Origin of the sequence: Cohnella sp. GCM10020058, from assembly GCF_042683485.1 — a bacterium.
In the GTDB taxonomy this organism is placed as follows: domain Bacteria; phylum Bacillota; class Bacilli; order Paenibacillales; family Paenibacillaceae; genus Cohnella.
Genome location: NZ_JBHUJV010000009.1, coordinates 690900 through 773111, shown reverse-complemented (window position 1 = coordinate 773111; position 82212 = coordinate 690900). Strand labels below are relative to the sequence as shown.

57 protein-coding genes and 1 pseudogene (1 of these 58 cut by a window edge) are annotated in these 82212 nt (G+C 59.2%); 23 read left to right on the top strand and 35 right to left on the bottom strand.

Translation table 11 applies throughout. The features are described from left to right. The 3 genes from ACFSR7_RS18710 to ACFSR7_RS18700 all read right to left on the bottom strand — a co-directional run. The coding region (locus ACFSR7_RS18710; protein WP_378164147.1) for an RCC1 domain-containing protein at positions 1 to 3001 on the bottom strand (3001 nt) is incomplete at its 3' end. Positions 3002 to 3278: 277 nt separating this feature from the next. Continuing rightward, positions 3279 to 6479, bottom strand: a complete 3201-nt coding sequence (locus tag ACFSR7_RS18705) for an efflux RND transporter permease subunit (protein ID WP_378164145.1) — start codon at positions 6477 to 6479, stop codon at positions 3279 to 3281. Further along, positions 6476 to 6967 carry a MarR family winged helix-turn-helix transcriptional regulator gene (locus tag ACFSR7_RS18700; protein ID WP_378164143.1) on the bottom strand — a complete coding sequence of 164 codons (492 nt, stop codon included), beginning with the start codon at positions 6965 to 6967 and terminating at the stop codon, positions 6476 to 6478. Before ACFSR7_RS18700 ends, ACFSR7_RS18705 begins: the two co-directional genes overlap by 4 nt. Positions 6968 to 7282: 315 nt before the next feature. Between ACFSR7_RS18700 and ACFSR7_RS18695 the strand changes: the two genes are divergently transcribed. Genes ACFSR7_RS18695 through ACFSR7_RS18660 form a run of 8 tightly spaced genes read left to right on the top strand, consistent with a single transcriptional unit; the run spans position 7283 to position 17531 of the window. Next, positions 7283 to 8182: a hypothetical protein gene (locus ACFSR7_RS18695; RefSeq protein WP_378164141.1), complete on the top strand. Its 900-nt coding sequence runs from the start codon at positions 7283 to 7285 to the stop codon at positions 8180 to 8182. A 3-nt stretch (positions 8183 to 8185) separates the two neighbouring features. After that, positions 8186 to 10381: a cellulose biosynthesis cyclic di-GMP-binding regulatory protein BcsB gene (locus ACFSR7_RS18690; RefSeq protein ID WP_378164139.1), complete on the top strand. Its 2196-nt coding sequence runs from the start codon at positions 8186 to 8188 to the stop codon at positions 10379 to 10381. 43 nt (positions 10382 to 10424) lie between these two features. Continuing rightward, positions 10425 to 11798, top strand: coding sequence for a sugar phosphate nucleotidyltransferase (locus ACFSR7_RS18685; RefSeq protein ID WP_378164137.1), 1374 nt, complete (start codon positions 10425 to 10427; stop codon positions 11796 to 11798). A gap of 4 nt (positions 11799 to 11802) precedes the next feature. Beyond that, positions 11803 to 12051 (top strand): hypothetical protein, encoded by a 249-nt coding sequence (locus ACFSR7_RS18680; RefSeq protein ID WP_378164135.1) that lies wholly within the window; start codon positions 11803 to 11805, stop codon positions 12049 to 12051. Then, complete coding sequence (locus tag ACFSR7_RS18675) at positions 12045 to 14447, top strand: cyclic di-GMP-binding domain-containing protein, MshE-related (protein WP_378164639.1); 2403 nt, start codon at positions 12045 to 12047, stop codon at positions 14445 to 14447. Before ACFSR7_RS18680 ends, ACFSR7_RS18675 begins: the two co-directional genes overlap by 7 nt. Before the next feature lie 35 nt (positions 14448 to 14482). After that, positions 14483 to 15487, top strand: coding sequence for a glycosyltransferase family 2 protein (locus ACFSR7_RS18670; protein WP_378164133.1), 1005 nt, complete (start codon positions 14483 to 14485; stop codon positions 15485 to 15487). Next, complete coding sequence (locus ACFSR7_RS18665) at positions 15456 to 15860, top strand: GtrA family protein (protein WP_378164131.1); 405 nt, start codon at positions 15456 to 15458, stop codon at positions 15858 to 15860. Before ACFSR7_RS18670 ends, ACFSR7_RS18665 begins: the two co-directional genes overlap by 32 nt. Before the next feature lie 51 nt (positions 15861 to 15911). Further along, on the top strand, positions 15912 to 17531 hold the full coding sequence (locus tag ACFSR7_RS18660; RefSeq protein ID WP_378164129.1) for an ArnT family glycosyltransferase: 1620 nt from the start codon (positions 15912 to 15914) through the stop codon (positions 17529 to 17531). A gap of 2 nt (positions 17532 to 17533) precedes the next feature. On the opposite strand, the gene ACFSR7_RS18655 is transcribed toward ACFSR7_RS18660, so the two are convergent. Then, complete coding sequence (locus ACFSR7_RS18655; protein ID WP_378164127.1) at positions 17534 to 18481, bottom strand: alpha/beta hydrolase; 948 nt, start codon at positions 18479 to 18481, stop codon at positions 17534 to 17536. Positions 18482 to 18667: 186 nt separating this feature from the next. Then, positions 18668 to 19243, bottom strand: coding sequence for a nitroreductase family protein (locus ACFSR7_RS18650; RefSeq protein ID WP_378164125.1), 576 nt, complete (start codon positions 19241 to 19243; stop codon positions 18668 to 18670). A 250-nt stretch (positions 19244 to 19493) separates the two neighbouring features. Between ACFSR7_RS18650 and ACFSR7_RS18645 the strand changes: the two genes are divergently transcribed. Then, complete coding sequence (locus ACFSR7_RS18645; RefSeq protein ID WP_378164124.1) at positions 19494 to 19982, top strand: hypothetical protein; 489 nt, start codon at positions 19494 to 19496, stop codon at positions 19980 to 19982. A 96-nt stretch (positions 19983 to 20078) separates the two neighbouring features. Here ACFSR7_RS18645 and ACFSR7_RS18640 read toward each other — a convergent pair whose 3' ends face one another. Continuing rightward, complete coding sequence (locus ACFSR7_RS18640; RefSeq protein ID WP_378164122.1) at positions 20079 to 22091, bottom strand: GTP-binding protein; 2013 nt, start codon at positions 22089 to 22091, stop codon at positions 20079 to 20081. Between the two features lie 233 nt (positions 22092 to 22324). Here ACFSR7_RS18640 and ACFSR7_RS18635 point away from each other — a divergent pair, with 233 nt between their 5' ends. Continuing rightward, complete coding sequence (locus ACFSR7_RS18635) at positions 22325 to 24475, top strand: YhgE/Pip domain-containing protein (protein WP_378164120.1); 2151 nt, start codon at positions 22325 to 22327, stop codon at positions 24473 to 24475. Positions 24476 to 24556: 81 nt separating this feature from the next. Here the strand turns inward: ACFSR7_RS18635 and modB are convergent, their stop codons facing one another. Together modB and modA are read right to left on the bottom strand one after the other, a co-directional pair. Next, the gene (gene modB / locus ACFSR7_RS18630) at positions 24557 to 25216 is read right to left on the bottom strand and encodes a molybdate ABC transporter permease subunit (protein ID WP_378164118.1); all 660 of its coding nucleotides are present in this window, start codon (positions 25214 to 25216) and stop codon (positions 24557 to 24559) included. A 12-nt stretch (positions 25217 to 25228) separates the two neighbouring features. Then, positions 25229 to 26119 (bottom strand): molybdate ABC transporter substrate-binding protein, encoded by an 891-nt coding sequence (gene modA, locus ACFSR7_RS18625; protein WP_378164116.1) that lies wholly within the window; start codon positions 26117 to 26119, stop codon positions 25229 to 25231. A 158-nt stretch (positions 26120 to 26277) separates the two neighbouring features. Here modA and ACFSR7_RS18620 point away from each other — a divergent pair, with 158 nt between their 5' ends. Both ACFSR7_RS18620 and ACFSR7_RS18615 read left to right on the top strand, forming a co-directional pair. Beyond that, positions 26278 to 27264 (top strand): substrate-binding domain-containing protein, encoded by a 987-nt coding sequence (locus ACFSR7_RS18620; RefSeq protein WP_378164114.1) that lies wholly within the window; start codon positions 26278 to 26280, stop codon positions 27262 to 27264. Positions 27265 to 27316: 52 nt separating this feature from the next. After that, positions 27317 to 28468, top strand: coding sequence for a GNAT family N-acetyltransferase (locus tag ACFSR7_RS18615; RefSeq protein WP_378164113.1), 1152 nt, complete (start codon positions 27317 to 27319; stop codon positions 28466 to 28468). Between the two features lie 954 nt (positions 28469 to 29422). On the opposite strand, the gene ACFSR7_RS18610 is transcribed toward ACFSR7_RS18615, so the two are convergent. From ACFSR7_RS18610 to ACFSR7_RS18580, 7 genes and pseudogenes are all read right to left on the bottom strand, one after another. Continuing rightward, positions 29423 to 30586, bottom strand: a complete 1164-nt coding sequence (locus tag ACFSR7_RS18610; RefSeq protein WP_378164111.1) for a response regulator — start codon at positions 30584 to 30586, stop codon at positions 29423 to 29425. Positions 30587 to 30589: 3 nt separating this feature from the next. Continuing rightward, positions 30590 to 33679 carry a histidine kinase gene (locus tag ACFSR7_RS18605; RefSeq protein WP_378164109.1) on the bottom strand — a complete coding sequence of 1030 codons (3090 nt, stop codon included), beginning with the start codon at positions 33677 to 33679 and terminating at the stop codon, positions 30590 to 30592. Positions 33680 to 34331: 652 nt separating this feature from the next. Continuing rightward, positions 34332 to 34982 (bottom strand): nitroreductase family protein, encoded by a 651-nt coding sequence (locus ACFSR7_RS18600; protein WP_378164107.1) that lies wholly within the window; start codon positions 34980 to 34982, stop codon positions 34332 to 34334. A gap of 165 nt (positions 34983 to 35147) precedes the next feature. Then, positions 35148 to 37466: an alpha/beta hydrolase family protein gene (locus tag ACFSR7_RS18595; protein ID WP_378164105.1), complete on the bottom strand. Its 2319-nt coding sequence runs from the start codon at positions 37464 to 37466 to the stop codon at positions 35148 to 35150. A gap of 125 nt (positions 37467 to 37591) precedes the next feature. After that, positions 37592 to 40351, bottom strand: coding sequence for an SLC13 family permease (locus tag ACFSR7_RS18590; RefSeq protein WP_378164103.1), 2760 nt, complete (start codon positions 40349 to 40351; stop codon positions 37592 to 37594). 305 nt (positions 40352 to 40656) lie between these two features. Then, positions 40657 to 40974, bottom strand: a complete 318-nt coding sequence (locus ACFSR7_RS18585) for a DUF3898 domain-containing protein (protein ID WP_378164637.1) — start codon at positions 40972 to 40974, stop codon at positions 40657 to 40659. A 342-nt stretch (positions 40975 to 41316) separates the two neighbouring features. After that, positions 41317 to 42048: pseudogene (locus tag ACFSR7_RS18580) on the bottom strand (DUF3900 domain-containing protein); the annotation flags it as partial. A 174-nt stretch (positions 42049 to 42222) separates the two neighbouring features. Here ACFSR7_RS18580 and ACFSR7_RS18575 point away from each other — a divergent pair. Next, positions 42223 to 42843, top strand: a complete 621-nt coding sequence (locus ACFSR7_RS18575) for a GyrI-like domain-containing protein (protein ID WP_378164101.1) — start codon at positions 42223 to 42225, stop codon at positions 42841 to 42843. A 24-nt stretch (positions 42844 to 42867) separates the two neighbouring features. On the opposite strand, the gene ACFSR7_RS18570 is transcribed toward ACFSR7_RS18575, so the two are convergent. Beyond that, the gene (locus ACFSR7_RS18570) at positions 42868 to 43005 is read right to left on the bottom strand and encodes an AraC family transcriptional regulator (protein WP_378164099.1); all 138 of its coding nucleotides are present in this window, start codon (positions 43003 to 43005) and stop codon (positions 42868 to 42870) included. 527 nt (positions 43006 to 43532) lie between these two features. Continuing rightward, a complete protein-coding gene (locus tag ACFSR7_RS18565) occupies positions 43533 to 45977 on the bottom strand; it encodes an alpha-L-rhamnosidase-related protein (RefSeq protein ID WP_378164097.1) in 2445 nt (814 codons plus the stop codon). Between the two features lie 72 nt (positions 45978 to 46049). Here ACFSR7_RS18565 and ACFSR7_RS18560 point away from each other — a divergent pair, with 72 nt between their 5' ends. Next, on the top strand, positions 46050 to 46205 hold the full coding sequence (locus tag ACFSR7_RS18560) for a hypothetical protein (RefSeq protein ID WP_378164095.1): 156 nt from the start codon (positions 46050 to 46052) through the stop codon (positions 46203 to 46205). An 85-nt stretch (positions 46206 to 46290) separates the two neighbouring features. On the opposite strand, the gene ACFSR7_RS18555 is transcribed toward ACFSR7_RS18560, so the two are convergent. Genes ACFSR7_RS18555 through ACFSR7_RS18545 form a run of 3 tightly spaced genes read right to left on the bottom strand, consistent with a single transcriptional unit; the run spans position 46291 to position 48356 of the window. Further along, positions 46291 to 47247, bottom strand: a complete 957-nt coding sequence (locus ACFSR7_RS18555; protein WP_378164094.1) for a helix-turn-helix domain-containing protein — start codon at positions 47245 to 47247, stop codon at positions 46291 to 46293. 9 nt (positions 47248 to 47256) lie between these two features. Beyond that, positions 47257 to 48087 carry a hypothetical protein gene (locus ACFSR7_RS18550; RefSeq protein ID WP_378164092.1) on the bottom strand — a complete coding sequence of 277 codons (831 nt, stop codon included), beginning with the start codon at positions 48085 to 48087 and terminating at the stop codon, positions 47257 to 47259. Continuing rightward, positions 48051 to 48356, bottom strand: coding sequence for a hypothetical protein (locus ACFSR7_RS18545; protein ID WP_378164090.1), 306 nt, complete (start codon positions 48354 to 48356; stop codon positions 48051 to 48053). Before ACFSR7_RS18545 ends, ACFSR7_RS18550 begins: the two co-directional genes overlap by 37 nt. 613 nt (positions 48357 to 48969) lie before the next feature. Here ACFSR7_RS18545 and ACFSR7_RS18540 point away from each other — a divergent pair. Then, positions 48970 to 49332, top strand: a complete 363-nt coding sequence (locus tag ACFSR7_RS18540; RefSeq protein WP_378164088.1) for a DUF3889 domain-containing protein — start codon at positions 48970 to 48972, stop codon at positions 49330 to 49332. A 322-nt stretch (positions 49333 to 49654) separates the two neighbouring features. Here ACFSR7_RS18540 and ACFSR7_RS18535 read toward each other — a convergent pair whose 3' ends face one another. The 6 genes from ACFSR7_RS18535 to ACFSR7_RS18510 form a co-directional block, all read right to left on the bottom strand. Next, the gene (locus ACFSR7_RS18535; RefSeq protein ID WP_378164087.1) at positions 49655 to 50932 is read right to left on the bottom strand and encodes an extracellular solute-binding protein; all 1278 of its coding nucleotides are present in this window, start codon (positions 50930 to 50932) and stop codon (positions 49655 to 49657) included. A gap of 53 nt (positions 50933 to 50985) precedes the next feature. Beyond that, positions 50986 to 52581 carry a response regulator transcription factor gene (locus ACFSR7_RS18530; protein WP_378164085.1) on the bottom strand — a complete coding sequence of 532 codons (1596 nt, stop codon included), beginning with the start codon at positions 52579 to 52581 and terminating at the stop codon, positions 50986 to 50988. 15 nt (positions 52582 to 52596) lie between these two features. Beyond that, positions 52597 to 54432 carry a cache domain-containing sensor histidine kinase gene (locus ACFSR7_RS18525; protein WP_378164084.1) on the bottom strand — a complete coding sequence of 612 codons (1836 nt, stop codon included), beginning with the start codon at positions 54430 to 54432 and terminating at the stop codon, positions 52597 to 52599. A 23-nt stretch (positions 54433 to 54455) separates the two neighbouring features. Beyond that, positions 54456 to 55268: a carbohydrate ABC transporter permease gene (locus ACFSR7_RS18520; RefSeq protein ID WP_378164082.1), complete on the bottom strand. Its 813-nt coding sequence runs from the start codon at positions 55266 to 55268 to the stop codon at positions 54456 to 54458. A gap of 12 nt (positions 55269 to 55280) precedes the next feature. Then, complete coding sequence (locus ACFSR7_RS18515; RefSeq protein WP_378164080.1) at positions 55281 to 56198, bottom strand: carbohydrate ABC transporter permease; 918 nt, start codon at positions 56196 to 56198, stop codon at positions 55281 to 55283. A gap of 97 nt (positions 56199 to 56295) precedes the next feature. Next, positions 56296 to 57624 (bottom strand): ABC transporter substrate-binding protein, encoded by a 1329-nt coding sequence (locus ACFSR7_RS18510; protein ID WP_378164635.1) that lies wholly within the window; start codon positions 57622 to 57624, stop codon positions 56296 to 56298. A gap of 186 nt (positions 57625 to 57810) precedes the next feature. On the opposite strand from ACFSR7_RS18510, the gene ACFSR7_RS18505 reads away from it, so the two are divergent. Further along, the gene (locus ACFSR7_RS18505; protein ID WP_378164078.1) at positions 57811 to 58149 is read left to right on the top strand and encodes a hypothetical protein; all 339 of its coding nucleotides are present in this window, start codon (positions 57811 to 57813) and stop codon (positions 58147 to 58149) included. A gap of 271 nt (positions 58150 to 58420) precedes the next feature. Here the strand turns inward: ACFSR7_RS18505 and ACFSR7_RS18500 are convergent, their stop codons facing one another. From ACFSR7_RS18500 to ACFSR7_RS18480, 5 genes are all read right to left on the bottom strand, one after another. Then, positions 58421 to 60064, bottom strand: coding sequence for a 3-keto-alpha-glucoside-1,2-lyase-like domain-containing protein (locus ACFSR7_RS18500; RefSeq protein WP_378164076.1), 1644 nt, complete (start codon positions 60062 to 60064; stop codon positions 58421 to 58423). Between the two features lie 411 nt (positions 60065 to 60475). Beyond that, complete coding sequence (locus ACFSR7_RS18495) at positions 60476 to 64732, bottom strand: CIA30 family protein (RefSeq protein ID WP_378164074.1); 4257 nt, start codon at positions 64730 to 64732, stop codon at positions 60476 to 60478. A gap of 862 nt (positions 64733 to 65594) precedes the next feature. Next, the gene (locus ACFSR7_RS18490) at positions 65595 to 66893 is read right to left on the bottom strand and encodes a 6-phospho-beta-glucosidase (RefSeq protein ID WP_378164072.1); all 1299 of its coding nucleotides are present in this window, start codon (positions 66891 to 66893) and stop codon (positions 65595 to 65597) included. A 30-nt stretch (positions 66894 to 66923) separates the two neighbouring features. Further along, on the bottom strand, positions 66924 to 67895 hold the full coding sequence (locus ACFSR7_RS18485) for an N-acetylglucosamine kinase (protein WP_378164070.1): 972 nt from the start codon (positions 67893 to 67895) through the stop codon (positions 66924 to 66926). Positions 67896 to 67916: 21 nt separating this feature from the next. Beyond that, the gene (locus ACFSR7_RS18480; RefSeq protein ID WP_378164068.1) at positions 67917 to 68924 is read right to left on the bottom strand and encodes a LacI family DNA-binding transcriptional regulator; all 1008 of its coding nucleotides are present in this window, start codon (positions 68922 to 68924) and stop codon (positions 67917 to 67919) included. A gap of 312 nt (positions 68925 to 69236) precedes the next feature. Here ACFSR7_RS18480 and ACFSR7_RS18475 point away from each other — a divergent pair, with 312 nt between their 5' ends. Both ACFSR7_RS18475 and ACFSR7_RS18470 read left to right on the top strand, forming a co-directional pair. Next, positions 69237 to 71618 (top strand): PAS domain S-box protein, encoded by a 2382-nt coding sequence (locus tag ACFSR7_RS18475; protein WP_378164066.1) that lies wholly within the window; start codon positions 69237 to 69239, stop codon positions 71616 to 71618. A gap of 481 nt (positions 71619 to 72099) precedes the next feature. Further along, positions 72100 to 73254, top strand: a complete 1155-nt coding sequence (locus ACFSR7_RS18470) for a winged helix DNA-binding domain-containing protein (protein ID WP_378164064.1) — start codon at positions 72100 to 72102, stop codon at positions 73252 to 73254. A 158-nt stretch (positions 73255 to 73412) separates the two neighbouring features. On the opposite strand, the gene ACFSR7_RS18465 is transcribed toward ACFSR7_RS18470, so the two are convergent. Further along, positions 73413 to 73871, bottom strand: coding sequence for a threonine/serine exporter family protein (locus tag ACFSR7_RS18465; RefSeq protein WP_378164062.1), 459 nt, complete (start codon positions 73869 to 73871; stop codon positions 73413 to 73415). Positions 73872 to 73886: 15 nt separating this feature from the next. Then, positions 73887 to 74651: a threonine/serine exporter family protein gene (locus tag ACFSR7_RS18460; RefSeq protein WP_378164061.1), complete on the bottom strand. Its 765-nt coding sequence runs from the start codon at positions 74649 to 74651 to the stop codon at positions 73887 to 73889. 126 nt (positions 74652 to 74777) lie between these two features. Here ACFSR7_RS18460 and ACFSR7_RS18455 point away from each other — a divergent pair, with 126 nt between their 5' ends. Together ACFSR7_RS18455 and ACFSR7_RS18450 are read left to right on the top strand one after the other, a co-directional pair. Beyond that, positions 74778 to 75824, top strand: a complete 1047-nt coding sequence (locus ACFSR7_RS18455) for a glycoside hydrolase family 130 protein (protein ID WP_378164059.1) — start codon at positions 74778 to 74780, stop codon at positions 75822 to 75824. A 60-nt stretch (positions 75825 to 75884) separates the two neighbouring features. Continuing rightward, complete coding sequence (locus ACFSR7_RS18450; protein WP_378164057.1) at positions 75885 to 76952, top strand: asparaginase; 1068 nt, start codon at positions 75885 to 75887, stop codon at positions 76950 to 76952. A gap of 409 nt (positions 76953 to 77361) precedes the next feature. Here ACFSR7_RS18450 and ACFSR7_RS18445 read toward each other — a convergent pair whose 3' ends face one another. Further along, positions 77362 to 78912, bottom strand: coding sequence for a sensor domain-containing diguanylate cyclase (locus ACFSR7_RS18445; RefSeq protein ID WP_378164055.1), 1551 nt, complete (start codon positions 78910 to 78912; stop codon positions 77362 to 77364). A 257-nt stretch (positions 78913 to 79169) separates the two neighbouring features. On the opposite strand from ACFSR7_RS18445, the gene ACFSR7_RS18440 reads away from it, so the two are divergent. After that, positions 79170 to 79754 (top strand): death domain-containing protein, encoded by a 585-nt coding sequence (locus ACFSR7_RS18440; RefSeq protein WP_378164053.1) that lies wholly within the window; start codon positions 79170 to 79172, stop codon positions 79752 to 79754. A gap of 56 nt (positions 79755 to 79810) precedes the next feature. On the opposite strand, the gene ACFSR7_RS18435 is transcribed toward ACFSR7_RS18440, so the two are convergent. After that, complete coding sequence (locus ACFSR7_RS18435) at positions 79811 to 80719, bottom strand: helix-turn-helix domain-containing protein (protein WP_378164051.1); 909 nt, start codon at positions 80717 to 80719, stop codon at positions 79811 to 79813. Between the two features lie 117 nt (positions 80720 to 80836). Here ACFSR7_RS18435 and ACFSR7_RS18430 point away from each other — a divergent pair, with 117 nt between their 5' ends. Then, entirely contained in the window at positions 80837 to 81643 is an 807-nt protein-coding gene (locus ACFSR7_RS18430) for a phytanoyl-CoA dioxygenase family protein (RefSeq protein ID WP_378164049.1), read from the top strand. Positions 81644 to 81787: 144 nt separating this feature from the next. Beyond that, a protein-coding gene (locus tag ACFSR7_RS18425; RefSeq protein ID WP_378164048.1) for an NHL repeat-containing protein crosses the window boundary here: on the top strand, positions 81788 to 82212 show its beginning. The gene runs 517 nt beyond the window's last position; the window shows 425 of its 942 coding nt (coding positions 1–425); the start codon lies at positions 81788 to 81790; the stop codon falls past the right edge of the window.

Sequence of the window (82212 nt, the reverse complement as noted above, 5' to 3'; positions counted from 1 at the left end):
AGTGGTTCGTCAGCAAGTACCGTTTGCCGCCTTCAACATCGATGCGCTGCGAAATGTTCGCATTTTCCCATGCCGGGATTCCCGTCGCCGCGATTCTGTACGCCTTCGTTCCCGCGTATACTGGCGTGCTCACCAAACTCACCGAGCCCGTTGCCGCATTTGGCGTGATTTCTTGCGTCCAGTTGGTTGCCCCGTTCACCGTCGCAATCTCGAAGTCGCCGTTCTTAACCAGATTGGTATCCGCGCCTGCCGTGTACTCCAGTCGCATATCGTCCACAGATACCGTGCCCGCGCCGCCGTTTGCATTGGCCAGCACCGCTACGCGAACCGTCGCTCTTGTCGTTCCTGCAGGAATCATTCCCTGCAGATCGATATCGCCGTAGCCATTGGTCAGCGCGTTGTAGTCCGTATGGTTCTCGCCCAGCATCTGATAGCTGTCATTGTAGAACCGTATGAACACTTGACCCAAACTTTGATTCAGCGCTTCGACATTCAGCTTGCCGCTCAGCTTGTAGCCACGGCCCGCCGTTACCGGCACTTCTTGCTGCACAGCCGCATCGTTCCACTGCGACAGTCCGCTCGCCGTGATGCGCACCGCGCGGCTTCCTGCCGCTACCGGCGCGCTAATTGTGCTGAACGTACCCGTCGCGCCGCTCGGCAGACTCGTCTCCCAGCTTACCGGCTTCGTCCCGTTCGCGTTCTCGAAGCTCGCGTTGTCCAGCAGATTGTTGTCCGTCGTGTAGACCAGGCTCAACTTGTCCGTGTAGATCGTGCCCGATCCGTTTGTATCGTTGGCCACGAGGTACAGCTTGACTTCAGCCGTCTTCGCATTCGCCGGAATGTCGCGCAGTTGCTCCAGCGTGATATAGTCATTGGTCAACTCTTTAAAAACCGTCTGGTTCTGCCCAATGTACTGCTGATTGGCATCGTAGAACCGTACGCTCATTTCCACTTGCGCACGGGTCAGGGACTCTACCTTCAAGTGGTTCGTCAGCAAGTACCGTTTGCCGCCTTCAACATCGATGCGCTGCGAAATGTTCGCATTTTCCCATGCCGGGATTCCCGTCGCCGCGATTTTGTACGCCTTCGTTCCCGCGTACACTGGCGTGCTTACCAGACTCACCGAGCCCGTTGCTGCATTCGGCGTGATTTCTTGCATCCAGTAAGCAGCAGAGCCGGTTCCAGCCTGTTCAAAGCTACCGTTCTTTAATAAACCTTCGCTTGCAGTAGATTCAATTGCAACAGCGTTACTCTTACCAGAGAAATTTCCTTTCTTATCCTTAGACCGGACAGATAGAATATGAGGTTGGCTAGAATCAATGTTCATAGCCACGCCAGATACAGCAGCGCCGATCATTTCGTCTCCATCGAAAATATAATAGCCTTCAATACCTACAGAGTTAGCTTCTACGGCAGTCCAAGTTGGAGTTGCTTTTTCTGTCTCATAATTCATCGATACCGACAAGTTAGTTGGTGCCTTCGGCTTAGTTACAGCCTCGATCTCTCCACTTGCAGGGGATAATCGGCCACTCTCGTCTACCGCTTTAACTGTATAACGGTAAAGCTCGTTCGATTTGAGCCCAGCAATCGTCGTTTGATTTTCAACGATTCCAGTCTTGACTACGCTTGAGCCATTAAATAGCTGATATGTCAATGTGCCTTCTGCCGACGCAGGCGCCTCCCAAGAGAGCGTTACTGAGGAATCCGTCGTTTGCGTCGCGCTTAGGTTTGAAGGTGCCGTTAATTGGGTATCTCCTAAATGGAAGACAATGATAGGTTCCCCAATTGTGGAAAGAGCGGTGCCATCAATCTGCCCCAACGTATTATCGCCCCAGGCAGATACGTTACTCTCCGTGCCTACTGCAAGCGTATGAGTAAATGAATCTGCTAAATACTTAGCGCGAAATGGTAGTATGACAGGCGTCTTTACCGGTGTTGCAGGCGAGCTAGCGCCTAATTGTCCACTTGCATTGGAGCCCCACCCATGCAATGTCTTGCTCTTAGTTAGGGCAAAGCTACTTGAATTGTCTGTAGCGATATCAATGACATCGCTAAGCGCTAATTTGAAAGGTACCGATCTTGCGGCAGTGCCGCCGTCTCCAAGTTGACCTTCAGCATTGGCTCCCCACGTCCATGCCGATCCGTCGCTTTTTAAAATCAGGGTATGTTTCGCTCCTGCAGAAACGGATTGAACAGAGCTGACGTAATTATTGAGGATCGGGACGCTCTTGTTGATTAAGGTGTTATCTCCTAACTGTCCCGAATCGTTTAATCCCCAAGTATAAAGCATCCCTTTGCGCGTCAATGCCAACGCGTGGTTGGCACCTGTACCGATGGATTGAATATCGGAGATGCCGGAAACTTTTACTGGCTCCGTGCGATTAATCGTAGACTGATCGCCTAACTGCCCGTACGTATTTTGTCCCCACGCCCATACGGTTCCATCTTGTAGCAATGCCAAGTTAAATCGATCCCCGCTGGAAATCGCTCTTACGGAGGTTAAATTGTGTACTTGGACCGGACTCGTGCGATCCGTTGTGCTTCCATCGCCTAACTGTCCCGAATCGTTGCTCCCCCAAGCCCAAACGGTACCGTCAGCCTTGAGGGCTAGAGAATGTTCTGCCCCCGCGCTCACTTCGACTATAGATGTGATTCCATTAACTTTAACTGCCTTGCTTGCCGCTTGAGTACTGCCGTTTCCAAGCTGACCCCGATTATTGCCTCCCCATGTATACACATTTCCGTTATTTTTAACGACGATCGTGTGCCTCTGACCGCCAGCTACATTAGACTCTGGCTTTAAAAACTTACGAAGTAAATTCCCCTTAATATCGTATTGATAATTTGTTTTATATTTGAGGCTATTTATATAGCCATCGGATATAAGATGGTTATTGGAGTTGTATTGATAGCTGTACTGTTGCGCCCCGTACACTTGCCCCGTAAATAAAAAAACTGACAAAGCTGATAAACATGCGGCAAGTCGATTTTTCCTTTTCATCTTTATTCTCCCTTGTTGTTATTTAAAACGAAAAATATTGGTTATTATCCATACATAACCACCATTATATTATTTTTTCTTAATATGTATATGATTTTTTAATCTAAAATTTAACTTGTGTTCACATAGTTTTAAGCATTGAGGGTGAGCAAATCAAAAACAGACAAACCGTTAAATTTTCTGAAACTAAAAAAATAAGACGATCAATCCCTGGTTTAATAACAGGAATCGATCGCCTCTAAAATTTAGGGCTATAGCGAATTTGAAACTAATGATTTTAAACTCCGTGCGGTGACCGCTCCAGAGTCGGGGATTTGCCGCCATCAGACGGCGATCGCCGGCCCATGAACGGCCACCAGTTCGCCTCGCCGAACGTGCGCACCATGACCGGCACGAACAGCGGCAGCACGATTACCGCGTACAGGAACAGCCCGCACAGCACCATCGTCGCGATCTGCAGCAGCGACATGACGCCCGACGGCAGCATCGCCGCGAACGTGCCGCCCAGAATGAGCGCGGCGGACAGGATGACGGTGCCCATGTTCCGCATCGCCTTCAGGATCGCTTCTTGCGGCGGCAGGTTCCGGTATTCGCGGAATCGGTCCATCAGGAAGATGCTGTAGTCGACGCCGAGCGCGATCAGCAGCACGAAGCCGAAGAACGGAACGGTCCAGCTCGTGCCTGAATGCCCGAGGATCCGCACGAAGATGAGCTCCGTGATCGCAAGCGACGTGTAGTACGTTCCGAGCAGCGAGATGACCAGGTAGATCGGAATCACGATCGATCTGAACATGAAGATCAGGATCAGACCAATGCCGATCAGCATGAGCACGACCGTCCGCGAGTAGTCGGCGGAGGAGATCTCGTGCAGGTCGTTGTTGGCGCTGGTGGCGCCGCCGATCTCGTGCGTCGAGCCGGCAGCATAAGCCGTGCCCTTCAAGCCGCGGTCGATCGCTTGCTGCAGCGGATCGATCAGCTTCATCGTCTCGAGCTCGTACGGATTGCCCGAGAAAATGACGTCGAACGTCGTGATCTTGCGATCCTTCGAGGCGTAGACGTCCAGCGCCTGTTGGAAGTCCGCACGCTGAATCGCGTCCGCCGGGATGAACCAGCCGCTCAGGTCGCTGTCCGATGCCGAGGACAGCTCGCCGATGTAGTCCTGCGCCGACTTCAGGCCGCCCGACACCTGGTCGAGACCGCTCACGCTCTTATCCAGGCCGCTCGTCAGCTCGCCCAGCTGATCGTTCAGCTGCGCGAAGCCGTCGCCGAGCTGCTGCTGGCCGTCCGCCAGCTTGTCGAGTCCGCCGGTCACGCCGGGCAACTGACCGACGATCTGGCCCTGCCCGTCGGCTGCCTGCTGCAAGCCGCCTTGCAGCGAAGCGATGCCTGCGGACAGCTTCGCGAGCCCCGCCGACAGCTGCGCTTGGCCGTCCGCGGCTTGCGAGAGACCCGCGTTCGCTTGCTTCAGCCCCGCCGTCGCGCCGTCCAGCTTGGCGTTCAGCTGCGACATCCCGCCCGCCAGCTGCGAGGCGCTGGATTGCAGCTGGCCGAGCGAAGTGACCGCCCGCTGGTAGTCCGCATCCGAAGCCAGCTCCGGATACTTGTCGCCTAATCCGCCGATGCCCGTGCCGAGATCGGCAAGACCGTCCGCCAGCTTCTTCTGCTTGGCGGCAATGTCGCTGTAGCCGGCGCCGAGCTGAGCGAGCCCGCTCGCCAACTGGGCGTAGCTCGCTTCCAGCTTGCGGCTCGCGGCCAGCAGCTGGTCGGCGCTCTTCTTCGCCTGCGCGGCGCCTTGCCGGAGCTCGCCGGCACCGGCCGTGCCGCTCTTCAGCCCGCTCTGCACGGCTTTCAGGCCGCTCTCCAGCTGCGCGATGCCGCTCTTCAGCGACTGCGTGCCCGCCACGAGCTTGTCGGCGCCCTCGGCCGCACCGCTGAGCTTGGACGCGTTGGCGCTTAGCGATTTGCTCGCGTCGGCGAGTCCCTTGGACACCTGGCCGATGCCTTCGGCGCCTTGGTCGAGCCCGCTGCCGAGCGTGTCGACCTGCGACGTCACCTGAAAGTCCTTGGGCGCCTCGCCCGTCGGCCGCGTCGCGCTCCGAACCGCCTTGACGCCATCGACGCCGGCCAGCTCGCGGCTCACGCGCTCGATCATCGCGAGCCCTTCGGACGTGTCGATCGCCTTGTCGGTCTTGAGCACGACCGTCGTCGTGAGCGACTCGCCCGGACCGAAGCTGTCGGCGATGACATTAAAGCCCTTGACCGATTCGTAGCGGTCGCCGATCTCGTCAAGCGAGTTGAAGGAGATCGAGCCCTTATAGATGGAGAGAAACGGCGCCAGCACGATCGCCAGCACGAGCAGCGACCAGAGCGGCCGCTTCAGGGAGAAGCTGCCCATGGCGCCCCAGAAGCCGCTCGGCTTGTGCTCGAGCGAGCCGCGCGTCGGCCAGAAGATGGCTTTGCCCAGCACCGCCATAAAAAACGGCACGAGCGTTACAAGCGCGATCAGCAGCACCGCGACGCCGACGGCGACCGCGACGGCGGATTGGTACAGGCTGAACGTGGAAAATCCGATGCAGGCGAAGCCGACGAGCACGGCCAGACCGGCATACATGACGGTTTTCCCCGCTGTCCGGTACGTCGTCAAAATGGCCCCGACCTTATCTCCGCCGTTATGCGCCAGCTCTTCCTTAAACCTGCTGATAAGCAGGATGCAGTAGTCCGTGCCGATGCCGAACATGACCGCGACCATGAAAATCTGCGTGAAGTTCGACAACGGAAAATCGAGGTATTTCACCAAATAAGAAACGACCGACTGCGCCGCGATGTAGCTGATACCGACGGTGAGCAGCGGGATGAAGGGAGCGATCGCGGACCTGAACACGAGGAACAAAATCGCCAGAATGAAGACGACGGTAATGTACTCCGTCTTGTGCAGCCCTTCCTGGGAGCTCTGGACGACGTCCTCCTGGATGATCCAGTTGCCGGTATAGTAGTGGTCGACCTTGACGTCGGCTATCGCATCCGACAGGTCCTTCCGCACGTCCGACAGCTCGCGTCCGCCCGTATCGACCGAGAGCAGGGCGAGCACGGTCTTGCCGTCCTTGGACACCATCTGGTCCTTGAGCTCAGCCGTATCGAAATGCGTCGTGACCGACACGATGCCAAGCTTCTCTTTCTCGGACTCCAGCTTGTCGATGCCTGCCTTGATCTCGGACATCTGCGCATCGGTCAGCGCGGCGTCGCTATGGAAGACGAGCACGGTCGAGTTGCCGCTGCCTCCTTCGCCGTCGCCCGCACGCTGCGCATCCCGTTCATGGAGCAGCTCACTCGCGTTCGTCGACGTGTAGCCGTCCGGTACGGTGATCTGCCCCTTCTCCCGCACCAGGTCCGCCATATTCGGCGCAGTCAGCACGAGACCGGCCAAGACGGCGAGCCAGAGCGCGAGCACCGCCCATCTGAATTTTACGATGCTTCTCATGAATGCCCGCCTCCCCTCTCCTCGGTAGCTTGGCTTCCGCTATCCATGACGGCGCGAGCCAGCTTCTCGTAGGTTTCTATGAACTGATCAGCTTCGGCCTCGTCGAACGCCGACACGTACGCGCCGAGCAGCGATCCGATCCGCTCGTTCAGGTCGGCCGCCATTCGGCCGCCCTCCTCCGTCAGCCGCAAGTATACGACCCGCCGATCCTTGTCGTCCGGGCTGCGCACGATCAGGCCTTTGTCCACCAGACGCGTCACGATCGCCGTAATCGAGCTCTTGCCCACGCAGAATACGTCGGCCAGCTCGGTCGACGTGCAGTCGTCGCGCGTCCCCACGTACTGAATGATCGCGAACTGATCCAGCGTCAGATCGCCGGGCATCTCGTCCCGCAGCAGCGCGGTCATGCGCCGGTTTACGGTAAACATCGCAGCCTTGTAGCGCTCGATGAGACCGTTAAGCTTCGGTCCAGCCAGCAATAATATCACCCTCTAATTATTCGATAGTTGAATTGTTTTATTATTGAACTATATCAAGATTGATCGTACTCGTCAAACATGGTTCAAATTAGAAGGAGGATGTATATGTCTTTTTGTCGAAAACAGGAGTTAAGTCGCGTATATATTTTCCTTCCCATAATGTACATATGACTTAATGTGTAATTTCCACTCAAAAGTTTCATTTTTCTGCGATAATGTTCAGTATCGCTGAAGTCGGTGTAAAAAACTAAATACGTTCCGAAGTTGGAAAACTGAAGAAAGATGTCGAGTGCTTATGCGCTTGCCGACACTCAGGAGGTACCTATGAATCATAGTCTTGCCGGATTACAATGGATCCGTTGGTTCGTACAGCTCGCTTCACTCGGATTTGCAGCTATTTATACATACGGCACGGTGCCGTTATATTCCGATAATCAAATATGGTTTTGGCTGTCTGCTACCCTTCTAGTATTTGCTATGATCCGCAGACCTTTTGAAGCTTTCGCCGCAGCGCTAATCATCCTGCTGGGATATGGCGGATTTGCGATTTATAGGCTGTATGAGGCGGACTGGTCGCTCTCGTTTGGCTGGAACGACTTGATCTGGCTTGCTGTCTTTCCTTATATGTCCGCTGTGGGAAGCATCGGCAGGCTCGCCGAAGCGAGCGGATTGGCTGCCGAGCGGGCATCGCTTTACGAGGAGCTGCAGGGAGATGGCGCAGCGAACGAGCTCGAGCCGAATACGGTGGATTCGCAGCACGGTTTTCTTGGCGGTACTGCTTTTGCGTTCCTACTGGAAGAAGAGGTACTCCGCACTCTCCGCGAACGCGCACGCTTCAGATTGCTCCTTGTGGAGATTGAGCAATTCCGCATTTACAGACGGATGTTCGGCTACGATCAATCCCAGTTGCTGCTGAATCAGACGGCAGCGTTCATTGGCGATCTACCTGAGCCTCCTTTGGCTAAGGCACACCTTGGTGAGGGGCGGCTAGCGGTGCTGATGCCAGAGCAACCTGCCGAAGTAAGTGACGAGGATATGCTGGCCCTGGTTAAAGAGCGGCTGTCTGACGAATTTTTTGCCATGCTCGTCATGCGGCCACGAAGAGAAGCTGCACTTAAAATTCGGCTTAGGTTTGGCACGGCAGAATGCCCTGCGGACGGAATCGAAGCCAAAACGCTTCTGGAAAAAGCCCAGGCCGAGCTGGAATGGAACGAGGTGTCTTAGCATATGACAACAACAGTTTTTTTACGCAAAAAGCTGCTCTCCACGATGCTGGCCGCCGTCCTTCTGCTTCTCCTTGCATCTCCGCCCTCCGCCGCTGCCGCGGAGACGGTCGCAGCTGTGCAGGGCAATGACGGCGTTCGTATTCTGTTTAATGATGACCGTACCTTTAAGGGAAACAGCGCGAGCCAGGACGCCTACTTTGAGGTCGGGCAAGGCCTCGTCTCCGCCGCTGGCTCTTATATCGACCTCTTTATCTCCCATTCGAACACCTTGCTGTCTGAGTTGTCCAGCCTAACCGTGCTCGTCGATGACGTCCCAGTCGACAGCATCCAACTGACGACGGAGAATGCCAACCGTACAGAGTGGCGCGTCGGCCTCCCCGACGCGAACCTGAAGGCGGGTTATCACAAAATTACGCTGGCCGCCAAGCTTCGCTCCAACAATCTGATCTGTGAGGATCCGGACAACCCGTCCTCATGGCTGGTTGTCATGAGTTCTAGCCGGATCAAGTTGAAGCTCGTGCCGAACGGAGAGCCGGCGAACCTCGGCAACTATCCTGGACCGTTCGTCGCACGCGGTGAGGCGGATCCGATAAAAGCCGTCCTGATCGTTCCAGACACTCCAAGCAAAGCTGAGTTCGCAGCAGCCGCCCGGCTGTCCCAGTATCTAGCAGCGCAAACATCTTCCGGACGGCTCTTGGTACCGATATTCACGGAGTCAGATGCAGGCGAAGATTTACTCGCATCGAACAACGCGATATGGATTGGCGGCGAGTCTCGCTGGAAAGGCGCCGGTGTTAAATTGATGACGGAGGGGGCGGACGCAGTTGCCCGTTCGAGCGCTCAGGACAGCGTCGGCACGGACTTCATTTCGTTGACCCCGTCCTCCTGGAATCCCGTTTTGTTACAATTGGTTGTATCTGGATCCGGAGATTCGCTTATCCGTGCCGCGGACATCCTTACCCATTCGGCACTTTATCGGCAATTGCAAGGCACTTCAATGCCAATACCGTCGACAGTTGAAGATTCGCTTCAACAAGCGCCGGAAACCGGAAATCCTTATGAGGTATCACTCGCGGATATCGGCTACAACAATCTGACGGTTCAAAACACAGCCCAAGGCAGCGTGACCGTCGTCTATCCGATTCCCGGCGGATGGGACCTCACGGACGGCGCAACGCTACGGTTAAAATTCACGCACTCCGAAGCGATAGCCTTCCACCATTCGAAGGCTACAATCCGCCTGAATGGGACGCCAGTATACAGCGTTGAACTGACAAAGGATACGGCAAAGAACGGCTTCCTCGAAGTGCCGTTGAACCCGTCTGTCATCGGAACGAGCCGTTCGCTGGCCATCGAAATCGCTTTTCAATTCGCGGAGCGTGCAGACGGAACTAACAGTACGTCAACATCCTCCGTTGTCTCATGCGGAACCAGCGGCCCCCTCGGGAGTTGGGCGCGAATCGATCCCGCTTCGACCATCAGCTATACGCCCGCTACGCGGCACACCGCCTACCTGCAGTCGCTGCCATTTCCCTATGTCGTCGGTGGCGCCTGGCAGCCAACGACATTTGTGCTGGAGCGTGCCGACACAGCCAGTCTTCAGTTGGCGATGACGCTAATCGGCGCCCTCGGAACCGGCAATCCCGATACGCAGAACATCGACCTGGTAACTACCGACGTCGCCGACTGGGCTGACCAACTTCAGGACCGTCATGTCGTGTATATCGGCACTACCGCATCTATGCCCATTAAACTCAGGGACTACGCCGGAAGCTATGCGAAGTTTGAAGAGACAGTCGTAACCGCCAAGTCCGGCGCCGTGCAGTTGCTGCCAGCGATCCAGCGTGATGCCGCATATATGCAACTAACAACGTCGCCGCTCGGCATCGATACTGACCGGAGGCTGCTCGTTCTGACGGCCACTTCGACTAAGCGGCTGTCTTTGCTCTCAACCGCACTGGTGGGCGATGCGGAAGGTGACGGCCTGAGCGGACGTTTCGTTGCGATCGACAGTCAAGGCAAATTGTATGCATTCCCAGATACCCAGGATGCTGAGGCTTCCTATGAAATAAAACCCTCCAAACAGTCGCGCTGGTCCGTATCGGGCGTGAGCGTGCCAATGTTCGGCCTTGCATTCGTCGCCATTATGGTATTGGCATTCCTCGCGCTATGGTTCAATCGCCGCAAGCAGGATTGAGGCTTGATAGATATCTCGGAAAACGATGAAAGGAGGGGCAAGCATGAAGATCATACTGCTCGCCGGCGGCGCTGGCACGCGGCTATGGCCGCTATCGACGGGAGCCGTTTCCAAGCAATATCTCGCCTTAATGAAGGATGCAGACGGACGAAGACTATCGATGCTCCAGCACACGATCGCCCGTCTTAAATCGTCATCCCTGCTCTCTCAAGCTGTCGTCTCAACCTCTGCGGCACAATTGCCACTCATCCGCGCTCAGCTCGGGACGAGTATCGCTTGCGTCGTGGAGCCCGAGCGAAGAGACACGTTTCCCGCTATATCACTGGCTTGCTCCTACCTATTCGACCAAGATCGCGCATCCGGTGAAGAGATTGTCATCGTTTTGCCCGTGGACGCCGGCGCCGACGCGGCCTTCTACGCATCGCTGACCCGCCTGGCCGAACTACTGGGAGAGCCAGGGGCTCCGGAAATTGGACTGGTCGGCGTTCGTCCAACCAGTCCTTCCTCTCAATACGGATATATTCTAAGCGGGAAACAGCCATTCGGAGGGACTCTGCTACGCGCCTCCGGCTTCAAAGAGAAGCCCGACGAAGCGTTAGCCGAACAGCTCATCGCGGAGGGCGCACTGTGGAACTGTGGCGTTTTCGGGTTTCGGCTCAGCTACTTCCTCAATCTTCTCGCAAGCCGCGGTTATCCGACTTCCTATAAAGAGCTTCACGAAAATTTCCCCTCCCTCCCTGCGCGAAGCTTCGATTATGAAGTACTCGAGCAGGAGCCACGTATCGGTTGCCTGCGCCATGACGGCCCGTGGAAGGATCTCGGCACCTGGCATGCGATCGCGGACGATCTCTCCGAACCGATGAATGGCTTCGGAATCATCGATGAAGCAAGCAGCGGTACGACGGTGCTGAACGAACTGAAGGTACCGGTCCTTGTCAGCGGATTAAAGGATGCCATCGTCGTCGCTGGGCAAGAGGGCATTCTTATCTGCGCCAAGAGCGCCATTTCCGGCATCAAACCGCTTGTCAGGCGACTAAACGAGTCCGAGGACGCTACCCCCTCCATCCCTGGTCAAGGGATGCAAAAAGCACAGCATGACATCGGCTTTGGCACCTTGGAGCTCGACCGGGGGCCGTCGTCCGCAAGTTCACCGCCAGTCGTAACAAAACTGCATCGCCTCCCGCGGTGCGGGGTGCTGCATGCCGAGGCAGACGGGCGATGCTATGTCTGGACCTTGACTGCCGGTTCCGGCACCTACATCAGTGCAGAGGGTGATCAGCCGGCACTGTTGGGCGTTCCTTACGTCGGCCCTGCCGGCGCGTCATTTTTGGCCGATGCGGACGCGCAGCTCGTAGAAACGACAACCTGTGCCGCGTTAGCTGTTCCACAGACGGCTAGCGTCATGAAGGAGGTTTGACGCTATGGGCAATAGAAATGCTTGGATTCGCAGAGAACGTTTCATCGTTGGATTTGCGCCGGACGACGTACAACGAGAACTTGCGAAGCTTCGCAAGCGAAACGAGCGCGTCAACCAGGCGATTGAAGAAGAGCGCCTGGCATTCGGTCGGCTACAGACCGAAAAGTGGGCGATTCGTGAGGAATTGCGCCGACAGTTATCTGAGACTCAGCAGGAAGAATCCCGCCTGCTGCGTGACAGGGAGCCATCATGAGTCGGCTTAGGCTCAGGCTGAACGGCGCGGCGCCCTGGACGGCTGGAGCAGCGCTCCGCGATGCCCGGATCCGGCTGAAGAACGATCAGGAGCGTCTGAAGCGCCAGCGGTCCTTACAGCACAAGCAGCTTGGGCATATCGACCACGAGATTGAAGAGCTTCGTCGTCGACTGTCTGCCGCCCGCGCGCGCGTAAGGCTGCTCGGTCAAACCGACGCCGTCGCCTGGCTCGTGGAGGCAGCGCCTCGGCTGTATCATTTACCCGAACAACCGGTAGAGGGTTTCCTTCGAGAAGGAGCACCGGCTCCAATCCTGAAGGAGGCGATCCTTCAGGAACCGCCAACAATGAATGATACGCCGCTACCGCGGCTCGGCGATCGGCTTGTTCATGACGGTCATCTGCGTTCCGAGCAACTTACGGTTGCCATGGAGCGTCAGCAGGCTTACGGCGGAAGGCTTGGAGATATTCTCATCGAGATGGGACTTGTCACGCCCGAGACGCTTATCCCATATATCAGCAATCCGGCCGAGAAGACGCGCCTTGGCGATCTGTTGCTGCAGTCAGGTCTTCTGACACAGCAACAGTTAGATAAAGCGCTCTCGTTCCAGCGCAAGAGCGGCGGCATATTGGGGGATATTCTGCTCTCTCTAAGATTCATTGAGCCGGAAGCTCTGTATCGAATTATAGCCAACCAGAACCGGATTGGTCGGGTCGGCACCACAGTAAGCGTCGATGCCGACACAAAGCTGCCCGAATCGGTTGCGCGAGAATTCGGCGCTATCATTATCCACGAATATCCAAACCGCTATCTGATTGCCGTGAGCGATCCGTTGAATGACGAACGCCGTCAAGCACTTGAGGAGATGCTCTCGCTGCCAGTGGAGCAGGTATTGGCCTCCAAGGGCGAGATGGAGCTATTCTGGGCTGAAGCCTACAATAGCGAGATGCTGCACGAGAGTACGAACAAACTCGCAGAGGATCAGCCTCACAACTCGGCCAGCAAGACATTTACCCGACCGCAATTGGTGTTCGCAGCAATAAGCATCGCTCTGCTCGCAACGGGGTTCGTATGGAGACCGCTGGCCACCCTCATAGGACTCAATCTAATTGTGCAGCTTTTTTACGTCCTCATGACATTGTTCAAATTCAATATTATATTAATCGGTTCGCGGACGAATGCCCAATTCCGCTTCTCTACCGAAGAAGTAGCTGCGCTGAACGAACGCGACCTGCCTGTGTACACGATTCTCGTTCCTATGTATAAGGAGAGCAGCGTAATTCCCAGCTTGATTGGCAATCTGGAGCGGCTGGATTATCCAAAAGCGAAGCTGGACGTAAGATTGCTTATTGAGCGGGATGACACCGAGGCAATAGAACTACTGCAGCGCATGAGATTGCCGTCCTACTATACGGTGCTCATTTTGCCCGACAGCTTGCCCAAGACAAAACCAAAAGCTTGTAACTACGGACTGATTCGGGCGCGGGGCGAATATGTGGTCATTTACGACGCTGAAGATCAACCTGATCGAGATCAGCTTAAAAAGGTCATTCTTACATTTAACCAAAGCTCGGAAGAGTACGCTTGCATTCAGGCCAAGCTCAACTACTTCAACAGCCGACAAAATTGGCTTACGCGGTGGTTTACGCAGGAATACAGCATGTGGTTTGAACTTCTGCTCCCCGGAATCATGAAGCTAGACGTTCCTATCCCGCTTGGCGGTACGTCCAACCATTTTAAGACATCGGTACTCAAGGAAATGGGCGCCTGGGACCCCTACAATGTAACCGAGGATGCGGACCTCGGTATCCGACTATACAAGGCGGGCTATAAAACTGCGATCGTCGATTCCCGAACTTGGGAGGAAGCAAACAGCCGAGTAGGCAACTGGATCCGTCAACGCTCCCGTTGGGTCAAGGGTTACATGCAAACATGGCTTGTCCATATGCGCAATCCTTTCAGGCTGTTTAAAGAGCTCGGATTTCGGGGATTTTTAGGCTTTCAGGTCATGATTCTAGCCACGCCTCTCCTGCCACTGCTGAACCCGATTTTTTGGGCACTGCTAGTACTATGGTTTGGTTGGCATCTTGGATTCATACGGACCTTTTATCCGGGTATCCTTTATTACATGTCAAGTCTTGAACTTTATCTTGGCAACTTCTTCTTCGTTTATAGCAATATCGCTGGTGTCTATTGGGTCATCCAGGCGCTTGAAAAGTCGAGGGATAATAGATTGTCATACGGACTGGTTCGCTCTGCCCTCCTTTCTCCGATCTACTGGGTGCTGATGAGCGTGGCTGCCATCAAAGCAGCATGGCAATTAATAACAAAACCTTTTTATTGGGAAAAGACCGTACATGGTCTGAGCGAAGGAACAGCGCAGGAGGAACACCATTGAACGACTTACATTAATTTATGAATGGAGGAAGGCTCATGGACGGGGAATTGCCTCGGCTTTCAGTGGTTATACCGGTGTACAATGAAAGCGGAAATTTGAGCCATGCACTGAGAGTGATCTCTGGTTGGATCGAGAAGGCCGAACCTGTCTATGAGCTTATACTAGTCGACGACGGATCTTCGGATAACTCTTGGGAGGAACTTGAGCGTATAGCTTTATCCGTACCCAACCTACACATGGTCAGACTCAGCCGCAATTTTGGGAAGGAGCTTGCCCTATGTGCAGGATTGATGCAAGCCCGTGGGGAAGCTGTCATCGTCATGGACGGCGATTTACAGCATCCGCCTGATCTGATTCCGGAAATGGTCCGATTATGGCGACAAGAGCATTATGATATTGTTGAATGCGTGAAGATTGAGAGGGGCAAGGAATCCTTCGTAAAGAAGCTCGGAGCCTCTATATTTTATAAAACGCTCAACAGCTTGACCGGATTTAACCTTAAAAACGCTTCCGATTTCAAATTACTTTCGTCAAAGGCGCTTGAGGCCTGGAAACTAATGCCTGAAAGAAACACATTTTTTCGAGGGATGACGGTGTGGACAGGCTTCCGCCGCGCGCAATTGCATTTTTCCGTTCCTCCCCGTTCCTCCGGCAACAGCAGATGGAGCATTTTACGGCTAAGCAGGCTTGCTGTAGAAGCCGTCGTCTCGTTTTCTACAATTCCGCTTAGACTTGTAAGTACTTTCGGAATGCTGTTTTTTGTGGGGGCTGTCGTTCTTGGGCTTTATACGCTATGGCAGAAGCTATCCGGTATTGCTGTTACTGGATTTACCACAGTTATTATTCTGTTGTTATTCATTGGCAGCATGATTATGATATTTTTGGGTATCATCGGCGAGTATATTGCTGCAATATATCATGAAACCAAGGGAAGGCCTCGATACCTCATCTCCGAGATTGAGAGCTCTTCCACTATGATTGCGGCTGCCGAGAGGAGAAAGCTAAAAAATGAAGCAGCTGCTTCGAACGAGATTCATTAAGTATGGACTCGTAGGATTACTCGGAACCATTGTTCACTTCGCAATTCTAATAATACTGGTTGAGCACTTCAATATAAAGCCTGTTCCAGCTTCCGCTATAGGTTTTGTTGTTGTATTGCTAATATCATTTGAACTGAATCGTAAATTTACGTTTAAAGAAGCGAAACGCGCTTCGAATCTTTATACTTTTGCTAAATATACCATTACCTCGGTGGCCGGTTTGGCTCTAAACTCAGGGATCATGTATGCATCTGTGAATCTCCTTAGTCAATCTTACTTATTCGGACAGGTATGCGTTACGATCGTTATTCCGGTGTTTAACTATTTTTTGAACCGCAGCTGGACATTTCGTTCCCCGATGGAAGGCCGGTGAATTTAGCCGTCAAAAGGTGAAGCAACATTTGCAAATGGAGGCCTTTATCCTATGCCGAGTGACCAAATGAAACTGAGCAGAGCGGAAAGGCTTCAGTCTCTAATCTTGTTCTCTATCGTATGCATTCCTGCTTTTTCCGTTGGTTTCTATATTGCTTACTTCCAAGGTTACATGCATTCGGATTCGGTCAGCCGTGTAGCAAATGCATTTTATGTTTTATATAGCCGGGATCCTCATCTAGCCGCCATTGGTTTTACATGGACGCCTCTTCCTAGCTTAATGGATTTAGTAGTACTGCTGCTGTATCCAATCTTTCCGACGTTGGCATCACATGGGATTGCCTCCATTGTAGTAAGCAGTTTGTTTTCCGGGTTAACCGTTGTGCTGTTATTTCAAACAGGGATTCGTTTCGGGTTATCAAAGTGGCTAAACATATTTATTGTGCTTTTGTATGCTTTTAATCCCTTTATTTTTTTGTTCGGAATCAATGGGCTTAGCGATTCGCCTTATATTTATTTCCTTATGTATGTCGTCATTCATTTCTCGTACTGGATGAACAATTCAAATCCGAGCCACTTAATTAGGTCGGGCTTTGCGTTAGCCCTAGCTTTTTGGACAAGATATGAAGCTGTTCCGGTTGGTGCGGGGCTCGCTCTTGCTGTTGTTATAGTCATCCTGTTGATGACGCGCGGGGGTCATCCCAGAGAGCGGAAGCTGAAAGAAAAGTTGTATCAGGTGGAAGCAACTTGGCTGCTTTTATTGTTTCCAGTTGTGTGCTCAGGATTGCTTTGGATTTTTTTCAACTATACGATAATGGACAATCCCTTATACTTTTTAAACTCCGAATATTCCAACACGGCCCAATCGGAATCTTTAAAGAACGACACGCGCTTCCAGGAAATATTTACTCATCCTTCTCTCGCTTTCTTATTGTGCGTCCAAAAAACGCTCTGGTTCTCTGTCCCACTCATCGGCGTGATTCTCATTCGCATAATGAACAAGAGGCTATTTAAGTGGGACATCCTTGTTTTATTATTGGTCTTTTGCTCGATTCCCGCACTTCAGTTTTTGCTGTTGCTCAACGCATCGTCCTTTGCCTGGTTCAGGTATTTTATGTATGTTTATCCACTCACAGTGGCATGGCTGCCTTATGAGCTCAGCAAGGTAAAAAAAAACGTACGAAATATTACTGTCGTAATAACCAGCCTAGTCGCTTCAATCGGTTTGTTAACGTATGCTTTAACCAATCCTCTTATCGCTCCTGACGAGCATACATTTCTAAGCTATAAATCTGGAAGACATATACAGAGCATTCAACTGGATCGCTCTGTTGCCAAATGGCTGGACGATAATTTACCCGATTCAAACATTTTAACGGACAGCGCAGCATCATTTATGATTATCGTAAATAGCAAATATCCGAAACGATTTTTAATCACAAGCGACATTGGATTCAGAACTGCGCTAAAGGATCCTCCCAGTCACGGAGTAGACTATATTTTGATTCCAAGAATACCGGTATATAGCACAATCAACGCCTCTTATCCGGATTTATTTGAACACGGAATCGCTTGGGCAAAATTATACAAAAGTTTTGAAGACCCTCAAAATTTTTATGAATGGCGCTTATACAAAGTCGAAAAACAACAACTTACCGATGTAGGTGACTAGCATTAATTATTAATGATATATTTATTCAGGAATTTCAGCACCTCGCCCTTATAAGTCTCCGGATCCGTCGTATACGCAGACCCGTGCTGCGCGCCGGGGACGATCAGCAGCGGCTTGTCCGGGGGAGCGGCGGCTTCGTGCAGCTTGTGGACCATCGCCGTCGGCACGAAGGTGTCGCTGGACCCATGGATAAAAAGGATCGGCCGCTCTGCTTTGGATACCTGCCGGACGACGGACGCTTCGCCGAAGAAGTAGCCGGCGCGGAGGCGGCAGACCAAACTTGTGAGCGGCAGAAGAGGAAAAGACGGCAGCTTGTACATGCGCTTCAGCTGATACGCGAGGATCTCCTTGACGGAGCTGTACGCGCAGTCGGATACGATGCACTTGACCTGCGGCGGCAGCGGCTCACCGCTCGTCATGAGCACGGTGGCGCCGCCCATAGAGATGCCGTGAAGCACAATCTGGGCGTCCGTGCCGACCCGGCGGACCAGCTCGCCGATCCAGCGCGCATAGTCCTTGCGTTCGTGCCAGCCGAAGCCGATGTAGCGGCCTTCGCTATGTCCGTGGCCGCGGGCGTCCGGCATGAGGACATGGTAGCCCGCCGCGTGATACTCGCGCGCGAAGGCCGCCATGTCTTCGCCCTGCCCGGAGTATCCGTGCGCGAGGACGACGGCGCGGTGCGAAGCGTCGGCGGCCGGCAAATAATGCGCGCGCAGCTTCAGCCCGTCGAACGACGTCATTTCCACCAGCTCAAAGGGCTGCCCGGCATACCAGGCCGCAGCGGAGTGCCAGCTGGACGCTTCGTTCTCCGGCAGGCTGGGATCGGCGCCGAGGAAGGCTTTGCTGCTCCGCGCAATCGCTACCCGGTACAGATACAGGCAAACAAGCGCAAGCGCGAGTACAAGCGCCGCGCAAGCAGCCACGGCGGACCACAGAACGACATGAGTCATCGGGCACATGCCTCCTTTCCGGTTTTGCATGAATGCATGAAACGGATTAGATAAAGAGAGCCTCGCCTCCGAAGAGACGAGACCGGTGTCCGTGTGAGAAGCCGCAGCTATAAGTTGCGCGCTAGCCCCTGCAATCATACATAAGGCTTCTGCATGCGCACCCGCCTGCAGAAGCCTTATGTTGTATTACTGCTCGATCCAATGCGTCTTGTCCGAACCCGGGACACGGGTTGCAGCGGACGGCGTTATGTCCGGATAACCGATATAAATGAAGCCCACGATCTCTTCGTTCCCCGTCAATGCAAACGCCTTGACCATCTCCTGATGCCCGAGGCCGTCGCCGGTGCGCCAGACAGCGCCCAGACCGGCATCGTACGCAGCCAGCAGCAAGTTTTGCACGGCGGCATGCGAGGCCGCCCGCTCTTCCCACAGGACTGCGCGCGGGTGATCCACTGCCGGCGAGCTAACCGCGACGATGACGACCGGCGAACGCAGCGCCTTGGCTTCTTCGCGGGAGAGACGATCCGCGCGGTCCTGCTCGCTCATGCCGGCGACCGCGGACTCTGCCATTGCCGCGTATGCACGGCCCAGCACGCGCCTGCCTTCGCCGGTCAGGACGACGAACCGCCAAGGCTCGGTCTTGTGATGGCTGGGCGCCCATGTCGCCGCCTCGATGACTTGCTCGATCAATTCACGAGCGACCGGCTCTTCCTTTACTTTGCCGATGCTGCGGCGTCCTTTAATCGCTTCTAAAAGCTCCATGTGCCAGATGCGCTCCTTTGCGTCCAATAGGATGGAATCCTTGTTTTTCATGCCCCTTTGATCATAACCCTTTGTGCGCCTCCGCTTCAAATCGCGGCATGAGTCCATTTGTTTCCGCGGCGTCTGCCGCGCTCGCCTTGAAGTCTGATATGAGTACTGAGCAGCGAGTCTTATTTTCATGTAAAATGGTAGTTGACCCTAACCATGTTCGGAAATCTATGGAACCCGGGGTCGGGAGGCTGGAGGATCGATGACCATACCTGATCAACCGTCGGCACTGTCCAAGGAAGAGCTCGCCGGACTGCTCGGCCGGGATCTGAAGCAATCGAACGGCGCGCAACTACCCGATACAGCGTTGTCCGGCGCCAAGCCCGGCGAGCCTGAATCGTCCCGCCAGGATCCGGCCGCAGCGGCCGTCGATCCGGCGTCCGCACGCGCGCAGGCCCGTTCGGCAGCCGACGGAGGCGACGATATACGCATGGTGCTGGATCACTGGGAACGTACCGTCGCGGGCTTGCAGCTGGAGCTGATCGAGCTGCGCAGCCGCGTGGCCCGCCTGGAGCAGCAGCTCGGCGAGGAGACAGCCCGTCCGGTGCCCCCTCACGCCTCTGGCCCGACCTCACATGCTGGCCGTGCCGTCACAAGCCCGAAGCCTGCGCCGGACGCCCCGCGCGCCGAGGAGGAGCCGTCCGCGCTCTCGCGCGTGCGTACATATCGCTCCAAGCGCGGCTGGTTCTAGCTTGCGCTCGCAGCCTCTCCCCCGCAATCCATACTGTCTGCAGCCAGCTCGCTGCGCTGCGGGCTAACCTGCCGGCGAAGGGGTCACGCACGAGCTTTACGTCACGGTAAGCGCACTGCGCGCCGCCAATATGAACCTGGCCTGATCCAGCGGATTCACGCCCGAGCGCTTGCGCTGAACCTCCACGTCTGCGGGCGCCTCCTGGTAACCCGCGAACGAGGCGGACAGCACGCCGCGCCCCTTGGTCATCGAGCCCAGCCTCGCGGGAAAATCCAGCGAGTCGGCCACCGGCAAGCGTCCCTCGATCTCCATCCGCTCTCCCGCCGGCTCGGGCGCGCCGATGACCGCGCGCATCAGCAGCAGCTCGTTCATCAGCTTGCCCGCGAATTCCGCCGGAACCGAGAGCTTGAACTTGAGCACCGGCTCAAGCAGGCGCGTGTCCGTACGGGCCAAGCCGTCCATAATGCCCATCGGCGTCGCGATGACGAAGTCGAGCGGGTGCGTATGCCACACATGGTGCTCCCCTTCGATCAGCGTAACCTTGAGATCCGTGACCTCCCAGCCAAGCAGCCCTTGCCGCAGCGCTTCCGGCACGCGCCGCGCCACCTCGTTCTGATAGCTGTCGAGCAAGCGCTCGCCGCGTTCCTTCGACTCGTAGACAAGGCCGCTGCCGCGAGGAAGCGGCTCGATGAGGAAGCGTAGGATCGCCCAGCACGGCTTTGGCGCCAAATACGCGACATAGCCCTCGCCTGCGCGAGCGGGCGTCTCCTTATAAATGACGGACGGCGGACCGAACGTCACCGTCAGGCCGAACCGGCTCTGCAGCACGCTGGTCAGCACCTCCGTCTGGATCGGCCCCATCACCTTCAGATGCAGCTCGCGCTCGTCCTGCATCCACTGGAGCGCAAGCGCGGGATCCTCGTCCGCCAGCTCCTGGCAGGCCGCGACCACGGCGGGGTACTCCGCCTCGGACCGCCAGAACGCCTGCACCGTCAGCAGCGGCACCGCCAGCTGCCGAACGCCGGGCACGCGCTCGGGCGAGCCGACGATATCCCCGATACGCGCCCTGCTCCAGCCGCAGACAGCCGCGATATCCCCCGCCTCCAGCACGCCGACGTCCTCCCACCGCTTGCCGTCCGCCTTGCGGATCTGCGTGATCTTGTCTCCCGTCCCCTCCGTGCCGCCGGCTATGACATCACGGTTCGCGATCTTCCCGCCGTAGAGCCGCACATATGCGATTCGCCCCATGACCGGATCGCGCTCGAGCTTGAAGACGACGCCGGACACGTCGCCCGCAGGATCGCCTACGGGCGGCGGCAGCAGCCCGATCATCGCGTCCATCAGCTCCCGCACGCCGATCCCCCGCGCCGAAGCCCCGAACAGGACCGGATACAGATCGCCCCGGCGCGCGCCATCGCTTAGCGAGGCCATGACGTCCGCAGCGGGCAAACGCCCTTCCTCCAGGTAACGCATCAGCAGCGCTTCGTCGCGTTCTGCCGCCGTCTCGGCCATCATCTGACCGAACGCCTCGCCCCATTCGGACGGCTCGCCGCCTCCTTCCGATGCCGCCAGCAGGTCGATCGTCCCTTGGAAGCCGTCCTCGGTCCCGACCGGCGCTTGAATCGGCACGGCGGCCGGCGAGAGCAGCCGGCGGATCTGGCGGAGCACGCCGGCCGGATCGGCCCCTACGCGATCCATCTTGTTGACGTATAGAATCGTCGGCAGCTTCAATTCGCGCAGCGCCTGCCAGACGACCTCAGTCTGCGCCTGGACGCCTTCGGCGGCCGATACGATCAGGATCGCGCCGTCCATGACCCGGAGCGAGCGCTCGACCTCCGCCAGAAAATCGACGTGCCCCGGCGTATCCACCAGATTCACGTCGATCCCCTGCCAGGCGAAGCGCGTGACCGCCGCGCGGACCGAGATGCCGCGCGCCCGCTCGACTTCCAGCGAATCCGTCTGCGCGGTCCCGTCATCCACGCTGCCGGCCGCGCGGATGCGGCCGCTCGCGAACAGCATCTGCTCGGTCGTCGTGGTCTTGCCGGCGTCGACATGCGCAAAAATGCCGATGTTACGCCGCTTAGCCGGCGTGTATAGAGATGCCGTCATCGTGAGTATCGTCCCCTTGCGCCAAGATTCCTTTTTCCATTGTACCGCAAGCTTCCCCGATCTGCCTGCTTAGGTTCGTCAGCAGCATTCGCCCAGGCTCGGGCAGCGTTCATCGACAGCTTCCTCAAGGCTCGCCTGCGGCCGCCGCAATCGGCACGCAGCGGCCGCAGGCATGGAATCCGGCGGTCGCGGGCAATATGAGAACACATTTCCAAGCGAAGGAGCCTGCGCGCATGAAGACCGTCCTCGCCATTTACTTGCGCGATCTTCGCCGCGCGTTCACGAACCCGGCCGCCGCCGTCATCATACTCGGACTTGTGGGCCTGCCTTCTCTTTATGCCTGGTTCAACATCGAGGCGTCCTGGGATCCCTACGCGCAGACCGGCGGAATCGCCATCGCTGTCGCGAACGAGGACAAAGGCACGACGATTCGCGGCCAGCCCGTCAACGTCGGCAAGGAGATCTCGGCCAAGCTCGCCGACAACCCTAGCGTCGGGTGGACGTTTGTCGACCGGGCCGAGGCGATGCGGGGCGTGAAGCACGGCGACTACTACGCGGCGATCGTCATTCCGGACAACTTTTCCGCGAGCCTCGCCACGATTCTGGCAGCGGAGCCTTCGCCTGCTACACTGGACTATTACGTCAATGAGAAAATCAACGCGATCGCGCCGAAAATCACTTCCAAAGGTGCCAGCAGCATCGTGCAGGAGGTGAGCCAGAGCTTCGTCGAGACGACGAGCGGCATTCTGTTCGGCTTGTTTAACGAAGCCGGCAGCGAGCTTGAGGCGAGCCTGCCGTCGATCGAAAAGGTAAAAACGCTGCTGTTTAAACTCGAAGCCGCCTTCCCGGAGATTAACGCCGCGGCGGACACAGCGCAGCGGGACGTCGAGCTCGCGAGCGGGATCGTGGCCAAGGCGCTGAAACGCCTGCCCGATGTGGCCGCGCTCGCGGAGGAGGGCCAGGCACTGTCAGAAAAAACCGGCGCCCTCCTCGAACAAAGCCGCACGGCGCTCGGCCAAATGGGGCCGCAGATCAAGCAGGATCTCCTTCACCTGCAGCAGCTCGCAGGCGCGGCCCGCTCGGTGACGGCACTGCTGCAGGATGCGAATCCCGACCTGGACGCAGTCGGGACGGCGGCTGCCGGCGCGGCGAAGCGCCTGCGGACCGGCGCGGACGTCGCCGGGCGGCTCGCCGGCCTGCTCGCGCAGCTGGACGGCCTGTCGGGTGCGTCCCAGCTGTCCGCGCACGCGGCAAAGCTGGAGCAGACGCAAGCCGGCATGCTAGAACAGGCGAAGCTGCTGGAGAGCATCGCTGACGCCGCCGGGCGGGGCGAGCGGCCGGCAGAAGAACTCGTCGGCCGGCTGAATACGCTGGCAGGCGAGGGAGAGAAGCGGCTTGGCGATCTGCTGGCCGCCTACGACGGGCAGATTGCGCCGCGCATCGATGCGGCGCTCGGCAAGGCCGCCGAGGCGGCCGGCACGGCACAGGCTGTGCTCAAGGATGCGTCGAACGCGATGCCGGATGCAAAGCGCGTGCTGAAGGACGCCTCGTCGGCGCTGACCTTGGGCGGGACGGAGCTGGCCAAGGCCAAGGCGGAGTTGCCTGCGGCGCAGCGCAAGATCGGCGAGATCGCGGACAAGATCCGCGCGTTTGAGAAAGAGAACAACCTGGCGGACATCATCAAGCTGCTGCGCCACGATGCGCAGAAGGAAAGCGCGTTTTTCGCGGCGCCGGTTGAGTTGAAGGAAAACAAGCTGTACCCGATCCCGAACTACGGGTCCGCGATGTCTCCCTTTTTCACCACGCTGTCGCTCTGGGTCGGCGCCGTGCTGCTCGTATCGGTCATGTCCGTCGACGTCGACGAGCCCGGCGTCACCTACCGGAGCCGGCACGTTTACTTCGGCAGATACCTGACGCTCGGGACGCTAGCCGTGCTTCAGTCGCTCTGCGTCACCTTGGGGGACATCTATATACTCGGCACCTATGTCGCGCGCCCCGGATGGTTCGTGCTGTTCGGGACGCTGCTGTCGGCGGTGTTCATGCTGATCGTCTACACGCTCGTGTCGGTGTTCGGCAACGTCGGCAAAGCGCTGGCGATCGTCATGCTCGTGCTGCAGCTCGGCGGGGCGGGCGGCACGTTCCCCATCCAGATGGCCCCGCCTTTTTTTCAGAAAATCCACCCGTTCCTGCCGTTCACCTACGCCATCTCCATGATGCGGGAGGCGGTCGGCGGCATTCTATGGGATATCGTGCGTCGATGCTTGGTGTCCATGGTTGCGTATACCGCTGCCGCGCTCCTGCTCGGGCTCGCCCTCAAGCGCCCGATCAACCGCCTGCTGGCCGGTTCGACGCGCAAGGCGAAGGAGAGCCGGCTGCTGCACTGAAGCGGAAGCGCGGGGCAAGTTCGGTTTGCGTAAAAAATAGCGCTGCGCGATCATCCGCGCAGCGCTATCTTCTTGCAGGTCTCACTTTCTTGCGCGTCCCGTGAACAGCAGCAGGATGAACGATATGCCGATGACGGCTGCCGTCCACGCCCATGCCATCCCGGTATGTCCGGCATCCACGGCCACGTAGATCGCGGTCGGTACGGTCTGCGTGCGTCCGGGGATGTTGCCCGCGATCATCAGCGTCGCCCCGAACTCGCCGAGTCCGCGCGCGAACGCCAGCACGTACGCCGTAACGAACGCATGCCCCGCCAGCGGCAGCGTAATATACAAAAACACCTGGATCTCGCTCGCTCCCGCCACCCGCGCCGCCTCCTCCGCTTCGCGGTCGACGGAGGCGAACCCGTTTTTCATCGTCTGATAGACGAGCGGAAAAGCGACGACGACGGACGCGATTACGGCTGCCCACCAGGAGAAGATGACCGGCGCGCCGGTCAGCCATTCAATGAACCGGCCCGCCCCACTGCGCCTTCCAAGCAGTACGAGGAGGACGAAGCCGACGACCGTCGGCGGCAGCACGAGCGGCAGCATGAAGGCGGTCTCGGCGAGAGACCGCCCTCTGAACCGGCGCCTGGACAAGAAATGCGCCGCGAAGGTTCCCATCGCAAGCGCCACGACGCTCGAGATCAGCGCAACCTGGAGCGAGAGGCGAATCGGCGGCCAGAACGCTTGCCAGTCCATCCTGTGCCGCGATTACGCCGCAGCCGCTGCCGAGAATCCGTACTTCACAAATACGGCGATGGCCTCGGGCGTCTGCAGATAAGCGTAGAAGCTCCCGGCGGCTTCCGCATGCTTGGTCGCCTTGACGACGCCGACCGGATATACAATCGATTTGTATTGCGACGGATCGACCGCGAACGCGATCTTGACCTTGTCGGACGACAGTGCGTCCGTCTTGTAGACGAAGCCGGCGTCGGCGTTGGCCGTCTCTACGAACTGCAGCACCTGGCGTACGTCCTTGCCTTGCACCAGCTTGGCTTGCAGGCTGTCCCACAGCCCGGCGGCCGTCAGCGCGTCCTTGGCGTAGCCGCCCGCGGGCACGCTCTCGGGAATGCCGACGGCGACCTTCTTGACCGCGGCATCCGACAGATCTTCAAGCTTGGCGACGGCAGCTCCACCATCCGAAGGTACGACGACGACGAGCTCGTTTTTCAACAGGTTATGCTGCTCCTGCACGAGCCCCTTGTCCACGAGCGCCTGCATGTTTTTGGAGGAAGCGGAAAGGAAGAGATCCGCGGGCGCGCCCTGCTCGATCTGCTGCTGCAAAGCGCCGGAGGCGCCGAAGTTGAAGCTCAGCGTCACTTCCGGATGCGCGGTCTCGTAAAGCGCCTTGAGCTCGCCAAGCGCGTCCGTCAGGCTGGCCGCGGCGGACACCGTAAGTTCGACTGCTTCGGCGGACGGCGCGGGCGACGCGGAGGAAGCAGACGACGCAGATGGCGAAGCCGGCTCGGAGGCGGACGACGAAGGCGATGCGGAAGCCGACTGCGAGCCATTGGCGTCGTTCTTCCCTCCGCAGGCAGCCAATCCGAAGATGACGGCCAGGGAAACGATCCAAATTGCACTTATTCTCATTATTTTGTTCACAGCAGCTCTACACTCTCCTATTAGTTATATCTATTTATAATCAAAAATCATTATATATAACTGAATATCAACTGTAAACGGACCAAGCAACGATCCATTCAAACGTTGTGCTACAATAGATAAATATTGGATTTTCGCACATAAGGAGCTTGCCCGATATGACCGCCAGTATCTCCTATACGACCGAAGAAATCGCCCGGATGCTCAAAATATCGAAGCTGACCGTCTACGATCTGATCAAGAAAGGCGAGCTGCCCTCCTATCGTGTAGGCAAGCAGATGCGCGTGGACGCCGCCGACCTGGAAGCCTACAAGCTGCGCATGCGCTCGCCGGCTTCACAGGGGCATTCTCGCCCGTCTGCAGGGAGAGCGGCGGCGGAAGCGGAGACGGCACGCGGCGCGGTTGTTCCGCAGCCGCAGCCGGCTTCATCCCTTCGCCCGCTGGTCATTACGGGCCAGGATATGAGTCTCGACCTGCTCGCCAAGCATCTCGAGCGCAATCCGCTCGCCGGCGGCGTGCGTCCGCTGCGCGCCTACGCGGGCAGCCTCGACAGCCTGATCGCGATGTATCGCGGCGAGGCGGACATCGTCAGCACCCATCTGTACGACGGCGACACGGGCGAGTACAATCTGCCTTACATCCGCCGCATTCTGATCGGCGCGCCGTATATGGTCGTTCGCCTGCTCGGCCGCACGGCCGGCTTGTACGTTCAGCGGGGCAATCCGCTCGGACTGGCCGACTGGCCGGATCTCGCGCGGCCCGGGCTGCGGCTGGCCAACCGTGAGCGGGGAGCGGGCGCACGGGTGCTGCTCGAGGAGCAGCTTCGCATACGCGGCATTCGAGCGAGCGGCATTGCCGGATATGCCGAAGAACAGACAAGCCACATGGCCGTAGCCGCGAAGGTCGCGTCCGGGGAAGCCGACTTCGGCGTCGGCATCGAAAAGGCGGCGGCGATCGTCGGACGGATCGACTTTATCCCTCTTATTCAGGAGAGCTACGATCTGGTCGTGCTGAAGACGCCGTCCAACCTTCCCTGGATCGAGGGGCTGCTCGCCGAGCTGCGCTCCGACTTGTTCAGGCGGGAGCTGGCCGCGATCCCAGGCTACGATCTGTCTCGCACAGGCGAGATCATTCACGAAGAATAGCTTGATCGAAGGACGCGGCGGTTTTATTTTTGGGAAAAGGGAGCGGCGGTGAATGGAGCATCCGAGGAACGTAGCGGTATTGATCTACGAGGGCGTCGATACGCTGGATGTGGCGGGTCCGCTTGATGTGTTCGCAGTTTCCAGCGATTGGGGAAAGGATCTGCATGTCTATACGGTCGGAGAGCATGCCGCCGCCGTGAAGACTGTAAGCGGCGTGGTCATCGAGCCGCGGTATAGCCTGGCCGATTGCCCGGCCCCGGACATCCTGGTCATTCCGGGCGGATTGGGCTCCCGGAAGGAGATGCTCAACGAGCGGCTCTCGCGATGGATCGGGGAGGCGGCGCAAGCGGCCGAGATCGTCCTCTCGGTATGCACCGGCGCACTGCTGCTCGCAAAGGCCGGCCTGCTGGAGGGCATGCGCATCACCACGAACCGCAGAGCGTTCGATTTGTTGCAGGAGGCAGCACCGGCAAGCGCGACGATCGTACGGGATGTCCGCTATGTCGACAACGGCCGGCTTGTCATGTCCGGCGGCGTCACAACGGGAATGGATGCGGCGCTGCACATCATCTCGCGGCTATTCGGAACGGAGCGGGCGCTGGCGTCGGCTTCAATGCTGGAATACGCCTGGCGGCCGCAGTTGTCCGAGCCGCTTCGGCGCGTGGATTCCGATACGGACATCCGGAGCTTGCTCCCAGCCGAGCTGGACATCCGCCCGGCGACGCAGGAAGACGTCGAAGCGCTGCGCACACTGTATCTCGGAGCCGTCGAGTGGATCCGGGGCGAGAAAGGGATCCGGCAATGGAACGCGGATATGTTCTCTCCTGCGCATATGGCAAAGCTGTTTCGCGAGCAGGACGTCTACGCCGCCTATCTGCACGGGAGACTTGCCGGCGCCTTTTCGATCAACTGGGAGAAGGAAGAAGGGATCTGGGGCGCGCTGTTCCATGCGGACGCGGGTCATGTGCACCGTCTGGCCGTGGCCCGGGACTGCAAAGGGCTCGGGATCGGCCGGCTTCTGCTGCAGCACGCCGAGCGCATCATCTCGCAGAAGGGCCGGTCCTGGCTGCGGCTCGACTGCATGGCCGAAAATCCTTCGCTGAATGCGTACTATACGCGCCTTGGACTGCAATATTGCGGCAGATTCGACGGTCAGGGCTGGAGTGCAAGTCTGTACGAACGAGAAGTCGGCAGCCTGGATTAGCCTTCACGTCCGAATCGCGCTGCGCATTGTTAAGGAGCCGAATTGGCGCGCTCGCGGCAGAATAAGGATGTGGCACATCGCTAAGGAGCCGAATTGAGGCGCTCGCGGCAGAATAAGGATGTGGCACATCGCTAAGGAGCCGAATTGACGCGCTCGCGGCAGAATAAGGATGTGGCACATCGCTAAGGAGCCGAATTGAGGCGCTCGCGGCAGAATAAGGATGTGGCACATCGCTAAGGGGCCGAATTGAGGCGCTCGCGGCAGAATAAGGATGTGGCACATCGCTAAGGAGCCGAATTGAGGCGCTCGCGGCAGAATAAGGATGTGGCACATCGCTAAGGAGCCGAATTGAGGCGCTCGCGGCAGAATAAGGATGTGGCACATCGCTAAGGAGCCGAATTGAGGCGCTCGCGGCAGAATAAGGATGTGGCACATCGCTAAGGAGCCGAATTGGCGCGCTCGCGACAGAATAAGGATGTGGCAGATCGTTAAGGATATCGTTAATGTGCCGAACTCGCATGCATACGGCAGAATAACCGCAGCTCCGATCCCGATTCCAACCCCATCCTCCACCCGCAAACGTTGCGGCAAAAAAAGTGACCCGCGTCGCCGCGGGCCAGAGAGTTCTTGCTATATCAAAGGGGGTTGAGTACATATTATCTCCCTCTGCTTAAATGCGTATGAGCGCTAGCTGAAGCTTGGCTTAATGCCGTGCCGCCCTAGCCGGATAGCGACCGCTGCGACAATTTTTACACGTCATCGGCAAAAAAAGTGACCCGCGTCACCGCGGGCCGGAGAGTTCTTGCTATATCAAAGGGGGGGTTGAGTACTATATTATCCCCGTCTGCTTAAATGCGTATGAGCGTAAGCTGAAGTTCTGCTTAAAATACGCTGCCATCACGTATGCCACGCAGACGGTGACGAGCGAGGCGCACGATTCGGCAGCCGCTCGCTTTAGCCCCGTTTGCGCACTCTTAATCCCTCGTACAGGCTTAAGGTCATGTCCGACGCCTGGATCTGAAGCTCGTCGAGCCGGCGCCCCATTTCCTCGTATACGCGGTACACTTCGTCGTGCTTGCCGCTGCCCGCGTAGGCTTTCATCAGGATGCGATAGGCTTCCTCATTGTATGGGGAATGCTGCAGCAGTCTGCGCCCCGCGGCGATCATTCGCCCGTAATCGCGTTGAGTCTCGTAAATCTGAGTCAGCCTGAGCAACTGCGCCTCGATGGCCGCTTCGGTGTGCCGGATCTCGTCGTCGGCCCATTGGTAATCCTCGCTGCGGAACAACCGTCCGCTGTACAAGCTTACCGTGCGCTCGAGCTGCTCCGCGTTCCCGCCTCCCGGCTGCAGGAGACTTGCCGCGGCGTCTACGAATTCCCGGTAATCCGAGCACTCGAGCTGCGGAGCCAACGAGTACTTTTCGTCCTCGTAAATGACGGCGTCCTCCACGCCCAGTTGTCGGAAATCGCGGCGCAAATAGCTCACGCACGTATGCAAGTACACTTTGGCCTTCTGGTAGTGCTCGTCCGGCCACAGCTCGTCAAGCAGTACATCGCGATGGATCCGGCTGCCGTAGTGAACGGCGAGATAGGCGAACAGCTCCTTTTCCTTGGAGGTCCGCCATTTGAGCCTGCCCCTGCCTTTTACGGACACTTGAATCTCTCCGAGCATCTGCACCTGCAGCTCGCAAGGCGGCTTGTCCTCCGCAGCCGTCACTGGTTCCGCTTGCTGCTCCGGTCCTTCAGACTTGCGGCGCGAGACCGCGCGCTTCACGCGGCCCACGGTCCGGTTCAGGCGATCCACCTCAAGCGGCTTAAGCAGATAATCGAGCGCGTCGTTTTCGAAGGCGGACACGGCATACCGGTCATAGGCGGTAACGAATACGACCTGCGTATCCAACGCTGTGGAGCCAAGCCGCTCCGCTACCTCCAATCCGTTCATTCCGGGCATTTCGATATCCAGGAACGCGACGTCGGGCTTCAGATGCGCGATCTGCGCGATCGCGTCGATGCCGTTGCCGCAGCGCCCGATGACCTTTACTTCGCCCGTCTGATGGAGCAGCAGCTCCAGCAGGCTGAGCGCATGCTCTTCGTCGTCCGCCAACAATGCAGTGATCATGGATTATTCCCTCCTCTCGCTGTCGTCCTTGATCGGCAGTCTTATTGTAATTCGCGTGCCGACACCCGGCGTGCTCTCGATGTGCGGCCGGCTGCCGTTGAGATGGCTGAGTCGCTTGGCGATGTTGGCAAAACCTACGCCGTCCGAAGCGTCGTGAACGGTGTCCATCAGGTCGCGCACCTGGCGCTCGGCCATGCCGACACCGTTGTCCTCGACGACGATCTCCACCTCGGAGCCGCGCCGCTGCACCGACAGCAGCACCCGTCCGCCATTCAGCTTCTTGGCGACACCGTGGCGGATCGCGTTTTCGACGAGCGGCTGGATCGTCAGCGGCATGACCTTGAACGACATCAGACGCTCGTCCACGTCGATCTCGACGGCAAGGCGGTTGCCGAACCGCTCCCTCTCGATGTCCACATAAGCGCGAACCAACTCGATTTCCTTATATAGCAGAACGCTCTCTTCTTTGTGGTCCTCATGGAAAATAATCCGCAAATATTTGCTGAGCACTGCCAGCAGTTCTCCCGCGCGCGGGCCGTCCGTGTAGCAAAGCGACATAATCGTGCCGAGCGCGTTGTACAGGAAGTGGGGCTTGATCTGCGACTGGAGAAACGCCATCTCGCTCGCGGTCGCTTCCTTCGCGAGCCGCTTCATCGCCAACTGCGTGCGGATGCGTACCCGGACCTCCGAGGCGTCGAGCGGCTTGGATATGAAGTCGTTGCCGCCCGCGGCCAGTCCGGCTTCTACGTCCGCCGGCGTCGTCCGCGCCGCTACGAACAGCAGCGGGAGCTCGATCGGCGTGTACTGCCGTCGGATCTTGCGGCTGATCTCATAGCTGCCGCCCCCGTGCAGCAGCACGTCGAGCAGGATGATGTCCGGCCGCGTGCCGCCTTCGAGCCGCTCCAACGCTTCTTCGCCCGAGCGGGCCGTCAGCACGCGGTAGCCCTCGCTGATCAGCAGATTGACCATCAGCTCCAGGTGAAGCGGCTCCTCCTCGACGACGAGCACCGTGAATACGCCGCCGGCCGGCCCCTGCGAAGTCGGCCCGGACTGCGTCCGCTCCCCAATTTCACGCAAAATAATGTTGTCGCGGTCAGTGTTGGGGGCCTTGGCCATCGGCAGGACGAGCTCGAAGACGACGCTGCCGCGCTCCTGCTCGCCCGGCATGATGCGCATCTCGCCCCCCATTAATCTCGTGAGCTCGATCGCCGCGGCCAGATTGGCGCCGTAGAAGCCTGGTTGACGAGACTTCGAGTCCGCCGTGATCCCGGCTCCCCAGACGATCGCTTCGATCTGGAGCACGGACATTTCGTCCCGCCTGTGGCCGCTCACCAGGATCGCCGTCAGATCGTCGAACTTCATGCTGTAGTCGATCAGATTGGACAGCACCTGCATGAGCCGGTTCTCGTCCGCCGTCGCATAGCGGCTCTCGGGATTCAGGCGATGCTCGAGCCGCACGGACTTCTCCCGCGCGAGAAATCCGTTCACCTCGAAGGCGATCGCAACGCAGGCGACCAGATCCACCGACTTGAGCGACACCTCCAGGTGACCGTCCTTGATCCGGGTGAGATCGATGATGTCGTTGACCAGATTGGACATCCGGTATGCGGTGTTGCGAATGATCTGGAGCTTGTCCCGGCTGCCGACGCGCCTGTCCTTGGGCAGATGCGCAGAGCTGTCGAGGAGCGACTGGGACAAATTCATAATGCCTTGCAGCGGCGTGTTCAGCTCGTAAGACGTACGCAGCAGAAACTCGTCTTTAATCTGGGTGGCCGCCTGAAGCTCGGCCGTGAGCTTGACCATCGACTGGTATGTCGCAAAATAGTTTTGCGCCAGCATCGTCACGATAAAGATGACAAACGATAGTCCCAGCACGTCGGACAGGATGGACGGCAGGAACGTGCCGTCGCCTTGGTTCAAAAAGGCGGAGCTGGTGAGCATCATCAGCAGCGATACCAGCGCCAGCAGATACATCTTGATTTCGCGCTTCGAATAGTTGGACACAGCCGGCCTGCGGTAGAGCCCGATCACGTAAAGAACCAGGACCGCCAACAGCAGCATGAAAATCAGTACGACGGGCTCAAACGTGGGCGCGTACACGCGGTACGGCACCCAGACGACGACGAAGCAAAACAGTCCGATCGCACCGGCGGAGTAGAACATCAAACGTCGAGCCAGGCCGGAAGCGTATGCATACGCCGTATACACATTCAGAAACGGAATGACGAGCAAAATGGACAAATCTTTGATTTTCCACATGACTTCAAACGGCATGCCGGACATCAGCTGGAACAGCATGCGCTGCCCGTTCATCACGATCAGAAGGGCGAAGCACAGGAAGAACAAGCCGAACGACAGGAAAGGAAGGTGCCGTTGAAAAAAGAAAAACAGCGAAAGCGAGAAGAAGCCGAACAAGAGCAGGATGATCGCACCCGACCATTCGAAAATCGTCTGCGCCGCCCGGGCCAGCTGGACGTCGTCGGACAGCCCGAGACGCAGGGGCAGCGCGATGCCGCCGGTCGGATAATCGAAGTTCGCGACCTGGATCAGCAGATCGATCGTGTCGCCTTCCTCCATGAACGAGACGGTATAAGGAAAGTTGCCCGGTTCGTAGCTCCCGCGGGACACGCCCGGCGAGCCGGAGGATGTCAGCTCCTTGCCGTCCAGAAACAACCTGTCGGCAAACCGGATGACTTGCTTGTGAATGGCCAGCGTCAGATCGGTCGGCTGAATGCGAATCGACAAGCGATAGGTCGCATAGCCGTAGCCTTTCATGTCCTTCCCGTTCCATACGCCGGGCACTTGAATATAACGCTTGCCCGCAGGCTGCCTGCCGTTCGCGAAGTCGGCGGGCGTCAGCAGCTGATCGGGGTAGAACGCCCACTCTCCGTCCAGCCGGACCGTCCCGTCGGACCGAAAGTCCCAACCGGACAGGTCGAGCGTGCCCTGCTTCGCCTGCGGACCTCCATGTTCGGACTGATTCATCCAGAGCATCGCAGCGCCCAGGAGAATGACGGCGATCGCAAGGCCGATGAGGAACCGGTCAAGTCTGCCCGCTATGTTCTTGATGCCTCGCAATCCCAAGTTCTTCACCGCGCCCGCCGTCGAATTTGATCCGTTGTTTTACAACTTTGTCGTTTTATACTCCCATTGTAAATCCGATCGTCCGTTATAGGTAGCCTTTTATCGGTACTTACCCGCGCGTCGGCTACCCGCCCGGACAACGCTGTCTTCCTCTCTATTTTGCATCATAGCTCTTAACAGCCGCTTAACCGTTATTTTCGCATGCCAAAAGACCGTCAGGGAAGTGATCGCAGATCGTCCTGACGGTCCTATTGGGTTTGGCGGATATCCGAAAACCGGATTTGCCGGGCCGATCGCTTGCCCACATTGTTCTGTCGCCGCAATGCCTGCAAATATACATCTCTTTGGGCCGATTTCGACCTTTTTGTACAAAACAGATGCAAAAACGCAGTTATTTTCCTCCGTCAGTCCGATTTTCGATTTTTGCTTTGCATTTACCTGCACATTTGACACATTTGCAGGTATTTCATCAAGTGGCGCGAGCCGATAAAAAATACATGTACAAACGCAGGTTTTTTACCGCCAAACTTTCGAAAACGCCGGTACGAGGATAAGCGCGCTTCATTGTCCGCGAATGGCCGACCAGTTTATTCTTTCTGATCTTATCAAAAAAGACGAAGCAGCATGCGAGCTGCTTCGTCTTTTGAGGTCAATCTAACTCTTACTTCAGGCCCTGGCCGTTCCAGAACGTGATCTCCTCGAGCGGCAGACGCGCCGTCGCTCTGCCCGGAGCCGCCGCTTTGCCCACCGCGATGAGCATGACCGGCACGAGCGTCTCAGGGATGCCGAATTCTTCTGCGAGCTTCGCGGCATCGTAGCCGCCCATCGGCACGGTGTCGTAGCCGCGCGCTTTGGCCGACAGCATAATTTGCATGCTGACGAGCCCGCCGTCGACGAGCGCGATATGCGTTTGCTTATCCGCGCTCAGGTTGCCGTACATCGCGAGACTGCGCTCCGTATACTGGTCGGCGAATTCGCGGGGCATAATTCCCTTCTCCACCGCGATATCGTTGATTTGTCCGAGACGCTTGAAGCCTTCGCGGTCCGCGAGCACCGCGATGACCGCCGACGAATCGACAATTTGCTGCTGGTTAAACGCGATCGGAAGCAGCTTTTTTTGCAGCTCCTTGTCGTGGAAAACAAGGAAGCGCCAGGATTGCGTATTGCTGCTCGAAGGCGCCAGCGAGGCTTCTGCCAGAATTTCCTTCAGCTCGGACTCGGAGATCGTCCAGTTCGGATCGTACTGACGTACGGAATGGCGATCGCGGACGACGTTGACATAGTCGGTTGCGCTTGCGATAGTTTCGCTCATAAATATTCCCTCCACTTAATGATCTATGTGTGTGTGAGTTGATCACAGTTAACGTCGCGAGCCGGCTTAACCGGTATCGGGACAGCGTTCAACTGTGCTCTTTCAAACACAGTATACGGCCGCCCCCGCCAACTGTCAACATGCGAATTACAGTTCGCATCGGGGTCACAAGGGGCTGATTCCGATATCATCCAGCATGACTTTCACCGGACCGCCGCTCAGCACGAATGAGATCCCGCTGATGGTACCCGGCTCGAAGGACGGATTCGCCTCCGTCCAGGCGCTAAGCTGCAAGCGATAGGTTTGGAAAACCGGCTCGAACGGCTCCCGGTATTTACCGTCGTCAACAAGAGACTCCAGCGGGCCCAGACGGGTAATCGAGGCGCGGAATAGCGGCTGCGGCGATCCGAAATCCGAGAGCGGCAGCTCGACATAGGTTCCATTCGCATCCGTAAGGCCGACCCGGATCGCCGCTGCGTTAAACGTCCCGCTCTGACCCTGCAGGTCGCGGGACAGATCGGCCATCGCAAAGGTGAGCGCAGCTTTGCCGTTTGTGTAGGCGCCGGTCGCAAAGGCTTTTTCCCACGTCATCGTGTATTTGCCGTCGGTTGCCCACTGCAACGCGAGCCCCTGCGTCCCCTTGCCGTGCCGCTGCCTGTCCAGCGCCTCGGCGACTTCTGCCGCCACGCCCGCCGACGTCCCGGATATGCCTGCGCCGGGAATCGCCGGGACGGCATCCTGATCGTCGAACCTGGCCAACGCGATGAAGGCGTCGATCTCGTAACGACTGACGTACCGCGTAGCCGGAAGATAGGCGCGCGCCGAGCGATAGTCTACGAACAGCGGCATGTACGCGGCATCTCCGCCTAGCGTCGCCTCCATGAAGGCGGTCAGGTAGACTTGGGCGACCAGCCGCTGTTCCTCTCCCGGGAGCGCCGGTTTGCGGAGGAAAAGTCCCGCCGGCAACGAGCTGTCGCGCTGGCCCCAGCTCTCGTTAAATTGCCCGTGGTTGGCGCCCTCTATGTAGAGGGACGCTTTGAACGCCGAACCGGCTAGCCCGGCCCCGCCCGCCGGAAACGTCGTGCGCGAATACTGCCGGTCGCCGAAAAAATCGTTGATGTCGGCATCGGATGCACCTTGCAGGGTCAAGTAAGAGATGCCGCGAAGCCGCGCTTGCTTGCCGTCCACGACAGTGTCGGTCGGCGCGATCGCGGCCACGGATACGATCCGATAGTCCGCCGCCGGGGGCAGGGACGCATCGCCCTCGAACCATTCGTCCCGGTCCGCCGCCATCGCGACCGCTTGCCCGCCTCTCGAGTGGCCGACAAGGGATATTTTTTGCAAATTCATCTTGCCGTAGAGCGGAGAGGCCGCATCTTCGTTAAAGTCCCGCAGCTGGCCGATATGCCGAAGCAGCATCCAGGCCCTCAGCTTCATATCCTGATCGGGAATGCCCGACCAGACGGAATAGTTCAGGAAGTTCTCGTCGATCGAGACAGCGATGTAGCCTCGGCTGGCGAGCTGCTCGCCCAGATAGGCGTAGCCTTCGTCCGAGTAATCCTCCATCGCGTGATTGCCATGTACGATGAGCACCAGCGGAAAAACGCCTTCGCCGCTGGGCATCCACACGCGCCCGTTTAACGGAAGCGTCTTCGGACCGAACCCCCAGTACCACTTGCGGAGAAGCGGCCAGTCCTTCAAATAGACGGACGCATCCGCCGGCTTCGAGACCAACTGCGCGTTCTTGCCGAACTCGGGGCGACGATCGGTGCCGCTCCCGTAGGTGAAGACATCGTAAGCGTAGCTGCCCGGCAGCGACGGATCGCCCGTCGTCAGCGGAAGAATGGCGCTCTCGGCGCCATCGGCGTCCCCTGCGCTCCCTTCGCCCGCGTCGGCCGCGGAATCGGCATCGTCCATCGAAAAGCGACCCGGCCAATCCGGCCTCAGAAGGGAAGGATCTGATGCCCAGGCAACCGCTCCGCCTAACATCGCCAGCGCAAGAATAGAAGCCATCCGCCCGCGCTTGCCGGTCTCCCGTGCGATCGCTGCGCCAAGCAGCCAGCCCGTCCCGGCGGCGGCGAGCGTATAGGCGCATGCCAATAGAAGCGACAGGATGACGCCCATATCGCTAAAAAACAGCAAAAAAAAGGCAAGCGCGCCCGTGTACAGCAGGCCGCCTGCGGTCGCGAACGGACCGGACAGCCGCGGTACGAACGTCAATACCCATGCGACGAGCAGCGAGAATAAAGCGAAGGCTCCCGTATGCGCGGATATAGCCGATATAAGATCGATCGGCGTTCCGAAGCCCGTCGGCGATCCTAGTATGCCCGTGCCCGCTGCGGCGCTCCCCGCGATCCAAAGCCCCGCAATTGCGCCACGCCAAGGCCCTTGATCCCCGGCGAAAGCGCGTCCCAGACGTCCTTCGCCCGGCTGCAAGCTGTAGGCGCGGCGCGCCGGCGCTATACCGGCCTCTCTGTCGCCCATGCCCGTCAGCCCCTTTTATCGTCCATCCCATTTCCTTTGAATCTATTATAACGCCGACAGGTGGCGCCGTCCTATGTCCAAGTTCAGGAACGGTGCCGGAAAAACGATCGACGCCGCGCAAGCCGTTATCCCGCATGGCCGATCAGCCCAAGCCATTTCCAATAGGGCACGCAGGCGACGGTCAGCAGCAGCACGGCGAGGCCGTAGCCGAGCGCTGTCAATTGGCCCTGGCGATGCGTGAACGATCGGCCTTCCGCGCTATAGTAGCCGGTCAGATAGGTCGGGGACTGATAGGCAAAAAAGAACGGATCGGTCGACAGCAAGATGACGAAAACGAGCACCCACGGGTGAATGCCTGCCTGCGCCGCCAGGCCCGCGGTCGATACGACAAGCAAAATGACGGCCGCATCGTCACGGACGACCAGCGTCACGAGAAACGACAGTAGCACGACCGAGACGAGAAACAGCGTAGGCGAGCCTGAAAAGGAAGCCATCCGCGCGCCGAGCACGTCCGACATCGCATCCACGACCCCAACATGCTCGGCAACCTCGGCAAAGCTGAAGGCGACGCCGATGAACAGCAGAAACGGCCAATCGATGCCCGTTTTCATCGCCTGTCCGTCCAGCACGCCGAACACGACCAGCGCCGCGAAGCCGAGCAGCATGACCCAAGCATAGTCCAGTCCGTGCAGCGGCTGCAGAATCAGCAGCGCGATCGACCCGAGCGCAGCCGCGGCCGTCACGCGCTCGCTCCGGGTCCACCGTCCGATCAGCTTCAGTTGATCGTCGAGCACCTCCCGCCGGATCGGGCGTCCGGGCTCTCGCCTGCGAAAAGTCCAGGCCATGTAGCCCGCCATCGCACCGCCGAAGACGAGGAAGGCCGGCAATGCGTAGATCAGCCATTGGAACCAGCTTACGCCATTTGTCCCGCCGGCCATGCCCAGCGCCATAACGTTGGTGTAAGAGCCCGTCAACACGAACGGCGCCGTGAAGCCGTAAAATACCATCGCGGTGAGCGACAGACCCGCCATGCCGCGCGAGCGGTCGGCGAAGCCCATCGCTTCGGACAGCGTGCGGGCAATCGGCACGCCGAGTCCGACCTTCGCCGAAGAAGAGGGAATCAGCGGATTCAGCAGCGCACCGCTCGCGATAATCCCCCAGAACTGCCCGCGGTAGCTGGCGGGAAACAGCTTCAACGCGAGCAGGGAAAAGCGATACAGCAAACCGGACTTCGTAATCGCCGCGCCCAGGGCCAAAATGAACAGCATGTAGAGCCAGCTTGGCGAGGCAAAGCCGGACAGTGCAACCGACGGCTCGACAACGCCGCCCGCCACCCACAGCATCGCCATGAACAGCGCCACGAGGTAGTCCGGCACGACGCGCACGATCCACATAACGACAGCGGCGATGCCGATGCCGATAAAGTCCATCCCTTGCCGGGTTAGCCCGGCGAACGGATCGGCGAAGTGGAAATAAAGCAAACCGGACAGCGCCAGCACGATGCCGGCGAGCCACGGGAGGCGTCCTCCGCCCAGGAGCGCGCCCGCCTGCTCGACGAGCCGCTTGTTCCGCTCGTCCCGCAGCTTCTCTCTGGCCAGGCGCAAACCCTGCTCCGCGCTCTCCGGCTCGGTGCCGGGGAGCGATTCGGCAAGCCGCATGTACTCCAACGCTTTGTGCGGACGGCCCGCCTGCCTGCACCATTCGGCTCCCCATGCGTACAGGGCCGCGGTCTGCGCGGGCTCAAAGCGTCCGGACGCCGTCTCGAGCGCCGTCTCGAACCGGACGTATCCCTCTTCGCGGCCGCGTGCGAGGCAATCGTCCAGATAGGCGGCAAACAAGCCTGGTCGGTCGAACAACAGCTCGTCGGGGCAGCGTGCCAACAGGTCCGCGAGCGGCAAGTCCTGCTGAGACGTCGGGTCCGACGCGGAAGGCCGCTGCGCGATTGCGCCGGCCGCGCCGCGGCTCAGCGGCTGCTGGGTCGCGGCTTCCAGCGCTGCGGCGACCTGGCCGCGAGACGGCGCTGCCGCCCCGGTGGCGCTTGGCGAAGCATCGGCTGCGCGTAAGGCGGATGCGGTGTCCAGCAGCACGAGCAGCGCCTCCCAAGCTCCGCCGTCTGCCAGCACAGCGGCCGCAGCCGCCGGATCTCCTGTAGCCGCATAATATTGCGCGGCGTCATGCGTCAATTGCGCTCGGGCGCCGTGCCCGTGCCGCTCGACGTACAGCTCCTTCAATACGGCTCGCACGGCCGGCATAACGGCGATGCGTGCGGCGCGATCCGGATCCTGACGGAGCATCGCGCGAAGGTCAGCATCCGCTGCCAGCGCAGCGTCGAAGGAGCCTAGTCCGGACAGTCGCTCCAGCAGAGGCTTGTCCGCAAACGGCAGCGCCGCCGCCGCAAACATTGCGTCCGCAATCTCAGCCGGCCACTGGGACGCCTGCTGACGGACCCGTGCAGTCTCCGCTTCGCGCGTCTCCGTCAGCCGCGCGTTCGTCTGCGTCAGCCTGCCGGACAGCAAACGGATAAAATAGGCAGAGAGCACGGCGTGCTCCTCGATCAGCTGCCGAAATGTTTCTTCGCCGATCTCGAAAAGCTCCGTCTCGGCTGCGGCGACGGCCGTCGCGCTGCGCGGCTCTCCGGTCAGAAGCGCCATCTCGCCGAGCATATCTCCCTCGTGCAATACGGTCAGCGCCCGCCGCGCGCCTTCCTCCGTCTCCACGTATAGCGCGATCTGACCGCGCAACACGACGTACATGCCATCCCCCGGGTCGCCTGCGCGAAACAACGTCTCGTCCGCCCGCAACGTGCGCCGCTCCAGTCGCCCAAGCACCTTGGCCAGGTCCACATTGGACAGCCCTTTAAACAGCGCGATATCCGCTATATCCACAAACATACCTCGACTTAGCAGTAAAGTAACTTCATGTCGTCTATCTACCTCGCACCCAGGCTCACGCGTACCCATAGCGGCAAAAAACTGCCGCTATCTACCTCGTTCCTGCGCTCGCGCGAAACCATAACGGCAAAATTTGCCGCTATCTACCTCGTTCCCGCGCTCCCGCATGCCCGAGTAACCATCTCAGCCGCCCTTGCTACTGCCGCCTCGAGAGAGGCCCGATTTAGCGCCACCCTCGTTTCCTCACCGTATATCGTAAGCCCGGCAGCACGCTTAAACCATTGCCGAAAGTTAACGCCTTAGTGTCCCGGGCGCGGACGGCCGCGCATGCGGGCCAGCACTTGCTCGATGTCCTCGGGGTGCAGCAGCTCGATCGGGGACATGCCCTTGTCAAAGTGCAGGCCATCGGCTTCGATCAGCAGCACGTACTTGCCGTTCATGCGGGCGATATGGATGGAATCGCCGTAATCGGTCATCTTGGCCCGGACGGAAATGTCGTCGGCCTTGAACTTCAGCTCCAGGTCCGGCTGATACTCGACGATATGGGCGGTCGCGCCCATGACGTCTTCATGCGTCCACTTCTCCTGCAGCTGCCGCTTGTCGCCGGCCGCCCACATCTCGAATTCGCGCGCCTCCTGCGCCCAGCTGCCGCTGCCGCGCGCAGCCCGCGATATGCCTCCGCCGCCTCCGCCATAGCCGCCTCCGCCATAGCCGCCTCCGCCCTGACCGCCGTATGCGCCGCCGCCCGAGCCGGCTTCGTCGTAACCCGCCGCCCCGTAGCCCGGCTCGCCATAGCCCGTATCCGCCGAAGGATCGCGCTGCCGGATCGCCTCGTACTCGCCGTAGCCGCCGGCAGCGTCGCCGCCGGTCCCGTAGTCGCCGGCCATGCCGCCGTCCTGCAAGGCGCCCGGGCCGCCCATCGCTCCCGCTCCGCCGTCCGCCGCATAGCCCGTCTCGCTCTCCGTGCCGTCTCCCGACCATTTGCGCTCCATATATTCTTGCACAAGGCCCAGGACCTGATCGTTCACGATCTCCGGCTTCGACTTTTCGTACGAAACGTATTTCAGGAAGTCCTCGAAGTAACGCGCATGCGACGCCTGATGAATCTTCACCTCGTAAGGCTCGAGCATCCCTTCCTCCGGCATGTGGGGATACTGAATGGACTTGATGTTGCGCGCGCTGATGGCCATGTCGACCTTGGAGATCAAGCTGCGCTCGTCGGAGATGCGGGCGATCTTGGACTCGAAGTCGCACTTCAGCACGAATACGAACGGCTCGTCGAACAGCTCGTTCACCTTGGCCGCCGCCACGATAAACGCGCCTCCGCGCACCGCGCTCGTGTCCATGTAGCTCCGGAGCACGTCGTCGCACGCATAGTGGAACTGCTCCTTGGTCGTGGCCACGCGCAGCCGCTGGAACAGATTATAGTTCGGGTTGCTCTCGGGCTCCTGCCCCGGTTCCATAATGAAGCGGCCGATTTTGGTCGGCGCCGCGGCGGTATCCGGGTTGATGTCGGCCTTGCGCTTCGCGATCCGCGCGAACTCTTCGTCGAGAAACGACTTGACCTCGCTGTCCTCGTAGTCGTAGTGATCCAGCGTTTGATAATGCTTGTATCGCTTGTTCGTGTCCGTCTCCTTGTCGCTCTCCGACTGAATAACGAAGAAGGACAGGTATTGTATCGAAAATCTCATTGGATACGGTCTCCCTGCTCTATCGAATCTGGTTCCGGCATAGCCGCTCTAAGCCAAGTGTACCGATCGCAGCTCGCAGTTGTCCAGCCCCGGGACATCCGAATCTGCCGCTGACACCCTGTTGTCACCCGCGCTTCCGTATTATAACGTTATTACAAATGAGGAGGCCCTCCCATGCCCGCCAAAATCGACTATAAAAAACACGACAAAGCGCTCTATCTGCCCAAAGGAGAGCCTGCCATCCTCGACGTGCCCCCCATGTCCTTCGTCGCGATCGAAGGCGAGGGGGATCCCAACCGTCCCGAATTCGCGCTGGAGACGGAGGCGCTGTACGCGCTAAGCTATGCCGTCAAAATGTCGTATAAAGGAAGCGATGCGCCGGAAGGGTACTACGACTATACGGTCTATCCGCTGGAGGGCGTATGGGGTCTCGTCGATCTGGCCTTGCCGGCCACGGACAAAAGCAATCTGAAGTACACGATTATGATACGCCAGCCCGATTTCCTCACAGCGGACGGGTTCCGATATTTTGTGGAAAAGACGGCGGCCAAGAAGTCGAGCGCGCTGCTCTCCAGGTTAAAATTCCTTACTGTAGCGGACGGCCTAAGCTGTCAAATGATGCATACGGGCAGCTACGACGACGAGCCGGCCAGCTTCGAGCGGATGGAGGCCTTTTGCGCAGAGGCGGGCTATCGTCGCGCGTCGAAGCTGCATCGCGAGATTTATATTTCCGATCCGCGCAGGACGGCGCCGGAGAAGCTGCGGACGGTGCTGCGGTTTGCGGTAGCGAAGTAGGCGAGTCGGCAAAATGGCCTCCGGCTAGCGGCGCCCATGAAAGGCATGCCGGTACGCCCGCGGCGTCAGGCCTTCTCTGGCGCGGAAGCAGGACATTAAGTAAGCGGCCTGCTGGAAGCCCGTCTCTCTCGCGATCTGCAGAATCGGCAGGTCCGTCTGCAAACCTTGCTATTTATTTAGTCAATGCAATCCGGCTATCTTCCCGCAAGCTGACGCAAAAATCTGCGGACAGCAAGAAAACCGCCGGGGCAGATCGCGGATCGCCCTGACGGTCTCTTCTTAAATTGGTGGATAACCGAATCTTGATTATGCGAAACGCCTGGGTACGGCTCATCCGACCGACGTTAACGTTCCCATTGGTCAGCGTTTCGCCCGCCCGCGTTGTTCTTTCGCCGCAATGCCTGCAGATATGCATCTATTTCCGCCAATGTCGGCCCTTTTAAACAGGATAGATGCCAAAACGCAGTTATTTTCCTCCAATAGCCTAATTTCCGGCTTGTATTATGCATTTACCTGCACATTTGCAGGTATTTCATCCAGTGCCGTTGGTTGGCGGACAATACATGTACAAATGCAGGTTTTTCGATCCGCCCAACAACATCCGACAAGCTCCGTTAGACCAGTGGTTCGCCCCCTCGCTTGGCAAGCTTGGGGCAGGCAGGACGCTAACCCCATAAACGCTAACTTAACTAGGAGGAGCAATATTCGCGCAGCGTGCAGGTCGCCGTCACCGACGTTGCGGCATCTTCGAACCGCAGGGACTGCTTGCTGGGCAGCACAAGTTCGACGGGGATGCCTGCGGGACCTTCGGCCGTCAGGACGAAGCCGCCGCTTTCGTCCACCCGCCAGTCTACGCGCACCGGACCGTGGCGCGTAACGACCGTCCCCCGGGCCCAAGTCAGCGGACCGGGCTTCGGCGCGATGCGAATCACGTCGAAGCCGGGCAGCGCGGGCTGTACGCCCAGCACCTCGGCGGGGAACTCGTACAGCGGGATTGCGCCCCAAGCGTGGCAGTCGCTGCGCTGGGACACCGGGTCCTCCATCCATGTCGTCAGGTTCAGATCGACCTGTTCCGTCCACTTGCTCCACAACGCGAACGATTTGCCGTACATCTCGGCCCGGGATAGCGCGCGGAACAGAAAATAAGACATGGAGAACGAGACTTGGGCAAGCGTCGGATCCGTCAGCGTCTGCCGCATGAGCGAGCGGGCTTCCTCGCCGGATACGGTCCCGGACAAGACGGCCCAGATCTGGCTATGCTGACTGTACGCCTCCACGCCGGGTCCGTCTTGGAACAGCTGCCGGTCAGGTGACAGGCAATAAGCGCGTACCGCCTCCTGCACCTTTTCCGCTCGGCGTTCGTATTCCGCAGCCGCGTCGGCTCTGCCGGTCGCCTCGTTCAGCTCGGCCGCGATCTGCAGCGCGGCGATATACAGGAAGCTGTAGACGGTAATCGGCCCCTGCAGGCTTGCAGTGGGCACGCCCCATAATCCATGCCATTCCTCGACCCAATCGACGAACGACCAATAGCCCTCGGGCGCAGCCCCCACGATGCCCTGCTCGTTTAACTGTCTGTCGAACCAGCCGAGCACTTGCTCCATCGTTGGCCGGTAGCGGATGACAAGCTCCCGATCTCCGTAATAGCGGTAATGATCGCGCAGCATGAAAATCCAGTATAAGGCGAACCCCGGTATCACCTGGGGAAAAACGGACGGGTAGCGGCACTGGAGCATCCCGTTCGGCAGCATCGAGCTATGAAAATCGTGAATCGCCCGCCGCGCCAGCCGGTCGTCTCCGCTCACGTTGTAAGTGAATATGGCCTGCATCATCGTGTCCATCGTATATTGGAGCTGCTCGTAAAAAGGACAATCCTCGTAGGTCTCGTGCATACAGTTCTTGAGCGTGTTAAGGCTGATGTCCCATAGCGGCGAATAAGCGGGATCCGAGCATTCGAAAACGGCTGCTGCATCCATCGGATAACCGGTCTCCCGATAATGAAAGCTGCGCAGACGGAGCGGTTCGTCGGCGGTCTCGATCGTCAGCCGGACATACCGGAAGGTGCGGAACCAGAACGGCTCGTAGACTTCCGCTTGCCCATGCGAACCGTCCCGGCCGGCCACCCGATACGTATCCGTTTCCCCGTACAGGATCTTACCCTCGCTCGCGTCGTCCCGGATGCCCTTGCGGCGTTCCCCCCGCGGACCGGGAGGATCTTCGTAACACTCCGCGCAAAGCGTACGGACGAGGCTGCCGGCGCCGCCGAACAACTCGAACCGCAAGTAGCCGGTGGACAGGCGCTCTGCCGCAAGATCGATAACGATGCGCGTATTCGGCGGCACGACAAGCGGCTGACGCGACCCCATCGGGGCGATTGCGCCCGCAGACGCCTCCGCCGCCAGGAGCATCGCCGCATCGCGGTCTATGCCTTCGGTGCGGACGATCGCCGAGAAATCGCGCCTGATCTCGTAAAGCGGCGGGATCGGACGCTCGGCGAGGAACCAGGGAGGAAGCTCCCCCGTCATCGGATAAGCCGTCGGGCTGACCGCAACGGCCGAGGCCCAGGACGAATCGTCGAATTCAATGCCTTCCCAGCCATGCGGAACCTGTCCGCCGTCAACCGTCTCCGGATAGCCCAAGTAATGCCGGCCCATCTCTCCCGGTTCATAACAGGTAGAGCTGTCTTTTAGACAGCGCCAGGAGGCGTCCGTCTTCAGCATCAACCGTTCGCCGCCGTCCGCACCTTCCAGCACGCCCTCCAGCAACAATCCGCCCTGCGATGAGCGGAAGACGGAGATCGGCCCCGCCTCCCCCATACGCAGCGGCTCGGATGCCGCGAAATGCACGACTTTTACGGCAATCGCGTTGGCCCCCGCGCGCAGCAGCCCCGATACGTCAATCGTCTCGTAGTAATGAACGTTGCCGTTTCCCTTGCAGGGGCCGACAGCCGCCGACACCCCGTTGACATATAGACGGTACCGGCTGTCCGCGGATACGCGGAGCGTCAGCCTTGCGTCGGCGTCGGCAAGAGTGAAAGAGGTCCGAAAATAGGCGATCTCCGTGAGCGCGGTTTCGGATCGCGCATGCAGCGCCTCCGTCCATATCCATTCTGCTGTCCAGCTTGCGTTAGTCTCCATATGCGCTCCAATTCCTTTTCTTTGTCTTGATCTTGTGGAAGACGACCGGCTGCTCCGCCGCCGGCAGTCGCCGTGCCCGGCGACGTCTGGCTGGCCATGCTGCTGTCGGCAGGCTTCGCCGTATTGCCTTCGTTCCCGCTGCAGGCTGCGGTCGTTATCGCCGTGCGGCTGCGAGAATCGCCGTCGAGCTTGAATGCTGGCGGAGCATTTCTTGTAAGCGCTTCATGAAGCACACCCTCATTATAGGGACCGCTGCAGGCGATGTCTTTGCCGATCCGGACAAACGACAAGCGTATTCGGACACCCGATCCGCTCATACGCCGGCTTTATGCTTTTGCCTGTACTGCGTGGGCGTGCAGCCCTCGAACTTCTTGAATACCTTGTTGAAAAAGGTCACGTCCGGAAAGCCGACCTCCTGCCCGATCGTCACGATCTTCTCGCGGGTCGAGGACAAATACTTCTTGGATTGCTCCACCCGGATGTAATGGAGAAAGTGAATGACGCTCATGCCCATTTCTTTTTTGAACACTCGGGACAAATGCCTCGGGCTGCATCTGGCGATCTCGGTTAGCCCCTGCAGCGAGATTTCCTGCGTATAATTGCGCTCGATATAAGCGACGACCTTCTTCAGCGTAGCGTCTCCCACCGGCTGCTTGTCCGCGGACTGCTGCGGACGGGCGCACTTCTGCGAATAGACCGCATGCTGGCGGCTCAGACAAATAATCATCTCCAGCAGCTTGAGGATGATGAGCGACTGATAGCCCGGCAATTGCTTCTCGAATTCGTATTCCATCCGCGTAATGAGGCTGTAGACCTCCTCGCGGGAGCTCTCATCCAGCTTCAGGAGCGAGTGAAAGCGGACGTCCTCCCCCGAAAACGGCGGTACGTAAAACAGGCTCATCAGGTCCGCGTGATCTTGCGAGCCGAGGATGCCCCAGTTGATGAGCTGCGGAAAGAAGAGCAGATTGACCAGCTCCACCTGCTCGTCCTTGCCGATCTCGTAGGTATGGAGTTCTCCGGGGTTGATAATGAACAGATCGCCCGGATAGATCTTGTATTTGAGCTCGCCGAACTGCTCGGAGTGAAAGCAGTGCGTGACATGTCCTTTGACGACAAACGCAATCTCCGTAAACTCATGACTGTGCAGGGGAAGAATCGGCATCGACTCCCAGTTATGCACGTAGCGCTGAACGAAGAAGGGAAAGCTCTTGTCCGCGAAGTACTCTTTGCCTGAAAAGTTGTGAATATACTTCAGTTCTCCGTCGTTCATAGGTCACCTCTATTCCGGCGAGCCGTCGTCGTCCTTCGGCACGGCCGTAATCGACAGCTCCTTCAATTGCTGCTCGGCGTCGAAGGCGCCCGGCAGCTCCCGGCCGATATTCATATTGGCGAGCGCCAGGTCCTCCGGCTCCGTAGAAGCCAGGAAGCAGCCATCGTATGCCAGCTTCTCAGCCTTCCGCACATAGGGCAAAATATCGAGCTCGATCGTCGCCCATTCGCCGTCCTGCAAGCTTTTGGACAGATAGGCGTCGGCAGCCATGTTGTAGATGAACTTGTAGGTCGTATCCTCTTTGCCGCCGTCCTGGAAGTACGACTCCTTGGGCAGCGGTTCGCGGTTATCGAACAGCGGCAGGCCAAACCAGTAGTAATCGCCGTAGCCGGGGCTCGAGTGGTTTTTGTTCTGTATGGTCAAGTACCACGAGACTTGCGCCGCATGCAGCGAAGGGTCGTACTCGGCGTCCGTCATCCGCGGCTCGAACTGCGAGATTCGGATCGAAGCCTTCACCCGCAGCTCCGACAGCGCATTCAGGAACGGCGTTTGGAGAAAGTATTGCTCGATCAGCAGATGCGGCCAGTCCTCGCCGTTTTTGCGCGGGCACTCGCATTCCTTGGAAGCGATCGTCTTGAGGGTGATCTCGCCCGCATTCGTGTCGGTTGTAATCGCCTTCGATTTGTTCGAATATCGAAATATGCCCGGCGCGAGCATCTCAGCCTGCGTCCCCTCCAGCGAATACCGCGTTCCCCACTGCGCCACCCGCCACAGTGGATACACGCCGTAAGCCTGACCGTCGTTCAGAAGTCCATGACCCGGTCCCCGGTCTCGATCCATCTGATGCCCATAAGATTAAAGCCGTTGAGAGAATGGTCGTCCATGATGACGGCTTCCTCCTGCGAGCGGCCCTCCCGCACGCCCGTCGGCGTTGCGGAAGCCGATGGCTGCAAGGATTCTCCGGTCGTTGCCTGCGGTCTCTCGCTCTCCATAGCCAGCCCCTTCTTTGTCGCATGACCCATGTTGTTGTCGCTGCAGCCGAGCAAGAGCGCCAGCCAGGATAGCGATATCAATATCCTTTTCGTGTATCCCTTGTGCTTGCCTGTCATAGCATTCCTCCGTCACGCGGGACGGTCTCCGTGTTCGCTTTGCCTACTCTATTATAGTGAGCGATTGCACGAATGGATTGATCGATCCGGACATCGAACAGGTCGATCGGGACATGGAAACAAGAACAAACGACAGGGGCAGATCACCCTGACGGTCCATTCAGGTTAGCGAATATCCGAAACTTGAGTCGCGCGGAACGCCCGTCGATGGCTCATCCGAGAGCCGTTCCGATGGGCCGGCGTATCGTCCGCCTGCGTATCGCCGCCCGCGAATCGCCGCTCGCGTACCATCCGCCCGCGTCGCTCTTTCGCCGCAATTCCTGCAGATATACATCTATTTCCTCCGATATTTCTCCTTTCGAGCAAAAAAGATGCAAAAACGCATCTATTTTCCTCCATCGGCCCGACTTCCGTCCTGCGCCTTGCATTTACCTGCACATTTGCAGGTATTTTATCAAGTGTGGCGAGCCGGCGGAAAATACATGTACAAATGCAGGTTTTTGACCCGCCAAACATCCGAAAAGAGCTGTCGCGCCGAAAGGGTGCTTACCTGTCTTCAATTGGGGCATAATGGTACGGTCGGCAGCCGATGATCAAGGAGGTCGCAACCACGATGAATCAACACGATCCCAAGAATGTAACGGGCACAATCCGCTTGGGCGTCCTGCTCGCTATGCTTGCCGTCGCCGCCTGGACGGGCTTGGCTTTGCGCGCCGGACATGCCGATGCCGCGGACACTTCTTACCACAAATGGAGTCTGATCGCGATCGCGGAGACCAAAGACAAATATCCGAAGGCGGCGCTCGTCGATTATTCGCACATCGGCAGAACGCAGCTCGGCGGCGGACTCAGCGAGGAGAAATTCAAGCTTTGGCTCCGCCAGGCCGACCGGGAATTCGGCGTGTTCGTGACCGTCCGGTTCAGCGACGCCGAGGATCGTCTGGTCTCGGTCGCCATGAGCGAGACGCCCCGCTGAGTCGGAAGTCATGGAGAAAAGTCCCTTTTTTGATCGAAATCGCAATTTGTCGTTTGACGGCGCTCGCACGCGTTTAAGTACAAATTAAGCCATGAGTCATTGGACGCGTCGTTCCCCGGGGTCGAACCCGGGGCGCTGCTGCCGACTGCGCTTCGATCACGGCGGTACGATCTGCGGGTAGACGAACCCTAGACACAGCAAGCCCGCATAGCCGCCCTGCCCCGAGCAGGCTCCGGCCCATCAACTTCCCGTTCGTCTCCCGTCGCAGCGCGCGACGAAGACGGCGCACCCGGCCGCATGGCGGTTCGGGAGCGCCGTCTTTTTAGTTCGACAAGATCTCGTTCAACCGCCGCTCTGCCGCCGCCAGTCCGCTTGCCGGATCCGTGCGGTTCTGAATGATGCCCTGCAGCTCCTCCGACAAGGCGGTCAGCAACGCTGCGTACTTGTCCGTTTTTGGCGCCGGCTTCACGGTCCGCTGCGATTGGACGAACAGCTTGCGGTAAGGCAGCGCCTGATATTCCGCGCCTGACATGACGGCTGTATTGGCCGGGATGTGTCCCGCTTGCCCCCACAAGACGCTGCCGACCTCTGAAAAGTATTTGATAAAAGCCATGGCGGCGTCCCGCTTGGCGCCGGACGCGTAAGCCGGGATGGCCAGCGTGTGCGAACTGCCCCAGTGCGCATCGCTCCCGAAGATCGGCGGCAGCGGCATAATGCCTACGTTCAGCGCGGGGTTGGCCAGGAAGTGCCCCGCTTCCCATACGCCGCCGAACCACAGCCCGGCCCGGCCTTTGTCGAAGGAATCCCAAGGCGTTTTGTCGCTCAGATCGCTTAAGCCTTCGGCGAACAGCCGCTGATAAAAAGCAAGCACGCGGACGGCGGCATCGCCGGCGATCTCCGCGCGCGTGCCGTCCGGGCTGAGCAGATCGCCGCCCGCCTCATAATACAGGTCCAGGAACGGCTCCTGAAAATACGGCGTATTCACGGCAAAGGGCTGCACGTCCGGCACCCGTTCGCGAATTTGCCTCAAAAACCGGACGAAGCCTTCCGGCGTGGCTTCCCCGAGATCTGGCGTCCCGTCTGACCCGAGCGCGCCGGCTTTGGCCAAAATATCTTTGTTGTAATACAGCATATGAAAATGCGTGTCCAGCGGAATCGCGTAATGCTTCCCGCCAAAGACGACGCTTTGCGCGTTCGACGGGTCGATCTCCTCGAAGCGAAAGCCGGCCTGCTCCGCGAGTCCGTCGAGCTCCGTTAGGCGCCCCGCCTTAACGAGCGGGGACAGCCGGTCCGAATGAACGACGGCCACGTCGGGACCGCTGCCGAAAGAGAGCGCGGTGCCGAGCCTGGCGTAGTATTCGTTGGACTCGAGCCGGAGCTGCTTGACGAACACGGCTTCCTGCGAGGCGTTGAAGTCCCCGATGACGCGCTCGACGAATTCGCCCTCCCCCCCGCCGAACGGGTTCCAGAAGGACAGCACCACGGGCGCGGGGCCATCTCCGCTCGCCCCTGGCAGAACGTCGCCGCCGGAAGGGCCGAAGCAGCCCGACAGCAGCAGACACAGCGAGATGGCCAACAATGCCGCGCGCGTTCGCACCACGGATTCACGCTCCTTTCATTCATTTTTCGGATTCGGCAAACGGTTACAAGTTCTCACGGCCCGATGTCGTTCGACGCCTCCCGGTGCAAAGCGCGGTATTCCGAAGGAGACAGGCCCGTAATTTTTTTGAACACCTTCGAGAAATACTTGGGGTCCGGAATGCCGACCAGGCTCCCGACGTCTCCCGTTTTCATCTCTTGCCTCAGCAGCTCTTTGGCGTTGTCGATGCGAATCCGCGTCAGGTATTCCAGGAAGCTCTCGCCGACTTCCTTCCTGAACAAATTCGCGAAGTAATTTTTGCTTAAGTGCACATGGCCGCTTATGAATTGGAGCGAGATCTCCCGGTCGTAAAACTGCCGGATATAATTCGTCGCCTTGACGATGCTGTTGCGGTCGCTGTTGTACATACCGGCGATATGCCGCACCAGCGCCTCGAACGACTGCTTGAACCAAACCCTGCTCTCTTCGACCGTCTCGAGTCTGGACAGCTGGTCGTAATACTGCTTTTTCAGCTCCGTCACCTGTCGGTCGTCGTTCGCCACGTCCGGCCATAGCGTCGTCAGAATCATAAGCAGCTCGAAGCTGATGATGTGCGCCAGATCGGGATCGCGGCGAACGGACAGCCGATCGAACAGCGCATCCAGATACGCTGCAAGCTCGGCGGACTGGAACGCGTATACCATCGACTGAATCTGGCTTGTGCCGATGCGGAGCGGCTCCGCATGTTCCGCCGACGCGCGCTTGTCACCTACCCCATGGACGATGACGCGGCCGCTTCCGAGAAACATTTTCTGCTTGGCGGCTCCCGCCGCCTGGGCGTAAGACGACTTCAGCTCCGCCCATTCGCCGATGCGGCCGCCGATGCCGATCGACGCCTTCAAGTCGCATTCGCCGGAGAGCAAGGCAATAAGCGCCGCCGCCCGCCGCTTGACGCGTTCGAGCCCCGTCTCGGCCCCATGCGTCTCCCCGTCGCACAAGATGCAAATGTCTCCCTGCTTGTCGACAAAGACTTCATGGTCGCCGTCGTCCGGCATCCAGATCCGGCCGATCGCCTCTCTGACCGCCGCTTGCCGCTCCTCGAAGCCTTGCCCGGTTGAATTCAGACTGATGAGCAGCACGTAGGCCGCGCGAAGCGGAGCCAACCCGGCGAGTCCGGCGCGCTCGTCGCAGTCGGCCGCATCGCTGCCCGCGCCGTCCGCCAGCTCCGCCAGCAGCCGTTCCTTCCGAAGGCGTTCCGCCTGCGGATCGGGAGTTTCGGCGCCGCGCGCAGAGGCATGCAGCTTGTCCTTCACGCTCAGCAGCGCCTGCTCGAAGTCGCGCGGCATCATGTCCGACTTAATCAAATACTCGGAAACGCCGTGCTTGATCGCTTCCTTCGCGTATTGGAAATCCTCGAGATTGCTGAGAATAATGATCTTCATATCCGGCGCGGTCTTGCGCACCTCCGCGATCAGCTCGATCCCGCCCATAACGGGCATTTTGATATCCGTAATCAGAATATCGGGCGGCTCGTTCCCGATCAGCGCCAGCGCTTCCCTGCCGTTGGCAGCCTCACCCGCGAGCCGCAGCCCGATTTTGTCCCAATCGATCATGGACCGGATGCCATACCTGACGATCGGCTCATCCTCGACGATCATGACGCGATGCATGCCGCTTCCTCCTTCCTAGGTCATCAAGGGCAGCCGGATTCGAATCCGCGTGCCTGCGCCAAGCTCGCTCTGTATCCGGATGCCGTATCCCTGCCCGCAGATGAGCTTGATCCGCTCGTCGACGTTGGCCAGCCCGATTCCGCCCGGTTTGTCCTTGCCGTCCCCAGGCTGCTCGAGCATTCGCTGCGCCGCCTTCGGGTCCATGCCGACGCCGTTGTCCGCGATCTCGAACAGGATGCCGCCGCCCGGCTCGCGGGCGCATGCGATCTCGATCCGGCCGCCGCTCTCGCGGCCTTCGAAGGCGTGCATGATCGCGTTCTCGATGAGCGGCTGCAGGATGAGCTTGGGCGTGCGAAGCAGCTTGACCTCCTCCGCCATATCGACCGACGTCTCGATGTTGAAGTTGAACCGGAACTGCTGGATGCCCAGGTAGCATTGAACATGCTCGATCTCTTCCTCGACGGTCACCGTCTCTTCGCCTTTGCCGAGACTGATGCGGAGCAGGCGGGAGAGCAGGCTGACCATCTCCGCCGCGTGATTTGCCTTTTGGATCAGGGCCGTCCACTTAATGATATCAAGCGTATTATACAGGAAATGCGGATTGATTTGCGCTTGCAGCGCCTTCAGCTCCGCCACCCGCTTTTGATCCTGCTCGACATAGACGGCGTGCAGCAGCTCGTCGATTCGCGCGACCATCGCATTGAAGTTGCTGCCAAGCTCGTCGAACTCGTCATACCTGCGTTTCGTCTGATAGCGCGTAGACAACTCGCCGTCCATCACCCGCTTCATGAGCCGGATCATCTTGAGGATCGGCTTCGTGATCGAGCCCGCGAGCACGATCGCCGCGATAATCGAAAAGGCGATGCAGAACAGCGCGATGAGCAGGATAATCTGCAGCAGCCTGTCGGAGTCCTGATAGAGCGCCGACTTGGAAATGACGTTGACGACCATCCAATCGTTCGTCGTGAGCTTTTTGACGTTTACGATCAGCTTGTTGCCCCGATACGTCAGCGGAAACTTCAGTTCATCGGCGCTTGCCCCTGCGATCTGCGCATAGCCCCGCTCGCCGAGCACCTCGGTTACGGACCGGCCGATCATCGCGTTGTCCGGATAAGAGACGAGCCTGCCGCCGCCGTCGATGATGAAGCTCTGCAGGTCCCGGTTGTTGCTCGCGGCCTTCGAGACGAGTTCCTTGATGACATCCTCTCGAATATCGAGCACGGCCGCGATGCCGAGCGGGCTGTCGTCCGATATTTTATAAAGCTGTTTGGCCAGCGAAAAGACGAACGTGCTCTGCGAGTTCAGACTGTCCACGTAGGTGCCGTAGCGCGTCGGGAACCAGCGGAAGCTGCTGCCGTCGTCCAACGTTCGAAGGAAGGGGCGCGACTCGTTCTCCGTCCGCTCGCTCCAGCGGTAGATGCCTTTGATATAGTGCTGCCTGGAGATAAACGAAATGGACTGCACGTCCTGGTTGATCGCCACGATCGTGGACAGCTTCGTCGTCAGCGACAGGCTGTCGAGATCGTACTGCGCCGGATCGGCATCGTTGAGCTTGCGCAGCATGGAGACGATCTCCGCGTTGCCGAGCACCTGCATCATCATTTCCTTGTAGATGCCAAGACGCGTATCCAGATTGTCGGCGGTCTGATCGAGCAGATGCTCCGAGTACTCGGTCGCCTTCTCGTTGATTGTCGACCTGGAGATCGAAAACGAAATAATTCCCATGACCACGAGCGGCGTCAACGAGAACAGAAATAAAAGCAGCATCCACTTTGCGCGCATGCTGCTTTTCCATATGAGTATCGGCGACAAAATGCGTCTCCAGCGAGGCGCTTCGGGTTCATGGTTCATGCGTGCAGCCTCTTCTCTGGCGGTTATCCCTTCACGCCGGACATGGATACCCCTTGCACGATGTGCCGTTGGAGCAGCACGAATACGATGATGGTCGGGATCGCTGCGATCGCGCTGGCCGCCATAATCAAGTTCAGGGACATCGTATTATTCGACAAGAAGGTCGGCAGCCCTGCCGAGAGGATCATGTTTTCCGCCGAAGTGATCGACAGGTAAGGCCACAGGAAATTGTTCCACGATAAAATGAAGTAGAAGATGCCTACGGAGATCATGGCCGAACGCGTCAAGGGCAGGCACACGCGCCACCAAAGACCGAAGCTGCGGCTGCCGTCGATCTGCGCGGCCTCCAGGTAATCCCGGGGCACGCCGTCCATAAATTGCTTGAGCAGCAGGATGCCGATCGGGTTGGTCAGTCCCGGCAGGATGATGGCCCATATATTATCGATCAGCTTGAGATGAAGCGCCGTCTCGTAGAGCGGGATCAGGATGGCCTCCGTCGGGATGAGCAATCCGGACGCGACCAGGACGAAGAAGACGCCGCGCGTCTTAAAGGGCAGCTTGGAAAACGAGAAGGCCGCCAGCGAGCTGAACAGGACGGCGATGACCGTCGTGAGGAAGCCGATGACGACGCTGTTCCAGGTCCAGCGCAAGATTTGCGAATCGCGAATGACCTTCGCGTAGTTGTCCGTGTTCAAGCCCGACCAGTCCACCCAATCGGACAGCGAATACACGGTCGCGCCGTCGGGCTTCAGAGAGACGAGCAGCATCCATACGAGCGGGAAAACGAACAGCAGCGCAAGCAGCGCCGCCGCGATATTTAAAAGCCACCTCTTCATGCGAATCTCTCCTCATCCGTCTTTCCGGTCGGTCAATTTAAACTGAATCACGGCGATCATCAGCATGATGACGCAGAAGACGATCGACTGCGCGGACGCGAGGCCGAACATATCCTTCTTGAAGCCGGTCACGTAGATGTAACGGATCATCGTGTTCGTGGAATCGCCGGGACCGCCGCCCGTCATGATCTGCACCTGGCCGAACAGCTTGAGGCTGCCGATTACCTGGTAGAAGATCTGAATCTTCATGACGCTCGACAGGCCGGGGATTGTGATATGCCTGAACCGCTGCCAGGCGCCCGCTCCGTCGATTTTGGCCGCTTCGTAGTGATCGGCGGGAATCTCCTGGAGTCCGGCCAGGAACAGGACCATGACGAATCCGACGGTCCACCAGTCCGTCACGATCGTGATCGCCCACCAGACGAGACTCCGGTCGGTGAGCCAGTTGGGATGGCCGGCGCCCAGCAAGCCGAGCAGCGCGTTGACCGGACCGTTTTTCGCGTCGAACAGATGCAGCCAGATGAAGCTGATGACCGATACGGAAAGGACGTACGGCAGGAAAAAGGCGGAACGGATCGCCGTTCGGAACAAAATGCGCTGATTGATGATGAGGGCGAGGATGAGCCCCAACACGATAACGGTAGGCGTGCACATCAGCACGAAGTAAAAGGAATGCCACAAATAGACGTAAAAATCGGGATTGTTAAAAATTTTCTCGTAGTTTGCGATGCCGACGTATTTCTCCATTCCCCGAATGCCCCAGACATGCAGGCTCATCCATATCCCGCGGCAGACGGGCCACAGGTAAAATACGGCGAACGGGATCAGGAACGGCATCAAATACATAACGGCCCTGAGCTCGGTCCGCATGCGCAGCGGCTCGCGTCTTGGCGACGCCACGGCTTTGCGCGCAGTGATTTGCGTCTTCATTGGCCATTCTCCTTAAGCGGGGCTTCTGTCTGCGGAAACGGAAGGGAGGCCGCCGGCGCCTTCGCGCCCTGCAGCTCCCTCCCGCCCTTGTAAGCTTTTAGTTGTCCAGCACCTCGTTGATCTGCTTTTCCAAGTCCTTCAAGCCATCCTCCGGCGACTCGTTGCCGAAGATAATGTTCTGGAGCGACTCGGAGATCGTGGTGACGATCGTCGTATATTTATCCGTCTGCGGCGCGAACTTGACCGTCTTCTGCGCCTCGATGAACTGATCGCGATACGGCAGACTCTTGTACTCGTCGCTCGCCGTGACGTTGGCGTTGGCCGGCACGTGGCCCGCTTTGCCCCAAGTCGAGCCGCCGACCTCGGAGAAGTACTTCATGAACTTCGCGGACGCTTCCTGCTTCTCCGCGGACACATAGGAAGGAACGACGAGAAGGTGCGAGCTGGCCCAGTGCGTCTGGCTGCCGAAGATCGGCGGCAGCGGCATCGCGCCGATGTTCTTGGAGGTGTCGCCAAGCAGCACGCCCGCTTCCCATACGCCGCCGAACCAGAAAGCTGCCTTGCCGTTGCTGAAGCTGTCCCAAGGATTCTTGTCGTTCAGATCGGCATATTTGTTTTTGTACACGTCCATGTAGAACTTCAGCACCGACAGCGCCTTGTCGTTGTTGATCGCGGCCTTGGTCATGTCGGCGTTCAGGATGTCTCCGCCCGCCTCGTAGTACAAGTTCAGGAACGGCTCCTGGAAATATGGCGTATTGACCGCAAGCGCCTGGATGTCCGGCACCTTGGACTGAATTTGCGCAAGCGTCTTCTCAAAGCCTTCCGGCGTCATCTCGCCCAGCTTCGGCGTACCGTCTTCGTTCAGCAGATCCGCCTTCTTCAGCAGATCTTTGTTGTAGTAGAACATATGGAAGTGCGTATCGAGCGGTACGGCGTAGGGCTTGCCGTCGTAGGTGACGCTCTGCAGGTTGGAGGCGGTAATATGCGACAGGTCGAAGCCGACCTTGGAGGCGAGCTCGTCGACAGGCACAATCTGCTTGGCCTTCACGAACGGCGAGATGCGGTCGACGTGCGCCACCGCGACGTCCGGTCCCTTGCCCGAGGAGAGGGCCGTGCCGAGCTTGGCGTAATACTCGTTGGATTCCAGGCGAAGCTGCTTGACGACGACTTCCTTTTGCGAATCGTTAAAGCCCTTGATGATCTGATCGACAAAGTCGCCTTCGCCGCCGCCGAACATGTTCCAGAACGTGATCTCGACGGCGCTGCCTGCGCTGCCGGCACCGGCGGCCTGACTGGATGCAGGCGCGGATGCGCTGCCGCTCGCCGGTGCGGACGAAGCAGCACCGTTATTGTTGTTGCCGCAGCCGGCCAAAGCCAGCGTCAGTGCCATGCCCGTCGTCAGGAGCGTCGCGGATTTCTTTTTCATCTTCACGTATGAGCCCACCTTTAGGAGATATGCGTGCCGAGAAAGCCTTGTTGTAAGTGCTTTCTTCATGCTTAACTTTAACTTTGGCGAGGCTTGCGATGAACCGACGATCCGCCGCTCCTGATGCGAAAATATACAGATGTTGTCGGCAGCCGAGGCGAGGCGGGGTGGAGAATGTTAAGGCGGGTGGCGAAACTTACGGTCTTGGCCGTCGAGATCCGCGGGCGGCGAAGCTTTCGGTTGCGGCCCCTAAGAAAAAACCGTCCGGGAAGATCGGAGATCGCCCGGACGGTTAGCCCGCGTATCGTCGCCCGCTTCGTTTTTTCGCTCGTCGCAATGCCTGCAAATATACATCTTTTTTTGCTGATGTCGGCCCTTTTGGACAGAATAGATGCCAAAGAGCAGTTATTTTCCTGCATCAATCCAATTTCCAGCTTGCACTTTGCATTTACCTGCACATTTGCAGGTATTTCATCAAGTGTCGCGCGCCCTCGGAAAATGCATGTACAATTGCAGGTTTTTTAACCCGCCAAACGTTCAACAACGCCGATACGAGCCGATACGAGGATAGCGCGCTCCATTGTCCGCGAACGGCCGCCCCATTTACACTTTTTCTTTTCTTCTTAGAAAAGACCGCCGGGGAGCCAACTGGCTCCCTGACGGTCTTTCCGCTTTGTCCGCAGCAGCAGCCCGCTCCTATAGCCGCGCTTTCCTCGCTTGCGCTTGCAGCACACACCGCCGCCGTCGCTTCTGCGGCCGCGCTTTTCTCGCCTACAGCGTCCTTGCTGCTAGCGACTCAGTACAAATTGATATTGTCGAAACCGACACTGTTGTTAAAGCCGCCGCGCAACCCGATCGTGCCGGCGGTGAAGGTCGAATCCGTCGCAGTCAGCTTCGGCGTCGCCATGTCGCCGACGTAGACGCGGATCGTGCCGGCGCTTACCGTCACTTTCATGTGATACCAGGTGTTGGTCGCGATTGCCGTATTAAGCGTCTGCAGCGCCGTCCAGTTATTGTTGAAGCGGCCCAGGAACACGACGCCGTCCGAATTGATGCCCGCCGCATAGCCCGACTGCGCGTCAGGGCCGGTGCCCGGATTGGTCACGTTAAAAACGAGACTGGCCTGACCGGCGTTATTGAGCTTGATGTCGCCCTCGAGCGTGTAGCTAGCCTTCGACGGATACGGCGTCAGCAGCGATTTGTCGGCGTTAACGGATGTCACGTTATACGTGCCGCCGCTGACGTTCCAGGTGCCGCCGTATTTGACCCAGCCGTTGTCGTTCGCCGCGAAGTCGTTGGCGTAGGAACCGGTCAGCGTGCCGAACCGGACCTGGATGTTGTGTCCGCCCGCGCTGCGGTCGACGGAGTCGATCATCGCGATCTCGTTCGTTCCCGTCTGATAGAGCGCGCCCCACAGCGTATTGCCGAAGGCCGGGACGTCGTTGTTGTACCAGGTATTGCCGAAATCGTTGCTTAGCGACAGGACGTTGGAGTTGGAGGTGAGCACGAGCCGGCCGTCGGCGAGCGACAGCAGATAAGGTCCGCCTTGCTGGTTCGTGGATACGATCGTGCCGATCCCGCTGGCCCATGTCGTACCGTCCGCGCTCTTCTTGGTGAAGATCCGGCAGCTTTGCGTGCCGCACACCTCGTAGGAAACGATATATTGCCCATTGGTCATCTTCGTCCACACGGGCATGCCCGGGCGCGCCCCGGCGTTCGAAGGATCCCAGGCGACGTAAATCTCGCTGCCCCAGGAAGCGCCGCCGTTCGTCGAGATCTTCTCGGAGATGATCTGGCTGTAGGACGGACTCTCCGTAACATGCTTCTCGTTGGCGTACATGACGGCGACCGACCCGTTGGCCAGCAACTGCATATGCGGCTCGTATACGCCCTTGTCCGGATTGCCCAGCGCGCCGGGGGTGCCGTTATTTTGATCGATCGTGCTCAGGTAGCTCCAGCCCGTGCCGCCGTTGGTACTCTTGTAAACGCGAAGCTGGTACGATTCCTGCCAGCGGACCGAACGCATCGCGAGCAAAATATCTCCGTTCGGCAGCTGCAGCAACTGGCCGTTGTCCAGATCGCGGCCGTCCTCCCACAACGTGGCGGCCAGCGTCCAGGTCCGGCAATTGTCCGTGCTGCGGAACACCTGCAATCGGGTGCCGCCCCAGGATACTTTGGTGTACCCGTTGTTGTCGTAAATGGCGGCGACGGCCAGCCAAGTGCCGTCCGCCAGCTTGACCATGCGCGGATATTCGGCGCCGAACGTGCCGGGGTGCAGGCCGCGTGCGTCCGTGCCGGCGTCCGTAAAGGTGTTGATGTTCGTGACGGTCACGGACGTGCCCCACACGATCGGACCGTTAGCCGCGAATGCGGGAATCGCTGTCGCGACAATCGCCAGGCACATCAAACCTGCCAAAGAAGCAAACCATTTTTTAATCAATGTCGTTCCCTCCTCGTGAGAATCGAATGGTCGTAGCCGCTTACTTTCTGCCTCGTCCGGCCCCATCCCTCCCCTTTTGCCGCCGTCCCGCCGGCTCCCGGCTCCAGACTCCGGATTTCGGATTCCGATCTGGCTTACGGAGGCCGGCGATAAATGTAAGGGCTTTCGATAATGAATAGTAAAATACGCGCTCTTTCCCGAAAACCTAAAATCGTGCGGCTTTTGGGGAACAAAGTTACGTTTCCGACCGGCGGCCCCGACTCCCGCGGATTTGCGCATCGGACTTCCGTGGCCGGCTGCGTGGTCAAGCGCGCGACGAAGACGGCGCCCCCGGGCCGCTTGGCGGTTCGGGAGCGCCGTCTTCTTAGTTTGGATAACAATTCAATAGTTTGATCGCCAGGCTATGATGCGCTATTCCAGCACGACTTCGTCCACGTACAATGTCATCTTCCCCGCGCCCTCCGGCGAATAGACTTGCAGACCGATCGTTTTGATCGCCGTTTTGTCGATGCCCCCCGCATTCAGGTTCAGCGTCAACGTTTGGTATTCCGCGTTCAGCGTCGTTTCGTAGGCGTTCACCCAGGTCCATGCGCTGCCGTGCTTGATGAACAGCTTGGCCTTTGCAGTACCCGAGGCAAGCCGCACCTTAAGCTTGATCGCGGAACCGTTGCTTAGATCCTTGTCCGAGATCGCGCCTAGCTCGAACTGCGGCGGGCTCCCCGTGCCGGTCGCGTCAAAATCCGTCGCCAGCACCTTAAGCTCGCCGTCCGACGTGTGCCTCACGTTGGCTGCGCCCAGCGTGTTCTGGCTGTCGTTCAGCGCCCAGCCCTGCGCATCGCCGTCGAAGCCGTACAGCGTGCCCGTCGGCAACCCGCCGCCCGCGCTGCCGTTCGGCACCGTACCTGCCGCGTCGTCGCTGACCGCGCGGATGTCGTCGAAATACATGGAAGACGTCAGCCTGGTTCCGTCCGGCTTCGCGTTCGTGTAGATGGAGAAGGCGTTCACCTTGGACAGGTTCAGCTTCGTGAGCGTGCCTGTCGCGCCGTTGGCCGGCTTGAATTCGCTGAACGGAGCGGTCACCAGTTGCGCTTCTTCCGTCGCCGTATCCGGATAGTATTCGTAGGTCTTGCCGTCCGCGTTGATCTGCATGACGAGCTTCTGGCCCTTGCCGTCCGGTTTATACCAGAACTGCAACGCGTTGTAGCCGGACCAGTCCACGCCGCCGAGCGCCTTGGTGATGCCTGCGTAGCCGCTGCCCGCCAGCGTGTAGGTGTACTTCAGCCCGTAGCTGCCACCGTGCTTGTTGCCCGCGTCGAGGGCCGAAGCCGTATCGTCGCCGCCCGCATGGACGAACTTCGCGCCGAGCGCTTCATTGCTGCCGAGATAGCCCTCGAAGTCGTCGACCGATGCCGGATCTGCGGCCGCATCCTGGTACGTGCTGTACAGGCGGATGTTGTCGATATAGACCGGGAATGCGGCGCCGCCGTTGTCCAATCCGCTGCCGACGAGCGACAGCGCCAGATCGTCCGCCGCGGCGAGCGCGTCATCGTCCGTCAGATCGATCGCGGCCGCATAGTGAACGTACGGCTCCCCGTCGATCTCGACCTTCTCCATATTGTCGAAGGATACCTGCGTCGTATCCATGCCGTACTTGTCATCCCAGTCCGGCGGCAGCTGGACGACGCTCCGCAGCGTAGCCGCGCCGCTCTTGGCGCCCGCCGCGACCGGCACCCACGCTTCGTATTTGATGCGTTTTACGCCGGAGAGCGTGTCCGCGCCCGCTACGGCCTTGGCGTTTTTGAGCTCCAGCTTGAGCTCCTGCCAGTTGTCCGCAGCCGTCGTGCCTGTAACGCTCAGCTTCAGCTTGCCGTCGCCGTTCAGTCTAACATGCGAGAGGCTCTCAATATCAGCCTGCCAACCGCCGTTGCTCTGGACGCCTTCGATGCCATCGTCGAACGTATACGCGCCGATCAGCACTTCAGGAATTTTGACGAATACCGTGTTCGCCTGCTCCTGCAGCACCTTGCCCTCCGCGTCGTACGCCTTGACGGTGACGGTCGCCGATTTGCCGTTCAGGCCAGCTGCCGGGGACCAGTCGGCCGTGTAGAAGCCTGTCGCCGGATCGAGCGCCAGCGCATGCTCGGCGCTGTCGGTGTCCGTCGAATAGACGACGCGAGCCGGCGTTTCGTTCAGGATACGCGCGCGAATCTGCGTCGTAGTCGTCTTGACCGTGCTCTGATCCGTCGGCGAAGCGACGTGCATGAACGGCTGCTCGCGCTCCGTCGCTACGCTGCGGTCGTATGCGTGAGACACTTCCTTGTTGAACAGGGTGTATGACTCCTCGAAATACTTGACGAAGTCGGGCAGCATCTGATGCGCAGGCTGTCCTTCGCCCGTCGGATAGGGTACATAAGCGGTCGGGCCGAAGTTCGCCCACGTGAGCATGTACGCCATTTTCCTGGCGTCCGGATCGGATTGCAGCGCTGCGGACAGCTTCGTGTAAAAATCGGGCGTCGCGTTGCCGCTGGCCTTCATCTGTTGATAGCCGAACTCGGTGAGCGCGGCGACCTTCCGATGGCTGTCCGCTACGCGGGAGACGAGCGCGGCTTCCGTCGTGACGCCGTCGAACCAGGTTTGGCCTTCGCCGTTGTAGTAGCTGTCGAACCCGAGGATGTCGACGTAATCGTCGCCCGGATACGTCTCCATGTACCGCTCCTCGCTCGTGCCGAAGCCGCCGCCCGGCGAGTAGGCGTACAGGAAGTTGCTTACGCCCTTGATATCCCGTAAGTATTCGACGGTATAGCGGTAGATCTCGCGGTATTCGTCCTTCGTCGTGAACGCCGCGCCCCACCAGAACCAGCTGCCGCTCTGCTCATGGAACGGGCGGTAGATGACAGGGATCGGGTTGCCATCGTCGTCCTTCAAACGATTCGCGAAGTCTGCGATGTTGTCGAGAAACGCGTTGTACGCGGCATGCTTGTCTCCACCCGGAAGAATGTGCGAGACCACGTTGCCTTTCAGATCGTAGAAGTCCCCGCCCGTAACGAAGTTCGGCAGATGCGAGCTGAGCGTCAGCACGCCGCCAACGTTATAAGCCTTGCGCATCACGTCGATCAGATTGTCGCGGCTCTGCTCGAAGTCGCCGGAGACGCCCGGCTTTTCTTTGCCTTCCAGCGTCAGCGTGTCCCAACCGAACAGCGCGGGGTACTCCCCGACCGCGTTGTAAGTGTCGGATTCCGTGCCGTCCCGCTTGCCGATGGACAGCCCCTCTGTCGTCGCATGCTGTTGGCCGAACAAAATGCCGGAACCGCGAATCTCGTTCAGGTAAACGAACAGAGACTTGGTCGCGGCGGAGGCGTCCGAATCGACAAGGTTTACCGTGACCCCAGCGTTCACGGGTGTCGTAACGGCCGGATTCGCAGGCGTCGAGCCCGCCGCCGGCGAAGCTGTGCCGTTCGCGATGCCGAACGTGCCGGCGTCGACCGCCTTGCCGCCTACCGTAACGCCCTTCGTATCGATAACAGCGGTCCCTATGGTGCCTCCCCCGGCTATCGTCGTGCCGCCGGCGCCCGCATTCACCTGCAGGCGGTTAATAGACGCGCCCGATGCCAGCTCAAGTCCGACCGGACCGTTGAAGGTCGCAGCTTCGATCCGAGCGTCCTGCCCCAGCTCCAGCTTCGATTTGCGCGCCATGGTGATGTGCTCGATCTTGGTCTTGCCCGTCGCTTGTACGCGGACCTCGCCTTCCTTGCGGTCGACCACGACTTCGCCCAATGTCGCATCGTTCAGGATGACGGTGTTGGGGCCGCCGCCCGAGATGAAGGTTTTGCCTTTGACCGTGACGCCGTCGAGCTTCACTTCGCCGTCGCCGATGCCGGCAGTCAGGTACAGATTGCCGTTTACGACCGCGCCCTTAAGCGTCGCGGCGTCATGATTGACGACGACGTTGCCCGCGATCTCTCCGCCTTCGACGGCGCCCGCGGAAGCGTAGTAGCCCGCGACGAGCTTATCGATCAGCGTCACGACCTCTGCGCGCGTAATGCTGTCGTTCGGACGGAAGCTACCGTCCTGATAGCCTTGCAGAATGCCGGACAGCGCGTCTACCGCCGTCCGCGCATAAGCTTGTATCTGCGCGCTGTCGCTAAAGCGCTCCGTCGTTGAAGCGCTTCCGGAAGCGGCTAGCGAAAACACGCGCGCCAGCAGCGTTACGGCATCCTGGCGACTGATCGCTTCTCCCGCCTGAGCCCGGTTCCCCGGGAAGCCCTCGTAATAGCCGGCTTCACGTGCGACCGATAAGGCACTTGCGTACCAGCTCGACGCTCTGACATCGGAGAACGAATCGTTCGATTCGGCATAAAAGCCGAAAACGCGATTCAGGATCGTTACGAATTCTGCGCGCGTGATCCGATCGTTCGGATGAAACGATTGGTCGGGATATCCGCTCAGCACGCCGCTCGCTACCCACTTCGCAATGCTGTCCTTCGCCCAATGCTGCAGCGTGTCGGACAGCGGCATCCCGGCCGACGATTCCGACACGACAGACGAATGGATGGTCGCCGACGGCTCGGCCGCCCAGGCCGATACAGGCGCAGCGACGCCGGTCATCACGGCGGTCGCCGCCAGCGCGGTGGACAATGCGCCCGACAATATTTTCTTAGAAGCCTTCATCGGAAACCTCCTCCATAAAGTAAGCTAAAACGCGAATTCTGTTAGCGCCAACAAAATCCATTTATCCTTTTCCGGCTCGCGCAACCAGAATATGCCTCACATTATAAAGCGCTTACTTTACTCGAAATAGGTGCTGAATTGCTTTTTATATAACCTTATCGCTTTTATTATCTAGCTAAATAATAAATTCGTTATTTCGTTAGGTTTACAAATCGACATGAATCAACAGAAAAATTAGGTTTTTAAGCGGCATAAATGATAAGCAAACCGTCAGAAAGAAGATTGCCCTGACGGTCCTTTAGATTGTGGCGGATATCGGGACCGGATTCGCGAGGGACGCCAATCGTTGACGCATCCGACAGCCGTTTCGATGAGCTGTCTATCGTAGACGCATCCGACAGCCGTTTCGATGAGCTGCCCGTTGGCGCATCCGACAGCCGTTTCGATGATCCTGCCTATCGTTGGCGCATCCGACAGCCTTTCCGACAAGCCTGCCTGATCGTCGCCCGCGTCGTTCCTTCGCCGTAAAGCCTGCAAATATACATCTTTTTTCGCCGATATCCGTCGCCATGACGGAAAAAGATGCAAATGTGCAGGTATTCCCTCCACCGGCCCGATTTTCAGCTTGTGCTGCGAATTTACCTGCATATTTGCATGTATTTCATCACACGTCGTCAATGGGCAGAAAATACATGTACAAATGCAGTTTTTTGCCCGATACCATTGCCCGCAAAACAACGAAAAGCTCCTGTATGCCAAACGCGCCCGATCTGCCCACGAATCGCCGCCAAAATTCTGACAGCTGCACGAAAAAGCCTCCCGTCGCAGGCTTGACTGCGACAGGAGGCTTACGTCACCGAATTTAGAAAAAAGCAGGCAGATAAGGACGGTTCTTTTCCAGCATTTCGTCCAACAGCTGCTTCGCCACGCGCACGGACGGCACGAGCGGATGCGACGCCATCGCCTGCAGCGCCACATCCCGGTCGCCCTCTACGGCCGCGCGGATCGTCAGTCTCTCGTACGTTTTGACGGCATGGATGAGTCCCTTGGCTTGCTCGGGCACCCGGGTCACCGGCAGCGCCAGCGGCCCCTGCCCCGTCACGACGCAGTTCACCTCGATGCAGGCGTCCGGCGGGAGAAAATCGAGCGTGTTGCCGTTAGGCACGTTGAGCGTCTGGATATCGCGCTTGTCGCCGTAAAGAGACTCCATCAGGTTAACCGCCGCTTCCGAATAGTAGGCGCCCCCGCGCTGTTCCAGCTGCTTGGGCTTCTCCTGCAGGTTCGGATCCTTGTACAGCTCGAACAGCTCGTTTTCGACCTTCTTCACGACCTCGGCGCGCGTGCCGCCGCTTTTCAGCGATTCAAGCTGCTCCTCGAGCATGACGTCCGTCATGTAAAAATATTTGAGGTAGTACGAAGGAAAACCGCCCAGCGAGCGGAGGAAGTCCGGGTCCCATTCGGATGCAGGCACGTTTTTGCCGTTGAATTGTTCCCGCTTGTCGAGCAGCTCGGGCAGACGATCGACGCCCTCGATCTCGATACGCGTCACCCAATGCAGATGGTTGAGCCCGACGAACTCCGTGTAAATGCGCGACGGCGTCGTGTCGTATTTGGTGCTGAGCCATTTCGTGAGTCCGATCGGCGCGTTGCACAAGCCAATGCTGCGCACCTTGGAATAGCGGCGGATCGCCTCTGTCACCATGCCGGCCGGATTGGTGAAATTCAGCAGCCACGCGTTCGGCGCCAGCTCCTCGATGTCCCGGCAGATGTCGAGCAGCGCGGGGATCGTGCGCAGCGCCTTCATCATGCCGCCCGGGCCGGTCGTCTCTTGGCCGATAACGCCGTGCAAGTTCGGAATGTGCTCGTCCCACTTGCGGGCTTCGAGCAGGCCGACGCGCATCTGCGTCGAGACGAAGTCAGCGCCTTCGATCGCCTCGCGCCGGTTCAGCGTCAGATGCACGCTGATCGGCAGGCCCGATTTCTCGACCATGCGCTTCGCGAGCGCGCCGACGATCTCGAGCTTGTGCCGCCCCGCTTCGATATCGACGAGCCACAGCTCCCGGACCGGGAGTCTGTCGTACCGGTTGATGAAGCCTTCCACGATCTCCGGCGTATAAGAGGAACCGCCGCCGATGACGGCCACCTTCAGTCCTTGCGCCATGCTTATCATCCTCCTGGTCTATGGATTGGATCAGATCGCTTCGAACTCCGCCGCGTCCTTCAGCGTCTCGCGCGCCGTCTCCGGCAGCGGGCCGTCCGACTCGAACGCCAGCCACAACGCGCCGACGACCGGCTCGACCGCCAGCTTCACTACCGAGGCGTTGGGCGCCGCAGCAGCCACGGCCTGCCGGATCCCGGCATGCACCCAGTCTCCTTTGCCCCGCGTCAGAATGCTGCCGGCCATGACGACGTCGAATGTCTCGTCCGACATGCCGAGCCTGCGGATAATGGCACTTGCCTGCCGGCCCGACTCTTCGCCCTGCTTGCGCAGAATCGCCTGCGCGGCAGCGTCTCCGCCCTCGGCCGCCTCGAAGAGCAGCTTCGCAAGGCTTAACGGCGGCTGCAGATCGCGGTCCAGATAATCGTGGAACATCGCCTCGGCGGTAGAATAGCCCGTCTCCGCCAACACGAGCGGCGTAAGCGCCGTCTCCGCCTCGCGTCCGTCCCAAGCGCGGATGACCGTACGGAAGGCCTCTACGGCCAGCGCCGTGCCGCCGCCGAAATCGCCCGTCATATAAGTGAACCCGCCGACCTGGAGGCTCTCACCGGCGGGACTGAGGCCCGCGCCGTTGGTGCCGCTGCCGCAGATGAGCACGACGCCGTACGGCCGGCTCGTTCCGGCGCGCATCGCGATGATCGTGTCGCAGTGAATCTCGTGCTTCGCGAAGCCGAGCTCCCCGATCATCGGACGCAAGATCCTGAAGTCCGTCTCGCGGTCGGCGCCGGCCAAGCCGAAACAGGCGGACGCAACTTGCTCCCGCGTGATTCCCGCGGAGGCGAGCGCCATCTCCGTCGCCTCCCTGATGTTGCGCCGCGCGCCTTCGCGGTCGATCTGATGATTGCCGTTGCCGCTCTTGCCCTTGCCGACGACTCGTCCCTGCTCGTCCGCGACGAGCGCGTAGGTCTTGGAGCCGCCGCCGTCGACGCCCAAATAATATTTCATGCTCTCGTCTCTCCCTCTCGCCTATTCTTTGTCTGTATGGACGGCCGCCGCCGTCGAATCCCTGACGATCAGCTCCGGATCGATCTGCACCGTGGCATGGCGCCGCTGCTGCCCCTCGATCGCCGCGAGGAGCAGCTCCACGCCTTTACGGCCGATCTTGTCCGCGGGCTGGCGGACGGTCGTCAGCGCGGGCCGCAGCGCAGAAGCAAGGACCTGGTCGTCGAAGCCGACGACCGACAGATCCCGCGGCACGCGAAGACCCGCGTTCTTGCAGGCGTCTACGACGCCGAGCGCGATATGGTCGTCCGCGGCGAACACCGCTTCCGGCAGACTCCCTGCCGCGATCCATGCTTCCGCGATCCGATAGCCCGACTCGATATTGAACTCGCCGGGCTCGATGCGCCAGGGCGCGAGTCCGGCCTCCGCGAGCGCCTGCAAAAAACCGCGCTCCCGGTCCTGACTGCTCAAAAACGCAAGCGGGCCGGCAATATGCGCAATCTTGCGATGTCCGAGGTCGATCAGATGCCGCGCAGCCTCGTACCCGCCTTTAAAGTTGTTCACGACCACGGACGGCGCCGAAGGCGAAGGCTGCTGATTGTCCAGCAGGATATAGGGGATCCGCTTGTGCAGCAGCTCCAGCTCGTAGCCGTCCTCCTGCATCGGGGACAGCACGATAACGCCGTCCACGCGGTCTTCCTCGAAAAGCAGCCTGCCCGCGCCTCCGCCGGCCCCCGTCTCGACCGACAGCGCGAGAAAGTAGCCGAGCTCGGCCAGCCGATCGCCGATCTCCTTGACGACCGCGTCGAAAAACGAGTCCTGCAGCGTCGCCAGCGTGAGGCCGATGACGCCAGTTCGCCCCCTGGCCAGGCTGCGCGCCGCGGCGCTCGGGTGGTAGCCGAGCTCCTTCATCGCCTGGAGCACCTTTTCCCTGTTTTTCTCCCTGACGGACGGTGCGTTGTTAATGACGCGGGAAACGGTGACCACGGACAGTCCCGACTTTTTGGCGACGTCGAAGATGTTGATTTTCACGCTTGCGCGCTCCTTTTTTGCTCATGAGAGATGCCCGCCTTAAGTTCCAAGCTGTGGTGCCAGTCTGCGGCTTCCCCTAAAGTTTAAACGCTTTAACTTTCAAGAGTTAATTTTAACCCACACGACTAGCTCTAATCAACCCTAAAAGTTTAAACGCTTAAACTTAAGGGTTGTATTCTTTGCAAGATTTAGCTGACGCCGCATGGCAGGATTATGAGCGGGACGCACAGAATTTATAAAAGCCCGCTTCCGAGCAACTTCACCGTTTCAGACAACTACGTCCAGTCCCCATACCATAGGAGGCCTTCTGCCTTGTCGATAAAGCTTAAGCTAACCCTCTTCCTGTCTCTGCTCGTCGCCGCGATCCTCATGCTGAATTTGTCGATTACGTACTTCTGGTCCAAGTCGGGCATGCAGGAGGCGGCCATCGACCGCATGGAGATCATCTCGAAGCAGATCGGAGAGTCCATCAAATCCTATGAAGACGAGCTCGAACGGTTGGAAAGGGCCCAGGAGGAGAAGCTGCTCGCCGCCTCGATCGCGATTCGCAGCTCGCTGGATCCCGATATCGACAACGTGACCAACGAGGAGCTTGTCAAATTGAGCACAGAGCTGCAGCTGGAGGGAATCTCGCTGTGGGTGCGGACGCCGAACGATATCGTCGTCAAAAAGTCCTCGAAGCCGAGCGAGATCAATCTCGGCTCCAATACGATGGACTACTGGTACAGGGCCTTTCAGCAGCTGTTCGAGCGCAAGCCCGTCAACGTCGGCTTCGGCCGGGCAATGCCGAACTTTTGGTCGGGCCCCTTCAATTTTGCCACCTCGGATCCCGACTTGATCCTCAAGTGGGGCGACTATTACGACGGCACGACGAATTATATGATCAATCCCTTCAGCCGGGGGGACGTACTCGTCGATTTTAAGGATTCGGTCGGTACCGAAAAACTGATCAAACAGCTGCTGAACGACAATGCCGATCTGGTCGAGATTACCGGCATCGATCCTGCTTTTTTCGGGAAAGCGCCGATCATCAAAATTAAGAAAGGCAAGCCCATCTACAATCTGGACGTCCGAGACATCGTGTTCGGCACATACGCCTATAAGGACGACGCCGACATCGAATACGTGAATACCGCCATCACCACGGGAGAAACCGTAACGGCGAACAGCCGCTCCGGCGGCAAAAGGCTGCTCAAGAGCTATATCCCGATCCACGGCGACCGTGACTATATCGTAACCGTGAGCTTCGACCGCTCGGCGATCAGCGGCGATCTCCACCGGCAGCTGCTGCTGAACGTCGTCATCGGCCTCGCGCTGCTGGCGGCCACCATCCTGACCAGTTATTGGCTGTCGGGCCTGATGATCCTCCCCGTCCGGCAGATCCTGCGCAAGGTCAATGCGGTCGCCGAAGGCAGCTTCGACGAGCCGCTGCCCGTCGCCAGCAACGACGAGCTCGGCCGGCTGTCCGAACGCGTCAACACGATGGCGAGCAATCTCAGCACCTATACGAACCGGCTGAGAGACACGGCGGCCGAGCTGCGGAGCACCAAGCAGTACCTAGAGTCGTTCGTGCATCATAGCTCGGACGCCATCCACGTCGCGGATCCCATCGGCAATCTGATGCAGGTGAACGCCGCGTTCGAGAAAATGTACGGCTGGAGCGCCGCCGAGGCGCTGGGCCGCCGGCTGCCCGAGGTGCCGGAGGAACTGCAGGAGGACGATTCCCGCATTTTGCGGAAGGTCGTCCAGGGCGGCTCGGTCGCGGACTGCGAGACGATCCGCTACCGCAAGGACGGCTCGCAGATCGACGTCAGCATAACGGTGTCCCCCGTACGCGACGAGGATGGCGAGATCGTCGGCATCGCCTCGATCTCGCGGAATATTACCGAGCGGAAGGCAACCGAGGAGATGCTAAGACGCACCGAGAAGCTGTCGATGGTCGGCCAACTGGCCGCGGGCGTCGCCCACGAGATCCGCAACCCGCTCACGACGCTCAGGGGGTTCGTGCAGCTCCAGCAAAAGTCGGGCGGCATCAACCCGGCCCATCTCGACACGATGCTATCCGAGCTTGATCGGATCAACTTTATCGTCGGCGAGTTCCTCGTGCTGTCCAAGCCGCAGGCGATCCGCTTCCAGCTCATCGACATCCGCTCCATCATGAAGGAGACGGTGGCGCTTCTCGAAGCCCAAGCGATCATGAACAACGTGCAATTCGAGCTGCGCGAAGCCGGCGAGCTGCCGCCTTTGAAAGGCGAGCCTAACCAGCTGAAGCAAGTCTTTCTGAACGTGCTCAAAAACGGCATGGAGGCGATGCCGGACGGCGGCACGATGCGCATCGGCATTTGGGCCGAGGTACATGGGGAGACCGGCGGGAGTAGTGCGGTGGGCGGAAGTAGTGCGGCTGCCGAGGCGGCGGCTGCCCGCGAGTCGGATGCGACTGCTGCGGCCCGGGTGACACAGCGCTTGGATCAATCGGAGGACGACAGCATTTTGATCGTCATCGAGGACGAGGGCTTCGGCATCTCCGAAGAGGAGCTGAAGCATCTGGGCGAACCGTTTTATTCGAACAAAGCGTCGGGACACGGTCTCGGCCTCATGGTCAGCCAGCAGATTTTGGCGGGACATAGAGGCACGATCCGTTACATGAGCGCGCTGGGTCAAGGGACTCGCGTCGAGATTCGTCTACCCTATTAAAGTCTATTCCGACAGCCGCTCCAATTGGGCCCGCGTATCGTCGCCAGCGTCGTTCTTTCGCCGCAATGCCTGCAAATATACATCTATGTTCGCCGATCTAGACCCTTTTAGGCAGGAAAGATGCAAAAGTGCATTTATTTTTCTTCGCCAGCCCCATTTCCAGCTTGTGCTTTAAATTTACCTGCACATTTGCATCTTTTCCATCAGGTCTCGTTGGCCCGCAGAAAATACCTGTACGAATGCAGTTATTTCGACCCGTTAAACGAACGAAAAGCTCCGGCCCGCCGCATGCTCGCTTACCTGCCGCAAATCGCCGCCAAATTTATAATTTCTGATATGCCATCAAAGACTGCTTGGAAACCGCGCTGAACGAAATGCATTGTCGCGGGCATTCTTTACTGACAGACTGCTGTCAGAGAACATGCGTTATTCTTGGTTTACCGATGAGGCCCGAGCGCCTCGCCAAGGAGGAACGAACCGCATGAACGAACGATCGCAAAACTCCCATTCAAAAAGCAACGGCTTTGCGGCTGACCGGACGCTGGACCGCCGCGCGCTGAATCGCGCACTGCTGGCCAGGCAGATGCTGCTTCGCCGGGAGCGCATGTCCGCGCTCGAGGCGATCGAGCGGCTGTGCGGCCTGCAAGCGCAGGCGCCGATGGCGCCTTATTACGCGCTGTGGGCGCGTCTCGAGCAGTTCGATCCCGCAGAGCTCGAAAGACTGCTGCTGGGACGCGAGGCGGTACGGATGGCTTTGATGCGGGCCACGCTCCACCTCGTCTCGACGCGGGACGCCCTGGCGCTTCGTCCGCTGCTCCAGCCCGTACAGGATCGCGGCCTGGCCGGCGCCTTCGGCAAGCGGCTCGCAGGCGTAGATACGGACGCAGCCGCCGCCCTGGGGCGGGAGTGGACGGCCGAGCGGCCGCATAGCTTTGCCGAGCTTGGCGAGCGTCTGGCGGAGCGCTGGCCGGACCGCGATCCCGAGGCGCTCGCGATCGCGGTCCGGGCGCGCGTGCCGCTCGTGCAGACGCCGCCACGCGGCCTGTGGGGCCGCAGCGGGCAGGCGCTGCATGTGCCGCTCGAGGCGTGGACCAGCCTGCCTCAGGTAGAGAGCTGTACGGACGAGAAGCTCGTCTTGCGCTATCTGTCCGCCTTTGGTCCTGCATCGGTCAAGGACATGCAGGCATGGTCGGGCCTCACGAAGCTGCAGGAAGCGGTCCGGCGGCTCGGATCCAAGCTCGTTCGCTTTTGCTCCGAGCAGGGGATCGAGCTGTTCGACCTGCCCGATGCCCCTCGCCCGGATGCGAATACGCCTAGCACGCCGCGCTTCCTTGGCGAGTTCGATCAGATGCTGCTCGCTTACGCGGACCGCTCCCGCATATTAAGCGAGGCGCGCAAGAAACGCGTATTCACCGCGAACGGGCTCGTCCGTCCCGTCTTTCTGGTGGACGGCATCGTCGCCGGCAAGTGGGAAATCCGGCGTGGACGCAGCAATGCGCAACTGATCGTCGAGCCATTCGCCCCCCTATCCGCGGACGACCGCGAAGCCCTCGCCGAAGAAGGCGCGCGTCTGCTCGCATTTGCGGCACAGGGGCTCGAGCACGACATCCGATTTGCGGATTGCGTTGAGGATTAAGTAAAATTCTGCTTCGCACATAGCTCTCTTAATTTTGGCGGCTACAGATGCATGGTAAAGCATAAATGGTACTCAAGAGCAGCGCATGGCGGGGAGATGCACGGTTTTTCCCGCTATCTCCGCTCCCGGGACGCGATCTGTCCGGAAGCTGCTCGCGCTCATCCCCCTGCCCGCGACATCCCCGTACGCACCTTTTTCACCAGCTGATTGACGACCTCGGAGAACACGAGCCCCACTGCGATCGCGCCGGATAACATGAATGCCTTGGCCCCCAGCTCGACTGCGGACATATAGTCGTTCTGCACGACATTCAGCATCGCATCGTAGGCCATGCCGCCCGGCACGAGCGGGATGATGCCGGAGACGCTGAATACGGTGACCGGCACCTTGAAGCGGATCGCCAGATAGTGAGCGATCAGGCCGATGAGCACGGCGGACGCCCAGGTGGCTGCAATCGGGTCGACGTCAGCTTGGATCAGGCCGAAATACACCAGCCAGCCGACCATGCCCGTCAGACCGCACTGAATCAGGCTCCGCTTCGGAATCTGGAATATGACGCCGAAGCACGCCGTGCCGACGAAGCTCGCGATGGCTTGAGAATAGTAATCTGCGATCATACCCCGCTCGCCTCCTTATCCATTCAACGTCAGCGCGATCCCGATGCCTGCGCCGATGGCGAAGGCCGTCAAGAACGCCTCCGCTCCCTTGGAAATGCCCGACACCAGATGCCCTGCCATCAGGTCGCGAACCGCGTTGGTGATGAGCAGTCCCGGCACGAGCGGCATGACGGACGCGATCATGATCGTGCTGTGCTGCTGGCCGACGCCGAGATGCACGACCAGATAGGATAGCAGACCGACGACAAAGGCTGCGATCAGCTCCCCGAACAGCCGGATCGAGCTGAGCCGCACCATTTGGCCGAGAAGCCAGAAGCCCGTTCCGCCGCAGAGCATGGCCGCAGGCATGTCTGCCCAGGTTCCGTCATATAGGATGAGAAAGCATCCGCTCGCAAGTGCCGCCAGCACCAGCTGAATTGCCGGCTGGTAGACAGGCGCGCCGCATTCGACGCCCTTTAGCAGCCTGCGCGCCTCGGCCGGCGGCAGATGGCCGCCCGCGATGCGCCGCGAGATGTCGTTCACCTCGGTCACCTTGCTCAGATTGGTCGACCGCTTCGAGATGCGGACAAGCCGTGTCGACGTCTCCGAGCCGTCGATGGCGAACATAATGCCCGTCGGCATGACGAAGCTCTGCGGATTCTCCGCACCGTAGGCGGACGCGATCCGCATCATCGTGTCCTCCACGCGGTACGTCTCCCCGCCGTTCTCCAGCATGATTTTGCCCGCCAGCAGACACACGTCGACGATCTCTCCGCTGCGTACGCTCATTGGTTCACTCAAGTCGAATCCCTCGGTCTCCGCTATCTCCCGCGGCGATCCGGCCCGATATCGAGCCCTCCGCTTGGAGATTGGGTACTTGTAAAGTAGTATGGGGTTAGAATAAGATGCAAACGGGGTGAGCGTCAAATGGCAGTCATTCGTATGGCGGACGGTCCCATCGTGACCGTCGGTCATGTCAAACCTTCTCGTCCGGATTTCCAGGTCGTAGGCGCTTTTAATGCCGGCGTCGCCGAGCTGGGGGACGAGATTATTTTGCTGCTTCGCGTGGCAGAGATGCCGCTGCAGTCGGAGTCCGGCGCCGTGCTGGTGCCAATGCTCGACGAGAAAGGCGACCGGCTCGAGCTTGTCCGGTTGGCGGCTGACGATCCGAATTACAACTTTGCCGATTCGCGCGTGATTAAAGGGTACGACGGCTCCTATGCCTATCTGACTTCGATGTCGCATCTTCGCGTCGCCCGCAGCCGGGACGGCGTGCGTTTCGTCGTCGACGAAGCGCCTGCGCTATTCCCCTCCGGCGAAGACGAGGCATGGGGCATCGAGGATCCCCGAATCACGCAGTTGGGCGATAAATATTACATTACTTACAGCGCGGTCAGCTCTCGGGGCGTCGGCGTCGGGCTGGCGGTAACCCGCGACTTCGTTGCCTACGAACGGCTCGGGATGATCCTTCCGCCCGAAAATAAAGACGCCATGTTTTTTCCGGAGCGCATGAACGGCAAATACTATATGATGCACCGTCCCGTGCCCAAGTCGATCGGCGCGCCCGAGATGTGGGTCTCGGAGTCGCCCGACCTGCTCCATTGGGGCGGCCACCGCTACTTGATGGGCCTGCGCCCCGGCCATTGGGACGGCGGACGCATCGGGGGCGGCGCCGTACCGATCCGGACCGAGCGCGGCTGGCTCGTCCTGTATCACGGCGCGGACGCCGACAGCCGCTACTGCATGGGCGCCGCCTTGCTGGACCTGGAGGACCCGGCGCGCGTGCTGGCCCGCTCTCGCGTGCCGATCCTGGCGCCCGAAGCGGACTACGAGGTCAACGGCTTCTTTGGCAAGGTCGTGTTCTCCTGCGGCGCGATTCTGGCCGGCGACACGGTGCGCATGTACTACGGGGCGGCCGACGAAGTCATGGCCCGGGCCGATATCCCGCTCGCGGATATTTGGGCAAGCTTCTGATGCGATCGGCGCTTCGCAGCGCCATGCAGTATACGATGAACGGAAAGGATGTCTGCATACTTGTCCGCAAATTTGTCCGTTAAAATATTGGTCCTCTTCACCGGCGGCACCATCGGAAGCCGGCGCGGGGCGCACGGCATCGACGTCGATGCAGCCGGCTCCTACTTCCTCTTGGAGCAGTATGCCCAAATCGCCGGAACGCGAGAAGTTGAATTCGAGACCGCGCAGCCCTGCAATCTGCTGAGCGAGAATCTTGTGCCCGGCGACTGGGCGACGTTGACCGCAGCGGTGCGCGCCGCATACGGCGGCGATTATTCCGGCATCATCGTTACGCACGGCTCCGATACGCTTTCTTTTAGTTCGGCGATGCTCTCCTATCTATGCTGCGACGCACCGTTTCCGGTCGTGCTGACGGCGGCCAATTACCCGTTGGAGGACCCGAGGAGCAATGGGCTCGCCAACTTTTCGGCGTCAGTCGACTTCATCGCCCAAGCCGGCTTGCCTGGCGTATTCGCGCTGTTCGGCGACCACCGGGACGAATCGGTCGTCTATCTGGGCACGCGCATCACGCAGGCGGTGCCGTTCACCGACCAGTTCGACGCGCCGCATGCGGCCCCGTTCGGCCGGATGCGGCACGGTCGCTTCGAGCCGAACCCGCATCCGGTTAACCCGGCCGCATCGGAACTCTTCCGCTCGGGGCCATCGGCACCGCCCGCACCGCCGGCGCGCGACGGCGCATGGCCGCCCGTGCTCTACGTCAAGCCTTATCCCGGCCTGGACTACCGCGTCTATGATTTTGATTCCCGCCCTCCGCGCGCCGTGCTGCACGACACCTATCACTCCGGTACCGCGAACGCGCGGGACGACGCCGAGGGAAGGACGCTCGTCTCGTTTATCGCTTACTGCCGCGAGCGCGGCATCGACGTCTATCTCGTGCCGATGCGCAGCCCCGAAGGCGATATGTACGCTTCGTCATCGCACCTGACCGGAGCAGGCGGGATCGCACTCGGGAATATCTCGTCCGAAGCGGCGCTGATGAAGCTGCTTCTCGCCTGCGCCTTATCCGAGGACGCCCGCGAGGTCGAGCAATTCGTGCGGACGCCGCTGTTTTTCGAGTACATGGCCTAGCATGACAAACCGTCAGTGACAAATCGTCCTGACGGTCTCTTTAGGTCTTGCAGCTATCCGACATCTGCTTCCAGCGGCATGTCTGCGGATGGTTCGTCCCATAGCCGATCCAACGGATCGGCCGATCATCGCCCGCGTCATACTTTCTTCGAAGTGCCTGCAAATCTACATCCTTTTTAACCGATGCCGGCCTTGTTGGACCGGATTGATGCAAAAACGCATCTATTTTCCTTCATCGGCCCTATTTGCGGCTGTCTGCTTTGATTTTTTCTGCATATTCGCAGGTTGACATCCCGAGTCGCGCGCCGGTGAAAAACACATGTACAAACGCAGCCTTTTCGAGCCGCACCAGCACTAATCCAATCCGCTTCATTTCCGCGGATAGCACGCTTGCCTGTCCATTAATCCCTCATACATGAACCGGCGTCCGGCCGCCCTCGCGGGTCGCATTGCGCCCAAGATGCTTGGCCTCGTACAGGCCGGCGTCGGCCCGCGAATACAGAGATTCGAACGACCGATCATCGGACCTCAGAGTCGCGACGCCGATGCTCGCCGTAATGCCGAACGTGCCGCCGAGTCCGTCCGCAATCACGGTATGGCTGACCTCGCGACGGATGCCCTCCGCGTATTCGAACGCTTCCTCGGCGGCCATTCCCGGCAGCGCCAGCGCGAACTCCTCGCCGCCGATGCGGCCGAACAATCCGAGCTCCACTGCCGTCTTTCGCACCGAATCCACGAAAGCGCGTATCGTCCGATCCCCCGTCAAGTGGCCGAATCTGTCGTTCACGCTCTTGAAGCTGTCGATGTCGAGGACGAGCAAGGACAGCTGCGTCCCTCGCTCCCGGGCGATCTCCAGCACGCGCGTCAGCTCTGCGATAAAGCCGTTGCGGTTGTAAATTCCCGTCAGGCCGTCGGTCACGGCCGCTTGACGAAGCGCAAGCTCCCGGCGGCGCTCCTCCGTCCGGTCCGACAGCACCGACAAAGAGCCGAGCAGGATGCGGTTCCGATGGAGGATCGGCGTGATCTTGGCGGTGAACTGCCGCTCGTCTTCCCCTTCTCCCAGAGCAAAGTCGAACGAAACGTTCTTGACGCGATCCCGATGCGCGGTGAGCCAGCGCTCCGACGGCAGCGGCGTGTCGGCGACAAGCTTGCCATGCCACATGTCGCCTTCCATCCGAAGCATGCGCCGCGCCGCGCCGTTAAGATCCTGGAGCCGCCCGTCCGCGTCGAGCACGACGATCCCCTCGCTCATCATGTCGAACAGGCGGTTGCGCGGGAAGGGGACCGAGTCGAACAAGTGGTAGCGCAGCACGCCCCAGCCGACGATCAGCAGGCCAGGCAAATAAGTGATGCCGATCGACGCCGTGTAGCCCTGAAAATTCACCCAACCGGCTCCGCGCAAAAACGCGAGCACCGAGGGGAGATACATGCCCACGATCAGATACAGCAGTTGGCGGCGCTGCACGCCGCGCGTGTAAAACACGCTGCGGACCAGGACGTACAGACCGACTAAAGATACGAGCAGCGAGAAGCCATAGATCGCCTGGTTCAATAACGTCCGCTGGATGACGAGCATTCCTGCATCATCTAAGTAGACCTGCACGCGCATGAGGCGATGAGACGAATCCGTAAGAATGAGAAGCAAGCCCGTGGTTGGAATGGCAAGAATCAGGGCGATCGTCTGGCGAGTAAATCTGGATCCTTCGCGCGTATACGTCAAAGCGAGCCAGAGCACGGAAAGCGGGGCGTAAAGATAACCGATCTGCTGGACATTGCGCCACAGCAGCTTATCCGCAAGGCTGGATACCAGCTCCTCCCTGCCGGAAGCGAACATAATAATGCCGGTCATGGCAAAAAGCGCGAAAAGCGGAAGCGCGCCGGGCATCTTCCGCAAGCTATATGCATAGGCGACTCCCAAGAGCGAGAGCAAACCGCCGAACAAAAACAACCAGGCCGCCATGGAGGAGGCACCTCCGTTCAGGCTTTTATTATACCACCTGTTCGCCCGGCCCAATGGAACTTTTCGACAAGTTCCGTGCGTAAATGATACCACTATAAAAACCCAAAATACCCTATACTTCAAAATTCATTTTCGAATCGAGCGATATGCCGTCATTCCACATATTGGGATAACCTTACTTTGCGTCAAAGTGGAACATTTGCTCCGCGGGTTCCGTCAAGAATGCAAAGACCAACTCGGAAACGGTGGTGCTCCTGATGTCGATCAAACTCTTCGGAACTGTTTTGCTCGCCGCTGCCCTGATCGTCAGCGGCCTGCTTCTGAAAGGCCCGCTGACGCCTTCCTTTGCCTTGTCTCCCGCCGAACAAATCGTGCCGCTGCCTCCCGTTCATCTCGACTTTCCCGCAAGTGGACAGGAAGACGCCGAGAACGGCCCTACCGTTCAAGGCGACGCCGCCCGCCTGCTGAACCTGATGAATTCGGCTGATGCCATAGTAACCGGGACCGTCATCGCAGAAGCGCATGCGCTGGACGGCAACTCTACGGTGACGACGCTTGAGGTGCGCGACTGGCTGAAAGGCGGCACCGCACGCTACATTCGCATCGTCCAGTCCGCGAACGCGGGAAGCTCCCTTTTATGCTCGGGAGAGAGCTACCTGCTCATGCTTCGCGCCGATCAGGGACTATCGCCGGACCTGTATCGCATCGCCGGAAAAGCAGGCGAAGGCAAGTTCGCGCAGATGGACGGCGGTTGGACGAACGACGATCCGCTGCTGACGACGGCGCTGCAGTACTGGTCCCAAAAGCAGCCTGCCGCCATGGCCAAGAAGCTTGCCGCCTAAGCGCGCGATCGCCCGAGCGACTGAGCGCAGCTTCGCGGCCGGCTAACAAAATGCCGCTATTCCGCAGGCCAACCGATCGACGAGGCATAACGGCTTGGAGACATACCCTCCGTTTTTTTGAACAGCTTGCTGAAATAATAAAGGTCCCCGATGCCCACGCGGGTGCCGACTTCTTCAATCGAGAGCTTGCGCTGCGCGAGCAATTGCTTGGCCCGTTCCATGCGCAAGCGAAGCAGGTAAGCCGAGACCGCGGTGCCCGTCGCCTGCTTGAACAGCGTGCCGAAGTACTTGGGCGTGAAGCCCGCCCGACCCGCGAGCAACTGCGCATCGATGCGCTCCGCATAATGCGCTTCCATGTACTGAATCGCTTCGAGCACCATATCCGCGTGCGGATGTCCGATCCGTACGCCTTCCCGCGTCATCAGTTCCTCGTACACTAGCCCGAGCAGCCGGAGCATGGCGGAATTCAGCCGCAGCCTGGCACCGACGCCGGTACGGCTGAAGCAATCGTTCAACTCCTTAAACGTCTCGTAAAAGCCCTTCACGTCGCCGACCGCGATCGCCTCGGGAATGTCGAGCTCCGAAGGCTCGATGGCCGGCCTTTCGTGCAAGCGTCCTGCGCCTTCCTCTACGCCTTGTCCCATATACACCGCATACGGGGAAAACTCATGTCCTTCTCCCAGGTACATATAATCGAAATGAACGGCAAAGCAATCCATCGGCTGCGCCTCGGAGATCTCCATCGCATTGCTCAGATGCGGCCGGATGTAGAAGAGATCTCCGCCCTTCATCGCATGCACGCGATCGCCGATCCGCAGCCTGCCCTCGCCGCGAACGACAAAGATGAACTCGTAATCGTAAATATGCCGGTCGGCGTTTCGTGCGCCGGGCGCGATCACGATCTCGTGCACAAAGCGTACGTAAGGCGACAGCAGGCGATAATCGATTCTCTGCGGGACGGGCATGTAAGCGCTCCTTATTTTCCGACCTTTTTACAAATACAGCGAACTTCTCTCCATCCACCGCGACTCCTCTACCCATTATGCTTGAACTACAGCAAATCACAAGGAGGATTCAGCGCGATGACGACTCAGACCCAAGTACAAACGCCTATTACGCAAGCCCATATCGATTTCTACCGGGAGAACGGGTTCGTGCAGGTGGACAACATGATTACGCCGGAGGAACTGGCCGAGCTCCGCGAATATCTGGAGGAAGCGATGCAGAACGACGGAGACCGCGCCGTCAAAACGGATAAAAAAGGCGGGCTGTACTACCGGGTGTTGAACCAGAAGGTAAGCGTCTGGCGCGATCATGCCGGCATGGGCCGCTATACCGCGCATCCGCGCTTCGCGGAATCGGCAAGACTGCTGGCCGGCGCATCCGGCATGCGACTTTTCCACGACCATGGCCTGTGGAAAATGCCCGGCGACTCCAAGGAGACGCCTTGGCACCAGGATACGCCCTATTGGCCGGTCAACGAGAAAAATCCCGGAATGATGTCGATCTGGCTGACGCTCGACGACGTGGACGAACGGAACGGCTGCATGGCCTTCGTGCCGAAGTCGAACCGGCTGGGTAAATTGAAGGGTATCGATCTGGCCGACCCGCAAAACATTTTCGACTACGTGGAGGGCGGCCAGGCGGATACGCAGAAACCGGTCATCGTGCCCCTTAAGGCGGGAAGCTGCACGTTCCACGACGGCTTGACCTTCCACTACGCGCACGCGAACTCGACGGACCGCCCGCGGCGCGTGCTGGCCATCATCTATATGCCTGACGGCGTCACTTACAGCGGCGATGCGCATGTCATCACCGACGGGACCGGACTGGAAAAGGGTCAACCGATTGCCGGCCCAAGGTTCCCGCTGCTCGCCAGAGAGGGCTGAGCCTATGTGCAGGCCGAGCGGATGCGCCGGGGCTTGCCCCGGCGGGTGCCGACGAGAAGAGACGCGAAGCGGACCGGAGGCGACAGGGCGCAGCAACGAGACCTCGAGCGCGAACGGCGATAAAAAACGGAAGGCGGACCGAAAATGACGGATATGCGCAAGAACGGCATCCGGGAGGCGGCGGATTATGCGCCGCTCTCCGGGTGGGCCAAGCTGCCCGAGGGCGTCGCCCTCGGGTATACCCACGGACTGGCCGAGGATGCGGCAGGACGAATCTATGTGTTTAACATGAGCCGGCATGCGGTCGCGATATTCGAGCCGGACGGCGAATATGTCGGTTCCTGGGGCGAAGAATACGCCGAAGGCGCCCATGGTCTTTGCCTGGACCGCGAGGCGGACGGCACGGAGTATTTGTACGTGACGGATATCCGCAGGCATCGCGTCGCCAAGCATGCGCTGGACGGACGCGAGATGCTCGTATTGGACGTTCCTCCTTTGTCCGAGATCTACGTGACGCCGGACAAGTATCGCCCGACCGACGTCGGCGTCGCGCCAAACGGCGATATTTA

Excerpts from the sequence above, each read along its gene's own strand:
- ACFSR7_RS18705 (WP_378164145.1), bottom strand. The coding sequence starts at position 6,479 with ATGAGAAGCATCGTAAAATTCAGATGGGCGGTGCTCGCGCTCTGGCTC.
- ACFSR7_RS18695 (WP_378164141.1), top strand. The coding sequence starts at position 7,283 with ATGAATCATAGTCTTGCCGGATTACAATGGATCCGTTGGTTCGTACAG.
- ACFSR7_RS18690 (WP_378164139.1), top strand. The coding sequence starts at position 8,186 with ATGACAACAACAGTTTTTTTACGCAAAAAGCTGCTCTCCACGATGCTG.
- ACFSR7_RS18685 (WP_378164137.1), top strand. The coding sequence starts at position 10,425 with ATGAAGATCATACTGCTCGCCGGCGGCGCTGGCACGCGGCTATGGCCG.
- ACFSR7_RS18680 (WP_378164135.1), top strand. The coding sequence starts at position 11,803 with ATGGGCAATAGAAATGCTTGGATTCGCAGAGAACGTTTCATCGTTGGA.
- ACFSR7_RS18670 (WP_378164133.1), top strand. The coding sequence starts at position 14,483 with ATGGACGGGGAATTGCCTCGGCTTTCAGTGGTTATACCGGTGTACAAT.
- ACFSR7_RS18665 (WP_378164131.1), top strand. The coding sequence starts at position 15,456 with ATGAAGCAGCTGCTTCGAACGAGATTCATTAAGTATGGACTCGTAGGA.
- ACFSR7_RS18660 (WP_378164129.1), top strand. The coding sequence starts at position 15,912 with ATGCCGAGTGACCAAATGAAACTGAGCAGAGCGGAAAGGCTTCAGTCT.
- ACFSR7_RS18655 (WP_378164127.1), bottom strand. The coding sequence starts at position 18,481 with ATGACTCATGTCGTTCTGTGGTCCGCCGTGGCTGCTTGCGCGGCGCTT.
- ACFSR7_RS18650 (WP_378164125.1), bottom strand. The coding sequence starts at position 19,243 with ATGGAGCTTTTAGAAGCGATTAAAGGACGCCGCAGCATCGGCAAAGTA.
- ACFSR7_RS18645 (WP_378164124.1), top strand. The coding sequence starts at position 19,494 with ATGACCATACCTGATCAACCGTCGGCACTGTCCAAGGAAGAGCTCGCC.
- ACFSR7_RS18640 (WP_378164122.1), bottom strand. The coding sequence starts at position 22,091 with ATGACGGCATCTCTATACACGCCGGCTAAGCGGCGTAACATCGGCATT.
- ACFSR7_RS18635 (WP_378164120.1), top strand. The coding sequence starts at position 22,325 with ATGAAGACCGTCCTCGCCATTTACTTGCGCGATCTTCGCCGCGCGTTC.
- modB (WP_378164118.1), bottom strand. The coding sequence starts at position 25,216 with ATGGACTGGCAAGCGTTCTGGCCGCCGATTCGCCTCTCGCTCCAGGTT.
- ACFSR7_RS18620 (WP_378164114.1), top strand. The coding sequence starts at position 26,278 with ATGACCGCCAGTATCTCCTATACGACCGAAGAAATCGCCCGGATGCTC.
- ACFSR7_RS18615 (WP_378164113.1), top strand. The coding sequence starts at position 27,317 with ATGGAGCATCCGAGGAACGTAGCGGTATTGATCTACGAGGGCGTCGAT.
- ACFSR7_RS18610 (WP_378164111.1), bottom strand. The coding sequence starts at position 30,586 with ATGATCACTGCATTGTTGGCGGACGACGAAGAGCATGCGCTCAGCCTG.
- ACFSR7_RS18600 (WP_378164107.1), bottom strand. The coding sequence starts at position 34,982 with ATGAGCGAAACTATCGCAAGCGCAACCGACTATGTCAACGTCGTCCGC.
- ACFSR7_RS18595 (WP_378164105.1), bottom strand. The coding sequence starts at position 37,466 with ATGGGCGACAGAGAGGCCGGTATAGCGCCGGCGCGCCGCGCCTACAGC.
- ACFSR7_RS18585 (WP_378164637.1), bottom strand. The coding sequence starts at position 40,974 with ATGTGGGCGGCCGGCGACAAGCGGCAGCTGCAGGAGAAGTGGACGCAT.
- ACFSR7_RS18575 (WP_378164101.1), top strand. The coding sequence starts at position 42,223 with ATGCCCGCCAAAATCGACTATAAAAAACACGACAAAGCGCTCTATCTG.
- ACFSR7_RS18565 (WP_378164097.1), bottom strand. The coding sequence starts at position 45,977 with ATGGAGACTAACGCAAGCTGGACAGCAGAATGGATATGGACGGAGGCG.
- ACFSR7_RS18555 (WP_378164094.1), bottom strand. The coding sequence starts at position 47,247 with ATGAACGACGGAGAACTGAAGTATATTCACAACTTTTCAGGCAAAGAG.
- ACFSR7_RS18550 (WP_378164092.1), bottom strand. The coding sequence starts at position 48,087 with ATGGATCGAGACCGGGGACCGGGTCATGGACTTCTGAACGACGGTCAG.
- ACFSR7_RS18545 (WP_378164090.1), bottom strand. The coding sequence starts at position 48,356 with ATGACAGGCAAGCACAAGGGATACACGAAAAGGATATTGATATCGCTA.
- ACFSR7_RS18540 (WP_378164088.1), top strand. The coding sequence starts at position 48,970 with ATGAATCAACACGATCCCAAGAATGTAACGGGCACAATCCGCTTGGGC.
- ACFSR7_RS18530 (WP_378164085.1), bottom strand. The coding sequence starts at position 52,581 with ATGCATCGCGTCATGATCGTCGAGGATGAGCCGATCGTCAGGTATGGC.
- ACFSR7_RS18525 (WP_378164084.1), bottom strand. The coding sequence starts at position 54,432 with ATGAACCATGAACCCGAAGCGCCTCGCTGGAGACGCATTTTGTCGCCG.
- ACFSR7_RS18520 (WP_378164082.1), bottom strand. The coding sequence starts at position 55,268 with ATGAAGAGGTGGCTTTTAAATATCGCGGCGGCGCTGCTTGCGCTGCTG.
- ACFSR7_RS18515 (WP_378164080.1), bottom strand. The coding sequence starts at position 56,198 with ATGAAGACGCAAATCACTGCGCGCAAAGCCGTGGCGTCGCCAAGACGC.
- ACFSR7_RS18510 (WP_378164635.1), bottom strand. The coding sequence starts at position 57,624 with ATGAAAAAGAAATCCGCGACGCTCCTGACGACGGGCATGGCACTGACG.
- ACFSR7_RS18495 (WP_378164074.1), bottom strand. The coding sequence starts at position 64,732 with ATGAAGGCTTCTAAGAAAATATTGTCGGGCGCATTGTCCACCGCGCTG.
- ACFSR7_RS18490 (WP_378164072.1), bottom strand. The coding sequence starts at position 66,893 with ATGGCGCAAGGACTGAAGGTGGCCGTCATCGGCGGCGGTTCCTCTTAT.
- ACFSR7_RS18485 (WP_378164070.1), bottom strand. The coding sequence starts at position 67,895 with ATGAAATATTATTTGGGCGTCGACGGCGGCGGCTCCAAGACCTACGCG.
- ACFSR7_RS18470 (WP_378164064.1), top strand. The coding sequence starts at position 72,100 with ATGAACGAACGATCGCAAAACTCCCATTCAAAAAGCAACGGCTTTGCG.
- ACFSR7_RS18465 (WP_378164062.1), bottom strand. The coding sequence starts at position 73,871 with ATGATCGCAGATTACTATTCTCAAGCCATCGCGAGCTTCGTCGGCACG.
- ACFSR7_RS18455 (WP_378164059.1), top strand. The coding sequence starts at position 74,778 with ATGGCAGTCATTCGTATGGCGGACGGTCCCATCGTGACCGTCGGTCAT.
- ACFSR7_RS18445 (WP_378164055.1), bottom strand. The coding sequence starts at position 78,912 with ATGGCGGCCTGGTTGTTTTTGTTCGGCGGTTTGCTCTCGCTCTTGGGA.
- ACFSR7_RS18440 (WP_378164053.1), top strand. The coding sequence starts at position 79,170 with ATGTCGATCAAACTCTTCGGAACTGTTTTGCTCGCCGCTGCCCTGATC.
- ACFSR7_RS18435 (WP_378164051.1), bottom strand. The coding sequence starts at position 80,719 with ATGCCCGTCCCGCAGAGAATCGATTATCGCCTGCTGTCGCCTTACGTA.
- ACFSR7_RS18430 (WP_378164049.1), top strand. The coding sequence starts at position 80,837 with ATGACGACTCAGACCCAAGTACAAACGCCTATTACGCAAGCCCATATC.